The organism is Pseudomonas rustica, assembly GCF_049959085.1.
GTDB lineage: Bacteria > Pseudomonadota > Gammaproteobacteria > Pseudomonadales > Pseudomonadaceae > Aquipseudomonas > Aquipseudomonas rustica.
On sequence record NZ_CP188200.1, the window covers coordinates 1132969 to 1248311 of the forward strand.

Consider the following 115343-nt stretch of genomic DNA (forward strand, 5'->3'; position numbering starts at 1 on the left):
CGATTATGAACGTCAGAGGATTGAGCAGAATAAGACCCCGATATTGCTCTGGCAGGGAACTCAGCGGGAAAAACACCGGAGAGAGGAACAGCATGATGGTGGTGATGATACCGGTGGTCTGTCCCACGTCCTGCAGGTAGACACCGAGAGACGCGAGAATCCACGCCAGACCCAGGGTCAATACAATCAGCGGTAGCATCACGACCGGTACCAATAAAATGGTGAGGTGAGGAATGCCCTGAAATATGGTGTAGGCAAGAATCAGCACGGAAAGGCTGATCAGACCGTGAAACAGTGCTCCACCCATCGTAATGACCGGAAGCACTTCCAGCGGGAAAACAACTTTCTTTACGTAGTTGACATTGCTCAGAACGATGCTGGGTGAGCGGTTGATGACCTCAGCGAACACAGCATGCACGATCAAGCCGGTAAAAAGCATGATTGCAAACATGGTTTTGCTTTCTTCGGTACCGGCGGGAGTGATACCCCAGCGCGACTTGAATACCACGGAGAAAACAAAGGTGTAGACGCTCAACATCATTAGCGGATTGAGAAATGACCAAAGCAGGCCCAGTACCGAGCCTCGATAGCGGCCAATAACTTCACGCTTGGTCATCTGAAAAATCAGATGGCGATGCAATATCAAGTTTTTGGTCAGCCCGTACAGGCTGAATGTCTTTTGCGGAACACTCATTAAAATATCCAGACAAATGAAAGTGATAAGGCGAAGGTGTCGTTGCAGGCCGGCGTCAAAATCGTCCTGCGCAAGAATGGGTGGTCTTGACCGCTTGGGGGCGCATTCTCCCAGACGAGGGAGCGCATCACTAGATCCTTTTGATCAGAACAGCGAGCGCCAGACCCAAATTGCCAAACAGAGTCTGTCGATAGAAGCGTCCAAGCACCATGAGTCTGGCTCTTGTGAAGAGCGAGGCTCGGCGAGCCTGTTCGAAGCGTTCAAGGCTCGCGACACTGGCAGGTGCCAGCAGGGATGAGAGTGTATTGAGCGCAGCGACGTTCGTAGAGTTCCATTCGCTGAGATTGCCTTTGAACATGCGTTCAAGACGAGACAGGCGATTTTTCATCGATGTGTTAGCGCCAATCACGTTGTGGCTGTGTTGGCGATAGTCAAGTGTGGGCACGGGATCGTAGTGCACCCGCCCAGCGCAGCCGGACACCAGCAAATAGGCCCACCAGTCATGGCACACCAGCGGAGTGTTGATCGGCGTTTCATTTAAAAGGGCGCAGGCAGCCTGGTTGATTACCATCGTATTGCCACCGGCGAGATTTTGCATCAATGCATTCTCGAAGCTCGGGCGTTTACTGAACAGTGGCGATAAGCCAATGACCTCGGCGTTGGCATTTATGATCCGTGTACGCCCGCAGTACAACGAAGGCAGATCGCCAGGTTGCTTCGCCAGCCATTTCACAGCGACTTGTAACTTGGATGGATGCCACACGTCGTCCTGATCGCAAAAGGCGTAGTACGGATGCTTGCCACACGCTCGATTGAGGACAGACAGAAAGTTGTTGGAAAAGCCGCTTCTCGGCCCTTGGCTCAATACCAGGCGATCTTCACCCCAGGCTTGTTGATACTGCCGCAAAATGTCGAGCGTTTCGTCTGATGAGCCATCGTCTGAGGCATAAACGACCCAGCTCGAGTGCGCCTGGGCCGCGATCGAGTCGAGCTGATCCTTGAGAAAGCGGCCACCATTGAAGGAACATAGCAATACAGCCACGCTCTCAGCGCTTGTTACCGAGCTGTTTAAAGGTACAGCGGCAACCGGGCGTGATAGGTTTGGCACAAGTTCTGACGCTCTTTCCATGATGGCGAATTTGGTAGTTACAGCGCATTGAGCGCGCTAGTTTACCGGGTTTATCAATGTTTTACACGACGCCCACTCGTCGAAAAATCCGCCCTGTCGGGATGACGATCAATTCTCGTTTTCTCTCACAGTCATGGCAGGGTTGACTCGTTGGTCAAGCTCAATTCAGCTTGTGTTTTACTATTTGATCTGCACACTTGGGTATTTCCAACGGTGTGACATGATGTGCGGTAGCGAATCAATCGTTACCTGGCATGTCGAAGGCTTAGAACTCACGGGCGACATTCCATTCAGGGAGGTAGAGGTGTGTTTCGCTTGTTGATTTTCAAGCCGCTGATGCTGAAGGTGAAAGGAGAAAACCCAGGTGAGTGAGGGAAGTATGGATAAAGTCAGGACATTGCTGTTAGGCCTCCCGAGACGGCGCAAACGCCTGATTCAGGTTGCCACGGATATCTTGCTTGTCTGGATTGCCCTATGGCTGGCCTTTATCGTTCGATTGGGCATCGACGATATGTACAACCCCTTCAAAATCCACCTTTGGCTCTTTGCCTCTGCGCCCGTCATCGCCATACCTTTGTTCGTACGATTCGGTATGTATCGCGCGGTCATGCGGTATTTTGGCAACGATGCACTTATCGCTATTATCAAGGCTGTCAGCCTTTCATCACTGATCCTGGCGCTCGTGGTGTTTTGGTATAGCAATCACGAGTCCGTTGTACCTCGTTCAATCATTTTCAACTATTGGTGGTTAAGTCTGGTCATCATTGGTGGTCTGCGTTTATGCATGCGCCAATATTTCATGGGCGACTGGTTTACTGCCGCTCAGCATGTTCCATTCACCAGTCGCGACGATGGTTTGACCAAGGTTGCCATCTATGGCGCCGGGGTGGCGGGCAATCAATTGGTGGCGGCGCTTCGCATGGGGCGGGTCATGCGTCCTGTGGCATTTATTGATGACGATCCGAGTATTTCGGATCGATCCATCTCGGGATTGCAGGTCTACAAACCCAAGCATATTCAACAAATGATCGATGTGACGGGGGCCCAGGAAATTCTCCTCGCGTTACCGTCTTCGACACGCGCTCGTCGCCGAGAAATTCTTCATCTTCTGGAGGGCTTTCCCCTCCATATTCGCAGTGTGCCCAATGTTACCGATCTGGCCAGCGGACGGGTGAAAGTTGAAGATATTCAAGAAGTGGATATCGCCGACTTGCTGGGACGTGATGCCGTCCCTGCCCAGGCTGATCTGCTTGAACGGTGTATTAAGGGCAAAACGGTCATGGTCACTGGCGCGGGTGGTTCGATCGGTTCGGAACTATGCCGACAGATATTTGCATTGGGGCCGACCACACTGATTCTGTTCGAACACAGTGAGTTCAATCTCTACAGCATTCTGTCGGAGCTGGAACAGCGAGGATCCCGTCTATCTGCGCCTGTGCGCCTGTTACCCATTCTCGGTTCGATCCGCCATTCAGCCAAGCTTCTGGATGTGATGAAAACCTGGAAGGTTGAAACCGTCTACCACGCGGCCGCCTATAAACATGTGCCGATGGTCGAACACAATATTGCTGAAGGCGTGCTCAATAATGTCATTGGCACGTTGAATACCGCTCAGGCAGCCCTGCAATCAGGTGTCTCGAATTTTGTTTTGATTTCTACCGACAAAGCGGTGCGGCCAACCAATGTCATGGGCAGTACCAAACGGCTTGCCGAATTGACATTGCAGGCCTTGAGCAACGAACTGGCCCCGGTACTGTTCGGAGACGCGGCCAATATATCGCGGGTCAATAAAACCCGTTTCACCATGGTGCGTTTTGGCAATGTGTTGGGTTCCTCCGGCTCGGTCATTCCGTTGTTCCACAGTCAGATCAAGTCTGGTGGTCCACTGACAGTTACACACCCGAAAATCACTCGTTACTTCATGACCATTCCAGAGGCCGCGCAACTGGTTATTCAAGCCGGTTCAATGGGGCAGGGTGGCGACGTCTTCGTGCTGGACATGGGTGAGCCGGTAAAAATCGTCGAGCTCGCGGAGAAAATGATTCATTTGTCCGGGTTGAGCATCCGTTCGGAGCGCAATCCCCAAGGCGATTTGTCCATTGAATTCACCGGCTTGCGCCCGGGTGAGAAGCTCTATGAAGAACTCCTGATTGGCGATAACGTCGCAGCGACCTCGCACCCGATGATCATGACAGCCAGCGAAGATCATTTGCCTTGGGATGTTTTGAAGGGACGCTTGAACGAGCTGCTGGTTGCGGTCGAGAAGGATGACTACGCGCGCGTGCGCCAGCTCTTGCGGGAAACCGTGAGCGGCTATACTCCCGATGGCGAGATCGTCGACTGGATCTACCAGCAACGCCGTCTCGAGCCCTGATTGTTTCACATCCAGTAACGTACACACTTTTGACTTGTGCCCTCCATGGCCTACGTTTGAAGAGCAGCTTGGGAAAAGCTGCTTCTCAATTCGATGACATGGAGCTTCAACTATGCGTACCGGTTACTTTTATTCTCTGATTTTTGCACTGTTTACCAGCGTCTCGATCGCCGCAGTTGCTGCCCCTACAGAGTCTTCAATAGCGCCTCATGCAGTTGAGGCGTCAGCATCGGCAGAGCATTCAAAACTCGATCTCAATGACGCTGATGCGGCGACCCTGCAGAAGGAACTGGCGGGTATCGGGGCAGCCAAGGCTCAAGCAATTGTTGCGTATCGTGAAACAAATGGCCCGTTCGCATCGGTGGATGAATTGCTGGAAGTGAAGGGCATCGGCAAGGCGATCCTTGATCGCAACCGTGAAAAGCTGGAAGTGAACTAAGCTGATTGTTCAACGCCAAGGGGCCGGTCATTGACCGGCCTTTCTGTTTTCTGGCGGGCAGATCCAGCAGGGGATTTCGCGAGCGTTCGTCGGACAGCTAAAAATTACGGCTATCATATTGCGTTTAAATTATGCCTATAATAATTTCACGATCAATGATCGAAACCCATTTTCCCTTTGTGAATTTCAGGAGCACCGTCATGAATGCTGTTAAGCCCCAAGGTACCGCTCTCGTCACCGGCGCATCGTCCGGCATTGGTGCGATTTACGCAGAAAGGTTGGCTACCCGCGGGTTCGATTTGCTGCTGGTGGCGCGTGACAAGGAGCGTCTGGAAACCACCGCGAGTCATTTGCGCGAGGCTCACGGCATTCAGGTTGAAGTGCTCAAAGCGGATCTGACGCAAAAGGATGATGTGCTCAAACTCGAGCAACGCCTGCGCAGCGACTCAAGCATCAGCCTGTTGGTGAACAATGCCGGGGTTGCCGCTGATGGTCTGTTGGCCAATGCCGATATGGATAAGCTCGAGCGTCTGATTCAGCTTAACGTCACCACAGTGACTCGTTTGGCTTCGGCTGCGGCAGCGAGTTTTGCCAAAGCCGGACGCGGCACGATTATTAATATCGCCTCGGTAGTGGCGCTGTTCCCCGAGCGTTTCAACGCCACGTACAGTGCGAGCAAGGCTTATGTTTTGAGCCTGACTCAATCGCTGCATGCTGAACTCGACGGCACGGGCGTCAAGATTCAAGCCGTGCTGCCTGGCGTGACCCGCACCGAAATCTGGGAACGCTCCGGCATCGATGCCAGTGGCATTCCTGCAGAAATGGTCATGGAAGCGGGCGAGATGGTCGATGCTGCGTTGGCGGGCCTGGATCAGGGCGAGTTAATCACCATTCCATCCTTGCCTGATGCGGGCGAGTGGCAAGCGTTTGTTGCGGCCCGGCATGTCATGGCGCCGAACCTGTCCCGCAGTGCTGCGGCCAGTCGTTATAAGTAAGTCCCTTGCAAGTTGGTCAGAGGAAAGCGCGGTATGAATCAGCGTCGAATTGTAGTTACCGGGATGGGTCTGGTTTCGCCTTTGGGCAGTGATGTCGAAGTCGTTTGGCAGCGGTTACTGGGCGCGCGATCTGGTTTGCGCACTCTACCGGAAGCGGTGAGCGCTGATTTGCCCACCCGCGTCGGCGGCATAGTGCCAACGCTGCCGGAGGACGCCGAAGGCGGTTTCGATCCCGATCGCGCCACGCCACCGAAAGAACAGAAGAAGATGGATCGCTTCATTCTGTTCGCCATGGAGGCGGCGCGGCAGGCGTTGGAGCAGGCAGGATGGCATCCGACCGATGCTGCGGGTCAGGAGCGTACGGCGACGATCATCGGCTCCGGCGTAGGTGGTTTCGGTGCGATCGCCGATGCAGTGCGCACCACGGACAGTCGTGGCCCGCGACGGTTGTCACCGTTCACCATTCCGTCATTTCTGGTGAATCTGGCCGCTGGTCATGTATCGATCCAGCATGGTTTGAAAGGTCCGTTGGGCGCGCCGGTAACGGCATGTGCCGCTGGCGTTCAGGCAATCGGCGATGCGGCGCGCATGATTCGTGCGGGCGAAGCGGACATTGCTGTGTGCGGCGGGGCGGAGGCGGCGATTGATCGGGTCAGCCTCGCTGGTTTTGCGGCAGCCCGAGCCCTGTCCAGCGGTTACAACGACAAGCCGGAACGTGCCTCGCGTCCATTCGACAGTGGTCGTGACGGTTTTGTGATGGGCGAGGGCGCCGGGCTGCTGGTCATTGAGTCACTGGAGCATGCGCTTGCGCGCGGGGCAAAACCGCTGGCCGAATTGGTCGGTTACGGTACCAGCGCTGACGCTTATCACCTGACTGCCGGGCCTGAAGATGGCAGCGGTGCGCGACGGGCGATGGAGCTGGCACTGGCTCAGGCCGGCATTAAAGCCTCTGATGTGCAGCATCTCAACGCCCACGCCACTTCAACGCCAGTCGGGGATCTAGGCGAGTTGGCGGCGATCAAAAGTGTGTTCGGTACAGAAAACAAAATCGCCGTGACTTCGACCAAATCGTCGACCGGACATTTGCTCGGCGCTGCGGGTGGGCTGGAGGCGATCTTCACGCTGTTGGCGATTCGTGATCAGGTGGTGCCGCCGACGCTAAATTTCGATAACCCGGATCCGGCGAGCGAAGGCGTGGACATCGTCCATGGCAAGGCACGTTCGATGCCAATCGAATATGCGCTGTCCAACGGCTTCGGCTTCGGTGGGGTCAATGCCAGCGTGTTGTTCAAACGCTGGAAAGACTAGTCCTGCTGATCTTTCAGATGCGCGCGCGTAACGCCGAGGATGCGCTGGGCCAGCTCAGGATCTTCGACGCTACGCGCGAGTACCAATGCTCCCAACAGAGTGGCCATGATCACGATGCTGCGATCAGCGGCACTCTCGCCACCGAGGGTGTTCTGCACTTGCTCGAGTCGCGCATTAAGCACAGCGTCAGTCGTAGGGCTTGGCTGTCCGCGCAAACCGAGCTCCGAAGACATGGTCGGTAACGGGCAGCCTTCGTGGGGCGAGGTGTAGTGCCATTCGGACAGGTAGCTGTCGATGAAGGCGTCCAGAGGTTGATCTTCGGAAAACAACATGGCGCAGTGCGCGTCGAGTTGTGCGCCAGCTTCTTGCAGGGCCTTCTCCACCAATTCGTCCTTGGATTTGAAGTGCGAGTAGAAGCCACCGTGGGTCAACCCCAGTGCCTTCATCAAGGGTTGCAAGCCTGTGGCGCCGATTCCGTCCTTGCGAAATCGTGCCGAGGCCTCCTTGATGATGCGCTGATGGGTCTGGGCTTTATGGTCCTGCGAGTAACGCATCTGAAACTCTCTCCGCAACAATGCCCCCATCTTAACCACACAAAATTAAATGGTGACTGTACTTCTACTTCTAAAAAGCATGCAGATAAGTCCAAAGCGTGTAAAAAACACAAACCCCGCCGATTGGGCGGGGTCTGGTTCAGCGGTCTTGCGCTTCTTTGGCGTCCGCTTCGGCGTTGCGTGCAGCCACGCGTTTGCGTTCTTCATCGGTCAGTTCGACCTTGTTGGCGGTGTCTCGCAACATCATCAAACCGCCAACGATCGAGCCGATTGCAACGACCAGAATCAACCAGGCATACCAGGGCATAACGGCTCTCCTTAATGGCAGATCGATCGACGAGGATTTCGCCGTGCGACGCTGCTTACCACTTTTGAGCGAAGCGACTTCGCAGTGGTTCCATTCTAGGCCCGATATCCCCGCAGCACCTTAATTCCCTGTAGGAGCTGCCGAAGGCTGCGATCTGTTGATCTTTTGTTTTTAACAAGCAAAGGCAAAAGATCGCAGCGTGCCGCAGCTCCTACATGGGACTTATTGGCCCGTGAGCATGGCGTCGGCCGGCGCATTGGCGCGCAACTGGCCGGTGAGCAGGAAGTAGCCGAAGCCCACGGCCATGAAGCCGAGGAAAATCAGCCCGATCAACGCGTTGAACCACGCCATCGCCACCAGGCACACCACTGCCAAAACCAGCGCGATCATCGGGATCAGCGGATAGCACGGCGCGCGGAAAGTGCGCTCCAGGTTTGGCTCCGATTTGCGCAGTTTGAACAGGCTGAGCATGCTCATGATGTACATGACGATCGCGCCGAACACCGCCATGGTGATCATCGCGGCGGTGAGGGTCATGCCGCCGAGATTGATCAGGCCGTCGCTGTAGATCGCCGCGATGCCAATGATGCCGCCGACAATGATCGCGCGGTGCGGTGTCTGGAAGCGCGAGAGTTTTGCCAGCGAAGCGGGCAGGTAACCGGCGCGGGCGAGGGCGAAGAACTGCCGCGAGTAGCCGAGGATGATCCCGTGGAAACTCGCCACCAGCCCGAACAAGCCAATCCAGACCAGCATGTGCAGCCAGCCCGAATTGTCGCCGACCACGGTTTTCATGGCTTGCGGCAGTGGATCGTTGATGTTGGCCAAGGTGCGCCAGTCACCGACGCCGCCGGCAAAGAACATCACGCCCATCGCCAATAAAACCAAAGTCAAAATGCCGCTGATATAGGCCTTGGGAATCGTGCGTTTCGGATCCTTGGCTTCTTCGGCGGCCATCGCCGCGCCTTCGATGGCGAGGAAAAACCAGATCGCAAACGGAATCGCCGCGAACATGCCGGCAATCGCTGGCGCACCGAATACATCGGAACCGGCCCAGCCATTCAGAGCGAAATTGCTGAAGCTGAAGGCCGGCGCGACCACGCCCATGAACACCAGCAACTCGGCAACAGCCAATACGCAGACGATCAGTTCGAACGTCGCCGCCAGTTTCACTCCGAGGATGTTCAAGCCCATAAAGACGATATACGCGCCGACCGCTGCGTGTTTCGGATCAAGTGCCGGAAACTGCACATTCAAATAAGCGCCGATGGCCAGCGCAATCGCCGGTGGCGCGAAGACGAATTCGATCAGCGTCGCCAACCCTGCGATCAGCCCACCTTTCTCACCGAAGGCTCGACGGCTGTAGGCAAACGGCCCGCCAGCATGGGGAATCGCGGTGGTCAGTTCGGTGAAGCTGAAGATAAAGCAGGTGTACATGGTCGCGACCATGAACGAAGTCACCAGAAAACCCAGCGTGCCAGCGACGCCCCAGCCGTAACTCCAGCCGAAATATTCCCCGGAAATCACCAGGCCGACGGCGATGCCCCACAGGTGCAACGTGCCCAGCGTGGGTTTGAGTTGTGTGTTCATGCGTTTGCTCCCTGAACGGTTTGGAAAGCTCGGGGGAGGGCGTGTGCAGCGGGCGTGCCATTGCGGTGAAACAAGTCGTAATAAGTTGAATGGGGTCGTATCGGGGATGGTTGCAGTGGGATAGCTGCATTTTGTGCGCCAGTTGAGTGCGATGTTGGCGGTTATGCCGTCTTCGCGAGCAGGCTCGCTCCCACAGGAGAATGCATTGTTAGGGCGAGCGCATTTCAATTTGTGGGAGCGAGCCTGCTCGCGAAGAGGCCGGCCCAGACAGCGCAAAACCCAGATGTAACGCCCGCATAAACCCACTCTTTACGCTTTCTTTATGCCCAGCCAACCCCCTCGGTCTCGTTCCTTTACAGCCTCCTTTCCGACAATCACCCCACACGCGGCAATACGCCGTAACACGGAGATCTTCCATGAGCGTTCTGGACGGGGTGTCACTGCTACTGGCAGTGGGGCTGTTCATTTATCTGTTGGTTGCGCTGTTGCGCGCGGATCGGAACTAGGAGCGGCTATGCACAGTTATGACTATTGGCTGATCCTCGGTTTTTTTGCGTTGGTCCTGCTGCCGGCGCCGTTCCTCGGGCGCTTCTACTACAAAGTGATGGAAGGTCAGCGCACCTGGCTGACGCCGGTTTTTGGCCCGGTCGAGCGCGGTTGCTATCGCATAGCCGGTGTCGATCCCGAGGCTGAACAGAGCTGGCAGAAGTACACCCTGGCGCTGCTCGCGTTCAACCTTGCCGGTTTCCTGTTGCTGTTCGCGATTCTGTTGTTCCAGGATCACTTGCCGCTGAATCCGCAGAACCTGCCGGGCCAGGAATGGACGCAGGCGTTCAACACCGCGATCAGTTTCATGACCAACACCAACTGGCAGTCCTACAGCGGCGAAGCGACCCTCAGCTACCTGAGCCAGATGGTCGGCCTCACCGTGCAGAACTTCGTCAGCGCCGCCACCGGCCTCGCCGTACTGGTCGCGCTGTGCCGTGGCATCGGTCGCAAATCGACGAAAACCCTCGGCAATTTCTGGGTCGACATGACCCGCGCCACCCTCTACGGCCTGCTGCCGCTGTGCCTGCTGCTGGCGCTGTATCTGGTCTGGCAGGGCGTGCCGCAAACCTTCGCGCAGTACGTGAATGCGGTGACGATGCAGGGCGTTGATCAAGTGATCCCGCTCGGCCCTGCGGCCAGCCAGATTGCGATCAAACAACTGGGCACCAACGGTGGCGGCTTCTTCGGCGTCAACTCGGCGCACCCGTTCGAGAACCCGACCGCGTGGAGCAACCTGTTCGAAGTCACCTCAATCATTCTGATCCCGGTGGCGCTGGTGTTCACCTTCGGTCATTACGTCAAAGACCTGCGTCAGAGCCGCGCGATCATCGCCTGCATGCTGGCGCTGTTCCTGATCGGCGGCGCGACCTCGTTGTGGGCCGAGTACCAACCGAACCCGACCCTCAACAACGCCGCCGTCGAACAGACCGCGCCGCTGGAAGGCAAGGAAGCACGTTTCGGCACCACCGCCACCGTGCTGTGGTCGGTGACCACCACGGCCGCGTCGAACGGTTCGGTCAACGGCATGCACGACAGCCTCAATCCGCTCAGCGGCATGGTCGCGCTGGTCAACATGATGGTCGGTGAAGTGATCTTCGGTGGCGTCGGTGCCGGGCTCTACGGCATGTTGCTCAACGTGCTGATCGCAGTGTTCCTCGCCGGTTTGATGATTGGTCGTACCCCGGAATACCTCGGCAAAAAACTCCAGGCGCGTGAAGTGCAATTGCTGGTGGTGACCTTGCTGGTGATGCCGGTCGGCGTGCTTGTGCTCGGTGCGATTGCCGCAGCGGTGCCCAGTGCTGCGGCGACCATCAGCAACCCCGGCCCGCACGGTTTCAGCCAGTTGCTCTACGCCTACACCTCGGCGAGTGCCAACAACGGTTCGGCATTTGGTGGCCTGAGCGCGAACACGCCGTTCCACAACTTGATGTTGGGTCTGGGCATGTTGATCGGTCGCTTCGGTTACATCCTTCCGGTGCTGGCCTTGGCCGGCAGTCTGGCGATGAAGAAAACCGCACCGATCGGCCAGAACAGCTTCCCGACCCACGGCCCGCTGTTCGTGACCCTGTTGACCGTGACCATTTTGCTGGTGGGCGGCCTGACCTTCCTGCCAACCCTGGCGCTCGGCCCAATCGCCGAACACCTGAGCATGGGCTTCTGAGGACTGAATGATGAATATGCCCGCAATCAAACCCGCTGCCGTCAAGGCGCCGGAACAAGCGAAAACCGCGATCTCGGCCCTGTGGCGGCCGGCGCTGGTGCAAGCTTTCGTCAAGCTCGACCCTCGGCAATTGAAGCGTTCGCCGGTGATGCTGGTGGTCGAACTGACCGCGATTTTCACCACCGTGCTGTGCTTCCTCCCGGATGCCGACGTGCCGACCTTCGTCGCCGCACAAATCGCTCTGTGGCTGTGGTTCACCGTGCTGTTCGCCAACTTCGCCGAGGCCTTGGCCGAAGGTCGCGGCAAGGCCCGCGCCGACAGTCTCAAGGCCGGCAGCGAAGGCCTCAGTGCGCGGCGCAAACAGGCCAATGGCAGCTTTCAGGTCGTGCCTGCGGCAAGTCTGCGCAAGGGCGATGTGGTGCGCGTCGAAGCCGGGGAAATGATCCCCGGTGACGGCGAAGTCATCGAAGGCATCGCGGCGGTCAACGAAGCGGCGATCACCGGTGAATCCGCGCCAGTGATTCGCGAGTCCGGCGGCGACCGTTCGGCCGTCACCGGCAACACGCGGCTGGTGTCCGACTGGTTGCTGGTGAAGATCACCGTCAACCCGGGCGAGTCGACCCTCGATCGCATGATCGCGTTGGTCGAAGGCGCCAAACGCCAGAAAACCCCGAACGAAGTGGCGCTGGATATTCTGCTGATCGGCCTGACGTTGATCTTCTTGCTGGTCGTGGTGACGCTGCAACCGTTCGCCCATTTCGCTAACGGCAGCTTGCCGCTGGTGTTTCTGGTGGCGCTGCTGGTCACACTGATTCCGACCACCATTGGCGGTCTGCTGTCGGCCATCGGTATTGCCGGGATGGATCGTCTGGTGCGGCTCAATGTGATCGCCAAGTCTGGCCGTGCGGTAGAAGCGGCGGGCGACGTGCACGTGCTGCTGCTCGACAAGACCGGCACCATCACTTTCGGTAACCGTCGCTGCAGCGCGGTGTATGCCGCGCCGGGTGTGAATGGTCGTGAGTTGGCCGAGGGCGCGTTGTTTGCTTCCCTGGCCGACGAAACCGCTGAAGGCAAGTCGATCGTTGAGTACCTGCGCGGTCTGCATCCGCAAGCTGAACCGGCGCCGGAAACCCTGACTGCCGTGCCGTTCAGCGCCGAGACGCGTTTATCCGGCGTCGACTATCAGGGCCGTGTGTATCGCAAAGGCGCAGTGGATTCGCTGCTGAGTTTCCTCGGTCAGAAACGCGCGGATCTGGCCCCGGCGCTGGCGCGGGAAATCGACAAGATCGCGCAGAGCGGTGGCACGCCGTTGCTGGTTTGCGCGGACGGTAAATTGCTCGGCGCGATCCACCTCAAGGACGTGGTCAAACCGGGGATTCGCGAGCGTTTTGCCGAACTGCGCAAACTCGGGATTCGCACGGTGATGGTCACCGGCGACAACCCGTTGACCGCTGCGGCGATTGCTGCTGAAGCAGGTGTCGATGACGTTCTCGCTGAGGCCACGCCGGAGAAAAAACTCGCGCGTATTCGTCACGAGCAAAACGACGGTCGTCTGGTTGCGATGTGCGGTGACGGCGCCAACGATGCTCCGGCGCTGGCCCAGGCTGACGTTGGTATGGCGATGAACGACGGCACACAAGCGGCGCGTGAAGCGGCGAACATGGTCGATCTCGACAGCGACCCAACCAAGCTGCTCGACGTGGTGCAGATCGGCAAGGAATTGCTGGTGACCCGTGGTGCGCTGACGACCTTTTCCATCGCCAACGACGTGGCCAAATACTTCGCCATTCTGCCAGCGCTGTTTGCCTCGATTTATCCGCAACTGGGGGTGCTGAACATCATGCAGTTGACCAGCCCGCAGAGCGCGATTCTCTCGGCCATCGTCTTCAACGCGCTGATTATTGTTGTGCTGATTCCGCTGGCATTGCGCGGTGTGCGCGTGCAGGCAGCGAGTGCAGCGGCGTTGTTGCGGCGCAATCTGTTGATCTATGGATTGGGCGGGATTCTGGTGCCGTTTGTGGGGATCAAGGCGATCGACATGCTGCTCACGGCGTTGCATTTGGTTTGAGGCTGGAAGAGCCCCTCACCCTAGCCCTCTCCCGGAGGGAGAGGGGACTGACCGAGGTGTTTGTGAGAGCTGCACCGACTTGAGATACCGAGCTGAACGCAGGTTTTGAGAAGCACATAGATCGGCTCCCTCACCCTAGCCCTCTCCCGGGGGGAGAGGGGACTGACCGAGTGGTTTGTGAGAGCTGCACCGACCTGAGCTATCGAGTCGAACTCAGGTTTTGAAAAGCATAGAGATCGGCTCCCTTTCCCCTCGCCCCCTTGGGGGAGAGGGCTGGGGTGAGGGGGAAACGATCCCCCTGACACCCCACAAAAAATCTGCCCAACGAATTCGAGGATTTTGAAATGTCCACAATGATACGTCCCGCCCTCAGCCTGCTGGTGCTGATGACCCTGGTCACCGGCGTCGCTTACCCGCTGGTGGTCACTGGCATCGCCCAGGTCGCTTTCCCCGAGCAAGCCAACGGCAGCCTCGTCCACGATGCCACCGGCAAAGTCCGCGGCTCGTCCCTGATCGCTCAGGATTTCGTCGGCGATGCCTGGTTCCATCCACGTCCTTCCGCCGGCGCTTTCGCCACCGTGTCCAGCAGCGCCAGCAACCTCGCGCCGAGCAACCCGGCACTCGCCACGCGGGTGATCGACGACGCCAACAAATTGCAGGTGCCAGGCCAGGGCCCGGTGCCGTTGGCGCTGTTGACCACCTCCGGCAGCGGCCTCGATCCGCACTTGCCACCGGCGGCAATTGCCTATCAACTGGCGCGAGTCGCGGCAGCGCGCAACCTGCCGGTCGCGACCGTGCAGCAACTGCTCGATGCGCACATCGAACAGCCGCTGGTGGGGCCGCCGGTGGTCAATGTGCTGGAGCTGAACATGGCACTGGAAAAACTGTAGAGATGATCGTTCCCACGCTCTGCGTGGGAATGCATCAATGGACGCTCCGCGTCCGCTTTGGTGGGACGCAGAGCGTCCCGGGCTGCATTCCCACGCAGAGCGTGGGAACGATCATCAGGAAGAGAGAGCATCAAGCATGAGCGACTCCGGCCGCGCCGACGCACTGTTAGCAGACCTGCCCCGCGATGGCCGTGGCCGGCTCAAGGTTTTCCTCGGCGCCGCCCCCGGCGTCGGCAAAACCTACGCCATGCTTCAGGCCGCGCACACGCAACTCCGTCAGGGCGTAAAAGTCCTCGCCGGCGTCGTCGAAACCCATGGCCGTGCCGAAACCGAAGCGCTCCTTGGCGGCTTGCCGCAGCAACCGCTGCTGCGCTCGGAATACCGTGGCGTGATGCTCGAAGAAATGGATCTCGACGGCATCCTCGCGGCCAAACCGAAACTGGTGCTGGTCGATGAGCTGGCCCACAGCAACGCGCCCGGCAGTCGCCACGACAAACGCTGGCAAGACATTCAGGAACTGCTCGCCGCCGGCATCGACGTGTTCACCACGGTCAACGTCCAGCACCTCGAAAGTCTTAACGATCAGGTACGCGGCATCACTGGTGTGCAGGTGCGCGAAACCCTGCCGGACTGGGTGCTGCAAGAAGCCTACGAACTGCTGCTGATCGACCTGCCGCCGCGCGAATTGCTTGAGCGTCTGCGCGAAGGCAAGGTCTACGTGCCGGAGCAGGCGCGTGCGGCGATCGATGCGTTTTTCACCCAGACCAACCTCACTGCATTGCGCGAACTGGCGATGCAAACCGCCGCCGCGCAAGTCGATAACGATCTTGCGCAAGGTTATCGCCAACTCGGTCAAGCCGCGCCGGCGGTGCGTGGCAGATTGTTGGTCGGAGTCGATGGCGACGCGCAGGCCGAACGCCTTGTGCGCCACGCCAGCCGTGTCGCGCAGCGTCGGCATTTGCCGTGGAGTCTGGTGCACGTCGACAACGGCAGCGTGCGCGACGAGCAATCGCGGCTGCGCCTGCAAAGCGCTCAGCAGTTGGCCGAACGTCTCGGCGGTGAAGTAGTTTTGTTGCGCGCCGGTGAGGTGGCGAAAACCCTGATCCAGCATGCCGCCGAACGTCGCGCGAGTCTGGTGCTGGTCGGCCAGTCGCGACCGCGTTTGCGTCGTCGACTGTTCGGTGGCGGTCTCGCAGCGCGCTTACTGCGCCAGTCCCACGGTCTGGAAATCAACGTCCTCGACAGCGATCACCAACAGCATCAACCGCGTCAGCGCAACCCGCTGACGCTGGTGTGGTTCGATTACGCGCTGGCACTGGTCGCCACGCTGTTGGCCAGTGCCCTGGCGTGGGCGGTGTCGAGTGTATTGCCCCTGCCGAACATCTCGCTGGTGTTCCTCGCGGCGGTGTTGCTGGTGGCAGTGCGCAGCAGCCTCGGCCCGGCGCTGGCCTGTGCGGCGCTGTCGTTTCTGACCTACGATTTTTTATTCATTCCGCCGAATTTTTCCTTCAGCATCCAGCGCGAAGAAGACGTGCTGACTCTGTTGTTTTTCCTCTTGATGGCGGCGCTCACCGGCAACCTTGCGGCGCGTCAGCGTCGACAATTGCAGGCGTTGCGCGACACCCAGGAAGAGACCACCGAACTGCTCGATCTGTCGCGCAAACTCACTGCCGCAACTGATCGCCAGGCCGTGGTCAGCGCCGCCGCGCAACACCTCAACGGCTGGAGCGATCTGCAACTGTGCCTGCTCAATCGTGACGACCAGGGCGGCTGGAAAGTCGAGACCGGCGGGCCGCTGCAATTCACTGAATCCGAACGCGCCGCCGCCGATTGGGCCTGGCAACACGATCAACCGGCGGGCATGGGCACCGGCACGTTGCCATTCGGGCGTTGGTGGTGGTGGCCGTTGTCGGTCGAGGATGGGCCGCTGGCGCTGCTCGGTGTTTGCGCCAAAGAAGGCCAGACCTTGAGCGGTCAGCGCCGACGTCTGCTGACAGCATTGAGCCAGCCGCTGGCGCAGGCACTGGCCCGCGCGCAACTGGCCGACGATCTCGAAGCCGCACGCCTGCATGGCGAAACCGAGCAATTGCGCAGTGCGCTGCTGGCCTCGGTTTCGCACGATTTGCGCACGCCGTTGACCGCCATGCGCGGCAGCATCGACAGTCTGTTGGCGCTCGGCGAAGCAATCCCGTTGGAGGATCGCCGCGAGCTGCTTGAAGGCACTCGTGATGAAGCCGAACGCCTTGACCGCTATATCCAGAATCTGCTCGACATGACCCGCCTCGGCCACGGCGCGTTGAAACTGGCGCGGGACTGGGTGTCGCCGGCGGATATCGTCGGCAGTTCGCTCAATCGTCTACGCGCGGTGTTGGCGCCGTTGCAGGTCAGCACCGAGGTGCCGGCGGAGTTGCCGTTGCTGTTCGTGCATGCAGCGCTGATCGAACAGGCGCTGGTCAACGTGATGGAAAACGCCGCACGTTTTTCGCCAAATCACGGTCGTCTGGAATTACGCGCCGGCGCCGATGACAGCGAGATTTTCTTCTCGGTCAGTGACGAAGGCCCGGGGATTCCCGAAGACGAGCGCGCGAAGATTTTCGATATGTTCTACACCGCCGCACGCGGTGATCGCGGCGGGCAGGGCACCGGTCTTGGGCTGGCAATCTGTCAGGGCATGGTCGGTGCACATGGCGGACGCATCACCGTCGCTGACGGCATCGAAGGGCGCGGCACCTGCATCACTCTGCACTTGCCGTTGCAGGCGCAACCGGGGATGGACAATGAAGCCTGATGCCGACTGCGCTACTCTCTTGCCCATCTTTTCTGTTGATGTGAATTCATGAGCCAGACCGCGACCATTTTGGTCATCGACGACGAACCGCAGATCCGTAAATTCCTGCGCATCAGCCTCGCCTCACAAGGCTACAAAGTGCTCGAGGCTGGCACCGGCGCCGAGGGCCTGGCGCAAGCGGCGCTGAATAAACCGGACTTGCTGGTGCTCGACCTCGGCCTGCCGGACATGGACGGCCAGCAAGTGCTCCGTGAGTTTCGCGAATGGGCCACGGCGCCGGTGCTGGTGCTGTCGGTGCGTGCAAGCGAAGGGCAGAAAGTCGAGGCACTGGATGGCGGCGCCAACGACTACGTGACCAAGCCTTTCGGCATTCAGGAATTTCTTGCACGGGTACGGGCGTTGTTGCGCCAGGCGCCGGCGGGGGAGGCGCAACAAGCGGCGTTGAGTTTTGGCCCGCTGACCGTGGATCTGGCCTATCGGCGGGTGCTGCTCGACGGCGTTGAAGTGGCGCTGACTCGCAAGGAATACGCGGTGCTGGCGCAACTGGCGCGGCATCCGGGAAGGGTGATCACCCAGCAGCAATTGCTCAAGGATATCTGGGGGCCGACGCACACCGAGGACAGTCATTATCTGCGGATAGTGGTGGGGCATTTGCGGCAGAAACTGGCGGATGATCCAACGCGGCCGCGGTTTATTGTGACGGAGGCGGGGGTTGGGTATCGGCTTATGGAGTTTGTGGGATAGCTAAAAGATCGCAGCCTTCGGCAGCTCCTACATTGCAATGCGTCCTCCTGTAGGAGCTGCCGAAGGCTGCGATCTTTTGATCTTTACTGCTGTTGCTCACTCTCATACCGATCCATCGTATCCCGCGCAATCTCCCGCCCCAGCGCGATCAATTCCGGCGCTTTGTAAAACTCGAAAAACCGGCAAACCCGCTTCGGCACGTTGATCAGGATATCCGGTGGATACCCGGCAATCTTGTACTGCGCCAGCGAGGTCTGCATCACCTCGAAACTCTGGTTGATCAGATCCAGCAATGACGCCGGCCCGACGTTATCGATGATGAACGAACCCGTCGCCGATTTCGGTGCGCCTTCACGCTCAGGCGCGGCGGCCGGTTGCTGATTCTCGGGTTGCACACCCTCCAACCACGGATTGATATCCGCTGCCTCAGCACGCAACGCTTCCTGTTCCAGCTTCAACAACTGTTCAGCCTGGGTGCGGCGAAACGGCATCTTCGAGCCCAACGAACTGATCAGACTGTCGAAACGTGAGCGAAACGCCGGCGGACGCTGGATCACCGGCAGTTTGTAATGCCGCTGGTTGGTCGAGTTGAGATTGACCGCGATGATCAAATCACAGTGGCTGGACACCACCGGCACGATCGGCAGCGGGTTGAGAATGCCGCCATCGACCAGCATGCGATTGCCTTGCATCACGGGCGTGAACAGGCTGGGAATCGCCGCCGAAGCGCGCATGGCCTGGTGCAGACAGCCTTCCTGAAACCAGATTTCCTGTTGATTGGTGAGGTCGGCGGCGACGGCGGTGTAGGGGATGCGCAGGTCTTCGATATTGATCTCGCCGACGATTTTGCGGATCTGCCCGAAAACTTTTTCACCGCGAATTGCGCCGAGGCGGAAGCTGACATCGACCAGGCGCAGCACGTCGAGATAGTCGAGGCTTTCGATCCAGTTGCGGTATTCATCGAGTTTGCCGGCGGCGTAGATACCGCCAACCACCGCGCCCATCGAACAACCGGCAATGCAGGCGATTTCGTAACCGCGTTTTTCGATTTCTTCAATGACTCCGATATGGGCATAGCCCCGGGCGCCACCGGAGCCCAGTACCAGCGCGACACGCTTTTTCATCCAGCTTCCTCCCGACAAGGTTGCACAATGCACCCATCGGGCAAGCGGCTCAATCGCCGAGGTCGCTCAGCGGCGCAGTCGCGTCGTTTTTTCGATACTTCATGGCCGCGCGGGGCTATCCTTTTCGCCACCGCAGAATCACGGCCGCACAAGGCACTTTTTCGCCGCCGAACCGTCTTACCTGCACGACTGTTGACCTATTTTTGAGGTGTAAGTGATGAAAGCCTGGATCTGTGTGCCCTTGATCGCCCTGGCATTGGCCGGTTGCGCCGGCAAGACTGCGTACCGCGACAGTTGCGGCAGCCAGCTCGACACGGCGTGGCATGAGCTGGATCTGGCCAAGGCCGAAGGCTTTGCCGGCACCGTCAGTTATTCCAAAGCGTTGTCGTTGCTGACAGCGGCCAAAACCCAGCAGCAATTCGAAGGTTTCGAAGGTTGCGCGAGCAAGGCCGAGAAGGCGCGTTTCTACATTCGCGAATCTCGCGCCGGCCGTTAAGCGGCTGACCTGAAGCAAGGATGCTGCGCTGACGAAGCGCCAGACTCCTCCCCAAGACGTTCTGAAGGAGCAAGTGATGTCTGCGTTGGTTGATCGGTTGGTGGCTCATATCCTGAGCATTGAAGTGCGATTGCTCAGTTGCCAGGCGCGGCTGACGGCGCGTACTGATCCTGAGGCGCTGCACGATCTGCGCACTACGGTGCGCCGCTTGCGCAGCTTGTTGCGGCCATTGCGCGGCTTGCCCGGGGTTGAGCAACTGGAAGACGCGGCCTCGGCCGTCGGCCAATTGACCACGCCGTGGCGCGATCGTGAAGTGCTCGCGGCTTACTTGCTGGAACACGATCAACCGCTAGCGGCGCAGCGGCGCATGGCGCAGATGGCGGAGGCTTACCCGGCACTGGCGGCAAGTGCAGAGGTGGCTTCGCTGCTGATGATTCTCGACGCTTTTCCACGGTTTATTCGTGCGTCTCAGCGTCAGGGCTTGCTCAAAGGTCTGGCTAAACGCATCGAAAAACGCCTCGGCAAACAATGGAAGAATCTCGATCAGGCGCTGCATGATCCGGCGCATGATCGCCATCGTCTGCGTCTGTTGATCAAGCGTGTGCGTTATGGCATCGAGGCGTATCCAGAACTGGATCGTCTGCCGGAAGCGGCGCTGCCACGCTTGAAGTCTGCGCAAGGGGCTCTGGGCGATTGGCACGATTGCTGGCAGTGGCTGGCGAAAGCCGAACTGGAAACCGATCTGCAACCGTGTGTCGCCACATGGCAGGCGGGTTTGATCCAAGCCGAGGCCAAGGCCGATCGTGTGCTCGAAAAACTCAGCAGCACCTGCTTCAAATCCTGAACACACCGCATCACCCCCTGTAGGAGCTGCCGCAGGCTGCGATCTTTTGATCTTGATTTTTCAAAATCAAAAGATCGCAGCCTGCGGCAGCTCCTACAGGGAATGGTGTCTGATCTGTCAGCGCATTTGACCGGAATAGACGCTGCGGTGCTCTCCGGCTGTGGTTAAGATCCCTGCATTCATTTTCGTTTTTGAGGTTGCCATGCGCTTTTGTGATCTGCTCGATGCGGTGCGCCGCCAGCCGGAACTGTCGATCCCCGCCGAATGGGCTCAGGGCCGCGCCAGTTTTGGTGGCCTCGTCGCCGCGCTGCAATACGAAGCCATGCGCGCGAAAGTGCCGGCGGATCGCCCGGTGCGTTCGCTGGCGATCACCTTCGTCGGCCCGGTCGAGCCGGAAGTCCCGGTGAGTTTTGAAGTGGATGTGCTGCGTGAAGGCAAAGCCGTCAGCCAGGTGCTGGGCCGGGCGATGCAGAACGGTCAGGTGGTCACGCTGGTGCAAGGCAGTTTTGGTGCCTCGCGTTCTTCGGAAGTGGCGATTGCCGCTGAGCCTGCGCCGGACATGAAGCACTGGGACGAATGTCAGGAACTGCCCTATATCAAAGGCGTGCTGCCAGAATTCATGCGTCACCTGGCGATGCGCTGGACGATCGGCGGTTTGCCGTTTACCGGTAATTCTTCGCGGGACATGGGCGGTTGGGTACGTTTGCGTGGCGACGTGAAGGAAGAGCCAGTGACCGAGGCGCACATTCTTGCGCTGGTGGATGCGTGGCCGCCGTCGCTGTTGCCGCATCTGAAGAAACCGGCCATGGGCAGCACGCTGACCTGGACCATCGAATTCGTTCAGCCGTTACGCGAGTTGAGCACGCTGGACTGGTGCAAGTACCGTGTGGAAACCGAGTACGCCGCCGACGGCTACGGGCATGCCGCCGCGAAACTGTGGAGCGCGGAGGGCGAGTTGATTGCCATGAGTCGGCAGACCGTCACGATCTTCGCCTGACTTAATGCCGACGGTGACGCTCCCGCCAGGCGCGCCACCAGCCGCCGCTGAGAAAGAACCGTGGAAAAGTCAGAAACTGCTCGACCAGCAAACGTGAAATCGCGTCTTTGCGATCACTGAATGGCTCGGAGGCTTGCGCCTCCAAGCGGTGACCGTGGCGCTGCAAGCCCAGCGCCGCGACGATGCCAATCACACCGATGGCGACACTGGCCAGGCTCAGGCTGAACACGCCAGAGACGATCAACAAAAACGCCACGATGAACAGCGGCACGGCAATCAGGTGCAACACCAGATTGGTCGGGTGCTGATGATTTCCCGGGTACGCGCGCCATTGCCACGCGGGAAGGTTGGGGTGTCGTTTGCCCATGATGTGGCTACTCCTCGATCCATGTTGAACACATGGATGAAGAATAGGCCGGGCCGGGAAGGGCGGCGAATCGAGGTTGGCTATTGGCTTCATAGGCATGATGGACAAAAAAGATCGCAGCCTTCGGCAGCTCCTACATTGAAAGGTGTACACCTGTAGGAGCTGCCGAAGGCTGCGATCTTTTGATCCTCAGAGTTTCAACTGCCCAATCGCCTTGCTCAACTCTCCAGCCAACGTCGCCAACTCATTACTGGTCGTCGCCGAATCCACCGTCTGCTGCACGGTGTTCTCGGTCACATCGCGAATGCTCACCACCGCCCGGTTCATCTCCTCGGCAACCTGACTCTGCTGCTCAGCCGCCACGGCAATCTGCGTATTGCTCTCGCGCATCTGCGCCACTGCGCCGGTGATCTCGGCCAGCGCCGCGCCAGCTTCCTGCGCCTGCTGCACACAATCGTCTGCCTTATACGAACTCTCTTGCATGAAATCCACCGCATCGCGCGTGCCGGCCTGCAGCGCCGACACCATCGTGGTGATCTCATCAGTCGAAGCCTGCACACGTTTCGCGAGGTGGCGCACTTCATCGGCGACCACCGCAAAACCACGGCCCATTTCCCCCGCACGCGCGGCCTCGATGGCAGCATTGAGAGCAAGCAAATTGGTCTGCTCGGCGATGCTGTGAATCACGCTGACCACACCGTTGATCTTCTGACTGTCCTCAGCCAAGCGTTGAATCATCTCGGCAGTCTGCTGTACGCCGCTGGACAGACCGGCGATCGAATGCTGCACGCGCGCGACCACTTGCTGACCACTGCCGGCCAGACCGTCAGCGGTCTGCGACAAATCGCGGGTGGCGCCCGCGTGCTGGGCGATGTGATAGACCGTGGCGGTCATTTCATTGATCGCCGTGGCCGCTTGATCGGTTTCACTCTGCTGGCCGAGCATGCCATGACGCACTTCGTCCATGCTCGCCGCCAGACGCGCCGCGCCGACATCCAATTGCCGCGCGGTGTTGGCGACGGTGGTGACCACACGCTGATAACCCGCCTGCATCGCGTTGAACGCACTGGCCATCTGCCCGACTTCATCTGTGCAGGCCAATGGCACGCGGGCCGAGAGGTCGCCGCTTTTCTCGACGTGCAGCATTACGTCTTTCAGGGTGTTGAGTTGGCTGAGCAGGAAGCGGATCAACAGTTGTGAAGCGCCGAGCATGGCCAGCATCAGGATCAAGACGGCCACGGCGAAGTTGGCAAAACGCTCATCGAATACCTGCGTCAGGCTCGGGCCATAAGCGATCACGGCGACGCGTTGACCGTCGGCACGGCTGAACACCTCGGCGCCCATCAACGGGTTTTTGCCGAACAATGGCATCGGGTTGATCTCGATCCAGCCGTTGCTGTCGGCGATTTCCAATAACGGTTGATCGTTGAGGCGCGGCGCTTCACCGCGTTTGAACGTCAGCACTTGATCGGCTTTGGGCAGCGCTTGACCGACCGGCCAGGCCTTGAGCAACTGCGCCTGGGCCTGCGCGGAGGCCTTTGACGCATGACTGCGCGCCTGCTGTTCGAGGTGTACGGCGTACAACACCAACAACAAAGTGGTGACGAAGGCGACCGCGTTGACCGCCCAGAATTTGTATTTCAGCGAGATATTGCTAAGCCAGGCACCCATGGAGGTCTTCTCTGATAGCGGAAACAGCATTGGCAAGGTGCCAGTATTGTGCCGCTACGGAGGGTTCTGGATTTGATGTGGGTCAAAAGATTAAAAGATCGCAGCCTGCGGCAGCTCCTACATTGGGAAGGTGTACACCCTGTAGGAGCTGCCGAAGGCTGCGATCTTTTGCGGCTTACACCAACGTTGGGAGATTGAAGAATGCGCGGGCGCACGCGGTGGTGTGCGCAGCCAGGTCTTCCTCGGTTTCCCCGCGATGCAGAGCAACCTCGCGCAACACCTCCGTCAGATACGCCGGTTCATTACGCCCGTTCTTCGGTTTCGGTCGCAACGTACGCGGCAACAAATAAGGCGCATCGCTTTCCAGCATCAGCCGTCCGCGTTTGATTTCTTTTACCAGCGGATGCAGATGCGTGCCCCGACGCTCGTCGCAGATCCAGCCGGTAATGCCGATGTGCAGATCCATGTCGAGATAACTGAACAGCGCTTTTTGCTCACCGGTAAAGCAATGCACCACCGCAGCAGGCAACTGATCGCGGAAGCCTTTCAGTATCTCCAGTAGTCGCTGACTGGCATCGCGCTCATGCAGGAACACCGGCAACTGCAGCTCAACGGCCAGCGCCAGATGCTCTTCCAACACCTTCTCCTGCTGCGGGCGCGGCGAGAAATCGCGATTGAAATCCAGCCCGCATTCGCCCACCGCGACCACGTTCGATTCCTTCAGCAAACTGCGCAAACGCCCTGCGCTATCAGCGCTCCAGTCACTGGCCGAATGTGGGTGAATGCCGGCGGTGGCGAACAGCCGTTGACCGCTCTCATCCAGTTGCTGACACAGCTCCAGCGCCTGTTCGCTACCCTCGACGCTGGTGCCGGTCAGCACCAGTTGGCAGACCCCGGCGGCGTAGGCGCGGTCGAGTACGGCCTGGTGTTTGTCGGCGAAACTTGGGTTGGTCAGGTTGACGCCGATATCGATGAGTTGCATGGTTGCTACCTCGGGCCGAAGGCCGGAAAGCATACCAGAGCTGTAGATTCATAAGAAAAGCCAAGAACTACAACGAGTTAAAGCTGTCTTTTGATGCCGCGAGACCCGTCTGATTGGCAGCAATGCCAACGCTGTGCCAGTCTCTCGCACCTTGCCAGCGCTCCAGGCGCTCTGTTTTCGTCGGTGATTTCGACCGTTCAGCGGTGAAATTGCCCCGTATTCTTTCCGGAGAGTGGATGGTTCGTCCCTCGGTTTTGTTGCTGTTGTGTGGATCGCTGCTGCTGCCGATGACGGCGGTTGCGCGCCTGCCCGGGCCGCTGCAAGCCGTGCCGGCCGCCAAGGTGCGCGATCTCTCGGAGATCCGCAGCAGTCGCGTGTTGCGGGTGCTGGTCAATCAGAGCCGCAACAGCTCCGGTGAAGTCCAGGGCCAGGCGATCGGCGTCGAATACCATCGCTTGCGCGCCTTCGAGCAATACCTCAACGGTCACGCCCGTGACGGTCAGGAAATCACCCTCAAGATCATTCCCAAATCCAAGGATCAATTGCTCGGCGCCTTACAGCGTGGCGAAGGTGATCTGGTGGCGCCGGGAGAATTGCTCGACCTGCAACCGGGTCACGCGGTGGCCAGCAGCGAACCGATCGCCAGCAACGTGCCGCTGATCCTGGTCGGCATCAAGGGCGAGCGACGCTACACCAAGGTTGAACAGCTCTCCGGTAAAACCCTCGCCTTGCCGACCGGCAGCGCAGCGGGGGAGGCTGTCAGCCAGCTGAATCAGAAACTGGCGCTGCACAAACTGGCGCCGATCAAGATCGAATGGGTCGACCCGACACTGGCGGTCGAAGATGTGCTGGAAATGGTGCAGGGCGGGATTTTCCACCTGACCATCGTCGAGCAACCCATCGCCGAGCGTTGGGGCAAGATCCTGCCGAAATTGCGTTTTGATCGGCAGTTGATGATCAGCGAGCCTGGCGAAGAGTACTGGTTCGTCCGCCGCGATGCCTCGATGTTGCGGGCAAGCATTGATCGCTTTTTGATCGGTTACAAAAAACCGTCCAACGAAGATGCGGCGTTTCTGCGCATTTACCGTCGCCTCTATCAAGTTCACTATCCATTGGCCAAGGCTGACCGCCAGCGTCTGGAAAAACTGCGCCCGACCCTGCAAAAACACGCTGACGCGCAAAAAATGGATTGGCTGAACCTGGCGGCGCTGGCGTTCAAGGAGTCCGCGCTGCAACCCAATGCCCGCAGCGGCAGTGGCCCAACCGGGCTGATGCAGATCACCCCGTCCGCCGCGCAACGCGTCGGCGTCGACAATATTCAGAATCTTGATGCCAACGTGCAGGCCGGGGCCAAGTACCTCGCGATGATCCGGCGCAAGTTCTTCAACAGTCCCAAGCTCAACGAGCGCGAGCGCATGGCCTTTACGCTCGCGGCTTACAACATCGGCCCGGAGCGGGTGCAAGGCATGCGCGCCGAAGCGCGGCGGCGTGGCTTGAACCCCAATCAATGGTTCTTCCAGGTCGAGCGCATTGCCATGGAGCAGGTGGGAATGGGGCCGGTCAGCTATGTTAATAGCGTGAACAAGTATTACTTGGCGTTCGACCGGGAGCGGGAGTCGTTGGAGCCCGGAGGACAAAAAGTAGCCTCACGCAAATGATCTAATAATTTGATTGTTATGGCGGAATAATTGCGCTTTTATCATGAAATTAACTGATTAATATAGCGGCCAACCAACACACACTTCTCGCAAAACAAGGAATGCTTCCATGAGCTCACTGATCAACAAAGTCCTGTTCACCCGCGCCGGTTACGGTCTGACCATCCTGCGCATCGCTGTCGGTGTGATCTTCGCGGCTCACGGTTCGCAAAAGCTGTTTGGACTGTTCGGTGGTTATGGCTTGTCCGGCACTGCGCAATACATGGACAGCATCGGTCTGCACCCGGGTTACCTGATGGCGACGCTGGCGGGTGGTACCGAGTTCTTCGCCGGTCTGGCGCTGATCATCGGTTTGCTGGTTCGTCCGGCGGCGCTGGGTTTGACCTTCCTGTCGCTGGTGGCGATCTTCACCGTACACATCAGCAACGGTTTGTTCATGGCCAACAACGGTTACGAATTTGCCCTGGCCCTGCTCGGTGGCAGCCTCGCAGTACTGATCGAAGGCGCCGGCAAACTCTCGGTGGATCGCGCCATCGCTGGCTGATCGCAAAACCCGGACAAAAAAAGGCCCGTATCGTGAGATACGGGCCTTTTTGTTTGTTACTGCGACTGGCTTGCTGCGCCGGGTTTAACCGCGACGGCGCAGGGCGTCGATACGCTCTTCCAGCGGCGGGTGGCTCATGAACATGCGCGCGAAGCCCTGCTTGATGCCACCGTTGATGCCGAAGGCATTCAGGGTGTCCGGCATATGCACCGGCAAGCCCTGTTCGGCGCGCAGACGCTGCAGGGCACCGATCATGGCGCTGGTACCGGCCAGACGTGCACCGGCTTCGTCAGCACGGAATTCGCGTTTACGCGAGAACCACATGACGATCGAGCTGGCCAGAATGCCCAGCACCAGTTCGGCGAAAATGGTCGCCACGTAGTAGGCGATGCCTTGGCCTTCTTCGTTTTTAAAGATCACTTTGTCGACGAAGTTGCCGATGATCCGTGCAAAGAACATCACGAAGGTGTTCACCACGCCCTGGATCAACGCCAGCGTGACCATGTCACCGTTGGCCACGTGGCCGATTTCGTGAGCCAGCACGGCCTTCACTTCATCGGGCGAAAAACGCTCAAGCAGGCCCTGACTGACCGCGACCAGCGCGTCGTTCTTGTTCCAGCCGGTGGCGAAGGCGTTCGCCTCGTAGGCCGGGAAAATACCGACTTCGGGCATCTTGATCCCGGCTTCGCGGGACAATTGCTCGACGGTTTGCAGCAGCCATTGCTCATGCCGGGTGCGTGGCTGGCTGATGATCTGGGTGCTGGTGCTCATCTTCGCCATCCACTTGGAGATGAATAGCGAGAACAGCGAACCGGCAAAACCAAAGACCGCACAGAAAACCAGCAGCTGACTAAGGTTGAGATCAACCCCGTTGGCCGCCATGAACCCGTTGAAGCCGAACAGGCTCAGGGTGATGCTGGCTATCAGCACGACCGCCAGGTTAGTGGCCAAAAACAGCAGGATGCGCATCATGGTTGTAGAAATCTCCTCAAGCTAAAGATGTAGCGTACTGCGGGGTATATAAGGTGCTGCAGCGGGCTATTCAACTGAGTGACTATTTCAAACTGTGTCCTACAGTGAATTCTTCGGTGCAAGGTTCATTTCCCACAACGTAAACCGACAGGGATGACAAACAGCCGCGACCCGTCGCGACTACGTCAGACGCACGTGATCGGTACGAGTCGCAAGTGTAGAAGGCGTACGCAAAGGGTGGGGCGCAGAAGTGTTGCCGAATCAGACAGTGCGCAACGTTCGGGGCGTTGCGCACTGCTGGCCTATCACTGGCGGTAGGACTTGAGGAAGTTGCCGATGCGGCCGATGGCCATTTCCAGATCATCGACGCGCGGCAGGGTGACCACACGGAAGTGATCCGGCCACGGCCAGTTGAACGCCGTGCCTTGCACCACCAGCAGCTTCTCGGAGAGCAGCAGGTCGAGGACGAATTTTTCGTCGTTATGGATCGGGCAGACTTTCGGATCGATTTTCGGGAACGCGTACAGCGCGCCCATCGGCTTGACGCAACTCACGCCCGGAATGTCGTTGAGCAATTCCCACGTACGGTTGCGTTGTTCCAGCAGACGCCCTTGCGGCAGCACCAGATCATTGATGCTCTGATAGCCGCCGAGTGCGGTCTGAATCGCGTGCTGGCTCGGCACGTTGGCGCACAGACGCATGTTCGCCAGCATGTCGATGCCTTCTATGTAGCTCTGCGCGTTGTGTTTCGGCCCGGAGATGGCGATCCAGCCCGAGCGGAACCCGGCCACGCGGTAGGACTTCGACAGACCGTTGAAGGTCAGGCACAGCAGATCCGGGGCCAGCGAAGCGGTGCAGATGTGCACCGCGTCGTCATACAGAATCTTGTCGTAGATTTCGTCGGAGAACACCACCAGGTTGTGTGCGCGGGCGATTTCCAGCATGCCCAGCAACACTTCCTTGGAATACACCGCGCCGGTCGGGTTGTTCGGGTTGATGATCACCATCGCTTTGGTGTTCGGGGTGATCTTGGCCTTGATGTCGGCCAGATCCGGGAACCAGTCGGCGCCTTCGTCGCACAGGTAATGCACGGCGTTACCACCCGCCAGGCTCACGGCCGCCGTCCACAGTGGATAGTCCGGGGCCGGCACCAGCACTTCGTCGCCGTTGTTGAGCAGCGCCTGCAGCGACATCACGATCAGCTCGGACACGCCGTTGCCCAGGTAGATGTCTTCGATGCCGACACCTTCAACCTGCTTCTGCTGGTAGTACTGCATCACCGCTTTGCGCGCGCTGAACAGGCCTTTGGAATCGCTGTAGCCTTGCGCGGTCGGCAGGTTGCGGATCACATCCTGAAGAATTTCGTCCGGCGCCTCGAAACCAAACGGTGCCGGGTTGCCGATATTCAGCTTGAGGATGCGCTGGCCTTCCTCTTCCAGACGTTTGGCGTGCTTGAGCACCGGGCCGCGAATGTCGTAGCAGACGTTGGCGAGCTTGTTCGATTTGCTGAACTGCATGGCGATGTGATCCCGAAAATGAACGATCCAGACGCTGTATGAACTACCGTACTGGGATTCCTGCGTTTGCATGCCAGACGGGTGCCGGAACGTGACGCTGCAAAAAATCCGTTTGAGTGCATGTAACGCGGCTGCCAGACTGGCATCAAATGAGGCGCAATCATACGTGCCGCTCGATCCGTGGAAAAGGTACAGATCGGGCTTTTTCAGCCGCTGAGGTGTGATGATGGAAAAGTTGGAAAAAACCCTGGAAGAATGGCGTGAGATGCTCGACCCCGAGCAGTACAACGTTTGCCGTCTCAGTGCGACCGAACGACCGTTCTCCGGCAAGTACAATGCGACCAAAACCGACGGTGTTTATCATTGCGTGTGCTGCAATGAGCCACTGTTCGATTCCAAGACCAAATTCGACTCCGGCTGCGGCTGGCCGAGCTTCTACGCGCCCATCGGCGAAAGCGCGATGACCGAAATCCGTGACACCACTCACGGCATGATTCGCACTGAAGTGAAATGCGCGCGCTGCGACGCGCACCTGGGCCACGTGTTCCCGGACGGCCCGCCGCCGACCGGTCTGCGTTATTGCATCAATTCGGTGTGCCTGAACCTCGAACCACGCGTTTAACTTCACGATAAAACCCCTGTAGGAGTTGCCGAAGGCTGCGATCTTTTGATCTTGCTTTAAAAAACAACGTCAAAAGATCGCAGCCTTCGGCAGCTCCTACAGGGGTGTAATCCGATTAATTAAATTGCACACAATTTAATTGCTCGCTATGTTTGCCCTTTGCCACTTCCTGCGGAGCCCGACCCATGAGCGACAACCTGCTGAATATCCCGTGCACCACCATCAAGGGTGAGCAAAAGACCCTGGCCGACTACGCCGGTAAAGCGGTGCTGGTGGTCAACACGGCGAGCAAGTGCGGTTTCACCCCGCAATACAAAGGCCTCGAAGAACTGTGGCAGACCTACAAGGATCAGGGCCTGGTGGTGCTGGGCTTTCCGTGCAATCAGTTCGGCAAGCAGGAGCCGGGCAATGAAGGCGCGATCAGTGAGTTCTGCGAGCTGAATTTCGGCGTGAGTTTCCCGCTGTTCAAGAAGATCGACGTCAACGGTGCCGATGCGCACCCGCTGTTCGTGCAATTGAAAAAACGCGCGCCGGGTCTGCTGGGTTCGCAGGGCATCAAGTGGAATTTCACTAAGTTCCTGATCGGCAAGGACGGTCAACTGGTCAAGCGTTTCGCCCCGACCACCAAACCACAGGATCTGAACGGCGAGATCGAAGCGCTGCTGAAATGAACAGCCTGTCCGTCGATTCGATGCAGCTCGACAACCAGTTGTGTTTCAAGCTGTACGCCGCATCTCGCGCAGTGATTCGCGCCTACAAGCCGATGCTCGATCAGCTCGGCCTGACCTACCCGCAATATCTGGTGATGCTGGTGTTGTGGGAGTGGCAGGAAAACGCTCCGGAGCAACCGACGGTGAAAGCGCTGGGCGAACGTCTGGCACTGGATTCCGGGACGCTGACGCCGTTGCTCAAGCGTCTGGAGCAAATGCAATGGGTGCAGCGCCAGCGTTCGGCCCGCGATGAGCGTGAGGTGCATTTGAGCCTGACGCCCGCCGGGCAAGCATTGCGCGAGCAGGTCGGGCCGCTCAAAGCGAAGTTGTTGTGCGACAGCGGCGTGGATCTCGATCGGCTCAACGAATTGCGCAACGGCCTCGATCACTTGCTCGGGCAGATCAAGGCTTTGGCGTAACCGGCACCCATTGATCAAGCAGCGCTGCCAGTTCTTCGCGGCGAAACGGTTTGGCCAGATAGTCGCTCATGCCCGCCGCGCGGCAGCGTTCTCGCTCTTCGGACATGGCGTTGGCGGTCAGGGCGACGATCGGCAATTGCGGCCAGCGCCCGCTCTGGCGAATCTGCCGACTCGCTTCGTAGCCGTCCATCACCGGCATGTTGCAGTCCATCAGCACCATGTCGAAATCATGGAATTCCAGTTGATCCAACGCCTCGGCACCGTGAGCCGCGACCACCACTTCGCAGCCAAGCTTGCCGAGCATGCCTTTGGCCACCAGTTGATTGACCGGGTTGTCCTCGACCAACAGAACCCGAGCGCGCCGAAGCGAGGGTGCAGCCTCAAGAGGTGTGTCACCGACGTCGGTGATGTCCGCTTGCAAGGTTCTGCGCAGATTCTGATACAGCGCGTTGCGAGCCAGCGGTCGCGCCTGCTGCTGCAGTGGCGCCAGCGCCGCGGCTTCTTCGCTGGGCAGAAAGCTGCCGTAAGCCGTGACGAGGAGAATCGGTGCCTTGATTGTAGGGCGCAGGCCGAACAGGCATTCCGGGCAATCGGTGATCAATACGTCAGGCGTGCGGCCCAGCAATGAATCATCAATCGTGCACTGGTCGTATTCGATGCCCCAGCCCGGCAGCAAACTTTTCAGCAGTTCTGCCAGGCCACTGCTGCCAGCGGTGATGGCGAGGACTTTGCCGTGCAGCGGTGCCGGAGCGATCGCGCGGGTATGGCTGGGCAGCGGCAGTTCGGCACAGAACTGGCTGCCGAAACCGGCCTCCGAACTGATCGTCAGACGGCCCTGCATGGCTTCGCACAGGTTGTAGGTCAATGCCAGACCCAGCCCGGTACCGCCATATTGCCGAGTGATGCCAGCGCCAGCCTGAGTGAACGGCTGGAAGATTTTCACCTGCGCTTCCTGCGCGATGCCGATCCCGGTGTCACAGACTTCGATGCGCACGCCATCCTTATAGGCCGACAAGCGCACATCGACGCGACCGAAACGGGTGAACTTCAGCGCGTTCGACAGCAGGTTGCTGACAATCTGCCGAACCCGGGTCGGGTCGCCGAGTACCAGCGCGGGGAAGTGCGGATCGATCAGGCAGGTCAGTTCGACGCTCGGCGCAGCATTCTGCGAGAGCAGATTGGCGGTGTCCTCGACCAGCGCACCGAGGTCGAACGGAATGTGTTCGAGCTCCAGCTGCCCGGCATCGAATTTCGACAGATCGAGAATATCGTTGAGCAACTCCACCAGCACTTTGCCCGAGTCGTGGGCGATCGCCAGTTGTTGTTGCTGTTCGGCATTCAACGGGCCGTCCAGCGATAGCGCAATCATCCCCAGCAAGCCGTTGAGCGGCGTGCGAATTTCATGGCTCATATTGGCCAGAAACGCCGAGCGTGCCTCGGCCATGTCCAACGCAGTGCTGCGGGCGACTTCGAGCTCCTGATTGGATTGGCTGAGCCGCGTGTTGATCGCTTTGAGTTCAGCGGTGCGCGAGGAAACGATGGTTTCCAGTTGGCTGAGGTAATCGGTCAGGCGGTTTTCCGCGTTGCGGCGCTGCTGGATTTCCGTGGCGATGTTTTCGAATTGCTGATTGGCGACTTTGACCAGCACACCAATTTCGTCATTGGCATGCCCGGCGGGGCATTCCAGAGTTGTCGGTTCTGCGCTGCGCGGGTCGCGACTGCTGAGTTCGCGAATCACCCGCACCAGTGGCTTGGTCAGCATCACGTAGAACAACGCCAGCAGAATGCCGGTAAGAATCAGGCTGCGGGCGAAACCGTTGAGCAAGGTGATTTCCGCCCGGCGCAGAAAGCGGCTGCCAAAGGCGTAGGTGTCGACTTCAAGGCTCAGCACCCCTAGCGATTCGGTGGGCAGGTGGTCGAGGTAGAGGCGGTCTTCGAACTGGCGTTTGGCGCCGAACAGGGCGTCGCTGATCATCCGGTAGCCGCTTTGCAGTTCGGGACGTTTGACGCTGGCCAGTACCGTATCGTTGTTATCGGTCAGTTGCGCGGAAATGATGGCCGGCGAACGCAGCAGGCCGAGGGTGAGTTCCTGGGCCAGTTCGGCGTCGATGTTGTAAGCGATGCGAGACGCCGGATTGTGGCTGATTTCCAGCAAAGACAGGATTTCACGGTTGATGGAAGCGTCTTCACTGGCATAATCGATGCCGATTTGCAGCAGGCTGAGCAGCGTGCCCAGAATGAACCCGACCAGCACAGTAAGCTTGGCTTGCTTGTACGACAGCCGTTGGGTGAATTTGATATCCATGGGGTGTTGAACCACTTCCGTTTCCCTTCGCTGCTCAAGCATAGTCGATCATGTATGGATACCGAGGTTCCCGAATCGCCTTGTAACAAGGCTGGGTGCGGGACTTTAAGTCTGTGTGTCGTGGCTGGATCGCCATCATCACTGTGAACGAGCCCGAGGAAAAGACGTGGATTCCCGATTGAATGCTTTTCTTGAACGCGCCGAGTCGGTTCTGGCGCGGATCGAACCGTTGTTGCCGGCACCGCGTCCGGTGATCGACTGGAACACTTGCCTGGCCGCGCGCTGGCAGCGTGACGGGCGCAGCGGTTATTTGCTGCCGCTGGAAGTCAGCCTCGACATGCGTCTGTCCGACCTGATCGGCGTCGACCGTCAGCTCGAACAACTGGGCCGCAACACCCAGCAATTCCTCGACGGCATGCCGGCCAACCACGCCTTGTTGTGGGGCTCGCGTGGCACTGGTAAATCGTCGCTGGTGCGCGCACTGCTGGCGGAACACGCCGCAGCCGGCCTGCGTTTGATCGAGATCGAACGCGATCATCTGGCCGACCTGCCGCGTGTGGTCGAGCAGATCGGCAAACTGCCACAGCGCTTTGTGTTGTTCTGTGATGACTTGTCGTTCGAATCCGGTGAAGGCGATTACCGCGTGTTGAAAAGCGTGCTGGACGGCTCGCTGGAACAGGCGCCGGACAATGTCTTGTTGTACGCCACATCGAACCGTCGCCACCTGGTGCCGGAGAAGGAAAGCGACAACGAAAACTGGAAACGCGTCGACGGCGAGTTGCACCCAAGCGAAGCGGTGGAGGACAAGATTGCTCTGTCGGATCGCTTTGGCCTGTGGCTGTCGTTCTACCCATTCACCCAAGAACACTTCCTCGACGTCGTTGAACACTGGATCGGCCAGTTGGCAGCCAAGGCCAATCTGAGCTGGCAGCGCGACGAAGAGCTGGACATCCTCGCCGTGCGTTGGGCCACTGGCCGCGGCAATCGCAACGGACGTTGCGCGTACCAATTCGCCCGCTACTGGGTGGGACTGAAATTGTTGGAGCACAAGGCATGATTGATTTGCAACAAAGCGGCCAGGGTCTCGAAGGCTATGGCATGTTGGCCGCGCAACTGGAATCGCTGCTGGCGGACGAACGCGATTTCATCGCCAACGCCGCGCAGTTTTCGGCGTTCCTGTTTAACCAGCTCGATGACCTGAACTGGGCGGGTTTCTACCTCAACCGCAACGAAGAGCTGGTGCTCGGCCCGTTCCAAGGGCAGATCGCTTGCGTGCGCATTCCGTTTGGTCGCGGTGTCTGCGGCGCGGCGGCAACAACCTTGCAGACGCAGCGAGTTGAAGACGTTCACGCGTTTCCCGGCCATATCGCTTGCGACAGCGCGTCGAACAGTGAACTGGTCGTGCCGTTGGTCAAGGACGGCCGCCTGATTGGCGTGCTTGACCTCGACAGCCCGAAGCTGGCGCGTTTTGGCGCTGACGATCAGGCCGGCATCGAGCAACTGGCGGCGATTTTCCTGCGCCTGACCGACTGCTGATCATGCGCTGACGCCAGCCTTGCGGAGCAGGCTGGCGGGATCCACCGCATCGATCTGCAGCGGATCAAGAAAGCGCGTGGCGTACTGCAAATACACGCCTTCGTTGATGAACAGGCCGAACAGCTCAGGATCAATGTGCGACTCGTGGCTCATCGTCGCCATGATATTCAGCGCCTCGCTCAAGGATTTGGCCTTTTTGTAAGGCCTATCTGCCGCCGTCAGTGCCTCGAAAATATCGGCAATCGCCATCATCCGTGCCGGCAGGCTCATTTCTTCGCGTTTCAGACGTTTCGGATAACCGGTGCCGTCCATTTTTTCATGATGGCCGCCGGCGATTTCCGCGACGCTGTCCAGATGCCCGGGGAAGGGCAGGTGGCTGAGCATCAGGATCGTCTGCACCATGTGATGGTTGATGATGTAACGCTCTTCGCGGGTCAGCGTGCCGCGGGTGATGCTCAGGTTATATAACTCGCCACGATTGTATTTGTAGCGCGGCACGTCGAGTTTGAAACCCCACGGATTGTCTTCCGGAATCAGCTCACTGTCGGCGCGTTCGAGCAAGTGTTCGGGCTTGTCCGCAAGCAGTTTTTCCCGCACTGGCAGAGTCGGCGCCGAGGTTCGCGACTGGCGACGGTTTTCTTCCCATGACACCCCCAAACGATCGTCGAGTGTGCGCATCCATGTGCGCTGGCCCAGCTCATTCAGTCGTTGCAGATCCGCTTCGGCCATCGCCTCACTGCCCAGATTACAGCGGGCGACGAAGGCGAAATCTTCATCGAGTGCCGACAACGTGGTGTCGCGCAAATCGCTGAGCTGTTCTTCGTTACCGCCCATGGCCAGTGCTTGCCAGTAGCTGATCCAGGCATCGCGTTTGAGCACCTCAAAGCGCGTGCGAATCTCATGGATACGGTCGTTGATGGTCTCCAGTTTGGTGGCCTTGTCGACCACGTATTCAGGCGTGGTGACCTTGCCGCAATCGTGCAGCCACGCGGCAATGTGCAGCGCCTCCCATTCATCTTCGCTGGGTTGATAGGCCTTGAAGGCTGGGGCGTGACTGGCTGCCGCCGCATGAGCGAGCATCAGAGTCAGTTCCGGCACGCGCTGGCAATGGCCGCCGGTGTAGGGACTTTTTGCGTCGATGGCGCCCGCCAGCAATTGAATGAAGGCGTCCAGCAGTTGTTTCTGCTTGGCCTGCAACCGTTGGCTTTCGATGCTCACCGCGGCGGCGCCGGACACGGCCTGGAGAAAGGCGATGCGATCCGGTCGCAGTTTTTCCAGGTCGGCGGACGTGCCGCTGTCGTTCACCAGCAAGATCAGCAGGCCGATGGTTTCGTTGTGGCGGTTGCGCAGGCGAATGCCGATCAGGTGCACGCGCGGCGAAGCCATCGCGAGCAAGACTTTTTGCAGGTCGCCGGCCTGTTCGAAACCCAGGTTGCTCACCACGTTGTCGGCGTGTGCCAGCTCTTGAAACCATGCCGGACCTTGATGTGCCTGCAGGTCGTGGCCCTGAATATCGAAATCTTCGAGGGTTTGCGCGGTGCCGTCGATGACCATCCCGTAAGGTTCCATTCGATTACCGTCGCTTTCGCGCAGGTAGATCAGGCCTGCCTGAGCCTGGGCGATCTGCACGGTTTCGAACAGCACTCGCTGTAACAGCGGCGCGAATCGGGTCTCGGCGCAGAGGCTGTCGGTGATGCGGAAGAAACTCGCCAGCGTGTCTTTCATTCGCGCCATCGACACACTCAACTGATCGACTTCCAGCACCGGTGAGCGTCGGGTCAGGGGGAAATTGAAATCGAAACTGCGAATTGCGTCGGCCTCCTTGACCAGCGCATGCAGGGGTTTGACCAGAATTCGTGAGATCAACCAGCCCAGCGGCAGGCACAGCAATAACGTCGCGAGGGTAATCAGCGCGCCTTGCCAGCGCATGCGGTACGCGTCGACCAGCAACTCGTCCTCTGGCACCAGCAAGGCCAATTGCAGACCGCGCGGCCCACCTTCCTGCATGCTGCTGCGGGCGACGATCCATTGGCGACCTTCGGATTCCAGGCGATTGCCTTTGTGCGAGCCGGACAGCAACGCATGCAATTGCGGACTGAGATCAGTCACCTTGGCCAGCCGTGCGGTGCGATCGTCGACGATCAGACGGCTGCTGTCGGGGTAGGCCACGGCATTGCCGTCGGCATCGAACAAGGCGATTTCGGTGGCCGGGGTGACCACGTGTTTGGTCAGCGTCGCGGACAGCGCTTCCAGCGTCAGGTCGGCGCCGATTACGGCGTTTTCGCCACTGCGCCGGGCGAGGGTGGTGCCGACATTGTGGGTGGAGAAAAATACGTAGGGTTCGGTGGTGATTTGCTCGGCCTGCTGTCGGGCGCTGGTAAACCAGGCGCGGGTACGCGGGTCATAAAGGTCTTCGGGGTTGTCCTGCCGGGTGATCGGCGTGAGCGATTGATCAAAGAACAGCGATTGCGACCGTGGCGGGCCATCGGCACTGTGCTCAATGCTCCAGACCTGAAACGCTGCGGCCTCCGGTGCTTTGAGCAGGGTTTTCAAAGCACCATTGCGCAACGGTCGCACCATGAAGAAGTCACCGTTTGCATAACCCAGATACAGCGAGGCCAGATCCGGATTGTCCGTCAGTGACTGGCTGAATGGCCTGAGCAAAGGCAGGCGCTGATCCAGCGCCAAGGCCTGTGTGGCTGGGTTGTCTGCCAGCAGGCTGAGCAGATGGCGAATCGGCTGATAGGTGGCGTGCAGGTCGACGCGTACATCCTGTTCGATGCGGTTGAACAGTTTTTCGCTGCTCGACAAGATGATCTGCGTGGTCTGTCGGTAATTGAACAGCCCTAGGATCACCCCTGTAAGCAGCAATAGAAACGTAAACATGACGCTGATGTGCACATGCAGAGGGAACCGGCGTTGTTCCGGGCGCAGTGGGCTGGGCATTTCTGGCTCTCCAAAAGGTTTAACTCACTGCTCAGCGCCCAAGCATAGTTAAGGCACAGTCATTTTGCCTTGGTCGGCCAGTGCCAATTGTTGCTGCAACGCCTGCTCCAGTTCGAGCATCACCTGATTGCTCGCCGCACAGCGCCGCGCAATCTCGTCTGCCGACATTGACTGGTTGCAGGCTTGTTCCAGTGCGTCGCAGCATTCGATCACTCGCGAAGCCTGTGCAATGCGTGCCGCGCCTTTGATCTTGTGGGCGACCAGCGCCAATGCCTGGCAGTCGTTCTGCGGCGACAGCGCGAGTAATTCTTCACGGTCGAGGCGGCTGCTTTTGAGCAACTCGGCCAACAATCGCCGACCCTGTGCAGGGTTGCCGCCGGTCAGCAAGTTCAGGCTTTGCAGGTTGAATGCCGGCGCTTGGGGTGCCGGGGTGATGCCGTCCACCCAGTGGCTCAGTTGGCTCAGGCTCAAGGGTTTGAACAGGCAGTCGTCCATCCCGGCCTGTTTACAGCGCAGGATTTCCTCGGGTTGAGCATTGGCGGTGAAACCCAGCACCGTGCACGGCGGGCTTTGGTTCTGCTGCTCATGCAGGCGTATCGCGCGGGTCAGGTCATAGCCATTCATCAACGGCATGTTGCAGTCGGCGATCACCAGATCGAATTGACCTGCTTTCCACATGTCCAGTCCGCTGCTGCCGTTTTCGGCGAGGCTGCACTGGTGCCCCAGAAACTCCAGTTGCTGACACATCAGCAGACGATTGGCCGGGTGATCATCCACCACCAATACGTTGAGTGGGGCGAGTGATGCCTTGATCGGCGGCTCGGCTTTGCGGGTGATCACTTCGGCGGGAAATGTTTCCAATGGCAGGGAAATACACACCTGAGTGCCGATCCCGGGATGGCTGCTCAACTGCAGTTTTCCACCCATCATTTCGCACAGGCTGCGACTGATCACCAGACCCAGACCCGCGCCACTGCGGGCTTGCTGAGCGCTGTTCTCCGCTTGGGCAAAAGGCTCGAACAGACGCTGCTGATCTTCGGCGTTAATGCCCACGCCACTGTCTTGAACGGTCAGTTGCATCAATGAACGCGCCGGATCGTCGGTTTTCATCAGATCGAGAGTGATCCTGATTTGGCCATGCTCGGTGAACTTGATCGCGTTGCTGATCAGGTTGGACAGCACTTGCTTGAAGCGCAGCGGATCCAGTTGCACGTCGACCGCCAGTTGCGGCGGGTTGAACGTCATGTGCAGTGACAGGTTTTTTTGCCGCGCCAGACCATCGAAGATGCGCGTAACAGACGCCACCGTTTCGACCAGGTTGACCCGCTCCGGGCTCAGGCTCAGGCGCCCGGATTCGATCCGCGCGTTTTGCTATTTACGCGAAGAATCCCATTTTTTTATCATTCTTTAAAAAGAAAAAATTGTACTAAAGAAGCCATTAAAAAGAGATTTTTTTCAAAAAAATAATAAAACATCTGTTTTTTTTGTATCAGTGATTGATCGATATTTCATAGTTTGTGGATTAATTAATAGCTTTTAAAATTTTTTCGTCACAGTGTCCGTCAAGCGAAAAATGTGAATGGGTGGCCAAAGTCTTCTGTAGCCGGGGTTCGTTGATTGTTGACGATACATTCAGCCAAAAAACTTGTTACCTTATTGGCCGCTACTGCATAAAATTTTATCGTTATGACACTTTTTATAAAGTTATTGGGTCAATATGTAGCAATTGGTTGGTAATGAATAATAAATAAGATAAATACACAGGCTAATCTGGCGTGTAGGAATGGGCAAAATACAATGTTGGATTTGGTTAGGGTATGTTTTTTTATGATATTCTTTGCAAAATCACAAAAGGGTAAAAAATGAATAGCTATAGTTTTCGTGCTGAATGTCTACATGATGCTTTAAATTTTTTAGCTGTAGTGGGTGAGCGCTCAAGAATTTCTGCATGCGGCTTTCGTCAAGATGACATATTCCCTGATGTTGAGGTGGAGTTGGTCGTAGGTATGTCGCTGGTAGAACTTCGTAAAGTAGCGAATGAGATTACGGACTTGCACGTTATAAATGAGTCGCTAGAGAGGAAATGAGGATTGGCTTGCGAAGAGGATGTTTGGTTTAGCTTTTATCGTAGCTTCATGAATGCAGCATATGCAGCGGAGTAGGTCGCTGCGACTAGTCTTCAACATGATTGCAACAGCTATTCCTGCCAAGGCGGAATGAAATTTTCATCGACGGTTTCCGACTTAGACATTTTTGAATATCCCGGTTCGCTACTAACTGATGTGAGGAAGAGTTTCTGCGAAGCTTTTCCAAACTCAATTGCAGCAGGTAAATTACGCGGGTCGAGGTACGCGGCCTCTCCGAGTAAACCTCCAAGTTTGTATTCAAGCTCTTTTTTTGTCAGCCCATAATTCTTCCCATTGCCTTGAATCGCCGCCTTGATCAGCCTCATTTTTCGGTATCTTACATTCGGTACCCGAATACCGCCCTCATGGACTACAACGCCAGTGATGTGTTTGGGGACGTCAGCGTCGAATACTCTGGTTTTTTTGGAAGCGACCACGTGTCCGTATTTGCGAATCATGTCTTCAATCTGCCACAAGAAATTGCGGCTAATGCTTTTGCCTGAAAAAGTGAGGTCGTCCACGTAACACGTGAAGGTCAATCCGTGCTTGCTAGCAATCGCGTTTAACTCATCGAACAGTGCTTTATTCGCATAAAACGATAGTAGTGGGCTAAGTGGACTTCCTGTTGGTAGGCAATTTTCAAAGGTCGTCAAGTCGGCATACAAGTTTGCTACATCACCTGGCGCTTTTAATGGGCCGCTGAAGAAATTGAAGACTTTTGATTTGGATGTTGAGCCAAAAAAATTACGAATGTCTAACGTTGCAACGCATTTTCCTGAAAGATGCATTTGAGCATTATTTTTGTATGAAGTACCTTTTAGCGCAAATTGCATATATTCAGGGACTTGAACGCAGCGAAGGAGCCTCAGGATTCGCTCATGCATTGCAAGAAGTCTTGGATTTGGCTTCTGGACCTGCCGAACCTTAGGTTGCTTGCCTAGTTTGAAGGGATCTACTTCAGGCACTAGCTCGAACTGTTTGTAATCACCGATGCAGTCGGTGATGTTTTTAATGTCAGTAGATAAGGCAGTTGCAAGCTTCGCTTTGGTGGAGGTGTTATATAAAGCGCTTTGAGAGATGTCGTAAGACTTACGCTCTTTTTTGGTTTTCTTTTCTCGTCTTGGCTTCATTCTTGTTTTCCATCCATTCCAAGAGATGAATCACTTTTTTTGCGACGCTTGTTCTTAGCTTTGTCGTAGGTTTCGCGGCGTCCATATTTTCCGAAAAAAATAAAATGGAAGATAGCGGGATTTCAAAATACTCACTGTATTTAGTCAGCAGTTCAATCGTAGGTTGTTTTTTTCCTGACTCTAATTCTGATAGGTGCGAGTTTGATATCCCAAGCTCTTTGCAAAGCTCTGTTTGGGACATGTCGTGGTATGTTCGAATCAAGCGTAGTGCCTGGTTCAGCATTATCGATTCCTCCAAAAGTGACAACAGCGGGGGTAAGGCAGTCAGAACAGGTCACGAACGCTTTCCGAGATCTTGGGCCAGTGCTTGTCGATCAGAGCTAAAGCAAATCCGATCCAACGTACAGCACCGAAAACCACCTTCAACCACCTAATCTTGCGTCGTGTCTTAACTGCCGGGCGTTGCTTGGCGGGTTTTTCAATTTTCATCTCTGTGTCCTTATTGCCCCCTCGGATTGAGAGGTCTCGCGCGCAACTGGACTGAAAATTGGAGCAAGCAATACTTTTCCCCCCTTCTGAGCACCTGCTTCCGGCTCGCGCGGAAGCAGTATCCCTTCGCGGCCCGAGACCTGTGACGCTGAGGCTTCGGAACGCGTGGGGAAGGGTCAGAGGCGAACCTCCACAGGGCCAAGGCCCCCACATCTACGAGTAAATCTCCCTACCGCATGTGCAGGCTATTCTCGGCAAAGCGAAAAGTCAAAATAATTTCGCTATGAGCGAAATTATTTTTGTCGCGTGAACGTTTTCTTCCTATTTCCTTTTTCAGCTCGCCCACGAAGGCTCTCAATCCGGCAGCTGGCGGTAGCGGCGACGTGCTTCGTTGACGCGTCGCCAGCTGAGCACCCCCGTTTAGGTTACGTTCGATGGCGAAAGCTTCGGTTAGCTTTCGGTTGCATTGCACAGAGCCTTAACATTTAAATGCCTGGAGTGTTCTCACACAGGAATGGATTCATGTTCAATCTTTTGGTCGCAGCAGGGGGATGGAATGGGCGTCGTGATGATGTTTCGTTAGGGCGTGTTTACATCGATCCGATGCAGGAGCTGGAATGGAAGGTCGGCAATCTCCCCAATTTTGATCTGATGCGAACGCTACCTGCTGTGTTTGCCCCTGAAACCTTCGGAGATGGCACAGGGCAGGTTGCGCGTGTTGGAGAAATCATCAGCACGCGTATCCAGGGGGGCACTGTATTAGTTGAATACCGATACGATCCTGGCATTCCGCCGATCCCCCAAGTGGATCTGATCGCACTTGCTCCTGCGTTAGGAATTCACATTCCGCGACGAGGATTCGGCCCATTCGCGCATAGTCATTGGGCGATAAAAGACGCAAATTTGTTCAAAGTATTGTTGACTGAATGGCGCGAGCCAGTCCGTCAACCTGTCGTCTTTCAATTAGAGACGCCGCAGCGAGTACGCTCTAATCTATTGTCTGCAATGATGCCTTTCGCGGGCTTCGATTCCGTCTGGCATGCGATCCAACGCGCAGCGACGTCAAATGGTATGGAGAGTGGCCGAGCAGACAACCGTTGGGATCACCCCGCAATAATTCAAGACGTCGTCGCTCTAATTGACCAAGCAGCCATTGTCATATGTGACTGCACCGGCAAAAACGCCAACGTGTTTTATGAGATGGGAATAGCTCACGCGCTTGGGAAAGAAGTGATAATCATCACTCAGAACCCGGTAGACATCCCTTTTGATATCGCCCATCTTCGGCACATACGTTATTTGGGAAATGAGGAAGGAACTCGACAGCTTGAAGCCGATTTGGCAGGCCGAATCGCGTCACTTAGAGCACACACCACCCTTTGATCACCCGGGGAACATCCAGTGGTTGAGTCTCAAAATCGTATAGTGAGTGACCGTGTACATTGCTAGTCAGCGACCAGTGGGTCAATCAGTTCTGGCCCCTGATTCCGCACGTTTTCCACCTCTTTGCCAACCGAACACCAGACGAAGTTCCCAACCTTCCGACAGCACTCCCAGGCTAGCTCCGAAGCTCGTAGTGGTGAGGCATTCGGATCAACCCACTCATGAGCATGCTCTGCGCTCAGTACGACGGGACGGCGGTTATTAATGTCGACCATCCCTTGGTCGCTGTCAGCCGTGTAATCTCGAAACCGTCTCGCTCGCCCGGTTCGAGCCGTAATCGAACCTGACCAAGTGCAGCGAAAAACATCGTGCGCTCATCTCTGAGCTTGATGAAATACGGCTGTTTCTTTTTGGGGTCGGCAGTGTCTTTCACCCACTCGTAACAACCGTTTGCCGGCCCAAGCAGTAGTGTGGCTGACTAATCGCTTCTGGCCGGATGGGGCTGTGTAGATGTGGATTAGTGGCAGTCTATAGAGAAAGCCGGAAACTCTCGATCTTATGCTTGACGACCTCTTCTGGGTGCCGGCCATCCCGTTTGGCTATCAGCATGGAGTGCACGTCTTCATCGCTGAACACCAGAATCAGTTTCTGGTGGAGTACCCACTGTTCCCTCATCGTATTCAGGCCGCCCGCAACATCGCATCCTTGCCGTGAAAAAATCATCCCGAAGAGTCCAGTTCCATGGGGTTTGAGATAATTGGCGACTTGAAGAATTTCGCTTTTCCCTACCTTCTTGGCGCCATTTTTAGCGTCTACTACCACGAAATCGGCCATGTAGTTGCGCTGCATAAAATGCCAGAAACCGCTTTCTGCGTAATTGGAAAGTATGAAATCACGGCGGTTGGTCTTCGTATGGTCAGCATGCTCGGACAAGGGTTTAGTCAGGGGAGGGCAAAAAAGATGCTCCAAAATATTCCCGATTAAGTTTTGATACAGGCTCCAGTCTCCGGTGCCTTTTTCGCATTCCTTCAATCTGGTCGAGAGTTGGTCTTCACGTGTTAATTTTGGCCCACGTTTGGCACTTCTTGATAGAAGACTCCTGAAATAGCCTCGATCCGCATTTGCCAGTTGCTCTGCAAATTTAATGGTCAGGAAGTCTAGGTCCCAGAGCTGGATCCCAGCAGATTTGAGTGCCTGGGCATCAGCGTCGCGCAGGGTTGCGGCAATGGCAAATACAGGTTGGCACTCTCCATATACTTCCTTGTAGGTGTTCAGTTGCGAGATGACATTGCCGATATTGATATGTGCAAAAAGATCTGGAGACTCGCATTCTACGAGCAGCCTGGTGCGTCGGATTTGGTCATCATGATTCGCTAAAATATCCGCGCGAAAGCGATGCTTTTTCCCGAAGATTGCATCTTGTGCAATGTCGCTGAACTGACCATCATCTCTGAGCAGGTCTGAGAGGAAATTTACAAATTCAACCCTTGGAGGCGTAGGGCCGGCCAGGAAGTGGCAGTCTTCACACATTACAAAAAGATTATCAATGTAGTTTATTACCCCCTCAGATTTTGGCTTGATGTGCTCAATGCACGGTAGGTACTCAATTTTTGCTTGGCAAACCTGGCAGGTGGTGTAGCTTCCCATCGTATTTCCTATTTCCTATTTCCTATTTCCTATTTCCTATTTTCTTTGAACAGGAGCAGGGTTCACCGCATATTTCCAGAGATCGCTCATGAGCAGATCATCAGCCATACATGGCACATCGCCGTGTTCTTATCAGGAGCAACCCAGAATCGTCTGAAGGTTAAACGATTCAAAAAGGAAGCTCGTCGTCCGTAAGTAGGGATATTTCAAATGCAGAAGCAGCTTCTTGCAGCATTTCTAGAGTCCATAACTCAAGATCGAATCGGTGTACTGATATGCCAGTGACAACCTCAAAAAAAATACCGTCCAAATTCTTCAAATCCAAGTTTCGGATGGTTCTCACAATTGGTTTAATCTCCAGGCCGCTCCAATCTAGGTTAAATGAGTCTCCTGGATCGAGTTTGTAAGGGAAAGAACCGCTATTTTTTTCAGTGAGATCATGCTTTAGTGATCTTCGCTTTTTACCATGGCATATTCTAAGATCATTAACTGTGCAGCGCCGCAACCCCTTACAGCCAATGGTCAAAGTGAGCCAGGCTAGGCTAGGCTCTTGGATTAATATTAGCTGTTCGCTATCTCGTTCTAATTGAAATTTTTCACTACGTCTAGTTATAGAAAGGCTAACGACAACGGCCAAAAGCGCACCTACGCCGGATACCCAATCTCCAACACTTCCCCAATCTGGAACGAATCTCACAGTCGACTGTGGATTGAGGTTGATCCCGGCTGTGAGACCCGCGGAAGCAGATAGTACACATAGGGTGATACCCGCGAGAATTACAGCGAAAATCTTCATTTACACCTACCTGCGTTCGGGAAGCTGTGCATTATATGGCAGCGTTGGTTTGCTGGCACAACTCGTTATGATTAAAAAGTCTGTGCGTCTCGTAGCAAAAGGCACCCAGAATCGAATCTACTAACCGCATTAGCCAAGCTGCATTTTAGGTCGGGGATCTCGTCCTAGTTCGAAATTGTTTGATTGATTGCTGAGCCGATCCACATCGGAGGCCGATTGTTGTTTTTCGCGAAGGGCAGCAAATGGTCGATTGCTACCCGTCGTGAGGCGGACCGACCTAAATGGTCGCATTTAGCCAAAATAGAAGTGATCACTCAGAAAAACTCGCGATGATGCCAGCGGATTGCTAATTCTCTTCTAAAGCATCTTTTGATGCGCGAACGATTTGGAAGTTGGATTGCGTACTGACGCGGGTTCGATTCTTATCTTGTTTGTGAAAGTACCCGGATATCTAACTACTCGGAAGCCAACGGTTCGATCAATTCCGGCCCCTGATTCCGCACGTTGCCCACCTCCTTGCCAACCGGATACCAGACGAAGTTCCCAACCTCCCGACAGCACTCCCTGGCAAGCTCCTCAGCGCGTAGTGCTGAGGTATTCGGATCAACCCACTCCCGAGCATGCTCAGCGCTCAGGACAACAGGACGGCGGTCATGAATGTCGACCATCCCTTGGTCGCTATCAGCCGTGATAATCACGAATCCGTCTCGCTCGTCTGGTTCGAGCCGTGCTCGAACTTGACCGAGTGCAGCGAAGAACATCGGGCGCTCATCCCTGAGCCTGATGAAATACGGCTGTTTCTTTTTCGGGTCGGTAGGGTCTTTCACCCATTCGAACCAGCCATTTGCCGGCGCAAGCATCCGGCCATGTGGCCAAAGCTCCTTGAAGAACTTTCCTGTCATCACCGTCTCGACCCTAGCGTTTATTGGATCAGGCCGCTTCCCCTTTGCCCAGAATGGCGACCATCCCCAGCGCACCTTGTTTATGCTTATCCCGTCCTCCACCGGCCGAATAATTTCCACGCGGGTGGTTGGAGCTACGTTGTAGCGCTCTATCGGCCAGAGGTCGTAGCCGTTGATGATGAGCTGCTTAGGGGCCAGCTCCTTGAGGTAGTGGTCCATGGACTCGTAGATCGAATAACGCCCGCACATGCTGTCACCCGTCGAAATTTTCTACATATGAGATTGACCTAAAGCGAGGCAAATCGTTAACTGTATACATATACAGTAATCCGACGCAGAGCGTGTCTCATGAGCATCATCTTCCTAGGACCGCTATCATCTGGCGGCGAGAAGCTCCCTTTCTATTCCTTCCAGGTACCGGCGGGTTTTCCATCCCCTGCGGCCGATCACATTGAAAAGCACATCTCACTGGATGAACTGTTCAACATCCGGGCGCCTCATGTGTATCTCGTCAAGATCGAGGGCGACAGCATGCAGGGAGCCGGCATCTACGGGGGAGACCTGATTATCGTGGACCGTAGTGTGTACGCGGAGCACGGTGACATCGTGATCGCAGCGCTAAATTCAGAGCCCATTTGCAAGCGTCTGCACATGCGTCAGCACGAAGTGATTTTGATGTCCGAGAACCCAAAGTACCCCGCGCGGCATGTAATGGAAGGCGACGAGCTATTGATCTGGGGTGTGGTGAAGTACAGCGTGCGCAGTCATGAAAAAGCCTGAACCGGTATTCGGACTGATTGACTGCAACAGTTTCTACGCTAGCTGTGAGCGGGTCTTTCGACCAGATCTTGCGAAAACCCCCATCGTAGTACTGTCCAATAACGATGGCTGCGTCATCGCCCGCTCATACGACGCGAAGCCCTTCGTGAAGATGGGGGCGCCATACTTTCAGATCAAAGACCACCTTCGTCGTAACGGCGTGGTGGCGTTCAGCAGCAACTATGCGCTATATGGGGACATGAGCGAGCGTGTGATGACCATCATCGAGTCCCTAGTACCTACCCTTGAGGTTTACAGCATCGACGAAGCGTTTGCGGATCTCACAGGGGTACCCGGTGATCTGACAGCATTCGGCCGCAAAGTCCGAGCAACGATATTCAAGCAAACAGGCATACCTGTTGGAGTGGGGATCGCTCGTACCAAAACCCTTGCGAAACTGGCAAACCACACCGCTAAACGTCTTCTCGATAAGACGGGTGGAGTAGTGGACCTTTGCGATCAATTCAAATGCGATTGGACACTGCGCAACACAGATGTGGGAGAAGTGTGGGGCGTTGGCAAACGTATGAAGGCACACCTCGAATCTCTCGGAATCAAGACGGCGATGGACCTAGCAAACGCTGATCCAACGATGCTCAGGCAGAAGTTCAGCGTGCTCATTGAGAAGACCGCTCGCGAGCTTGCCGGCACACCTTGCCTGGAGCTTGGGGAGGCCGACCCACCGAAACAGGAAATCTGTTGCAGTCGAATGTTTGGCACTCGCCTAACAGACATCGAGCCAATCAAAGAGGCGGTGGCGACTTACACCCAGCGTGCTGCCGAGAAGCTTCGGGCGCAGAATTCTCTCTGCAAAAAGATACGAGTCAGTATCCGTACTGGAATGTTCAACCCAGAAGAAGCAAAGTATGCAAACGGCGCATTGGTCGAGCTACCGTATCCCACCAATGACGTAAGGTTGATGACGAAGGCTGCAACTGAGGCAGTCAATCGACTGTTCCGGTCTGGGTTCAAATACAGCAAAGCAGAAGTGTTACTTATGGATCTACGACAGCCCGGTGAGTTCACCGATGACCTATTCGCCTTTTCGCAGCCTGCTTCGGTGGGCAAGGTGATGGGTGTTCTTGATGAGATTAATGGCAGGTGGGGGCGAGGGACATTGCGTGCAGCAAGCGTTCCATCTGATCCTCAATGGGCTATGAAACGAGATCTCATGAGCCAGAGTTTTACCACACGAATGGATCAGCTATGGACAGTGAAATCTCTTTAACTGTCAGCAGTCTTGCATTAATCATCATAGCTGTACATTTTGAAACGCAATCCTAGACGCATGCTGAGCACCTGGCACGCAGCTCTATAGGCTGCCTCGTTCTGATATCGGTTCTGTGAACGTGGCAACCCAGGAATATCAATATGCGCATGATCGTCCAGTGTGTCAGCAATCCCGCTCTGGATCATATGCTGCACAACTGGATGCGTTATTACTGCGGTTTCTGCCCATGCGTCACCAGATGGGCCCCACTTAGAGTTACTGTGCATTGCATAATTATGCGACGCAGATGTGCCTTCGATGGTTGCCTCGGCAATGGCCTCGGAAATTGCTACGTCAATTTTGCGATCAAATACAGTTAAGATATTTACTGCTTTCACTATTGCAGTGGGGTAAAGCTGCTCTATAACTTCAATACTAAGTGAGCGAGTTGCCGTAGCATGAAGCTCATCAGTTATGATGATATTGGTGTCCAGCAGTCGTCGCTCGTCGAATAGTGTCGCGAAACTATTCATGCCGGAGTGATAAAGTCCGGTCATCAGTTGTTGAATGGTTTCTGCGCTGTCCCAATTGTCGACGATGATATACAACTTCGATATGTAGCAGTTTTCTTCCGTAGGCCCAAGCAATCGAATGGCTGGTAGTCGTAGCTGATAGAACGGTGTCCAAAATCGGTTGTAAAGTTTTATTGGATAGTCAATTTCACTAGTGGTTGGTTGCCAGTAAAGCTTCTGGCTTCGATAAGTATTTTCCGATGGGGCTGGTCGAGTTCGACGGGCTGCAAATGAGCCGACCTCAGATTCGATGAATTCAGTAACCGTATCTGTATCGTAGTCGAATAGGTTATCAGGCACTCGCCTAGTTTCGTCATTGCTGGTCACTGTGTGGAGGCCCTCTCGCGCCCCGGCTGTTATCAACTCAGTTTTCAGTACCGCAATTGCAAAGCGCTGGTGGACCGACTCCTCACGCCAGTCGCCATGGATCGTGGGGTAGATACCACCTGTGGAAAAGCACAAAGCAGCGTTATGGTCGAAGCCTATGAAATCTCCATGTATGAGAGGGTAAATTGGAGATAGTCCACCGAATTTTATGATTGAATTTAAGGCTAAAAGAGAGTCACCTTCGAAGTCCAAATGCAGCCTTTCCTCTGCCAGTTGATAGTACCACTCAGGAGCGGACTCACAGTCTGAATGGACGATCAGAGGGTGGAAATGGTGCAACATCCATTTGGATGCACTCATTTCTCATCTCGAATAGCAGCATCGATATAGATATCTAAGCTCGAAACGGAGCGATGCCCCGAAAATCGTTCCATCAGTTCTTTGAGCCTTTTGTGTTTCATTATTGTCCCTATGATTTTTTCGGCTCGCTCCTGGTGTGGCAAGGCAGGGTATTTACACGATGATCTTACTTCGGCCTGTTTGGAGAATTCGATGGGGGTCTTAGACGCCGAATCGCTATCGGCACTGTTTGTGTTAAATTGCGCCGCGTTGTGTCGATCATGAGGGTTCATTCTGAATGCTCGCCGTCTTTGAAATGTAAGTCTCAGGAAAGTCCAAAGAGTGGATGGCGTCAAGAAGGAGTCGGCTTCATTCGTAGGCTGTAATTATTACTGCTATTGTGTTTAGTTGGCGATTTTTGTCATTGTGTGAATTGTTTCGATCTTTAACGTGTTGAATATTAAGTGATGTCGCATATGAATGGTAAGTTTTTATCAAAATATATATGTTTTTGTAGTAAATACTCGGCGGAGTGGCGTGTTGTTTTTAGGAAATTAAATCTCGATTTTCCGATAGGCGGAAGAATACATGGCGTATAGAACTTATATAGCCTGCGGTGCGACGACTGCTTCCTACACAAGCGGCGGCTATGAATTACATCAGTTTGGTCTGGAGTTTCTCGCCAGTAGGATTAACACGAGCGGCGCATCGCAGTGGGCCGGGCAGGGTTCAGGCTTCATACGCGCTCGGTCACATTCGATGATGGGCTGCTATAAGGGTAGGGATCACAGACGGTGAAGGTGCAGAAGCTATGGCTCTCATCGATGACGTTGACGGCTTGCAATCGATCTACATCAATCGCGCCACCGGAAACGGGAACGACGACGATGAACGGGATTACCCTCTTTACCGGCAGAGCGTTCTTGATGACCCTCGTGTGGCCTCGCTGGTACCCGCTTGGGTGCGTCGTTACAGGAACTTAGATCAATTTTGGGGGTTCATCCAGCCAAAATTCCCAAGTTACGCCGAGCGTAGGAAGTTCATCTGGGATGAGTTTAGGTCGCTCGTTGACTTCGCTGAATCGGGTGGGGAGCACCCTTCAGATCTCGTTGTCTCTGAGGCGCTGGACCGCATTGAGGCTGAGCACGTTCGTATCGCTTGGACAAAGGCGCTTGAAAGGCGCTCAACTGATCCCGAGGGAGCTATCACGATGGCTCGAACGCTCCTGGAGTCAGTATGCAAACACATACTCGACGAAGCCGGAGCAAGTGACCATGAGTCGACTCCTGACCTGAACAAGCTCTACAAGCAAACGGCTTCTCTTCTAAACCTGACGAAGGCTCAACATGAAGAGGTTGTGTTCAAGCAAATCCTTGGAGGGTGCACAGCCGTTGTCGAGGGTTTAGGGGCGCTGCGGAATCGTTTGAGCGATGCCCACGGAAAAGGAAAGGGCGGGGTGAAGGCCGCCCCCCGTCATGCAGAGCTGGCAGTGAATCTGGCGGGTTCGACTGCGCTTTTCCTGCTTGCCACGTGGGAGGCACAGAACGGGGTTTGAGTATGGTATCGCACAATTGGAGGAAAAGATCGGGTTCGAGGCAGATGGGGGTCAAGTTAACCCAATACCTGGATTTCATGGGGCCTGAACCAATGACTTGAATCAAAACTGGTTTCAGCTAGCCTTCACCGCACCGGCCATCCAAGGACGATTGCTATGCCTAATAATTCTGAAGCCAACATGCATGCAGCTGACGCTCTCACTCTGCTACTGCACAACCAGCATGCCCTAGCTGCTGCCATTGAGGAGGTGACTCTATGGCTCTCAGAGAATGGAGGGGGTAACGTTGCCGCTAATGCGACAGCTGCCCTGAATACTTTGGATACGAATGCCAAAGGTCTTACAAATTCGATCATGCGACTGCGGCAGCTATAGTCTTCGTTCGTACTTTGACTTCGAGCGATTTCCTGAGCTATCCGGAATATGGTTCTGTTGACCGTGGCAAATTGCATTGCTGCCTACCCTCGCTTGCCTTGCTACTGCGTCGCCTACGCACAGCGCTAACCATAACCTTTGCATTCAAGCGACTAAAAGACGCCTGAGTGACGACCGACGAAGACCGGCAGATCTGTTACAGACTGGTTGAATCCGCAACCCAAAGCGGACGGTAGCAACAGGCAGCAATCGGCCAGAAGCTGTCATTGGCCCTTCACCTCAGTGATTCGTCACGTTCCTTGGGCATCGCTCGAATTGAGCCCTTGGTTTCCTACGATTATTACGTCACTGCGAAAAGAAACGCCTGTTCTTGCAAGCTCGTTTTGATCAATGTGGCCAATTGTTGGGTGGCCGGTGTAGGGGCATCGCCACCGCTGTGAAGCACATAGCCAATGTTGGGCACGGGTGGTAAGCCAGAAACTACAGCGAGATGGCTCGGCAGCCCAACGCGGGTGCGTAGCGTCAGGCCCAATCCGGCGGCGGCAGCCGGCCAGATACCACCGACGCTGGGGCTGGTGAGGGCGATCCGCCAGGATATCTTCGCCGGCAGACGTGTGAGGGCGCCCTTCAAGTACTCGAATGGATCATGCTCTTGAGTCGCGACGACTGAGTCAAACTCGCCATAGTGGGGGAGCATTCCAATAGGGTAGAGCAACGCCGATCGGCCGACATCGATTAGATCTGGCGCGATGCGAATGAACCATTTACCAGTCGTACTCGAAGCTTGTCCGTCTTTCCGGGCTCCTTCGCTTCAGCGACTCCATGAACCCCGTTCCAATGACCGTCATATTCCTTGCAGCGATTGGTGATGTCGATGCGACCGTCGTGTCCTAAACCGTATTGCGGTTTTGACTGCTCGCAGTTGCGCTGGAATATCATCAGTAAACGAGCCATTTCATACCATGAGCTTTGGAATATTTGTAGATTGACCTGCATGGTGGCGGGTGGCTGTTCTTTGTTTCAGTCAGCGCATCCAGCGAGTGCCATGCTGAGCCAGGAAACCAGAGCAATTTTGTGCATCGACGTAGAGAAATCCATTTGTGATGGCTGGGCGCGAGCCACCATGAATCAAGATAGCCGACCTTACATAAGATTCAACAAGAGGAAATTATTTTAGCCTAACCTTAGTCCGATCATGCCGCACATTATTCCCGCCGAAACAATAGAGCTTAGGAATAACCCGCTCCACCATATCCTATTTGCCGTCACATCTTTTGTGCCATGGGCAAGCATGATTACTCGGACACCAGATGCTAAATGTGTTAATGCAAAGAAAACCCCAAGCGCGTAATGTGGGAAAAGCCTTATGTTCCAAGAGTCATGAATCAGTCCAGCCGGTAATCCAGTAGCGAACGCCCAGTCCGTAGGTATGTTGAGCCACATCCGAGCAAAAATGAAGACGGAGTTCATATGTCCTAGAATGAATACCGCCATGAATATTCCGGAAATAATCTGGAACAAGCGATAATAATCAACTACCGTCTCACTCCAAGTCCACGCCAAGCGCAGACCGCTGATTACTTGGAAAATTAATACGGCCACCAGGATAGGTTCGATAAATTTTGCCCTATAAACTTTACGGCCAATATCCATGACCGTCGCATGTGCTTCAGGGCTGACTAAACCAAATAGGTGATTAAAAATATGAAATAATATATAAGCCGTGGCTATTACGCCAGCGATGCCATGAGCAACACGAAGACGTGGGGAAACAAGCTTTCTTTGAGGCAGTTCAGCTTCCGTATGTCTCGATGCCAAATATCCGAATATCAACCAAGCGGGAGTCCAAATCCAAGGATCTGGGATTTTGCTGCCGACCATGTATGTGATAACTCCGAAAAAGACGTAAGCAGTGGGAACTGTCACTCCGATTAGGGCAAACCTACGTACTCGCACAAATTGGGTTAGGGGTGCATCAGATTTTAGACTTCGACTCGCTATCACTATATTGATAAGGGGGACTGCAAATGCAGCTGTCAGCAAAAAAGTTGCCAGTACAAACGCAAGAGGCGTTAGGTGACTGCTAGGTTTGTTAGCTAGCGATGACGTTATTGACCAATGGAAAGCTTCGAGAATCCAAGGATAGGTCGCCGCTGCTAGAGCCGCTATCCATACTATTGGATTTGCATTTATAGACCATTTAGCGCTCATTGGCTTTCCTCTGGCTTAAGGCGACGATAACCGAATCCTCACGCCAATTGTGAGATTCGACGGTAACTAAATAGTAGACGATTTTGCAACGTGCTCATTTTTTATTTTTAATCTATGGTGAGTGGGTGATAAGTATGTGCGGAGCTAGAGTAGTTTGAAAGGTGTAAGGGTCTTTATGCCAAGTTGCGCGATTAATTTGTTTTTGCGAATGTTGGTTTTGAGTTGGTCTCTGGTCTGATCCTTAGGGAAAAAGTGTAAAGTAAATAAGCCGGTACAGTTTGGCAGATTTTTAGCTATCGTTATTTATGATTCAGTTGATCTCATAATTGCTGTCGAGTGCGATTTCTAAGCAGTAGTGGTGGCTAAGTTTTAGTGTCGCGGCGGATAAGTTGCCGCGGCTGTAATATATAGTCATCACCGCTTGGATACTAAATTGAGATTGAGGTTGGCTTGTTTCAAGTATTCACGCAGTGATGGATCGTGGTATTGATCAAATATTAGGGCTATGTACGCATCAGGACGGACAAGGTAGGTCGAATCTTCTCGTAAATGCGTGCAGCTCTGTGATCCTGTCGTTAGACAAACCTACAGTTAGCTGATTTGTCAGATATATATCCGTTCATTGAGTACAAAATTATCGGAGAGGGAGCGGTTTCAGGTTGCGAGATATTATCTGACATCGCAGATTTCTAAAAAATTCCGTAGATCTTCGACCCAAGGTTTTTTCAATTTTCCGATGGAGTTAAGCAGACGCAGCCGTACTGCGACCTGACACCCACGATTGTCAGTCACCAGTTAGCCGTCCTTGAGGCAAGGACGTGGTTTAACTTTGCTTCGGACTAGACGGGGGCAACTTCGATGCTGGAGGGCTAGCTAATCTGACAGAGGCGACCGGAATGCTGCGTAGCTGATGCGGTGTCCGGGCGTTCTACCAGTGATGAGGGCCTCGCCTGCCTGCGGTTGCCTCATCCCTCAGTGCAGTCAGTAGGACAGCGCATGGCTTACGCCAGAGTCATCCCTAATTCGGCCCCGCCCTGTTCTTGTATAAATTGCTGCAATTCATTCGCGACAAGTCTATGAGGACATCAGTCACGGTATGCCCAATGCTGCATACCTGCTTCAGCGCCGCTGTTGACCGATAGCTGATGTTGCCGATCACGGGAGATTGCGATGCTGAGAAATTATTATGGTTCCGGGGCGGTAACACCTGTGGGAAGTTCGGAAGGATCGCAGTAATCAAAAGCTTGATCTCCGTTTTTACTCTGGAGCACAAAGCGTTCCTCACTCTCGACGCTTAGTGATCCTGACTCCGTAAAGATCGGCCCGTCACCTACTCCCGCGTCCACGCATTGCTGCGCATAGTCGAAAACCTTGCCCCGTTGAGAACTGATCTTCATGTGGCAGTCATGAGTGTGTGCTCCATTAAGCCCCTTGCCATCGAAGCTAAATATCCCTGCGTTCGCTGGGTTCGCACATGGCTGAGACGTGTTCACATAAACCCCAATTCTAATTGGCAAGACCGAGCCATGGTTAGGCTGAGAATCTTGGTGTGGTGAGCATGCAGCCATATATGCTGAGCATGTGATAACGATCACGCAGCGTATTTTTTGAACCTTGTTCATTTTTATGCCCGTCAATTTTTTAACAATTTATCCGTCCGTGGGATATCTGAATATTAAGGAAAAAACTTCACCTTTCTTATTTGCAGGCTCAACGTTCGTTGCGGAACGATCGGAGTTTGCCAAATGGAATACTGATGGAAGCCTCTTTCTCTAATGCATAAATCCCGCAGGCGATAATGCAGAGTCTGAGCAGGTAATGTACCAGACGGAAAAACCCGCATAGCGGGCTTTTCGGTACAGGCTTCGTCGGCACGAGAGTCAAAAATCAAAAATAAATTGCACTCCTCCAACAACTGCCGAGTCGGTTTCAGTCAAGCCGCCTGGGTATTTCACATATTGCAGGTTGGGGCGCACCATCAGCCATTTAGTGGCTTGATACCCATAGTTGATTTCGTAGCTGTACTCACGACGCTGCTCAGGCACGTACAAGGGATCGTCTATGTTCGTTGCGCCTGAATTAGCGTTCAGCAATTCTGTATTGTGGGTGTAATCGTTACTGACTCTTAAGCGTGAGGCGCCGATGCCAATAGTGTCATCTGGGCGGTTGGCGAAAGGACCGCGATAGATCAGCCCAACCTGGATCAGATTCTTGATCACGCTTTTGTCCGGGTCGTTGAAGGTCATGTTGGTGAAGACGTTGAGTCCGCGCTTGGCATTACCGTCCACAGTGGTCAGCTGTTGTTGAGCCGAGACCCACCAGCCGCTGTTGGAGGAGTACATCTTGTAGGGCTTGCTGCTGTCAGCGGCAAAGTTGCCGTCTTCATCCTTGAGCATGTCCTTTGTGTTGACGTCGGCGTAGTAGTAACCCACATGGTATTCAGACGACAGCCCATTGAGGCGCCCCTTCCACACAGCTTCCACCGGAAAGGTGGTTCCTTGGGAACCGGAAATGAACGGTTTGAAACCGTTGCTCATCTCGGCGTTGCCGGGGTTCTTGTTGTAAGCGCCGGCCTGAACAAAGAATTCGGACGTCAACTGATAACGGGCACGGACGGCCCATTGGCTGATCGGGAAGCTGTTCCACACGCTATTCCAGTTTCCTTCCTGGGAACCGCACAATGTGACGTTCTGAAACTCGCACGGGAACTGGTCGAAATCTTCACCGTGGCCGAAGCGACCTGCCTTTACTGAAAGTTTGCGATCAAAGAACTTCTGCTCATACCAAAACTGCGACAGGCGCCAAGCATTGCCGCCGCCGAACACTTCCATGGTGGAGGTCAGGCCGGTGGCGTTGGGCTGGTGCACGCGGTCATTAGTGATGTCCTTGCCATGACGCTCGCCGATGCCGATGCGAAAGGTCGCGTCCTCCCAACCCAGCAGTTTCTGCAAGTCCATGTCGACCCCCAGAATGATCTGATCGCTCCAGCGCGCCGTAGTGTTTTTGTCGTAGCCACCGCCGAGGTTGGAGCCTACTTCGCCAACGTATTTAAGGGTGAAATCAAAACCTTGTTCGGCGAGTTTTTGCCGTTCTCCGTTCCAGTCGCCCAATAGCCAAGGAGAGTCGTTAGTCAGCATATCGGCGGAAAAGACCGTGCTGGAAAGCCCGCTCGAAGCAATGAAGAGCAGGGCAATGGAGAGTTGTTTGTTCATGCTGTTCCCAGGGTTCGTTTGTTATTTTTGTGGGTAAAACCAGTGAGACGGGCGCAGTTAGCCGCGACGCGAAAATAGCGCCGTCAGAGGTGAGCGATTGATGAGTTAGAGACGCCCGGCGCGAGCCAGGCGTCTGCGCAATCAGCCTTGCAGGTACACCACGTGCGTGTGGGTGTACTCGTACAGGCCGTGCTTGCCATCTGCGCCGCCTACACCGGATTTGCGCACGCCGGCATGGAAACCTTGCATGGCCTCAAAGTTTTCCCGGTTGACGTAGGTTTCTCCGAAGTCCAGTTCACGTACAGCGTGCATCGCTTGGCTCAGGCTGCGGGTGTAGATGGAGGACGTCAGCCCGTATTCGCAATCGTTGGATAAGGCGACTGCTTCGTCCAGATCGTCAACGATCTGGATCGGCAGCACTGGGCCGAAGATCTCTTCGCGCATGATCGCCATGTCGGCGTTGCAACCAGCCAGCACGGTCGGCTGGAAGTGGAAGCCAGATGGCCTATCACCGAGGTGGCCACCTGTAATTACTTGCGCGCCCTCGCTGAGGGCCACGCGGACTTTCTCAGCGACCTTATCTAGCCCGGCTTGGTTGATTAGCGGGCCCATTTCAACGCTGCTGTCGGCTAGCGGATCGCCGAAGCGTGTGGCGCCCATGGCCTGACCGATGCGCTCGATAAATTGGTCCGCCACGCTGCGCTCTACGTAAACTCGCTCGGCGCAGTTGCACACCTGACCGGTGTTGATGATCCGCGAATCGCGAATGGCTTTTACCGCCAGATCCAGATCGGCATCGGCCATCACGATGGCCGGCGCCTTGCCGCCCAGTTCGAGGTTGAGTTTGGTCAGGTTCGGGGCGGCCGCGGCCATGATCCTAGAACCGGTGTCGACGCTGCCGGTAAAGCTGACCATGTCGATGCCGCTGTTGCTGCTCAAATGGCCGCCAACCTGGCCGGCGCCGCTGACCACGTTCACCACCCCGGCCGGCAAGTCGGTTTGGGCGACCAGTTTGGCGAACTCCATGCAGTTGATGGGCGTCTCTTCGCTGGGCTTGATCACGATGGTGTTACCGGTGATAAGGGCCGGGGCAAGCTTGCGAGCAATCAGGAAGAACGGGAAGTTCCACGGCAGGATGCCAGCCACCACGCCCAGCGGTTTGCGGAACAGGAAGATGTTTTCTCCGGGGCGGTCGCTGGTGATGATTTCGCCCTCGATGCGACGCGCCCATTCCGCCATGTAGTCGAGGTAATCGGCGGTGAAGTTGACTTCGACTTCGGCCAGCGCTGAGATCTTGCCTTGCTCAGCGGTGATGGTGCGTGCCAGGTGAGCGACGTTGGCGCGGATCAGCTTGGCGATCTGGCGCAGGTACTGGCCGCGTTCATTGGCCGGTTTGCGAGCCCAGGGCTTTTGCGCGGCACGGGCGGCAGCGATGGCATGGTCAACGTCTTCCCGAGTGGACGCTGGTACATAGGCGAGCAATTCGCCGGTGGCCGGGTTGGTGACCGGCATGTGTTCGGCGCTGGCGCGGAAGGCGCCGGCGATGTAGTTGTGGTAGGTCGGTAGCGTTTGGCTCATGGCAATGGCTCCAGGCGGCGACTCAATAAGTACGGGACTGTGCAACGGTGTCGGACGGTTCGCGGTAGCGCGCCAAATTGCTGAGGGCTGCCTGACGGAACAGGCTGATGTCGATGCCCACGGCAATGAACTGGCAGCCCCATTCGCGATAGCGGCGGGCGTCTTCCTCGAACGGCGCCAGAATGCCCGCGACTTTGCCGGCAGCCAGGGTGGCGTCGATGGCTTTGCGGATCTGTGCCTGAACCTCGGGGTGGCCGGGATTACCGGGAAAGCCCAGGCCCGAGGACAGGTCGGCGGGGCCGACGAATACCGCATCCACACCCTCGACGGCGGCGATCTCGGCGACGTTTTCCACGCCTAGGCGCGATTCGACCTGGACGATCAGGCACAGTTCTTCGTGAGCGGTGGCCAGGTAGTCCGGCACGCCATCCCAACGCGTGGCGCGCGCCAGGCCACCGCCAACCCCACGAATGCCGTGGGGCGGGTAACGCATCGCACGCACCAGCGCATGGGCCTGTTCGGCGGTTTCGACCATCGGGATCATCAGGTTCTGTACGCCGATATCGAGCAGTTGCTTGATTAGCGTGCTGTCGCCATTGACCGCCCGTACCACCGGCGCGGTGGAGTAGGGCGCTACGGCCTGCAACTGGGCGAGGATGCTCGGCACCGTGTTGGGCGCGTGTTCGCCGTCGATCAACAGCCAGTCGTAACCGGTACCGGCGGCGATTTCGGCGGCGTAGCCGGTGGCGAAACCGGCCCACAGGCCGTATTGAGCGTGGTGGCTGCGCAGGGCGGCCTTGAAGGCATTGCGGGGCATATGCATGGGGCGTGCTCCTGATTACTGCAAGTTTACGAATAGGCCGCCGTCCACCAGCAGCGAGGCGCCGGTTACGTAGCGCGCCATGTCGGAGGCGAGGAACACGATCGGCCCGGCGACGTCGTCCGGCTCACCCAGGCGGCCCAGCGGCGTACGCGAGGTCATATAGGCGAGCTTCTCCTCATCAGCGAGGTCGTCCTTGTTGATGTCGGTGGCAATAGTGCCGGGCAGCACCGAGTTGCAGCGAATGCCGTGCGGGCCCAAGGCGATGGCGCAGGACTGCATCAGCGAATGCAGTCCGGCCTTAGTCGGGGTGTAATGGGTCTGCATGGCGCCGCCCACCAATGCACTGATGGAGCTGACAGCAATGATCGAGCCGCCGGTGCCCTGGTTTTTCATCTGGTTGGCCGCGGCTTGTACGGCGAAATAGGCACCATTCAGGTTGGTGTTGATGGTCTTCAGATAGATGTCTCGGGGCATATCGAGGAACGAGTGGAACGGACAGATACCGGCGTTGTTGACGAACACATCGACGCTGCCGAAGGCTTCCACGGCTGCGGCCACCAGGCGATCGCCGGTGTCCAGGTCGGCGGCGTCGCTGCCCACTTCAATTGCTTGACCGCCGAACGCTTCGATTTCGCCTATCAGCGACGTCGCGGCGCCATGGCCCTGGGCACTGCCGCTGTGGGCGATGACCACGCGGCCACCCTGACGGGCGCATTCGAGCGCAGCGGCACGGCCGATACCGCGGGAAGCACCGGTAACAATCACGGTTTTGTTTTTGAGCAACATGGGATGGACTCCAGTTAGTAGTAGAAATCAGCCGAGGTAGTTGCCGTAGCCGACCATGGCAATGGCAGCGAGGATCACGGCGATACCAAGCATCAGTACGCCCTTGTTGGCGGCGCTGGTGCCTTGCCATTCGCGGAAATACAAACCCCAGAAGTTGGACACGATGATGATGAAGGACATGTGCAGCACCCACGAACTAGCGTCGTTGTGCATGCGGCTCGCGCCCATTCCGTAGAAGAAGAATTGCAGGAACCAGAGGGTGCCGGCGGTAGCCACCAACAGGTAGTTGCGCAAGAGCGGCGTGGCACGATTGGTGTAGTCGCCGAATGTGCGGTTGCGGTAGTTGAGCCACATGCACCAGATGCCGTTGGTAGTCAGGCCGCCCCACATGATGACCATGAAGGTCACGTTGTTCTGGAACAGGCTGTTGGCACCGTGCGCGATAGCAGCTTCTGCCAGAGGTTGGCCGGCAGAAATGCCGTAACTGAAGCAGGCGCTCAATACGCCGGAGATCAGCGCCACCACGGCGCCTTTGGCCAGCGAGAATTCCTTCACGCTCTCGAACTTGGTGCTGTCCGGCACTTCACGTTCCTTGATCAGCCCGGCACGTCCGCACAACGCGATGCCCACCAGCGATACCACCACGCCGATCAGTACCCAATGCCCGCCTGGGTTGGCGACCATTTCACTGAAGGTTCCGGCTTTCGCATCGGTAAAAAGGTCGCGGTAGATAGGGGGCATCAGTGCGCCGAGCGCCGAGGTCAGGCCCATGATCAGCGACATGCCCAACGACAGGCCGAGGTAGCGCATGGTCAGGCCGAACGTCAGCCCACCGATGCCCCACAGCACGCCGAAGAAGTAGGTCCAGAAAAGGGTGACGCCATTGGCGTTTCGCAGAATGTCGATGAAGCCCGGCACGGTCAGTTGCGCGGCAATCAGCGGCACCACCAGCCAGGACACTAGGCCCCCAGTGATCCAGTAGCTTTCCCAGGCCCAACCCCCAACTTTCTTGTACGGGATATAGAAGCTGCCGGAGGCGAAGCCACCGATGAAGTGCAGAATCACACCCAAAAAAATGATTTCCAAGGTCGCACATCCTTCTTATTTTTATTAATAAAGGGCCGCTGCTCTGCATCGGCTCTGGGTTAAAGCGCTGGCAGGGTGAACATCGGCCTCAGATCAACGGCTACAGGCGAGCCGTCCGCGTGGCTGGGCATGATGTCGCGCATGTGTTGCCACCATTGCTGCATTACCGGTTGGGCAGCCAGTTCATCCAGGCCATGCAGATCCTGATGCGTCATCACGGCAAACAACGCGCCGCTCGGTTCGTCGAGAAAAATTCGGTAATCCTCGATCCCTGCCTGGCGCAGCAACTGCACCAGTTGTGGCCAGATTTCATTGTGGCGGCGCAGGTATTCCTGTTCTCGGCCTTGATGAACGTTCATGCGAAAAGCGCGTGTTTGCATGGCGGCAATCCTCAATCAGCGTACGTACGGCCGGTTCAAAACTAGGGCCGGGTTCAGTTCCACGCCAAAGCCAGGCTTGTCGAGGGCCGAGGCGCGCATTCGGCCGTTGACCGGTACCGGCTCGCCAAGCAATTGCGGCGAAAACATCGGCACGACCTGGTCGGATTTAGGTGACATGTTGAGGAATTCGGCGAACGGGCTGTTGGTTCGGGTAATCACGAAGTGGTAGCTGTAGACCGACGAGCCGTGGGGCACGACCATCGCGTTGTGCGCATCGGCTAAGGCCGAAATCTTGATCAGTTCAGTGATGCCGCCACACCAGCCGACATCTGGCTGGATGATGTCGCAGCAGCCCATTTCCAGGAGCATGCGGAAGCCCCAGCGCGTGGCTTCATGTTCGCCGGTGGTAACCAGCATGCCGCTCGGTACGTTCTTGCGCAGTGCGGCATAGCCCCAGTAGTCATCTGGCGGCAGAGCCTCTTCGATCCATTTCAGACCGAATTCAGCGGCGCCTTTGGCTAGGCGGGTGGCGTAGTTGAGGTCAAGGCTCATCCAGCAATCGAACATCAGCCAGAAATCGTCGCCTACCTTTTCGCGCATGTTGGCCAGGTGTTCGAGGTTTTTGCGCAGGCCTTCCTCGCCCTCCGACGGGCCATACTGCAACGGCATCTTGCCGCCGATGAAACCCATTTCCTTTGCAAGGTCCGGGCGTGAGCCCGTGGCATAAAACTGCAACTCATCGCGTACAGCGCCACCGAGCAATTGATGCACCGGTTCTTGGCGAATTTTCCCGAGCAAGTCCCACAGGGCTAGGTCAACACCGGAGATGGTGTTCAGGACGATGCCCTTGCGCCCGTAATACAAAGTGGCGTGGTACATCTGGTCCCAGATCTTTTCGATGTCGGTTACCTTGGCACCTTCCAAAAAGCGCGCTAGGTGTTTCTCGACAATGAACGCACCCATTTCGCCACCGGTCGTTACCGCGAAGCCAACCGTGCCGTCGCTGGCTTCGATTTCCACCACCAGTGTCCCCAAGACGTTTATGCCGAAGCTCTGACGACTCTGGCGGTATTCCGGGTAGCGCCCCATCGGCGTAGAAATGTGATCGTCGATCCAGTGACCCGCCCCTTGGTCGTGGTAGTCGGCACCACCTCCGGTGAGGGTGAAGGCACGAACATGTTTGATGGTGGGTGTGCTCATGAAACGCTCCTTAGTAGGGAAGTTGAAAAAGTCGGGCATCTGTAGTCGGACGCGGCACTGGCGGTGTTCGCGCGAGCGGCCGGCGAGCGGAAATACGGGAGAGGGTGGTCAACGTTGAGCAATCGTTTGCGCAGCCAGCAGGACTGGGCCAGTCAAATAATTTCACGCCGGTTCCTTATTGGATTTGTCGAGGCGCTGAGGGCACCCGTCGTTGAGTGCCATGGGGTATGGCAGCGAGTCTACGAAGAATGAATGATGCCGACTAATTCGAATAACCTTGGTACCGATGCGCTCAGGGTATCGATCGCAATATCCGGAGCGATCCCTGCTCTGGACGACACGATGGCTGCTCAATCAGCGGCGAGGCTGATGCCGTACGCAAGAGCGCTGTTGCGATAAAAGAATTTTTCCTGAGCCTTCAGCGAATAGTTGGCCAAGCAGGCGCGTACCAGACCCAGCGTGTCGCTGAAATTGGCCAGTTGTTCGCTGTTTGGCCAGTCACTGCCGAAGAAGCAGCGGTCTTCTCCGAATGCTTCCCACAGCAAGCCCAGGCGATCCCGGTAAAACTCGGCTTCGAAAACAACGCCGCGCTCATTTTTTTGCGGAATTTCGGCAAGCTTGGCGAACACGTTTGGCCGCTCGGCTAGGATCCGCACTTGATGGGCAAATGCCTGTTCCTCGCCCGGAGGCACGTGGGCATTGGGCAGGTGATCGACGATGATCCGCAGTTGCGGAAGCTTATCGCTCAAACGCAACAGACCTTCCAGCAGGCGGGTGTCGGGGTTAGCGCTGTCGAGGCTGCGTCCGCTGTCGGCCAAGATTGCGAGATTGTCGATAAACCCTGGTTTGTCCTGATCGAGCAGTAGGTCACGGTCCCACAGATTGCCGTATCGCAGGCCGAGAAATTTTGGCGCGGCTGCGAGCCACTCCAGCTCCTGGCCGAAGTCCTTCGCCGCGGGGTCGAGATTGCCGACGAAGCCGAGCATTCGAGGGTCGTGGCGCACGGTATCCAGAAGCCAGCGATTATCTGAAACCCATGGACTCGCCTCAACTGCGATGGCCGAAGTGATGCCATGCAGCGCGCTGGTTTGCCAGTAATCGACCGGTAAATGCGGGGAGTAGATACTGTCGCCCGGCACGGGCCACGGAATGCCTTCGGCGCGGTTTGGGTCAAACAAGTGGATATGACAGTCAACGATGGGGCCGTTGTAGGGCTGATTCATTGGGCAACTCGCTTAGAGGTAAGACATTGATTAACCGTTAATGAATAACAAGGCATTTTTATAAAATCCAATAGGGCTTTTCCGTGATGCGATACCCTGCACGCATCGCAGAAACCCAAACGGATCCGCCCATGCCCTCCACCATCACCGCTCGAAGCCTCTTCAATCGCCTGCGTTACAAACACCTGTTGATGCTCGTGACTTTGGGTAACAGCCAGAATCTGCACCGCGCAGCCGAGAGCCTGAACATGTCGCAACCGGCGACCACGCGGATGCTTCAGGAAATTGAGCAGGCCTTTGGCTGCACCTTGTTCGAACGCCAATCCCGAGGCGTGCGGGCCACGGTTCTAGGTGAAGAACTGTTACGTTTTGCCCGAGCCGCGCTCAATGGCCTGGAACGCTGCGCAGAAGACTTGGCCGATCGTCAATCCGGCGGTTACGGCTATCTTTCCATCGGCGCAATCATGGGCGCAGTTCCGGATTTGGTGGTGCAATCCATCGCGGATATGAAGGCTAGCCATCCGTTGCTGCGCCTGCGGATCATGGGCGATACCAGCGACCAGCTCAGCGAACTGCTCGACCAGCGCAGAATCGATGTAGCGGTGGCACGACTGTCCAGTGTGGAGGATCGTCAACGCTTTGATTTTGAGGCTTTGGGCAACGAACATCTGACCGTCGTGGTACGTGCCGGGCATCCGTTGACCCATGAGGCGACGCCTGACTTGGCGCAGCTGGTCGATGCGTGGCCATGGATTCTGCAACCCGATACCAGTCCTGCACGCGTAGCGTTGGAGCGCGCATTTGAGCGACTGGATGTGGCATCGCCCAACGATGTGATCGAGTGCAGTTCGGTATTCGCCATGTTGCAACTGGTACAGATCACCGACGCGATACTTGTGCTCACTGATACGGTTGTGCGTGACTATATACATACCGGATTGCTTACCGCTCTTGACCTTGAGATCGAAGAACAACTCAGTCCTTTCGGCATCGTGCTGCGCAAAGGAGAACCCTTGAGCCGAGAATTGGAGATATTCCTTGGAAAGCTCAAGGCAAGAGCGGCTTAAGTGAAAGATTTTTTCGGGTGTGACCACCTATAAATAATGAATTTTTCTAATTTGAAGCGTGGCAATATCAGTAATGCCTTGAGCTATACACCTCAGTCCGATCCGGCTGAATATCTGCATGCGCGCTGCCACCAAGCAATCCCAGAGAGGTACTCATGTTTTGTAATGTTATTGAAGTCTGCCATTTATCGAAGGCGTAGTGCGGGGCATCGTCATCTCACCAGGCTTGCGAAAGCAGTAACCTTAAACATAGGATGCATGCGCTGGGTGGGGGCCCTCGTTTACCAAACCAGATGAGTAATTAAATAGGCAGCACCTTCTGACAATAGGTGACGTCTTGGCGCTACGAATGTGTTTTAAGAATTAATCCCGCGCTCTGTCAAAGCGCAACGAAACTTGCTAATAGTCCACCTCTCATAATTAAAAAGGCGTTTGGCTATGCAGATTTACCGAGTAGAAGAAGCTGTCGAGGGTTGGGTGATGTTCAAAGGGAACTCTGTTCGCCCTATGGGCCGGGCGGATTCGCTTGCGGAAATTATCCAGTTCGCTCGTAAGGAGCTTTTTGGGCGGTCAGCATCCTTGAGAATACGAAAAGCGGATGGCAGTTTTGAAGAACTGAGAATATGAGTCCGTGAATTGCTCGGGCGTCTATACTCAATTAAAACTCCAAGAATTTGATAACGTTTAATATTGATTTTATTGGGTTTTTTGAATTTTGTTCCGATATAACATAATAATATTCTAGAGGAGCCAGCATGCATGAAAAATATCCCTGATCAACTCACCGCTTATAAGAAAACCCCGATTTTTACTGAGCGGAGTGTTCCAGCTGGATTGCTTAATGATCACCAAACAAAACAAGGTGTTTGGGGGAAAATAGTAGTGTTAGAAGGCGAGTTGCTTTATATCATTTCCAATCCAGAGGAGAAGCTTGTGCTTAGTGTAGAGAATTTTGGTGTGGTGGAACCGACTGTGATTCATCAAGTCAAACCTTTGGGAGAGGTTACCTTTTATGTGGAGTTTTATCGGTAAGCAATTATTGCGCGTGACTTGATTTTAATATATATGTTTGGTGCGGAGTGCATATTTTCGGCCAAAGCTAGATTGGGTAAGTGCAATTGCCCAGCATGCGCAGTAGAGGTTCAGCTCTTATCCAAGTGAATGTATTTATTATTTAACATTCTATAAATTTTTCGAGCAAACGTCGAAACTCTTTGAACTCCTCCGAGCTGAAATTTCTCAATCTGTGATTAAGCACAGGGGGGACAACTTCAGGAATTTTGTCAGCTAACTCCTGACCTTGGGTAGTCAAAGCAAGGTTGAAAATGCGGCGATCTTCATCACTTCGAGATCTTTTCAACAAGTCTCTGTCTTCCAGTTTGTCCAGCATCCTAGTCATCAAACCAGTGTCTATGCCGAGCAACGTTGATAATTCAAATGGCGTGCTCGCGAGGCCACGGTTGAGCGAGAGCAATATACCCATCTGCTGGCTGGTTATGCCGTGATCCTTGAGTGCTGAATCAATTTCAGCAGTTACGAGATTGCGTGCTTTAGCCAAGGTAAATCCAATACTCTGATTCAGCGTGAAATTCCGCTTGTTGTAGTGCTTCACATCAACTCCGCGAGCGTTGGGGGGATTCAAAAGACGGCTGGTCGATAACCGACAAGCAAGTCTAACCCGTTAATGGGCACCAGCGCTCGCGGCAGCGCCGCCGGCTGCTCGATTGGGGTGCGTCACCCAGATCAATGGAATGATCAGGATAAAGACGACGGCCGATAGCCAGAACATGTCATTGATACCCAGCATCGCGGCCTGTGAATTGAGCTGTTTCTCCGTGACCGCCAGTGCCTGAGTGACACCGCCACTCAGCGTATGCTGCACTGCGCTAATGGATCGCATAAAGCCTGGGTCGTAGATCGTTAGATGCTCGACCAACTGTGCGTGGTGTTCAATCGTTCGGTTGTTCCAGCCGGTCGTTAGTAGCGACGTGCCCACCGCTCCTGCAAATACCCGAGCGAAATTCGAAAGACCGGCGGCGGCGGGGATCTTTTCGGGGGGCAACCCAGAGAGGATGATCGCAGTCAGCGGGACGAAGAACAGCGCGGTCGGAATGCCTTGGAGCAATGTAGGCAGTACCAGCGTGTACGCATCAACACCAAGGGTGTAGTGCGAGCGCATGAAGAACACGCCAGCAAATCCCAAGAAAGCCAAGGTGGCGAGTACTCTCGCGTCCACCTTGGGCATTATTTTGCCCATCACAGGGGCGAGAATTACCGCGAAGATTCCAAGAGGCGCGGTCACCAGCCCCGCGTCCACCGAACGGTAGCCTAGGTAGCCCTGAATCCACTGCGGCAGCAGCACAAGGTTGGCGAAGAACACCGCATAGGCCACCGAGATAGCAATCGTACCGCCCAGGAAGTTGCGTCGGGTAAACAGGCGTAAATCGATAATGGGTTTTTTTGCGGTTAGCTCCCAAATCAGGAAGAACACAAAGCTGACCAAGGCGAACGCTCCCAACGCACAGATTGTTGGCGAGTCGAACCAGTCTAGATCCTTACCCTTGTCCAACATGATCTGAAGCGAACCGACCCAGGCAATCAGTGACAACAAGCCTACGACGTCGAACGGCAAGCGTCGCGCTGGAGTTTCACGGTCGCGATAGATCATCCAAACCACGCCCGCGGCAAACATTCCCACCGGAATGTTGACGTAAAAGATCCAAGACCAGCTATAGCTGTCGGTAATCCATCCGCCCAGCGCCGGGCCTGCGATAGGACCGACCGTAGCCGTCATTGCCCAGAGAGACAGTGCACTGGAGCTTTTGCTTTTCGGAAAGGTGGCCAGCAGCAGTGCTTGGGAAAGGGGTACCAAGGGCCCGGCGGCCACACCTTGTAATACTCGTGCTGCAAGTAAAATCGGCAGGGTGGGTGCTACGCCGCATAGCCAGGATGCGAAGGAAAACAGCAAAATTGCCATGACGAACAAACGGACTTGCCCCAAACGCTGGGAGAGCCAACCAGTAAGGGGAATGGATATGGCGTTGGCGGCGGCGAACAAGGTGATAACCCAAGTGCCTTCATCCACCGAAACGCCCAAATTACCTGAAATGGTTGGAATCGCCACGTTGGCGATCGATGAATCAAGCACATTCATGAAGGTGGCCAGCGATACTGCTAATGCACCCAACAGGAACTTCACGCCGGTGAGCGGAGCAGGTGCTGTCGGGGCCGTCGTAGAGGACATGCTGTCTCCCGGGAAAATACATTTTGATTATCTGACATGTCAGATAAATTGACATTAAAAACGCGGTGAACCTGAAGTAGGAGCGCCGCGTTTGAGTTATGCGGATAATATCTGACAATGCAGATAAATCAATCTTTTTACGTCGGTTTGACGATCAACGGAGCAATCCGCGAGAGATTCAATCCTCCGCCTACCCGCAATGAGTTTTGATTTAAAGCAGGATAGCCATTACTGACCGTCTGGGAGGGTCAGTTTCTTGTCCTCACTGTCCACTACGAATACCGCGAGAAGCTTGGCGGGCTTCGTCTTGCTGGCGTTTTCGCTGATGGCATGATGCGAGCCAGGAACCTCATAAAAACTTTCCCCAACCTTATAGATCTTTGGTGCTGATCCATCCACGGAGCTGCGTATTTCTCCTTCAAGAATGTACGCATAGATAAACGCCGACTTAGCATGATGATGGGAAGGAGATGCGCCATTAGGCGGGTATGTGACCACCGCTGCAACCAGCGACTTACCCGGGATATTGGGGATTTCTTTCATGAAGTTCGGTGTTACCGTTTCATGTGGTCTGTTCGAATTGTCATCGGCCTGCGAGGTCGCGCAAACAAACATCAACGACGCGCTTAATACCAGTTTTCTGAATTTCATAATGGACGCCTTCTGGTGCAAGGTGAAGTGAAGAGTCAGGAAAGGTTATCTGTCCAAGTGTTGCTCAGGATTGGGTCTGGGGAGCCATTGTAATGACGATTTTTCCGCCTGGCCGGGGGCGCTTGCCTTCCAAAATCTCGTGAACATCTTTTACTTTGTCGAGTTGGAAAATCGGGCCGACATTGGTGGTAATACCGCCCTCATCGATCTGTTTCGCTATCGCTGTCAGTACCTGGGAGGTCACATCCACCAGGAAAAACATCGCGGTGACACCATGTTTTTTTGCCAAATCCTGATCGGGTGCTGAGACGGCAGAAATCAAAAAACCGCCCTGTTTGAGCACTGGAAATGAGCGCGTCTGAGTGTCCCCTCCCACTAGGTCGATCACGGCATCAACGTCTTTGGCAATAGCTTCAAAGCGTTCGCTGTTGTAATCAATCACTACATCTGCGCCCAGTGTTCGGACATAGGCGGCGTCTTTGGCGGAGGATGTGGTGATGACTCGCGCACCTGCTTTTTTGGCGAACTGGATAGCGTAAGCCCCGACACCACCAGCTCCTCCGTGAATCAGAACGGTCTGACCCGCTTTAACGTGAGCGTGATCGAACAAGCCCTGCCACGCGGTCACGGCTATCACCGGAATGGAGGCGGCTTCGATGGCGTCAAGTGAGGCTGGCTTGATCGCAATCATGTCGGCTTGAGCAATCGCGTAGTGGGCATATGCATCGGTGAACCGCTTGTTGGTCACTCCAAATATGCCGTCGCCCACCTTGAAATCCGAAACGTCTGATCCCACTGCCACTACGACTCCCGAGAGGTCTGAGCCCAAAGTGAGGGGCAGTGGCTGTGGTAGTACACTATTCCCTCCTCTGATCCATCCATCCCAAGGTCCGACGCCAGCTGCTTCTACTTTGACGAGGACTTGAGCGCGCTCTGGGGAAGGGGTAGGGATTTCTTCTACAACAATATTTTCGGGCCCCCCGAAGTGATGTACGCGCGCGGCGAGAGTGTTCGCGGGTATTTCTGATGATGGCTTGAGCATTTTGAAATATCGCCTGGATGAAAATGGGAAAGTTAGGTGCGGCTGTGTGAGTGTAGCTGCAACCAAATAAAGTTTTTTCAGCATGCGCCGACAACGGATGAAAGGTAATAAAGAGTGGAAATTTCATAACAAATTGGTTTGTGAGGGCTTGCAATTTGTTAGGCTAATATCAATGTTTCTAATTGTTTAGCTAAGCCGCCAAGTTGTGTGTATTAATTGGTATCAACTTGGGCGTTAGCGCGCTAGGTGCACCATTCGCCTGTGTGGAGAGTTTTACCTAAGACGCTTGAGCGCTGCTTCGATACAATTCATTGCAGGCGACAGTTCTGAGGCTAGTATGGTGGCTTTTTGCGTCGGGCGCATTCCCGATTTTATTCTTATAAACAGCGGATCATCAAAATAGGAGCGCAGTCGCGCTAGTGATCCACTAACCGCAGGTTGTCCCACGTTCATGCACGCGGCTGCGCGGGTAACGTTTCTCTCGCGAAAAAGTACGAGGAAGGTGATGGCCATATTTAGGTCAAATTCGCATAGAACCCGCTCGTTGATATTCATAGGTTAAGCGTCTATTGAATGAGTGAGTGACAGTTGAATTCGAGACTTCGAACGACCTTGAGACCCATAAGCTCGCTGTATTTTTCCTGCGCAGGGCTTCGAAAGTGAGATTCCATGGCTTGGGACGTACACCAGTGTGCGGTGACTAGCCAAAGGTCAGGTTCACTGTGGCTTTGGACTGCTGAATACGAAAGGCAGCCGGAGGTTTCTTGCAAGCTAGATACGATATTCTCTAGCCACGCGCCGACGACGTCACTCTTGCCAGGCATCGCATGGATTGTGATCGTATTTGACGCGGCGATGACCATTACTAACTCCTCGCACCGATATATACAAGGTGCTCTAAATAATCGAATTTTGATCTTCGGTGCTAAATTGCTCATCTATAGGTTATGTGCATTCGATGTGGGCAGCGATATCCAATTTTTGCGAAAAATGGTAGACCACTCGTGTCATGAGTGGAAACTTCGCTGCGGTCTAGTCAAGAAAATGCATATTGGATGTTGTAGCCCCGGCGCGGACGGGTATGATTCGACCGCCGGAATCTCGATCCCGGTTTTGGTTTTTTAGAGAAGTATTGCTAGGCCAGTTCGCGCTAATGCGTGCACACCTAGGTTTAGGGTAACCGTGGTGGTTAGTGTAATGCCCTTTTTTGACTCGGCTTGTATAGCGAGTCTTTTTTTTGCCTAGAAGAAAGTGATCTCTATCTCAATCCAACTCGCATCATGAAATATTGGATTGGTATGTAGATTTTGAATGGAATTGGATATTTAGATCGATCAACTAAAAACATAATGTTGCGGCCTGAAAAATCTCGCTGGCTTGTGACGGTATTGTTCCATCAGCGATGTTCAATTTTCCTCTTATGAGATTCATGATGAAAACATCGCAATTGGTGGACAAAAAACGCCAGGCATCGCTAGGCGCCACTCTCTTTCTCACTGTGCTGGGAGTGGGTATTTACTATGAGCATCACGCCGATGCGGCGTCTATCCCGTCCCCCGTTCAGGTGACGCCCATTACGTTTGAGGAAGTCATCGAAAAGCCTGTTGTCGAATGGAGCGATTTTTCTGGCCGTATCGAGGCCATCGAACACGTTCAAATACGACCACGGGTTACTGGCGCCATTGATCAAGTGCATTTCCAAGAAGGCGAGGTCGTCGAGAAAGGCGCGCCGCTTTTTACCATCGATCCGCGTCCGTATCGGGCCACACTGGCCAAGGCTCAAGCCTCACTCGACAGTGCGAAGGCGCGGCTAGCTCTGGCCAAAACTGAACTGGCTCGTTCAAGCAAGTTGATCGTCGAGCGTGCCATTTCCCAACGTGAGCAAGACGAACGCGCCAACGCTGTGCTTGAAGCACAGGCGGCGTTCAGCGCGGCCCAGGCCGAGGTTCAGAGCGCCCAATTGGATGTGCAATACACCACTATCACGGCGCCCATTACCGGTCGTGTTTCTCGGGCGGAGCTTACGGTCGGCAACCTTGTGGGCACCGGCCCGGACGCCCCGATTCTCACCACCCTCGTTTCAGTTTCTCCCGTGTATGTGAATTTCGAACTCGATGAAGCCAGCTTCATCCGTTACGCCCGTAACGGTGCAAAGGGCAGTACAGGCGTGGAAAAGCTTCCGGTGCTCATGGGGTTATCTAATGAAGTGGACTACCCCTATGTCGGTCGAATCAAGTCCCTGGACAACCAACTCGATCGGCAGTCAGGAACCCTCAGGGTTCGCGCGATTTTCGACAACGTACACGGCGAATTAACCCCGGGCATGTATGCGCGAGTGCGCACCGGTGAGGCCGCCTCTCGATCTGCAACGCTGATCAATGACCGTGCGGTTGGCACTGACCAGTCGAAAAAGTACGTTTTTGTAATCGCGGCGGACAATAAGGTGGCTTACCGCGAAGTGCAATTGGGCCCGGTCATCGATGGCCTGCGCGTCGTGCGATCTGGTCTGAGTAAGGGTGAGCGCATCGTTGTTGAAGGTCAGCAAAAGATACGGCCTAACGATTCGGTTGACCCACAGCCGGCAGTGCGCATGACTGCGGCGGATAGACAACGTCCGGCAGACAATTCTTGAACACGCGCGTCGAGGGGAAGTATTCATGAACATTTCGCGCTTTTTCATTGATCGGCCAATTTTCGCTGGGGTTCTGTCGGCGATCATTTTCATCGCGGGTCTGATCTCGATTTTTAATCTGCCGATTTCTGAGTATCCGGATGTGGCACCCCCATCTGTCGTGGTTAAAGCCCAGTATCCTGGTGCACATCCGCAAACTATCGCGGAAACGGTCGCCACGCCGATTGAAGAGCAGATCAACGGTGTCGAGGGCATGCTGTACATGAACTCTCAGGCGACGCCGGACGGTCAATTGACCCTGACCGTCACCTTCAAGCTTGGAACCAATCCCGATCTAGCACAGCAAATGGTACAGAACCGGGTAAATCAGGCGTTGCCACGCCTGCCCGAAGCTGTGCAGCGGTTGGGGGTCACCACGCTCAAGAGTTCTCCAGACCTCACCATGGTCGTGCATTTGCGGTCCCCCAACGACCGGTATGACATGCAGTATCTTCGTAACTATTCGCTTCTCAATATCAAGGACCAGCTCGCTCGCATTCCGGGTATTGGGCAGGTTCAGGTGGCGGGTTCAGGCGATTATGCGATGCGTGTATGGCTGGATCCGCGCAAGCTCGCTTCGCGTAATCTGGCGCCGGGAGATGTAGTGCAAGCGCTTCGGGATCAGAACGTCAATGCGGCGGCAGGCGTGGTCGGTGCTTCGCCATCCGTACCTGGGGTCGACTATCAGATTTCCGTTAACGCGCGAGGTCGTCTTACTACCGAGGATGAATTCCGCGATGTGATCGTGCGCACCTCGGCTGATGGCCGAATCACACGTCTGCGTGACGTTGCGCGGGTTGAGCTGGCGGCGGGAGAGTACGCCCTGCGCACGTTGGTGGACAACAAACAGGCGAACGCGATTCTGATCTATCAGTTGCCCGGTTCCAACGCTCTCCAGATCTCCGACAACGTCCGCAAAACGATGGCCGAGCTGAAAAAAGACATGCCCGAGGGCGTGGATTACCAAGTGATCTACGACCCGACACAGTTTGTTCGTTCGTCCATCGATGCCGTCATCCATACGTTGCTGGAAGCCATCTTGCTGGTGGTGTTGGTCGTCATCATTTTCTTGCAAACCTGGCGGGCATCGATCATTCCGTTGCTGGCGGTGCCGGTGTCGGTGGTGGGCACCTTTGCGATCATGTTGGCCATGGGGTTCTCGATCAACGCGCTGAGCCTGTTCGGTCTAGTGCTCGCCATTGGCGTGGTGGTCGACGATGCGATCGTGGTCGTCGAAAACGTCGAGCGAAATATCGCCCTCGGCCTGTCGGCCAGGGAAGCTACCTACCAGGCCATGCGCGAGGTCTCGGGGCCGATTGTCGCGATCGCGCTGACCTTGTGCGCGGTGTTCGTTCCGCTGGCTTTCGTCAGTGGTTTGAGCGGGCAATTTTTCAAGCAGTTCGCCTTAACCATTGCGATTTCCACGGTCATCTCTGCGTTCAACTCCCTGACCCTTTCGCCGGCACTGGCGGCCTTGCTGCTCAAGGGTCACGATGCGCCGAAAGACGCGTTTCAGAAGGCTTTTGATAGAGTCTTCGGCGGCTTCTTCAAGCACTTCAACCGCTGGTTTGGTCGTGCGTCTGACAACTACGGCACCGGTGTTTCCCGGGTGCTCAAACGCAAGTCGCTGTCACTGGTGGTGTACGCGGTACTGGTGGTCGCGGCGGTGTTCATTTTCAGTAAGGTGCCGGCCGGCTTCGTTCCGCCACAGGACAAACAGTACTTGGTGGGCTTTGTCCAGTTGCCGGACGCCGCCTCGCTGGATCGCACCGAACAAGTCCTCAGTGACATGACCGCCACGGCACTCGCCCAGCCCGGTGTGGAAGCCGTCACCGGTTATGCCGGCTGGTCCATCAACGGTTTTGTCAGCAGCCCTAACTCCGGCGTCGCCTTTTTCGTGCTCAAGGATTTTGCCGAGCGCAAAGATCCGGGCATGACTGGCAATGAAATCGCCGCACAACTCAATGCCAAATTCGCGGGCATCAAGGGCGCCTATACCGCCGTGTTCCCGCCGCCACCAGTCTCCGGGCTGGGCAGCGTCGGCGGCTTCAAATTGCAATTGCAAGACCGTGCCGCCCTCGGCACCCCGGCGCTCAATGAGGCCTTGCAAGCGTTCATGGCCAAGGCCAAGCAAGCTCCTGAACTGGCCGGCGTGTTCTCCAGTTTCCAGATGAATGTGCCGCAGTTGTATGCCGACGTCGACCGCACACGGGCCCAGCAGCTGGGGTTGTCCATCCCATCGGTGTTCGAGGCGCTCCAAATCTACCTGGGCTCGATGTACGTAAATGACTTCAACAAGTTCGGCCGCACGTTCCAGGTCAAGGTCCAGGCGGACGCGCAATTTCGCGCCCACGCCGAAGACATCGGCCTGCTCAAGGCCCGCAATGACAAAGGCGACATGGTCCCGTTGGCGTCCGTCTTAAAAATGACCCAAACCTTCGGTCCGGACCAAGCCATGCGCTACAACGGCTTTCCTTCGGCGGATGTCAGCGGCGGCCCGGCGCCGGGCTACAGCAGTGGTCAGGCTTTACAAGCAATTGAGCGCATCGCCTCAGAGACGCTGCCCCGTGGCATCGGCTACGAATGGACCGAACTGACGTATCAGAACAAGATTGCCGGCAACACGTTGTTCATCATTCTGCCGCTGTCCATGTTGTTGGTGTTCTTTGTGTTAGCCGCACAGTACGAGAGCTTGACACTCCCGCTGGCCGTTTTGCTGATCGTTCCGATGGGAATTCTGTCCGCAATCGCAGGTGTATGGCTTACTGGTGGCGACAACAACCTGTTCACTCAGATCAGCTTCGTGGTGCTAGTCGGGTTGGCTTGCAAGAACGCGATACTCATCGTCGAGTTCGCTCATGAACTGGAGCATCAGGGACGTTCGATACGCCAAGCCGCCATCGAAGCGGCGCGATTGCGCCTGCGCCCGATCCTGATGACTTCGATCGCCTTCATCGCAGGCGTTGTGCCCCTAATAACATCAAGCGGCGCCGGTGCGGAAATGCGTCATGCCATGGGCGTAGCCGTTTTCACCGGGATGATCGGCGTGACGTTTTTCGGCTTGTTCCTGACACCGGTTTTCTACGTGCTCCTGCGTCACCTATCAGTACAATTCACTCGTCGCCCTGCGGCGGCGGAAACGCCGGCGTACGGTTCAGCCACGCACGCCGTCGCAGGGGAGGTGTAAGTCATGGGATATGCCAAATCATTGTGCAGCCTTTTAAGTCTTAGCGTGATTTTGGCAGGCTGCTCCCTGAGCAAGCCCGCTGAAACCGTCCCGGTCGATGTTCCAATGAATTACCGTGAAATAGCTCAAGAAAACGCTTATCGCTGGAAAGTCGGAGAGCCTTCCGACGCAATGGATCGCGGTCAATGGTGGACGGTATTTGGTGACAAGCAGCTCAATCAGTTGGTCAATGAGGCCAGTCGGGCCAACCCTTCCTTGACAGTGGCGCTATCTAGGGTAAAGGAGGCACGAGCCTTGGCCGGGATGGTAAAGGCAGACAGCAGATTGCAGGTGGATTTAGGCACAGGTCCTACTCGTCAAAGAACTCAGGATTCGTCGGAGACATCTCTGCGGGCTCAGGCGAATGCTTCTTATGAAGTCGACTTGTTCGGTGGGCTGGCAGATAACAACCGAGCCGCTACTTTGGACGCTATGGGGGAGGCGGCGGCCTACCGTTCAGTGTTGCTTGCGTTGCAAGCGGATGTCGCGCAGACCTATTTCAGTCTGCGCACGCTGGACAGCCAACTTGCCATTTTGGCAAACACCATTGACCTTCGCCGTGAATCGCTACGAATGGTTCAGCGCCAGTTCGACACGGGGGATCAGAGTGACCTTGAAACAGCCCAAGCTCAAACCGAATTAGCGACCTCACAGGCTGCTTTGGAAGCGGCTAAACGGGAGCGTTCGACGCAAGACCATGCCTTGGCGGTACTACTTGGCAAGCCGCCGGCTAACCTCACGCTGGCTGTATCCCCATTGAAATTTAATGAAGTGGAAATCCCAGTCGGATTGCCTTCTGATTTGCTAGAGCGACGTCCAGATATTGCTCAGGCTCAACGCCAATTGGCAGCCGCCAGCGCACGTATTGGTGTAGCTAAATCCGCCTTTTTTCCTAAGCTAGTGTTGACCGGCTCAGGCGGTTTCGAATCCAGTGATTTGGGTGATTTGTTTAAATGGTCCAGCCGTAGCTGGCTTTTGGGGCCGTTGGTTGGGACGGTATTAAACGCGCCGATACTCGATGGCGGGCGTAACCAGGCTAATCTGGATAGGGCGGATGCGCAGTATGACGGCGCGGTCGCCTCGTATAGGACTCAAGTGCTCATTGGCTTCAAAGAGGTTGAGGACAGCCTCAGCAACATTGGCACACTGAACCGAGAACTGGCTTTTCACAATCAGGCGGTCGAAGCAGCGGAAAGGGCTGCTTCATTGGCCAATGCTCGGTACAGCAACGGCTCGACCAGTTACTTCGAAAGCATTGACGCACAGCGTACCAATTTAACTGCCCAGCTGGCTCAGACGCAGGTATCGGGTCTTCGGGCCAAAGCATACGTCGGATTGATCAAGGCGTTGGGAGGAGGGTGGGGAAGGACGGATAAGCAGCAGCCCGCTCTGGTGCAGCGCTAGATTTACTAATGAAAGGAGGCATTCTTCTCCCTGATCATCTTGGGTAGAAGAATGCCTGTTGCCGCTAAAAGAGGCCTCGTGATTTGTAAGATGTCCCGCTCTACGAGGCAACGCCGTCCATAAAAGTTTTCACTGAAGAATGGACTTGCACTTGGATTTCACGTTCCCCGGGATAAGGGGATACGCCAAACAGTACCTTCAGCTGTAGATCGCCGCGCAGCATGGCTACAAATTGACGAGCTGCCAAAGCGCAATCCTCGATGTGGATCTCCCCCCTCCGTTTTGCCAACTCCAACTGCTTCCGAACCTGCTCGATTGCTCGATTTGGGCCAAACTTCCAGTAGGATTCCGCAGCCTCCCTGAATCGACTGGATTCTGACACTGCAACTTTGTAAAGACCATTGGCAGTCGGTGAAATTGAGGCCTTTACGATTCCTGTGCCGATGCTTAGTAAAGCGTCACTAAGTGAATCCGACTTGGCCACCAAGTGCTGATTTATCGCTTCGTCCGCTGTCTTGTTGGCAAGCCATTCCAGATGCTCGGACAAGAAGCTCGATAGGTCGACAGATGTCGTTTCCTGCTCCGCCATCAGTCGTCTGTATAGGCCATGTGGCGTCCATGTCCAGTAAGACCGCCCTAACAAAAAAGACATCAAAACAGCGCAATTAGACCAACCGCGAGCCTGACTGCCCTTACCAGGAATATTCTCACGAACCTTTATTATGTCGCCGACGGAACCCCAACGCAGAAATTTCACGGCCTCATCGAGAGTCAGCACATTAACCATCAATCGTGTCCACCAGGGTTCCACGAGAATCCATGTGTTGTCGTCGACCCTGCGCATCGCAAACACATGTTTGTGTTTCGCATTGGTAAAGCGATGCCACCATTGTTTTTGTAAACCAGGGACGAAACAAATAAACCACGTAGCTTCTTTGGCCGTGATCGGGGATCCATTCTCGTCGATCTCAATCGCTAGCTCGTCAGGGACGCCAGCTATGTGGGAAAGACCGTCGCGAGTTCCCCTGGGCACCGCGTCTCGATTGGAGGCCAGTGCATGTATTTTGGTCATCAGCTTGCGCATGGCTTTACTCCTTTCTGAATGCCTGAACAAAACATATCGACAATCTTCGAAACATCGCTGTGACCATCCGCATCAGCTTCTTCGCGAGGTTCCAGATTTAGCCTGAGAATGGCCATGAATTGGCTGGCGAGGATGTAACTGTCGCCATCACGCACCTCACCTTCGGCTTGATATCGCTTAATCAGATCCGACAGTTCACTAGTCAGCAATCCAGGCCCACGACGATAGAATTCTTCGCCTATTTCTCGATTTCTAATGGATTCCGTAAGCGCGATTCTATAAAGCCCGTTCAACTGCCATTTGGAATCCTCCATGGTGATCCGGCTGCCAAACTTATGGAGAATTTCGCGAAGCGGTGGGACTGTCGCTGTCACTTTTAGCGGAGCGGACATTTCAGTCGCGAGCGACTCGACCAAGGCGATGACAACGGAATGCATGTTTCCAAAGCACTCCAAGACCTGAGCTTTTGATAGACTCGTTTTGGCTATAACGGATTCGATATCCGTCACCTCTCCGCCCAACGCCTGAAGCCCTTTCTTTATCTGATCTATCGCCTCTCTTTCATAGTCGAGCCTGAAATCTTCATTCGAAGCCGAATGCTGAAGCGGTATCGCTGCGCCAGATTTTGGAGTGGGGGATGCTTCCAACTGGTCACGTCGGGCCGGAAACACCAGACGCTCCAAATTGCCATTGGCATGCAGCTCATCTTTCAAAAACACATCGTTGCCTTCGCTAGCCATTGATATACCTCTATCGATCGACGGGTTGCCGCCTCAAAAAACGTCAATGTTGAAATAATCTGATAAGTCAGATAAATGGCAAGAAAAAACTCTTCCCAATTGATCACCATCAAGTGACACCTGACCAACCGCAAACTATCTGACTTTGCAGATATCAATATGTAGATTTAATGACAACCGGGCTAGCGAACCGTTCAACCCGATTACGCTTATGCTTACGATGTTTTGGCGCAGCTAGCGATAGGTAAGATGCTGAGCATGTGGAAAATCTCGTGGAGGCGATCCCCAAGCTTGAAATGACATGATCTGAATGCACACCTGAAAAACGTGCTGACGCGTCCTACCCACTTCCGTTTTAATCAGCAATCCCAACCCAGCCTTATCAACTGATGAGTAGCGTATCTAGGCCTCATCGAGGCTGGAAAAAAATTCGTCACGTTGCCATTCTCAGATGATCTTCGGTTCGCGCGTATGCCAGTGATCCTGCCCAATGATCGCATCGACGTCACTTATCTCGCGGTCGGACTATGGGACATGCGAGCCGCTCTTGAACCGTTGGCCCAAGCTAACGCAGTGATTGGTACCGCGAAGCTGCTTGGCGCCTATCTCTTCAGCAATCGCCGCGCTAACCGCCGAGGTTCAGTGCACCAGCCCAGGTGCCTGAGATTGAGTTTTATAAACAGTTATCGAGCGATCAGAGCATGCCCCCGCTTACGTAGAACTGAAATGTACAGTTGATACGGTCGGATCACTTCCGCTTGATTCAGCTAAAAAATGTCTATGTGTCCAACGTTTAAACACACACCGGTGGAAGACTTTATCGCAGTCTGACTGGTCACCTGAAAATACGTAGAAATGGATATTTCTGCGTACGAACTCTGCGGTTAAGCTTGTTCAGTGCGCACGTTTCTCTCGCTTTTTATCCGTCGAAAGCAAAGTCATGGAGTCGTTTTTACGACAATCCAATAAGGTGGTCGTCTGGGCTATCAAAGCCATGACCGAGATAGAACCACAGTGGCAAATCGCGCTGGAGAAATCCTGTAGTTGGACTGGTGCGACTGCGGGTTTCGCAATTCGATGAATGTGCAGGTGCATTGAGATCCGTAGCCGATGTCAAAACGGAGCGGCGAAAACTGAACGCCGCACGGCCACCGAGGTGGTCTGACGTTAGCGCTTATTAGCCACTGTGAGTTACGCGCCCGGTCAGGCTTCCGACGCCCAGCTGCACAACGGCCCCGTAATCGCCTATGTGCTGGAAGGACATATCGCCTCACAATCTGGTGATGGCCCGTTTAAAACATATGGCCCTGGCAAGAGCTGGTATGAGCCGGAAGGAACACCTCACAGGGTGTCGGGCAATGCCAGCGACATTGAGAGCGCCAAGCTCTTGATATTTGCAATTGTGGATGGCGAAAAGCCCATTAGGAAACCAATCCCTGCCCAATAATTTTCGAGGGTCACAGGAAGCGCCGCTATGAACCGCGTTTTAATTTCGTCATCTTTTTTTAGTGTTGTTCTAGGGCTATGTGGGTTGGGTTCGGCGTGGCGTGCGGCGGCGTACCTCTGGCACTTACCTCCGCTCATTGGCGAGGCAGTGATGATGGCAGCGATACTGGTCTGGTCGCTGCTGTTGCTTTATGGGCTCTGGGTAGCTTTTGAGCAGCGACATCATTTTATGGAGCAACTTCGTTTGCCTATTGCCGCGGGAACGATGGCTTTACCCGGCGTGGCGACATTATTGATGGTTCAAGCCATGAAGCCGTGGTCGGTGTCATTAGCGTGGGCCGTGCTTGCCGTGGGCCTGATATGGCATGTGGCTTTCGCCGTTTGGCATACAGGCGCTCTTTGGCAAGGAGGCCATTCTGCCGAGCAACTGAATCCCACACTCTATTTGCCCACTGTGGCAGGCAATCTCACCGCTGCGGGTGCTCTGGGCGCAATGGGGCAAACCGACTGGGCATGGCTTTTTCTAGGTGCTGGCATTTGTTCATGGCTGGCATTGGAACCGCTCATTTTACGTCGCTTGTGGCACGAAAAAGTGATGCCCTCAGCGCAACGGCCAACCCTGGGCATTCAGTTTGCCCCGCCGGCCGTAGCCGCTGCGGCTATATTCGTAATAGACCCGTCTGCGCCGGCGCCCTTGCTGTGCATGTTGGTGGGATATGCCGTATTTCAGTCTTTAAGCGGGTTACGCATTGCTAGATGGTCGCTGAGCGAAGGCTTTGCGCCCGCGTGGTGGAGTTGGACCTTCGGATTAGCTTCAGTAACTACGGCCAGTATCAAACTAAGCGCCATCAACATTGAACCAGCGCGGCTACTGGCATTACCCCTGTTTGTGATAGCCAATTTGTTTATTGGTTGGTTGTTTTTACGCACGCTCTTATGGCTCTTTCACGCCTTCAGGCGGCCTCTGGCGCTTGTAACACCAGCTGGCTTGCCCAAATCTTGAACCTAGGAAGCTGCGATGCTCACCCTTACTCGTCGATACAATGCCGTACTAACGGAAGCAAAAGTGCGCGACGCGCATATTCTTTTGCTTCAGACCCAACTCGATCAACAGAGCAAACTGTGCTCAGAACAGCAAGCAGAGATTGCTCAGCTGGGTATACAGCTAAGTCGAATGCCGCTTCTGTTTAGCGGTCTTGCCCGCTTTGGAGATTCGCTCAACACCACTGGAAAATCACAACGTCGATTGGCCGATATACTCATCGGCGAGCGCGAGCAGGCTAATGAACTTGCCAACTTGTCGCTCGATTATCGCGAGCACTTTTTGAAGATGACTGACACGCTGAACGATGTCAGTGCAAAGCGCACCGAAACTGGTGTTGCTATAAGCCGGCTTAACAACCACAGCGACCGCATTGGCCAAATGGTAGAATTGATAAGTGATATTGCTAAGCAAACTAACCTCCTCGCTTTGAATGCTGCAATCGAAGCCGCCCGAGCCGGAGAGGCTGGTCGTGGTTTTGCTGTCGTCGCTGATGAGGTACGCAAACTAGCCGAGCGTACCTCAACGGCCACCATTCAAATCAATTCAGTGATGGACGAGGTTCGCCTGGATACCAATGATGCATGGCGAAATGTATCCGCAAACGCGCACTTAATGGGCCTGACTCTAGAACAATCCGCGGCAGCTACGGAGGGAATGGATAAGATTTTAGCGTCGGTGAACCATATGAACTTAGGGCTTATTGAATCGGCCGGACTTAGTCGTGTCGAGATGGCCAATATGGAAGAGATCACGCTGAAACTCGAAGTTTACAAGGTGCTCATGGGCATCTCCAAGATCACCGCAGCTGAGCTGCCCGATTACCACGCTTGCGCTCTTGGTCAGTGGTATGCGACCGATGAAATTCGCGAACGTTTTTCGCGGGTACCGGGTTATGCAGAACTGGATGGGCCGCATAGTCAAGTGCATGAATATGCAGCGCTTGCTGTTGAGTTGTATCACAGGGATAGATTGGACGAAGCTTACGCCGCAGCAGCGCGTATGGAGGAGGCTAATATGCAAGTAATGTCAGGACTGCAACGATTGCTTGGTACTGCCAGTGCCGTGGCTTAAACCCAACATTGAGAACGCAGTCACGCCACGATGGAAATAATGTCTACCGCGGAGTAACCTTTAATCTAGTAACTCCGCGTAGATTTTAGCGATTTATTTTCAATTTAATTTTACTGCACGTCACGCCAATAGTTGTTAGCGGCCGCGATTACTGCGAATTCAGTAGCTACTATTTGCGCTATCTGGAGTAGCATCGATGGATCCTCTGCATATATCGGTCGTAGCCGAGCGCGAATAGTATCGTCAGGTTGGGTGACTTTGATTGATAGTCTCGCCATTTTGATGGCCAGCTGACGTCCTGCCTCCGCAGTAGGCACGATTAGGGTGCTACCTGGTATAAGTTCTACAGTGCTCATTTTTTATTATCCTCATCAGAAGTGGGCAAGGGCGTAGCTACGCTCCGACATGTTTTTTACTCTAAAGAAATCTTGTTAATTCCAAGGTGCAGAAAAATCTTTTAAAATTTATTTATAAGATCCTTTTTTGTCTGCAACCTTGTGCCGAGACTGGGAAGGCGTCATCAACTGAACCGTTATGATAAATCGGGCTGGCACAAGTGATAGTAAACCCAACATCCCGAGAACAGCGATAAGGATGATCCCCTGAATTATTTGCATCAGGTCAGTAAAGAGTGCGAGACCTACCGCCACCAAAAAAAGAATAATACCAAGCCATTGAAGGGCTATGGCCCACCGATACAGCGATGAGCGGCGGATTTGCTCTAGGTGCCTGTTTGATTCGTTGATTTCGTTCATGGTGCATACTCTCAATGGTATTTGGCTTTAGCGCTATTCTCACGCCACAGGGAAGCATGCAGTGAAATCCATAATAGCCTGAAGTGATTCAAGAAAAACGCTAGCCTCAGTTTTCTCTTCTTGAATGCGTGGCCAATTACCTGCGCCATTAACCTTTCAGAAGTAACTATAAACCATGACTCGTATGAACCATCCAAATGCTCTGGTAGATATGAGTAAAGTTTGTACTGGCCGATTCAAATAGTTAGCGCGTTAATGACACTGTTTTGATATTCAGCGTGTCCGAAACATGAAAAAATCACCTGCATCCTATGAGCCGCAGAGTGGGATCGGTAATAGAAATTTCACAACCTCCGAAGGTCAGTAAACCGATCCCAATCCGAAAAACGTTTACTCCAAGGCAGAAGCAGGGCCAAAGAACTCGTAGCGGGTTTGCTTCTCAGGTACACCCAGCGCTTTGAGGTGACGCTTAATTGCGCCCATGAAGCCTTTAGGCCCCAAGAAGTAAGCGTCAAGGTCGCGCTCTTGCGGCAGCCATTCGCCCAATTGCTCTTGGGTCAACAGACCGATCTTGTGCGGCGTCGGGCTGACACCGTCGTGTTCGGAGTAGCAATAGAAGTGCCGCAGTTGTGGATGGCGCTCTGCCAAACCGTCGATCACATCGCGAAACGCGTGGACGCTACCGTTACGCGCGCAGTGAATGAAATGAACTGTGCGGTCAGTTTCCAGCGCCGCTTCGAGCATCGCCAGAGTAGGCGTGATACCGACACCCCCGCTGATCAGTACCAAAGGTTTGTCGCTGGCGGTGAGGGTAAACTCGCCCGATGGCGGGAATAGCTGGATGCTCGAACCCACATGCAGTTGATCGTGAAGGTGATTGGACGCGCGACCACCGGCTTCACGTTTGACGCTAATGCGGTATTGGCCCTTATTGGCTAGGGCTGACAGGGAATAGTTGCGACGTATTTCTTCGCCACCGAGGATCAGTTTCATGCCGATATACTGGCCTGGCTCTGCGGCCAGAATTGGGCCCTTGTCTGCCGGTTCAAAGTAGAACGAGGTGATTTCCGCGCTTTCCTGCACCTTTGCAGCGACGATGAATTCCCTCGCTCCGCGCCAGCCGCCTGGGGCATGTTCTTTCTGGTCGTAGATGGTGGTTTCCGCACCGATCAGAATGTCTGCCAGTTGACCATAAGCCGCGCCCCAGGCCGCGATCACTTCCGGGGTGGCGATTTCTTCGCCCAGCACTTCGGCGATGGCGCGCAGCAGGCAGGTACCGACGATCGGGTAGTGTTCTGGCAGAATTTGCAAAGCCACGTGTTTGTTAATGATCTTGGCCACTAGGTCTCCCAACTGGTCGAGCTGGTCGATGTGGCGCGCATACATGAGCACGCCGTTGGCCAATGCGCGAGGCTGGTCGCCGGAAGCCTGGTGCGCTTGGTTGAACAGGGGACGAACTTCCGGGTACTCGGACAGCAACATGCGATAGAAGTGGGTGATCAGTGCTTCGCCACCGCTTTCCAACAGCGGGACGGTCGATTTGACAATGGAACGGTCTTGAGCGCTTAGCATAGGGGTACTCCTGAACGACAATGGGCATATAACGGTTGCCTACACGTATCAGTTTCCGTGCCAGATAATTAATCCTTAAAATTCAACATATTGGATATTTTGTAGTCAAAATGACTCCCTTAGTGGTGTAGTCATTTTAACCCGGTTTAGTCATTATGACTGCACAAATAGGCTTCGGTTGGGGGGGGTTAATAGTCATCCAGTCCAGTGTGCAAAATCTCGCTGAAAGTCTATAACTAAACCGCCAGCTTATTAGTTAATTTGTGACTTCGGTGCATAGCGAAACTGAATAATCCCAGCCTGCCATTCCTTTTGGCTGGCACCCCATTGGATCCCGACGGGGAGCGATGAATTTTCAGCAATCAAAAACTGGTCTACCAGCAAGGGCACATGAGACCTCTATATGAAAGACAATCTGACCGAACAAGAAATGCGCGAGGCGCTTTTCGGCACGGAGGCCAGAGATTCAGCCTCACTAGAAGACAAGCCTCTTATTACGTCAGATCAGCAGCACGTTTCGAAAGCACGACGTGCTCCGAATCCCCGCTCGCCAAAGTTAAAAGTTACGTTGCGCGTCACGTCGGAATTTGAGGGCAAAGCTGAGATGCTCGTCTATGAGGCATGCACTCTGAGCCGCATCGTTGCTGAGCAAGAAGCGAAGGCAGAAGCGAAGAAGCGCAAATTTAAGTACTTCGAACTGATAAAAATTGAATCGGTTTGAGAGTTTTTTCTCGTCCTCTGCAATCACCCATGAAAGAGTCTCAATGCTGCTACCTGTACCTGTTAAGACGCCGGGTACCAGATTTGAAAAGGCTTTGGGAGAAACCCAAGAAATGTTTGATCACGCAAGAATACGAATTGCAATTTTCCCGTCGAGTTACAGTCATTTAAGTAGTATCGATGATGAATGGCTTAGAGGGATCTCGGATTTATTCTGAAAGAGTGCGTTATCTGGTCTGGATCGAGAATGCTCATGAGCACTCTGATAGTGATTCGCGAAATATCTGCTAGATTACAGATTATCTGACTGGAAACACTGTAAATCGTTGTGTAAAAGAAAACTCACCTACCATTACAATTCGGTCCTAGGAGCGATAAATGTCCAAGCTTGCAGAATATCGTCAATTAGAAAAACACCTGGCGGAACAACTTCAAGCGCTTGAAGCACTGAAGGGTGATGCAGGGTTGAAAAAGGAGATTGAATTCGAGACCAAGCTCCGTGACTTGCTTGCGAAGTATGGCTTCAGTCTCAAAGACGTCGTTAACCTTTTGGACCCAAAAAGCGGTCGTCGCGGTGCTGGCGCCGCTACCGACGCGCCGAAAGCTGGGGCTCGACGAGCGCGTGAGGTGAAAATTTATGAACATCCTAAAACGGGTGAGCGCGTTGAAACAAAAGGTGGCAACCACAAAATTTTGAAGCAGTGGAAATCTGAGCATGGATCTGCGACCGTCGAGTCGTGGCTCAAGAAGTAAAGAACGTGAGAGCAATCGAAGGCCCTGAGGGGCCTTTTTTCTTGTCCGAAATCAACCTAAATAGATGCGGTGGCTGCCTGATCCTCGATTCTATGTTCGAACGTTCAGGATGATTAGGTGGCTAGGCAAGCAATGGGTTATTACCGCGAGCGGGATTTATAGGGAATTATAGAGCGATTATATAGAGGTCTTGGCGACGGCATTTACACGATACTGGCCGGTTAGCTACCACCGCATCATGCGACTGTTCAGGATAAAGTGGAGTTAATAAGCTGTCCGTGGATGCGCAGTAGATCCTGCTGCGCTTCCGTACGTTTAGCATCGGCCAGAGCTTTAGCTTCAGAAAAACGCTCCCAGGAAGAGGCACTCGTCGAATCGCCCTCAAGTAGGCTGTAGGCATACGTCTCCAGCCGGTCTGCTTCGAAAAAGAGGGCAGCGTTACGAGCCAGTTCATCATCGCCCCGCGATACCACCGGCGGCGTCTCCTGATTCATTTTGTAACGGCCTCCGTCCAGTCAACTTTGGTGGTCTCGCGCCATCTCACATCCGTCACGCCGAACCTTTCAGCCATTGGCTTGCTGAACACCTTGAGCGGAGCCTTACCTGGTTTGGGAATAGGTGCCAGGTCCGCGTCGCAACATGCCCAATGCCAAGCATCCGCGTTCCGCATTTTTGGCGAACGAATAACGAACGATTTAGGCTTCCCATGAAGCAGGTATTCGATGGTGTACAGATCAGTGCGATTCATGAGGCCCTCCTTCTGCTCATATGTAAAAGAGCAAAGCGCTGATGAAAAATTCCAAAAAAATCACCTGTTTTGGTTTTTCTATGCTCCGGCCTTTCTACATAAACAGCGATTCTCCAAGGCGTCGGTTTGTCCTCTGATCGGCTTCCATGAACTATCTCGAATTCAGCAAGTTTAACTGGCAATCCATGTCGAAGAGATCTTCGCCATGAAGACCTGCAAAAGCTTTCAAACGCCAATTGAAAAGACAAGCTTCGCGCAAATGATCGCTGGCACCGAGCACCGGATGGCCGCACGCATTTTCCATATTTAGGCTTGCTTCCAAGGATCCAAAATTCTTAATAAAATTTTTTCATTCAGGCCCGGGCGTGTGACTAAACTCAAGTGCAGGGGAACTGCGCTGAACTCAGGACAGGGCTATGCGTTTACTTCAGGTCACCCCTGAGGCTGCTGACATGCGGTTGAAAGTGAAGGTCATATCGAATTGATTTCCTGGTTCGCTTAGGTTTGGGAGTGCCAATGTGTCATCGCCCCCGACGGCTACGGTTTCTGCTCCCTTCACCTGGCGACTCGCAGTCGGGCTTATAGGCGTGTTGATCGCTGCATTGACCTCAGGCATCAATGACCGCGTCACTGACATCACGCTGGTCGACACTCTCGGTATTTTTGGACTTGGTCATGATGAGGGGTCGTGGGTAAGCACTGCTTACGCAGCGGCTGAAGTCTCGGCTATGCTGGTCGCGCCGTGGTTCGCGATCACGTTATCAATACGACGTTTCGCCATCGCGGTAACCGTTGCATTCACACTTTTAGGCATTCTCATACCATTCGCTCCAAACCTTGAAACGTTGCTCACATTGCGCGTGCTTCAAGGAGTCGCGGGCGGCGCATTACCACCGCTGTTGATGACAGTGGCTCTGCGCTTTCTACCTTGGAACATCAAACTTTATGGTTTATCTGCTTATGCTTTGACGGCGACCTTTGGGCCAAATCTGGCTATGCCGCTCGCCGCACTTTGGACTGAAGGCAGCGACTGGCGGCTGGTATTTTGGCAGGTCGTTCCAGCGGGGATGTTAGGGGCGGCACTCATCGCCTATGGGCTGCCACAAGATCCTTTACGGCTAGATCGATTCAAAGGGGCGGACTGGCGAGGAGCATTGCTTGGCATTGGATGGATCTCAATGCTGGTAGTAGCGCTGACTCAAGGTGAGCGCCTGGACTGGTTAGATTCACCATTGATTCTCACCCTGTTGCTCGGCGCCGCGCTGTGCCTGCCGCTGTTTCTGATCAACGAATGGTTCCATCCGTTGCCGCTGTTTAAATTGCAGCTGCTGAAGCGACGTAACTTTGCTTACGGCCTGATAACCCTGTGTTTGTTTGTCGTGGTAGCCAGTGCGGGCGGCGCAATTCCCGCGGCTTACCTGATCGAAATTCAGGGCTATCGGCCGCAACAGGTGATGCCCATCGCTCTGCTGATCGCAGTTCCACAATTGGTGCTGGCACCGCTGGTTGCATTTTCAATCAATCGGAGTTGGGTCGATTCGCGTTACGTAATTGCTCTCGGTTTAATACTTCTGACTATTGCTTGTATCGGAGGCTCGTTAATTACCAGCGAGTGGGTACGTGAAGATTTTTATAGTTTGCAAGCTCTGCATACTTTCGGCCAGCCGATGGTGGTGGTGCCGTTGCTGATGAACGCTACAGGCGTCATTGCACCAATGGAGGGGCCGTTTGCATCAGCCATGGTGAACGCGCTGCGGGGAATGGCCGCCGTCATGGCGGGTTCTATCGTCGAAAATTTTGTAACTCAGCGCGAACACTTTCACTCCAATATTTTGCTTGATGCCTTTGGCTCGCGTCAGCCGAACTTCGCTTCTGTACTAGACAATGGCGCTCTTGGCGAACTTGCTGAGCGTTTGCGAGGGCAAGCATTTGTATTGAGCTTTAGCGACGCTTTCCTCGCCCTATTAGCGATCATCGCCCTGATGGCGGTGGTCCTGCTGATCGTTCCCAAGCGGGCTCTTCCACCGCAACCATCGGTATCAACATGAAACATAAAACCGCCTTTGCATTAATCTGTTTCGGAGTGCTGCTATGTTTAGCCTACGGTGGATACCGGCTAGTGAGCACAGGATCAATCCAGCGTACTGACGACGCTTACATCCGGGCGGATTCAGTCTTTGTCGCGTCACGGGTAGCAGGGCAGGTGACCAAGGTTGCGGTGGAAGATAATCAGTCGGTCAACGCCGGGCAATTGTTGGTAGAGCTGGACGATCGCGATTTTGTCGCCTCGCGAGCGGCTGCCGTTGCCAACGTCCAAGCTGCGCAGGCTGATCTCAAAAATCTAGCGGCGGGCATTGATCGGCAGGCGGCAGTCATCGATCAAGCCGCGGCAACCACACGCTCGACTGCCGCCTCTTTAAAATTCGCTCAAGCCAACGCACAACGCTACCTCAATCTCTCTAACTCCGGAGCCGGCACTCAGCAAGAAAGACAAAGAGCTGAGTCGGATCTGTTACGTGTCCAAGCTGAACGCGATCGGGATGAGGCTGCGCGAGTTGCCACTGCCAAGACCCTCAATGTTTTAAAAGCCCAGCTCGAAGTTGCCAAAGCTTCGTTGGCGAAAGCTGAAGCCGCATTGCAGCAGGCGGATTTGAACCTTTCCTATACCAAGATTACTGCTCCTCAGGAAGGCATGGTCGGGCAACGTGCCGCTCGCGTAGGCGCTTACGTGTCTCAGGGCCATCCATTGATGGCAGTTGTCCCACTGCATGAGGCGTTTGTGATCGCCAACTTTCGCGAAACCCAAGTAGCCCAAATGCGAGAAAAGCAACAGGTTGAGTTACGGGTCGACGGTTTTACCGCTCACAGTTTCAAAGGCCATATTGATAGCTTAGCGCCCGCCACCGGTGTTTCCTTCTCCGAAATCGCACCGGACAATGCTACTGGCAATTTCACTAAGGTCACGCAGCGCATTCCTGTAAAGGTGGTGTTCGAACCCCATCAACCCGATCTGGACAAATTGCGCGTCGGCATGTCGGTGGTGGTGAGTATCGATACTGCTCAGGAGCAGTAACATGAAGCAAACATTGTGGTTGCTGGCACTGGCCTCACTCGGCGCCTGCACTGTTGGTCCGGATTTCAAAAGGCCTCATCCAGAGCTTCCGGAAAGCTGGCAAGCCTCTGTGCGTCCGGGCACTTCGTTGGCTGCGAGCGCAGACGCTGAATGGTGGCAGCAGTTAGGTGATCCGCAACTTTCCTCCCTGGTTCAGCGAGCGGCGAAAGCGAACTTTGATGTACGCATCGCAAGCAATCGTTTAGAACAGAGCAGAGTGATAAGACAGGTCACAGGAAGCCAACAGTTTCCAGGCATTAGCACAGGCGGCAGCTATCAGCGTGAACGCAGCAGCTCTGTCGGTTTGCTTGATGCCTCAAACATGAACGGTAAGGCGCCCTATGAGCTATGGATGGCCACGGTCGACGCCAGTTGGGAAGTGGATTTATGGGGTCGTGTTCGCCGCAATGTGGAAGCGGCGGATGCTGATATTGAGTTGACGCAAGCTCAGCGTGACGGCGTGTTGTTGAGCATCGCCGCCGAAACTGCTTCCGACTACATTAGCCTCCGTGGCATTCAGGCCAAGCTGGAAGTCGCAAAGCAAAACCTGGATATTGCTCAGCAAAATAGCGAACTGACCAAGAACCGGTTCGATAATGGCGTTACTACCAACCTCGATACGGCCAATTCTGCTGCGCAAGTTGCAACCATCGAAGCGATATTGCCAGTGTTACAAGCTCAGCAATTCAGCCTCATTAACGCTTTGAGTTATTTGTTGGGAGAGCGGCCCCAAGCATTACGTGCCGAGTTGCGCGAGCCTAAATCCATTCCACATCCTGCGCCGGACGTGCCACTCGGCTTGCCTTCGGAGCTAGCTCAGCGTCGACCCGATATTCAGCAAAGCGAAGCAGCTTTGCATCGCGCAACGGCTGCCATTGGCGCTGCCAAGGCAGATTTTTATCCAAGGGTCAGTCTTGGCGCGAGTTTGGGATCTCAAGCACTCAATGGCTCGGATCTAGGGACTTGGAATTCTCGGCAGTGGTCATACGGGCCCAGTTTGTACCTGCCGATTTTTCAGGGCGGGCGACTGACCGGCACATTGGAGTTGCGCGAAAGGCAGCAGCAGGAGGCGGCTTTAAATTATCAACGAGTAGTGCTCGGAGCTTGGCACGAAGTAGATAACGCCATTACAAATTATGCAGCCGAACAGCAGCATCACGCTTCGCTCGAAGAAGCTGTGCGACAAAACTCGCTGGCTCTTGGGACTGCTCGTAACCGCTACAATCAAGGTGCAATCGATTTCATCAATGTGCTTGACGTACAACGAGCCCTACTTGCAACCCAAAGTGATCTCGTAGACAGCGCCACACAAGTGGCTTTAGATAGGGTGCGCCTATATCGCGCTCTAGGGGGCAGTTGGCCGAAAAAATAATCTAGAAATCCCATGGATGATTGCTGATGTGATGAATGACGCCCGGCTACGCGAGCCTGTTGATAGCGACTGAATAGGGCCAAACCCAATAAACCCTTTCCGGGCCTGCACCTAGCGGAAAAAAACATTTCGTTTCTTATGAATGGCACCTGAAGAGTTAAAAGCTATATATGCCATCGCTAAACACTCCGTTGGTTTCGAATATTCTTGTAGGCGTACATGGCCTGGCGATTCACACCCAGCCGTTGAATTCGCTGGTTTCTGTTAGACAGCGTCAATCAATGCCTGCTCCAAGGTTGCAGAGATGCCGGTATTTGTAAGCGGATGGCCAACACACCTATGCATGAGCTTCACATGGGTACAAAGCTTATCTCAGTTTTCTCGATGCGCAGGATCACCGCATCACCTGTTTTCATAGATACCTTGGCCTCCGTGATCAATACCTCGGAGCAGCCCTGGCCTGGAAACCCTGATAGCCGATGCACGCCCATAGTGAGCCCAAAATGGCCTAACTCTCCCGAATGAAAATCGGCAGCGGGGCTCCCATCTATCGAAAAACGAATCGTGCATCGGCGATCCTCGGATTCGTCACGCACCACCATAAGGTGGGCATCAGATCGTTTGGTGAAACCGTAAAGCCTCGACGTTGGACCGCTCGGCCTGCTCTGGAGAATATTGCCGCACCTGAACGCACCCTGCCGTCGCAGCGACAGCTACAAGGAAAGTGAAAATCTCACTTTTTCCTCCAATCTTCTTTCGTCACCGTGTTGGAATTTAAAGACCTAAGATCAGCGTTCTAAGTCTTTTTTCAAGCACATCCTCAAAATGCATTGTTAACAGATCGCAGCGATCCGGTGTAAGGCCTGACCAGCACGAGATACCTAATATGAAACCCTCAGCCTTCGCGCCATTTTGCACGGCAGCGATCATCGATCCCGCATGCTCAATGTCAAAAACAATTCTCTCTGCTCGACGTCTTATCAACTCAGGTAGATCATCTGTGTGGTTGATCATGACGTATCTTTCGCCCTATTCAGAAACGCGATCTGCTGACAGCCGAAGGATCACTGCCCTACGCAATAACGGACAGGAAGTCATCAGGCGAAGTTCTATTTTAGAGTTATAGATCCGTTCAGCGGCCTGTCCGAGCGCGTGGTAGACGCATTGATCTTTCATTACAAAGGTTGGTGGGCACAGTTTCCTCGGGTTTTAACTTGATGGCCCAGCCAGAGGCGCTTAGCTCACTCATTTCTTGAGATTCACTCGTACCCAATGTGCCGCTGGGCCCACCCATGCGCGGTTTGCTGGTTAAAAGCGAATGCGGGCGCTTGCACTCCGGCGCCCGTAAATACCAGGGGCGAAGCGTGACATCACCGGACGCTTACTGATATTCAACACTTTGGCTTTGTAGAGCAAGTCGCCATTAATGCTGCGGCTGACAGCTCGTTCGGGGGGTATAAAGGTTAAAGGCTGGGAGCACCAATATTTGCCTGTATTCTGATTCGCATGTTGTCCATTTTTTGCGTGCAGCGAACGGCTTGCCATGCCCTAGGCCTTAGCCCACTCCTAATACAAGGTTGTGACTGACTGCGCCGGCCTAGCTATTTCCAATATCCTTGAACCCGCCAGGGATCATTTCTGTCCTGATTTCACGCGCCGCCTTTGAGATCAGGGCATCAAAACTCGTTTTCGGATCGCGGTGTAGATAGCACTGGAGCACTAGCGCCAAGGGCGAGATGCCCATGACCTCGGCCAAGTCGTCGATCGTATTCAAGCTCGGCGATCGTATTCCTCGCTCCATCAAGCTGACGTGCTCCCGGCTGACCTTCGGCGGAAAATCCGTCTGGGCCAGATCGGCCCTGTGCCTCATATCCCGCAAAGCTTGGGCAAAGGCGTCGTTCAGCTCGCGCATGTGTCCACTCCAAAAGGGAGTATATAGCCACATTGAGCTGCTTTTAGCAGCGTACTATAGTACGCTGTTAAAAGTTATAGGAGAGTTAATATGTTCGAAACTCACGAGCAAGCACGTGTGCAAAATACTTTTTTTGTGCTTGAGGAAGGCGTACGCCGCTGGAAGTACATTTCGCAAAAGTCGAATGACGAGTGGTTTTTTGTCACATATGAAGTGGCGGGCGAGGAGGGTTCCTCGCAGCAGCAGTTCATGATTTCGAAGGTGCAGTACCTCATGGACTTGGCCGCAAGGGACACGTCTGAACAGTTTATTTATGAGGTTCAGCTCGTATCCCCGCCTTGGCTGAATCAGAAAGGTAACTGGTTGATGGAGCCAATTCGGGAGATCCAAGAGGCGGACGAGCGGATCTGCTACGAGCTGATGGACGGACAGGTTTATCCTTCAAAATTGTTAGGTCGGAGCCGCGTGCCCTTGTGGTCAAAGCGGACAATGGGTAATGAATAATTTCATCGAAAGGCTTTTCGCAGATCAGTACCGGACTCTGCTCTTTTCGAAAGGCTTTTCCGAGGGGGCAATCTTCGGTTTTGAATGCAATGACGGGTGGGCGAATCTTATCGAAGCGACTCTTCGGCTAACCCAGCAACATGCGGAGCCGAAGGCGCTCAACGTGAAGGTCACCCAAGCGAAAGAGAAGTTTGGTCAGCTCCGGATTTACCACAGCGAAAGCGATAAAGTTATAGATTCAGTTTTTGAAATTGCGCAGCTTGCTTCAAGCTCTATCTGTGAGCTTTGCGGCAAGCCTGGCGAAGTGGTAAGTCATGAGGGGTGGCTCGTAGCTCGGTGTGGCAATCATTCCGGGAAGGGGCATCTAGATCGGATTGAAGCCCACATCGTGGATCAAAAATACATCACCAGCTACACACAAGCCGTGGACGCGATTTTGTCGTTTTTCGGAGAAGGTGCAGTGGTTTGGGTACAGCAAGAACGCACCGCTTTTGCTGGTCGGCGACCGTGCGAGTTGCTGGCAACGGAGGAGGGGTGCCAGGCAATTTACCTGATGCTCAAACGGCTTGAATATGGGGTTGGCGTTTGACTTCGCAACTGGTTCGCGCGACTTGTGTGGTGATGGCTACCCACCCAAACCTAGAGATTCATTTGCGCGGTGAATTGAAATGGGAATTCAATCAAGGGCTGGTGGATTTACGCCACGTTAGGAGCCTCGTATCGTCGCCTCGATTGATGTCGTTATGCGTCCGTGCTTTCAGCCATCCCGCACTAGCAGTAGCTGGCGATACGTTTCTGGATTCGCGCACGCGGTTGGCGGACTACCCTCAAAAAACCATGGCCATATCGTTCACGAATTATCTACTTTTGGAGAGCACGATAGAAGTTGTTGAAGAATACAGTCCCAACGACCCGTCGGTGATGAAACTCCAAATCTGGCCATACGAGCCAAGAGATCTGAATGAGTTTGCTAAGGCGGTGGCGGTGGCGTTGAGTTACACGCCTGCGGAGCTGATGGCTGAGTCGAGGATTTCGCTCGCAATAAATGAATTGGTCGGCAAATGGGGGTTCTTTACCGATGAGTTCTGAGGTCGAATCTCTCGGCTAATATATCCTTGCATCAGGGCCGCGCATCGGACGGGTTTGGCGAATCGGATGCAGAGGGCTCCACGGGGCTGGCAATCCTACCGAATTAGAATTCCTTTCCTCTCGGCGCCATTTTTTCCCAGGCTTCGTCTCGATTGTTCTCGGGTGTTTCTGCTAGCAGGCTCTCCAGGGAAAGGTTCTTACGCTTCCCAGGAGAGCAAGAACGAACCCCTAACGGCGGTTCCATAGCTCGTTCTACTCTCGGCTCTTCTGGGTTGATCGCTGGTTTTTTTCGTGTCATCTGAGCCTCCAGGCTTTGCTCGTACGAGTTTAGTCTCCGCTGGTTGGGAAGGGCATCAGGGTGATGGATGGCAGGGTTTGAGTGGCCCCGATTCTCGATTCCTCCATTAGAGCTTCGGATGCAACCTTCCTAAATCTGCTTCACGCTTAGCGGCCATCGAAAGCAGTCCAATGTGATGTGGTTCCAAGCAGCCCATTGAGATCACCTGCTAAAGTTCATAGGTGAGACTCCATTCAGCTGACCCTAGGGACGCAAGTCATGATTTCTATTCTTGAGCTTCGCCACATTATTGAATGTGGCTTCCAACCCCTCTCCTGCACATGCTCGTTCAATCCGGATGGCTCATTGATGATCAAGGTATTTGATCCGAAATCGGGCCGCGTTGATCTGTTAGTCACAGGGGTGGTGACCAGTCAATTGACCTCCAGCCGAGCCATTGCAAATTTGATTGCTGAACTTCGTTCAGAAATGGAGGCACGCAGTGCGAGCGCAGCGGTGTGCGCGAAATAGCCGTCATACCAGCCATCCTGTACGGTCGGAGCAGCGTTTGCCGGCGACGTAATTGGTGACCTCACGGTGCCAACACTGGCATGTCCAGAAATTCAGGCGGTACCAAAGCGCCCGCACAGATAAACCTCATTTTCATCTGGAGACGGCTCCAAACCTCGCTTTCCCAAGGCGACTCCTTGAGCAAATCACAATACTCGCGGAGTGATATTTCGAGCGCAGCGAGGAATCGTGTGGCATCAACAACCAGGTTTTCGGCATCAAACAGTTGAGAAGTATCTCTTCGAATTCGCCACCCCCCGGTTGTTTCGCCTTGGTGCATGACTCCACAACGAACATGCTTGTAGAAGAGTTTGCCGTGTTCTCGCAGGGATGAAAAATGATCAACACGGTCGAAGAAGTGGCTGAAAGCAACTCCGCTGAGACCAGACTTTGCGGAGCCAGTCCAAAAAGCCTCTAGCGTTTCGATCATCAGGCACGCACATGCCATCATGGCAAAGCCATGCTTATGCTCCTTAGACTCGAAGGGCTTGAGATAGCGCTCCTGAAATCGTTGGTACACAAAATCAGCAATGCTTTCCTTGTCCTTTGCCCGTTTGAAAGCTCGGTAATCGGCGACGGTGACTTTGCTTGAAAGCGAAACATCTTGGGGGGCGCGCTTATCCATCATGAATAGATCCGAGGAGAGTTTGTGGCTTTAGCGTGGGCCAGGAGCCCTGAAGCTGAAGACTTTCAGGGCGATGTTTTGAAGGCCTGAATCGTGTGGTCGACGCGGGGCTTTGCTTCTCATTACCCACTGGTTTAAATCAGACCTGACTCAGCACACGGGCTCGGGTTTTCGTCCATAGAGTGGGAATAGGAACGAACAATAGTGATACTGCTTTCAAAAATAATGGCAACTTCTTCCCGAACGGGGTGATCGGCTCGCTCGCAATGTGCATAGCGAATAGATAGCGATACACTCGACGTCTACTCAGAGGTAATAGTCCAGCTTGCTCCAGAATAGAAGGTCCAATTTGACCTACCATCCCAGTAACCATAATCCATAGAAGTATTAGTTCGGCGAGCAAAACGGTCGAAATTAGAATATTGGCCACAATCGTTTTCCAGTCTTGCAGCGCTTCGAAGAATGAGTCGATGTTGCTTCCGAGTGTCACTACCGTGGCAAAAATTGCGGCAATAGCAGTCAACAATCCTATGAATCTCGCGGGGTCGGGAAGTCTTAGGAATGCAGCGAAGCGCGGCCCCATCGTGTCGTCGCTAGCCAGGTTCCGGATTTCCTCGCGCTCCTCCCAGAGGACTCTGATCTCCCGTGCTTTGTCCACAAGCTTGTCGGGTGTGCAGTCATAACGGGCGCACAGCCACCGTTGTTTTAAGTGCAATCGTTCAGTAAGGGATGTGGTAGGGCCTGCACCGAGGCGCATTGCGCGCACCTGTGAGGATACCTCTCCCATGTGAACCGCACATATCATCGTGATTATCAATATTGGTAGCAGGGTAGGTATAAAATCAGTGAGCATTACGTTAGGAACAGTTATCAAGGCCCATAAAAGCGCTATTAGAATTGCACCTGTCCAAAGCAAACAAATCTTTGCGTCGCGCCTCTGCCAAGCAGCTCTGAGCGGAACACGCTCAAATAATTGAAAATGTTCCTCTATATCGTCTTGAAGCTGTTTGATGTTCATGATGCCTGCTCCGAGTCTTAGATTAAAGTCAAAGAATCGTTCATTTTAACGTAGCTTCACGCCGATTTATCGAATTCTAAAGAGTCTGTTATTTCATTGGTAAATTATGTTGTGTGGCTTGACGTCTCGTCGCAGAACCTCGGACCCAATAGATTCGAGGTCTGCGACTTGATACTCGCAACAACGCAACTGAAGTAAACTACGGGAGGTGGTAGAGCATTACTGCAACTTTGATAATTCGCTGCGGGTCATCAGGGTGCGAAAACTCAAAGCTAGACCATGTTTCGTCACTTGACCCCAGTTTTTTAATACATAGACGATGAGTGCGGGCCGCTTCATCTGCTTTGCTAATAATCGACGTGAATTCTTTGTTCTTTACGAAGAAAATCAAAGCGGTATTTGTATCTCTCCAAGAAAGGTAGGACAAGAGTTGGTCTATTGTGCTTTGAAATCCGGCAGAGCCAGCCCAAAATTTGCACTCACCTACAAAGCATGTATTTCCTTCATTTCTTACAAGGATGTCAGTTTTACCGCGTTTGTTAAACGTCTCTCCAGTAACCGACCCTCCTACAGCAGCCTCTAAAGAAACCAGCATGTGATCGCGCAGCGTCTCTTCGTCCTTGTTTAAATATGTAGCTGGAAGACGTTCAAACATTTTTCCTACACTGTGGATGCACTGAAGCACCGCGTCATATTTCATCGCTTTTGGGGAGGACTGCATTAATCCACTTTCAGCGATGTATAGGTCTGATTTACGTAACGCTTCTAAGCATTGAGCAACATGTCCCAATAAGCTGATTTGCGCTCTGTACAGCTTTATCATTTGAGAAACTGACCAAGGACAGTTAGATAACTGAGCCGCTTCTGCCTCAGCCGTAGCTGCTTCAGCTTCAAGAAGGTCAATTTGGTTGACCCATCCGTGGCTGAAGGAATCCACAAATGATTTTAGGCTTGGAAATTTCTGTATCCAGTTGAACTCGGTGAGTCGGCTGGACATCGCAACAGCAAGATCCCGGCCAGTCATGTAAATAGCTTCAAACTTTGAGCGCTGAGATGCAGGGAGGGAATAGACGCGATCGAAATCTTCTTTGTTCTTTAGATGGGACCAATCTGAAACGTTATTTTGCTCAAACGCGGCCGCGTAGCTTTCAAGCCGCAGCAACCAAGTCTCCACCGAGCGAAAATCTTCCCTAATGATCATTGTTAACCCTTGTAGAACGGCAAAGCGCCATGCTGCAATCGATTCATAGCGATGGTCAAGCTGATTTCATTCGGATTCGTTCGTGCTAGTCGTCGCTAGGCAAAACTGAAATGTGCGGGTATCAGGTCCTGCGCAAGTCCTTTTGGTTGAAAACCTACGAAGGCGCCCTAGAAATGATACTACTGGCTTGCCCGTTTTTTTTTGCTTGAAATATAGGTTATTGAAACTAGCGGTGCTAATTAATCATACATCGCTCATAAAAGACTGAATCTTGTCACCCTATCCCAAGATTACTTGTGCTTAGGGAAATAGAAGCCCTTGGGTCCGATCAAAACCTACGACTCCTCAGCAGCGTACAGGATTGTCCCATTATTAACGTTACCAGGGGATAGGTATTGCGCTAGTCCCGTTCCTCCCAATGAACTGTGATGGAGAACCGTTTTTAACCTCACCCAGTCCATTGATACGATAGGTCGACGTCATTAACACGCAAGCCTTAATTGCCCGTGTAATACCCACGTAATGCAGATTTAGGCACTGAATTTCATTCGCAAAGATGACCTGAAACGTATTCGGAGGATAAAGGCGAGTCGGGATTACGTGATCGTAAAGGTCGGCATGGAAAACGATGTCGAATTCCAGCCCTTTCGCCTTGTGCAGCGTCATGATCTGAACGGCATCGCGACTTGGGCTTTGAAACCTGCGGAGCTTGTCGGCATCCGCGCAGATAGCCCTAAGTTCCATGGTGCCCGCTGGCGAGGACTGCCGACCCGTCAAACGTATGGCCGCGTCGAGTAAGGTCGTCACCAGGTCGCCTTCTACGCAAGACCGGCAACTTAAAATCGCCCGGCGGAGTGCACGTCGCTCTTGAGAGGCAAGCTTGAACGCACCGGCGCGCTCAATCAGTGTTTCGGCGGTCAGCTGTTGGTCGTAGCGCAAACTCAGCAGATCCGAGTAAATGCTAGCCTCGGCCGACGGTGTGGTTTCGAAGGGGGCCACCTCGACAAGATGGTGGGCAAGATTCAAGTGGTCAGCAATCAATCTAGCCGAGTGCTGATGTCGGCACAGAATGGCGACCCTTCCGGCCGACTCCACTTGAAAGTGTTGCATGAGATGAGGAATGGCTGTTTCTAACCACGTACCCATTGCACGCTGGTTCCCATCGATCGTCTTAATAAAGACCCGCATTTCGTTCGTCGGAGCGATCGGGTGATTTGGATTGAGCAGGCGAAGTGCAAAGTCGCTAATGGATGGATGACTGCGAAAGTTGGTGGTGATGGCGAAGTAGGCAAAGCCGCTGCCCGGAACCGTAAGTGCTAGGAGGTAGCGCGGATCCTTATGCGCGAAAACATAAATGGACTGGTCACCGTCGCCGACTGCAACGGCGGTTAACCCCAGAGTCTTGAGCTTTAAAAAGAGTTGGTGTTGGAAGTACCCGCTGTCTTGGTACTCATCGATAAACACGCCGCAATACCTTGCCGTGAGGTATTTCTGGCAGGCAAGGGACTGGTCGATCACATGGCTGGCAAGCATACCCACCGCCTCCAGAGGGACGAACCCCTGTGCGAGCGCTTCCTGCAAGAACGGTAGAAACTCGGCCGTGTTTGCAACGGATCCGTTCTGAATTGGTGTTGCCGGCAGCATGCGCCTGACCGATTCAGGTAGCTCTCCAACCTTGACCGTTTCCAATTCAGCGTCCAGAGGCATCAACTGTCGCGCGAACGGAAAAACAATTTCGCGTAGGCAAAAATCGTCGATCGTGCCGAAGAAAGAGCTTTTCACATCGAAGGCGTCGGCCTTGCAGCGTCGCTCCAGCTCATCGCTCGCTTTGTTCGTAAAGGAAATGGCGATGATGCCCTGAAAGGGGCGTAGTTTGGACACCAGATTTCGGACCTTGCACGACAGGACGCTGGTTTTTCCGCTTCCGGGACGGGCGACGATAACCATGTCGCCCTCGCATTGAATGGCTTGGCTTTGTTCCAAGCTAGGCGTAAAAACAGTCATTTCTAGGCCTGCGCCGCTGCGTTAACGCAATGAATGAGCGGTTTTAACAGATGGCCATCTTGGGGGGCACGGAGCAGAGCCGCGCAGTGCTCAATGAACTGCTGCATGCGAATGGCTTTCTTGCCTTGTAGGTAGGTGACAGCCTCAGCCAATTGATGGCCGTTGAACCCAGTTAGCAGCGTCGGGAGTTCGGTGGCGATATCGTGCTCTAGATCGATCCGCGAGAGAAAGATTCCTGAAGGGGCAACGGCAGCACTTACCGCGTGCCAGTTGCCATCTGCCAAAGAGGCGGCTTGATCGTAAGGCACTGGGCGATGTGGCTGGGGAGGTAGGCCAGCCATCGCCAGAGCGCGATTGATACCCGCCACTTGGCGCCAGGTTACTTGCGCCCCTTGGGGGCCAAGCGAGATATTCGAGATGTCGTTGTCGGTCCGCATGGACCATGGAATTTCCAGCGCATTCAACACGCGCCGGTAAACCTCGAACGACACGCCATCAACAGAAAGCAGGGACACGTTGCTCTGATCAAGATCGATGCTATGCGCTCGTGCCAGGGCGTTGTAAAAAAGCATTTCCGATGGCCCCTCGACCAGCATGACCGCCGAGGCAAAGAATGCTTCCGCTGGAAGAATGCTCATTCGATAGCCTAGCCCTGTCCATGCACTGTCAATGCAATTGGAGCAGCCATGATTTGCCGCGCGGGACGCTCCGTTGTCACGAAGGAGGCGCACAATCGAGTCCGGTCGGTAGCTTGCAGCGATCTGCGGAGAATGCGAAGTAACAATTGTCTGGCCGGGCAGTGCGCTGATGAGGTAGCTCGCGAGCTTGCGTTGCTGGTGTGGGTGCAGGTGCGCCTCGGGTTCCTCGACGCAGTAAATCACCACCTCGCTGTGCTGATCGTACTCCAGCACGCTCTTGGCCTTCCACAAGGCCAAGAGGATCTGATTGTTACGACCATCGCCCCCGAGCATCACGCGCGAGCCGTTGGTGCTTGCGCCCAGCTCCAGCTGTTCGATGAACTGTTCAATGCCGATCGCACCGGTATCTAGAGACACGTTGTAGCCAGCGTGATGGTGGGAGAGCGCCTTCAATTCGTCGTTCAGATCTTTGGTCGCTTCCGCAACGTAGTGCAGGTTCTTCACCCCTTGATTCACGGATTCCAGCAGCTCGCTGAGCGCCACCAGTTGCGTAGTGTCCGCGTCAGTCTGCGTCTGGTCACGCGCAGCCTGCGCGAGACGCAGTAGGTGCTGTTTTTCCGAGCGGATATAGCGCAGCAGATCCCGCTGGGAATGGATGTACTTGAGGTGCAGATACTTCAGATAATAGCGGCTAGGAAGAACCTCCATCTTGGCGAGGTCATGGCCGGCAGCGATCTCGTAGCTGTGGTCCGCGCTGTAGGCGCGAAACTCAAGAAAAAAATGACCAGCAGCGCTGACTAGGCCCTTGAGCTGGGAAAGTACAGCGTCCTGGGTCACTTCAGAGAATGCAATACGGATGGAAAAGGAGTCGGCCTGAGTGCCATCCTGCGCGCAATGGAAATCGCGTGTCGAGGGTTCGATATCTGCGTCCGATAGGCTCTTGTCCAGTAAGAGTCGCAACGCATGAATCATGTTCGTTTTGCCAACGTCGTTGCTTCCGATCACCAGACTGTTCTTGGCAAAATTTACGTGGGCGTCAGCGAAGTTTCTGTACTGTTTTAGTTCGACGTAGTCAATTTTCATGATCGTTGTGGGGGCCTGCGCACCTAGTTGTTGGAGGCCCTTCCAACGATGGAGTCCTGAAGCTCGGATATCCGTAATTGTGGGCAATTAGTAGCGCCATGCTAGACCACGTACGGCAAAGTAACCAACCACGCACACTGAAAAGCCGAATTCATTTTTTCGTCTGGCAATTCGGGTTTCGGATCCCCACTGTGAATAGCTCAAAAGCAGTCGTTCGTAAGATAGTGGTCCGCGAAATTTTACGTACGCTGCTGAGCCGATCCGCAGTTGCACATCGAGTCCTACGTCCACCTCTGCAAGCTGATGAGAACGTCGAGACGTCACCGATGTCTAGGGAGTGGACACAAGGAGTTAACTGATGGCGAGCAGTTTTTTTGCATTATTTGACGACATAGCAACGCTACTGGACGACATCTCCGTGATGAGCAAGGTGGCGGCAAAGAAGACGGCGAGCGTCCTCACCGATGACCTGGCGGTGAATGCGGAAAAGGTGGTTGAACTCAAGGCTGATCGTGAGTTGCCGGTGGTGTGGGCCGTTCTGAAGGGATCGCTTGTTAACAAGGCCATCCTGGTCCCCCCTGGCGCTTGGGTTGAACTACATCTCTCCAGTGATCGTGCACGGGCTTCTGGTCATCGGCGGCATATACCTCTGCTATGAGGGCATCGAATCTTTGATTGAGAAGCTCACTCCCAAAGACAAAGGGGATGGGGCGCGGAAGGTGAAGGTGCTCGGCGATTACAGCAAGTCGCAACCCTGAGCCTGATAGCCCTATTTGTCACGTTTGGTGTTTACGGCTTGGTCGCTGGTATCGTCCGGATCGACGACCTAGGCCTACGCATGGTCAAGACCACCACCCGTGGCATCTTCGCGCAAGCGGTAACAAAGCGTAGGGGAGGGCTTGAGAGCCTCTGACACGACGTTCAGTGTGATCACGACTATCTCCGCGCTCAACACGAAATCGGTGGTAATAGCGCCTTCGATCATCTTGGCCTCATAACTCTTCGGCTCGGTAGTCGCGGAACCATGGTTCCTCAGGAATAACTCTCCTCACGAAGAGCTGTTCATTTCATTGTCGATGGAAAGCAGTGCAGCAATCCTGGTTTTGATCCTCTCTATATCGACCGGTAGTCCGCTCATTGTATCAATCTCTGAAAGAACAGAAATTAACGTCGTCTTATAAACGTGAAGTAATTCTTCATTTTCTAATATTAGTTCTTTGAGAGTCATGTCAGCCGCTTTCTTGTCGTTATCGTGTACGTATCGGTAAGCCGACCTTTCGTCAATGTGCCCAGCAAACTGCATTAATTTTGACGTTCTTATTCTTACAGCTCCAGACGACTGGGCGTATGTAGCTCCCCCTTTTTTCGCGTAATCTTTCATGAGTAGGGCCCAATACCACCGTGTGATTGCTAGGTGGCGAAGTTGATGAGCATGGGCTTTTTCCTCAATTCCTGATTTTTTACGCAGCTCCTGAAAAATATTAGTAATGTAGTTGGTGGATAACGGTTTTCCTGTACGTACGCTAACAAATAAAAAGCCGTGGTCTTTATCGCCTTTCCACTTACTGCCAATTACAATTTTACGTTGAGTTTTTACGAACTCCATTGCTTCTTCCAACACAAAGCGAAAAACAGGTACTTCTCTCGTTTTTCCCCTGGCCCCCTTGTATGATGACATCATCAAGTTGGTCATGAATTCACCACTTTCGAGGGCTGATTCAATATCTGGGATTCGAACGTTAACAACTTCCCCTCTTCGTCCTCCAAGGTGTTCGTAAAACATAAGCATCAACTCGGTGCGACGTTTTAGAAATGGGCATAACTTCGATGCTGCTTGAAATTTCAATGCATCGAGTGCATCGTCTCCGATAGGTTCTCCTCGTCCCTCTCTACCATCATCAATAGGAAGATGCAAATGAGTCCAACCCACTACAGTTGTTGGAGGTGCATTTGGATTTTTGTTTGGCCCCCTGACTTCTTTGATTACTTTCGTTCCTCTAAGCAATCCATTTGGACTAACGTATAAATCATTGCCTATACTCATGCCTATAAAGCTCAAAAAATCTAAGGTTCGAGTCATGATTTTTATTACTTGTCTTGTCCCTGTTTTTCGTACTCCTTTTTTTTTCTTCGCTTCCAACCAATTTCGAAACTGCTTGAATCTTAAATCGCTTATTTCAAAAAGTGAAATTTTGTTATCGAAGGCAAATCTTATAATATGGCTGATTTCGTAGGCATATTCGGAAACAGTGCCTCCACCATTCATGAGTGAGAAATTCTCATTGTAGAGTCTAAGCACATACATATTCGCGAATGGACAACTGCGACCGTCTGGATAACTAATGAACGGTAGTTCTGGAGCCGCTCGCAACGTCAGTCTGCCGGCAAGGGTGACTGTGTCGGGAAGTCTCATGCTAGGCGAAAGTATGGTGACGACTTTGGGAGGCTTTGCCATTATATCAGCCGCTTTGTGAGTATTGCGTACTATTAATCAATAATCGGATCGCCATTAGTCCATTCAAACTCATTCGATCGCCCGTTTTCTGATTAATCCAGGATGTTCAGATTTAAGCCTGCTAGCGTTTCGTAGATTTCGCCAATATCCTGTTCATATCGAGCCCTTACTGACTCAGGCTTGATTGACGCGATGCTTAGGTATTTATTGCGTAACTCACATATCACATAGGTCAATTGCATCTGGCTCTCCTGTGCCATGAGCAATTGTTCCTCAAGATATTTAATTTTAAGGCGCATCGACTCTCGGGTGTCAGACCGTTCTCTAGATTTTTTAGGAACCACCTTGCTCCGCCGGAGCACCTCTTTTCGCAATGAATCCACAGTGTAAAAACCCCCGTGAATTAAGATATTCGATGCACGTATGAATGCATTGAGGGTTAGCCTCGTTAGGCCTAAGTCTTCAGATCGGAAAGCTGCAAAATCGCCCTGCGACTCTAAAGATCCCAATACAGCAGGATTAATCGAGTTAAAGTCGTCGCTTTTTTGCAATGCCTTCAATAGTGCATATTTAGACTCAATTGACGCCACTGTCCTTTCATGAATTTTCATTCGATATCCTTAACCACAAGCACAAGGTGTATTTTGCAGGCATGGTTGCCATTGATGTCGATGAAGTCCATGAACTCGGGTTCTAAAGTGATCCTGCCCTTGTCGAGAAAGTCTATGATATCGCCCTCGAATGAGTTAGATTTCATGTATTCTTCAAACGGGACGTTAGTCGTCACGAGGTTCATATCATTCAGCGGCTGGACGCTGCTAAAAACCTCGTCGTAAGTCTTCAAATGAACTTGTTTGGCATTGTAGGTTTCTCGAAGCATATCCTTGAGGAGATAGAGCCCTTCAATGTCATTAGCCCCTTTGTCGAGGCTGCCTTGAATCCTATTGGCCTTGGCCTCCCTAAGCACGCGACCACTCACCGACTCTGTTACATACCGGTAGAATTGCCGAGCGTCTGTGTGCCCTAACATATAACTCAATGTCTCAAGGTCGTGGTTGTCAGTACCCCAGAAAAATGCCAGTGCAAAAAAACGTCTGAGCTGGTGTTGGCGAATGTAGTAGCGCCTAACGCCTTTGTTTGTGATCGTGGTCGTCGCAAGCTCGAAATAGTCGCATGCGATGTTAAAGTTGTTATAGTGCGATGTCCGCGACAACGAGTTTACGGAGCCATCCAGTCTGCTGACGTTTTGAAACAATGTGCATCCAGACTTCAGAACGCCAATGCTTATCAGACGCTCATTGAATGCACTGAGTTTTCTCAGGAAAATCGCTGCTTTTAACGGAATCGGACGCTTTAGGATTTCACGTTCTCCCGCAGCCCCAGTTTTATTGCCATAAAATACGAGATAGTAAGGAACTTTGGAGTTGACGGGGGAAGATGGATCACTCAGTGGGAAAATACATGTGGCACTATCTAAATCGACCATTTCGTCGCGACGCCTTGCCATTACCGCGCCGACGAAGATCTGAATTGAGCCAGTGAGTACTTGAAACATCTCCGCCAGCCCGTTGTTGTTTCTGACCTTTTTATAAAACTCAGGATCCTGCCTCGATATTGACCAATGAGTAACACCTAACTCGGCAGTTCTAGATGAAATGATGCCAGTTGTAAGTCCATTAGCATTAAAAATTGATCTTATTGTTTCTCCGCCTTTCGACCTCATTTCTAAGGTGTTGAAAACTTCTTCAAGAATGATGTCGCCGTACTTAATGGTAAATTCGATACTGCTTCTCAACGCATCGAGCACCACTTCTATGGGGGCTGTACGATAGCGTCCCTCAGGAGCAAGAATTCGTCCAGTCAATACTCTTCCTTTAGTCAAGCCTAGAATGGCTTTACGATCAATATCGCAATCGATCTCCGAAATGGCCGGTAAACGCTTCCATATTGCTATATATATGTTGAGTATGCGATAAGAAACGCCTTCACCTTTAGAAGATCGAATTTCAACTTGAGGGAATTCTGTTTTGTCAAAAGCCTCTCCTACGTTCAATTCCTCGAATTGGAGTGGCTTTATCTTGCTGCCGTTTAGAGTGTTTTCATACAGGGTCGCTATTATCGGGCTTGAACGAAGCACGTACGCGTTGCGCTCGTAATAATAAAAATTATGTTTGAAAAACCAAACTCTAGCTTTAATCAATTCGTCTTCGCTAAGAGACAGTTGCATGTCTTCTTTAGGTGGTAGATAATTAATTTCAGGATGTTTTCTGGTTTCTAGCTCAATGTCTTTATCTGTAATTTCGTTAATTTTTCCTTTTATCCAATCAGAAATTTTTCCTGAATATTGGTAGATAGACTCACTCGTAGGCTTATCTAAGACGTCCCCAAGGAAAGTTATTAGGTTGTTCTCGTTTATCATTGCAAGCCCCCGCTCGCAAATTTCCAACCGCTCTCCATTGATGATTATCCAATCAATGGTCTGAAGAACCTTTGTTAACGTCGCGTGGGCATAGTCGGGGTCGTAGATTTTCCCACCTGTGAATCTAGGATGTACTTGGTAGGCGATCCAGTAACGAAATGTGTCCAGTAATTGTTTGTTTTGTGAATCCGTCAACATGCTACCGTTATAGAGCTGGATTTCGAAATCTATCGTTCGAGTAATTACCCTACCAACGTCAGTTACGATATATTCTTTCCAGATTTTTCCATCAAACGTCGTATCGTAAGAAAACCAATATGGGCGAGTGATAGCGCAGCCCGCAGGCATTGTAGAGAAAACGAAATTCCGCAGAGCTGTCGCATCAGCAAAAGAGTTTTCTTCACTGATGGTAAAGGAAGAAAGAGTTTCGGCGTTAAGTAGAGCTTCATTCATAAACCAGACTTTCCATTTTTTTGGCCAGGACGATATCGGGAGCAGTGTGTTTCAGAAGCTCTCTGACACTATGAGAACAAATATCTGTTAGGTTCCCTTCCTTTTGCAGATTAGATGCTTGAGTAAGCATTTGAGCGATGGGATACCACCTCATTGCTCCAGACGTTATCTTGGATTTGGAGTTCATCGCTTCAGAAATCACTAGGTAGAGGGACAGCAGCACAATAAGCTTCTGCTTATTGAGAGCAATGTAAGCACGGTCATACGTACCGGGAATCTCTCCATCCTTGTCACTCAGGTTGCCAGAGAAACATTTCTCGACTTCAGGCCTAATTCGATAGTGTGGTTTGTGGTTCAATAGGAATTCGTCTAGTTCTTCCTGAGTGTTGAAGTCCAGTGACTCAAGTAGATAAGGGCTGTCTTTCATTGCTTCATATATGATTGCGTTCTGGAATAACCTTATCCATCGTTCCATTACGAATTCGCGTACAGCAGCCGGCAGATAATCATTCATTAAAGCTCTACTGTGCTCGCTATGTCTTAGCTCGCGTACAACAGCATCTTGACTAAGTGTCTCCAGATAGATCTGTATGACTCGGCTAGCGCGCATAGCTCGAAGAGACAAACTACCGCAGAGGCTTTCTCGTTTTTCTTCCGCGACGTAGTCATTCGATCTAAGATTTATGTAAAGTGGAATTGTTTTAATCGTACGAGTAGTATATTTAGTCAAGTTTGTAATTCTGCTCGGCTTAGTGAATCCTAATCCACCACTCAATAGCAGATATCGCCAATTGGGATCGCCGATCGATCTCAGATAAGCACGGGCCTCACTTGTTAAAGCGATGATGTCCCTCATGAGTTGCGCGGATATATCGTTACATATAACTGACTGACGTGCTTTAGGCTTGCTTCTAGGTTTAAAACTTGTCGCTATATATTTATCACCCGACTGCGTGAAGCCAGTCATTTGGCCTTTTTTGTTGTAAAGCTCAAAGTCCGTAAACCACGTCGGAGTGATGAAGGCGTGTTGTTCTACCATAAGTATCAGGTATGGGAAAAGAGTGAATGCACCTAAGGGCTTGATTATATCAATCAGTTCATTAGGTGGAATGCATTTAAAAATTCCAGTTTCATTTATTCTATAGGTATATTCATTCCAAGTTGCAAGCACGTCATTCGTTGAGAAGTGAACATCCAGCTCTTTATGTTTGAAATCATGAATTACATGACCCTTTTTCCCCATCAATGCGCGGCGGGTTAATTTCTCCATTTCTTGTTGGCAAGTTTTTACGCAGCAATCTGAGACTATTGATATATCACCATCTATCGCTCGCCTAAACTGAATAAAAGCTGCTTCATCTGAAATGGTCAAAGGAACATACGTGAGTGCCTTCTCGTATAAGCTTTCTTGAACGTTTGTATCTCTAGCAACTTCATAAGTTGGGCAGAATAGGGGGTAGAGTGGCTCTGCCATAATGGCAGTCCCTACAATAGTGTTTTTCAAAATGGAAACGGTCGTAGTCCATTCAATATAGAAAAACTTTAACTTGTTTCCGTTAAGAATGCAGTTCGCTTTTCTCTCGGCAAATAGTAATTCAGCAAACTCATTGACTTTGATGCTTGATTGCAGTGATGTCAGGTTACGCTTGTTGTTATATAGCTTGCAGATAAGGTTGGTTGTTGGTCTCAAAAGTTTGATTTGTTGTTTTACGGAGGTTGCTGAGTATTTGCTGCAATGATTGTTGATTTGCTCAAGATAATAGTTGGTGAGTTTTTCCCCGTACTGATTATGGAATCTGGAGAGATCAATGAAAACTTTTTGTTCGTCACGGGCGATGCCAAACCAGCCTTCATAGTATCTTAGTCTGGTCGTAGACTTTTGCATCTGAGTAAAGTATTTGCTGCTATGATCTTGGCGAACTTTCCAAGCCGACTTATCTCCGGTTCGAACGTTATCTTTTTCAAATCCAAATGCTTCACGTAGCATGCGACGGAGCATATTGTATAACGAGCCTATTGTGCGCTCAGGATAATCAGTATGGCTGTTTAAAAACCCCTCAAAACCATAGAGGAGTTCATCGATATCTTCGGGTTTGCGAATGCTTCTGCGACTCAAACTTTGATTTGTTATGTCAAGAAAAGCATTCAGCATAGACACTGTACGTAAGGCGCGATTGTCTTTTTCTGTATCACATATAGCAGTTAAGTTGCGCACGATGTCATCGTCGATTGCAACGACTGGATATTGATTCAAGTATGGAGTCGCTATCATGATTCGTACCGGGCGGGTGTTCATATTTATAAAGCAGCATGTTTTGCTTCTCGTCAATACCCTCTTGGCTATTTTTATTTTCTGATGAAAACTATCTCGCTGATATGTATTGGATTAATATTTGCATGGCGTATTAGTTGTTGCTTTATTATATATAGATGCTTGAGGTATTTTGATCGCGGAGTTTTAAAAGTTTTCTTGCGTGATGTGTGCTAAAACATTGTTTTTAAAGGTGGGGAGAAATCAGTTTGTTGTATGTTATTTAGCTTATTATATTTTTTTGTAATTCTGATAATAATAATAAGATAATGGAGGGGGAATGATAATTGTCATTCTTGGATGGGGCTATTTTGAGCGCTATACCTTTGATTCACCTCGTGTTATGTAAAGAATGATAGTTAGCGTAAATAGCAAAATGACATATATCCAGAATATCGCCGATCAGACCCAGCAGATCCTTGGCCGAATGGTAGGCGGTGTCGATCGATGAGCGATCGGGGTGCTGCTGATCCATGCGTTTGAGCGTCAGTTCGAGCATGCCGATTACTGCATTCATTGGCGTGCGGATCTCGTGGCTCATCGTCGCCAGAAAGGTACTTTTCGCACGATTCGCATCATCGGCCTGCTCTTTGGCCGTGCGCAGTTCCTCGAACAGCTGGCGGCGTTCGCTGATGTCGATCCAGCCGCCGATGATGCCTTGCACGTCTGCGCTAGAGTCACGATAGGGCAGGATCCAGTGATAGATCGTCAGCCGCCGATTGCCGATGTGCAGGGGACGGTCGAGCACCAGCGGCTTGCCTTGGGCGATGACTCGCTGATAATCCGCCTGGAATGCCTGGGCTTCGAAGGCGTTGCTCAGCGTGCCCTGCATGACGCTTTTGCCGATCACGTCTTCTCGTTTGGCGTTGAAGGCTTCGAGGTAGCTGTCATTGCAGCTTTGCAACAGTCCTTGCCGGTCACGCACGTAGATCGGATGCGGCGTGCCGTTGACCAGTGAACGCATGAATTCGAACTGGTCGTTGAGCGCCCGTTCCGCGGCTTTGCGCTGGTTGATCTGGCGGCGCATATAAGCGTTCCACGCCAGCAACAACAGCAGAACCACGCCGGCAGCCCCGATGACTTGATAGAACAGGCGTTGATAATTGCGCCAGGTGTTCTGCGAGGCCGAGGTGTAGCCGCGCCAGCGACCATTGATCACACCCAGTTCTTCGGGTGCGATGCTCAGCAGTGCTTTGTTGATGATCGAACTCAGCTCGGTATTGTCGCGCGCCGTGGCCAGAGAAAAGGCAGCCTGACCGGTGCCGATGGTGGTGGTGATCTGCAGCGCCCGCTCGAAAATCCGCGAAGAGATGAAGTAGTTGGCGATCACCAGAGAATTCACCGCGCCTTCAACATGACCTTCGGCCAGCAGCGAAACCGCGCTGAAGGTGTCCGGTGTCTCGATCAACTGGATGCGTGGAAATTCGCGGCGCAGGTACTCGACCATTGGATTGCCTTGCGCAATCGCGATCGGTTTGTCTTTGAGCTGGCCTAGATTGGTCGGGCTGCCAGCACTCTTGCGGGTCAGCAGGACGTAAGAGTTTTCCAGATAAGGGCGACTGAAAGTCAGGGTCTCTTCGCGCTCGGCGGTCGGCAGAAGCGCGGCGATGAGGTCGGCCTGGTGGTTGTCGATCTGTTTGACCATTTCGGCATCATTGCGGCTGCGTCGGATGTCGAAACGCAGGCCGGTACGCAGACGGATCAGCTCCAGCAGGTCGGCGCTGATGCCGCGAAAATTGCCATCGCCGTCGAAGAACGTCAGCGGCGCGTAAGCCTCGTTGACCAGCACGCTGACCACGGGATGCTGCTTGAGCCAGGCCTCTTCGCGGCGGGTCAGTTGCAGTTTCTGATCGGTCAGCAACATGTCGCTGCCGGCGCTCCAGCGTTTGGCGATGTTCTCGCGCACACTGCGCGGCACCGCTTTGAGTACCGTGTTGATGACGTCCAGCAACTGCGGATTGTTGCGGCGCACGGCGAAGCTGAACCCTTGGGCTTCCTGTTTGCCGAAGTTGGCCATGCGCACGTTGTTGAGGTAACCCTTGTTGATCATGTAGTGCGTCGACAGGGTGTCGCCGAGAAAGACATCGGCCTGGTCGAATGCCACCGCGTTAATTGCGTTCTGGTACGACGGATAGCAGGTGATCAGCGCTTTGGGGTACAGCGCCTTGACCTCGGCCAGCGGCAAATAGTGATAAACCATGCTCAAACGCAGGCCGGCCAAGCCTTCGCTCAGGGAGCGGGTTTCGCCTTCGCGTGTCACCAGCACCGGCTGGTCGACCGCGTAGGGCTCGGACAGAGCCAGATTGGCGTTGCCGGCTTCGTAGCCGTTCGCCGTTCCGAGCAGATCGACCTGGCCATCCAGCAACGCGCGAATAGCGGCATCCCGCGAGGGGAATCGTTGAATGCGGATCGGCAGTCCGGTGGCTTCGCTGAGGAAACCGGCGTAATCGGCAGTCAGACCTTCATAATCGCGGCCACTGACGGTCATGTCGAACGGCGGGTAATCCGGTGCCGAGGTGCCCAGCACCAGTTCGCTGCGGGTGTGCAACCACTGTCGTTGCGACGCCTCGAAGGTGACCGATAATGATTCGCCGGTCGTGCGACTGAATAAGGCATAGACCGGTGATTCGCCAACCATGGCGAACACGTTTGAGCTCAGCAACAGGCTTGCACTCAACGCTATTAAATAGTCCTTTAAACGACTGGGCATGCGGGCTCTCACACGAGTGCGTTACGTTTGGCCATTTCGATTAGTTCAACAAGGGATTTGGCTTTGAGTTTTTGCATTAAGCGTTTTTTGTAAGTGCTCACGGTTTTATTGCTGAGAAACATGCCTTTGGCGATTTCCTTGTTAGTACGGCCCTGGGCAAATAGTTGTAATACCATGAGTTCGCGGTCGTTGACCGATTTGAATAATTCAAGTTCAGCATAACGAATGTCATCGCTACGTACAGGATTCAATGCCTGACTCGGGAAATAGTTGTAACCGGAAAGTACTGCCTTGATTGCACTGACCAGTTCACTCAAGTCTTCCTGCTTGCACACGTAACCCGAAGCGCCGGACTGCATGCAGCGAATGCCGAACAAGGTCGGGCACTGGGCGGTGAGCACCAGGGTTTTCAGGCAGGAACCCATGGCGTTGAAGCGGGCCAGCACTTCGAGCCCGTCGAGCTTGGGGATGCTGATGTCGAGGATGATCAAGTCAGGCATGCACTCGCGCACCATTTGCATGGCATCGACCCCATTATCGGTTTCGCCGACGACCTTATAGCCTTCATGTTCCAGCAGCATGCGAACGGCAAGACGGATGACCGGGTGATCGTCGACAATAAAAACGGAGTTCATAATCAAATCCCATACAAGCACGAATAAAGCGCGCACCTTAGCTCAGATGTATGAACGCTCGTATGAGCGGACATGGCTCTAGGTGCGTTATAGGATAATTCCTACAATTACTTGGGAATGGGACTACGGGTGATTAGGTTTGACGTAAGGAAGGGCTGTTTCAAATGTCGCAGGTTTGCGCAGAGTGGTTTGCAAGTGCGGGTCGCAACTGGGGATTTATAGTGTGTTTAATATTTGTTTGAATTACGCCGCAAAAGAGGGTGCATCATAGCTAGCAGAGACCTTCGATAATGATTACACCCGACCGGCGCCGGTCGGGTGCAAACGGATCAATGACTGGAGCGCCCGGTCATTTCCAGTGCCATGTCGCTGGCGTAGCTGTCGGTCATGCCGGCGATGAAATCGATCATGCGCAGAAACGAGCTGTGTAACGACGTCTGTGGATCCGGCGCGTTATTGCCCAACAAGTCGAGGATGCGTCGGCTTTTGAACGACGGCGTGCGGCCATTGTGTTGTTCCAGCGCCGCGCCACAGAACGAGTTGAGGAGGATTTCCAGCGTGGTGTACGCGCCGATTTCATGCAGGGTTTTGCGCTTATCCTGAAAGATCTTTTTGCGCGCAATGTCCTTGGCATTCAGTACGCAACGCTTGGCCGGACCGTGCATGTGTTCCACCAGGTCGCCGTGCAAGGTGCCGGCGAGGAGGGCGTCTTGCTGTTCGACGAAGGCTCGCGCCGCCGCGTTTGTCAGGTGTTCGATGGCTTTGCCGCGCAGGATTGCCAGTTTGCGCCGACGTGAATCCCGCGGGCCGAGCTGGCGATAGGTTTCCGGCAGGTCGTCACCGACCAGACCGAGCAGCAGCGATTCGACCTCGGCGTACTCCAGCAGCTCCATCTCGAGGCCGTCTTCGAGGTCGATCAGCGCGTAGCAGATGTCGTCGGCGGCTTCCATCAGGTACACCAATGGATGTCGCGCCCAGCGCTGGTCTTCGATTTGCGGCAGACCGAGTTTGTGGGCGATCTGCTCGAGCAGCGGCAGTTCGCTCTGGTAGCAGCCGAACTTGTGCTTTTTGTAACCGAGGGAATCGGCGTGACGCGCAGTCCACGGGTATTTCAGGTAGGTGCCGAGGGTGGCGTAGGTCAGACGCGTACCACCGTCGAACTGGTGGTATTCCAGTTGCGTGAGCACGCGGAAACCCTGGGCGTTGCCTTCGAAATTGAGGAAGTCTCCGCGCTCGGCCTCGCTCATGCCATCGAGCCAGCCACGTCCGGCAGCCTGTTGGAACCAGTGGCGAATCGCATCTTCGCCGGAATGGCCGAACGGCGGATTACCGATGTCATGAGCCAGACACGCCGATTGCACGACCATACCGAGGTCAGCGGGGTCGCACCATTCCGGCAGAGCACTGCGCAGGGTTTCGCCGACGCGCATGCCCAGCGAGCGGCCGACACAACTGACTTCCAGCGAGTGGGTCAGGCGCGTGTGAATGTGATCGTTGCTGGTGACCGGGTGCACTTGCGTCTTGCGTCCCAGGCGACGAAAGGCGCCGGAGAAAATAATGCGGTCATGGTCTTTGTGAAAAGGGCTGCGGCCGAGTTCTTGCGGGCTGTGCAGCGGCTTTCCGAGGCGTTCGCGGTTGAGCAGGGTCTGCCAATCCAAGGCTGATTCTCTCCGTCTGGATAACTGATGCCCTAGCTTCCCGGTTCAGCCCCGTGCCTGCAAGCGGAACTACAGTCCCGCCGCATCAATGTC

Annotated in this window: 102 protein-coding genes and 5 pseudogenes (2 of these 107 only partly in view); 45 read left to right on the forward strand and 62 right to left on the reverse strand. The window is 54.1% G+C overall.

What is annotated here, in order from left to right:
* Nucleotides 1-694, reverse strand: the 5' portion of a protein-coding gene (locus ACP3TY_RS05370; RefSeq protein WP_366300421.1) for an ABC transporter permease. It extends 143 nt beyond the left edge of the window; the window shows 694 of its 837 coding nt (coding positions 1-694); the start codon lies at nt 692-694; its stop codon lies off the left edge, out of view.
* A 130-nt stretch (nt 695-824) separates the two neighbouring features.
* On the reverse strand, nt 825-1736 hold the full coding sequence (locus ACP3TY_RS05375) for a glycosyltransferase family 2 protein (RefSeq protein ID WP_426619380.1): 912 nt from the start codon (nt 1734-1736) through the stop codon (nt 825-827).
* Nucleotides 1737-2202: 466 nt separating this feature from the next.
* Between ACP3TY_RS05375 and ACP3TY_RS05380 the strand changes: the two genes are divergently transcribed.
* The 4 genes from ACP3TY_RS05380 to fabF all read left to right on the forward strand — a co-directional run bounded on the left by ACP3TY_RS05380 (nt 2203) and on the right by fabF (nt 6939).
* Complete coding sequence (locus tag ACP3TY_RS05380; protein WP_426619381.1) at nt 2203-4197, forward strand: polysaccharide biosynthesis protein; 1995 nt, start codon at nt 2203-2205, stop codon at nt 4195-4197.
* A gap of 112 nt (nt 4198-4309) precedes the next feature.
* On the forward strand, nt 4310-4636 hold the full coding sequence (locus ACP3TY_RS05385; protein WP_426619382.1) for a ComEA family DNA-binding protein: 327 nt from the start codon (nt 4310-4312) through the stop codon (nt 4634-4636).
* A gap of 200 nt (nt 4637-4836) precedes the next feature.
* Nucleotides 4837-5631: an SDR family NAD(P)-dependent oxidoreductase gene (locus tag ACP3TY_RS05390; RefSeq protein WP_400751782.1), complete on the forward strand. Its 795-nt coding sequence runs from the start codon at nt 4837-4839 to the stop codon at nt 5629-5631.
* 33 nt (nt 5632-5664) lie between these two features.
* A complete protein-coding gene (gene fabF, locus ACP3TY_RS05395; protein ID WP_426619383.1) occupies nt 5665-6939 on the forward strand; it encodes a beta-ketoacyl-ACP synthase II in 1275 nt (424 codons plus the stop codon).
* Here the strand turns inward: fabF and ACP3TY_RS05400 are convergent.
* From ACP3TY_RS05400 to eat, 3 genes are all read right to left on the reverse strand, one after another.
* Nucleotides 6936-7493, reverse strand: a complete 558-nt coding sequence (locus tag ACP3TY_RS05400) for a TetR/AcrR family transcriptional regulator (protein WP_426619384.1) — start codon at nt 7491-7493, stop codon at nt 6936-6938. The genes fabF and ACP3TY_RS05400 overlap by 4 nt on opposite strands.
* Nucleotides 7494-7632: 139 nt before the next feature.
* On the reverse strand, nt 7633-7800 hold the full coding sequence (locus tag ACP3TY_RS05405; RefSeq protein ID WP_080896048.1) for a DUF2897 family protein: 168 nt from the start codon (nt 7798-7800) through the stop codon (nt 7633-7635).
* Between the two features lie 222 nt (nt 7801-8022).
* Nucleotides 8023-9387 (reverse strand): ethanolamine permease, encoded by a 1365-nt coding sequence (eat, locus tag ACP3TY_RS05410; protein WP_053122419.1) that lies wholly within the window; start codon nt 9385-9387, stop codon nt 8023-8025.
* A gap of 416 nt (nt 9388-9803) precedes the next feature.
* On the opposite strand from eat, the gene kdpF reads away from it, so the two are divergent.
* The 6 genes from kdpF to ACP3TY_RS05440 all read left to right on the forward strand — a co-directional run bounded on the left by kdpF (nt 9804) and on the right by ACP3TY_RS05440 (nt 18086).
* On the forward strand, nt 9804-9893 hold the full coding sequence (gene kdpF, locus ACP3TY_RS05415; protein WP_007899818.1) for a K(+)-transporting ATPase subunit F: 90 nt from the start codon (nt 9804-9806) through the stop codon (nt 9891-9893).
* 8 nt (nt 9894-9901) lie between these two features.
* On the forward strand, nt 9902-11596 hold the full coding sequence (gene kdpA / locus ACP3TY_RS05420) for a potassium-transporting ATPase subunit KdpA (protein ID WP_426619385.1): 1695 nt from the start codon (nt 9902-9904) through the stop codon (nt 11594-11596).
* A 10-nt stretch (nt 11597-11606) separates the two neighbouring features.
* Nucleotides 11607-13664 (forward strand): potassium-transporting ATPase subunit KdpB, encoded by a 2058-nt coding sequence (gene kdpB, locus ACP3TY_RS05425; RefSeq protein ID WP_426619386.1) that lies wholly within the window; start codon nt 11607-11609, stop codon nt 13662-13664.
* Between the two features lie 344 nt (nt 13665-14008).
* Nucleotides 14009-14554: a potassium-transporting ATPase subunit KdpC gene (gene kdpC / locus ACP3TY_RS05430; RefSeq protein ID WP_159811560.1), complete on the forward strand. Its 546-nt coding sequence runs from the start codon at nt 14009-14011 to the stop codon at nt 14552-14554.
* A 136-nt stretch (nt 14555-14690) separates the two neighbouring features.
* Nucleotides 14691-17342 carry a DUF4118 domain-containing protein gene (locus ACP3TY_RS05435; RefSeq protein ID WP_426619387.1) on the forward strand — a complete coding sequence of 884 codons (2652 nt, stop codon included), beginning with the start codon at nt 14691-14693 and terminating at the stop codon, nt 17340-17342.
* A 48-nt stretch (nt 17343-17390) separates the two neighbouring features.
* Complete coding sequence (locus tag ACP3TY_RS05440) at nt 17391-18086, forward strand: response regulator (protein ID WP_053122408.1); 696 nt, start codon at nt 17391-17393, stop codon at nt 18084-18086.
* An 83-nt stretch (nt 18087-18169) separates the two neighbouring features.
* Here ACP3TY_RS05440 and ACP3TY_RS05445 read toward each other — a convergent pair whose 3' ends face one another.
* Nucleotides 18170-19210 carry a patatin-like phospholipase family protein gene (locus ACP3TY_RS05445; RefSeq protein WP_426619388.1) on the reverse strand — a complete coding sequence of 347 codons (1041 nt, stop codon included), beginning with the start codon at nt 19208-19210 and terminating at the stop codon, nt 18170-18172.
* 217 nt (nt 19211-19427) lie between these two features.
* Between ACP3TY_RS05445 and ACP3TY_RS05450 the strand changes: the two genes are divergently transcribed.
* The 3 genes from ACP3TY_RS05450 to ACP3TY_RS05460 all read left to right on the forward strand — a co-directional run bounded on the left by ACP3TY_RS05450 (nt 19428) and on the right by ACP3TY_RS05460 (nt 21547).
* Complete coding sequence (locus tag ACP3TY_RS05450; protein WP_053122404.1) at nt 19428-19706, forward strand: hypothetical protein; 279 nt, start codon at nt 19428-19430, stop codon at nt 19704-19706.
* Nucleotides 19707-19782: 76 nt separating this feature from the next.
* Nucleotides 19783-20550, forward strand: a complete 768-nt coding sequence (locus ACP3TY_RS05455; RefSeq protein WP_212549026.1) for a CHAD domain-containing protein — start codon at nt 19783-19785, stop codon at nt 20548-20550.
* A 202-nt stretch (nt 20551-20752) separates the two neighbouring features.
* Entirely contained in the window at nt 20753-21547 is a 795-nt protein-coding gene (locus ACP3TY_RS05460; protein ID WP_426619389.1) for an acyl-CoA thioesterase, read from the forward strand.
* A gap of 1 nt (nt 21548) precedes the next feature.
* Here the strand turns inward: ACP3TY_RS05460 and ACP3TY_RS05465 are convergent, their stop codons facing one another.
* The 3 genes from ACP3TY_RS05465 to ACP3TY_RS05475 all read right to left on the reverse strand — a co-directional run bounded on the left by ACP3TY_RS05465 (nt 21549) and on the right by ACP3TY_RS05475 (nt 24567).
* The gene (locus ACP3TY_RS05465) at nt 21549-21914 is read right to left on the reverse strand and encodes an Mpo1-like protein (protein WP_053122382.1); all 366 of its coding nucleotides are present in this window, start codon (nt 21912-21914) and stop codon (nt 21549-21551) included.
* A gap of 189 nt (nt 21915-22103) precedes the next feature.
* Nucleotides 22104-23585, reverse strand: coding sequence for a methyl-accepting chemotaxis protein (locus ACP3TY_RS05470; RefSeq protein WP_400751762.1), 1482 nt, complete (start codon nt 23583-23585; stop codon nt 22104-22106).
* A 175-nt stretch (nt 23586-23760) separates the two neighbouring features.
* On the reverse strand, nt 23761-24567 hold the full coding sequence (locus tag ACP3TY_RS05475) for a TatD family hydrolase (protein WP_426619390.1): 807 nt from the start codon (nt 24565-24567) through the stop codon (nt 23761-23763).
* A gap of 236 nt (nt 24568-24803) precedes the next feature.
* Between ACP3TY_RS05475 and ACP3TY_RS05480 the strand changes: the two genes are divergently transcribed.
* Together ACP3TY_RS05480 and ACP3TY_RS05485 are read left to right on the forward strand one after the other, a co-directional pair.
* Nucleotides 24804-26225 carry a transglycosylase SLT domain-containing protein gene (locus ACP3TY_RS05480; protein WP_400648868.1) on the forward strand — a complete coding sequence of 474 codons (1422 nt, stop codon included), beginning with the start codon at nt 24804-24806 and terminating at the stop codon, nt 26223-26225.
* 109 nt (nt 26226-26334) lie between these two features.
* Nucleotides 26335-26769, forward strand: a complete 435-nt coding sequence (locus ACP3TY_RS05485) for a DoxX family protein (protein ID WP_053122374.1) — start codon at nt 26335-26337, stop codon at nt 26767-26769.
* Nucleotides 26770-26853: 84 nt separating this feature from the next.
* Here ACP3TY_RS05485 and htpX read toward each other — a convergent pair whose 3' ends face one another.
* Nucleotides 26854-27741 (reverse strand): protease HtpX, encoded by an 888-nt coding sequence (htpX, locus tag ACP3TY_RS05490; protein WP_053122372.1) that lies wholly within the window; start codon nt 27739-27741, stop codon nt 26854-26856.
* A gap of 305 nt (nt 27742-28046) precedes the next feature.
* Nucleotides 28047-29258: a pyridoxal phosphate-dependent aminotransferase gene (locus ACP3TY_RS05495; RefSeq protein WP_016770856.1), complete on the reverse strand. Its 1212-nt coding sequence runs from the start codon at nt 29256-29258 to the stop codon at nt 28047-28049.
* Nucleotides 29259-29484: 226 nt separating this feature from the next.
* On the opposite strand from ACP3TY_RS05495, the gene msrB reads away from it, so the two are divergent.
* The 3 genes from msrB to ACP3TY_RS05510 all read left to right on the forward strand — a co-directional run bounded on the left by msrB (nt 29485) and on the right by ACP3TY_RS05510 (nt 31009).
* Nucleotides 29485-29880 (forward strand): peptide-methionine (R)-S-oxide reductase MsrB, encoded by a 396-nt coding sequence (msrB, locus tag ACP3TY_RS05500; RefSeq protein WP_212549033.1) that lies wholly within the window; start codon nt 29485-29487, stop codon nt 29878-29880.
* Between the two features lie 185 nt (nt 29881-30065).
* A complete protein-coding gene (locus ACP3TY_RS05505) occupies nt 30066-30551 on the forward strand; it encodes a glutathione peroxidase (RefSeq protein WP_053122369.1) in 486 nt (161 codons plus the stop codon).
* A complete protein-coding gene (locus ACP3TY_RS05510; protein ID WP_426619391.1) occupies nt 30548-31009 on the forward strand; it encodes a MarR family winged helix-turn-helix transcriptional regulator in 462 nt (153 codons plus the stop codon). Before ACP3TY_RS05505 ends, ACP3TY_RS05510 begins: the two co-directional genes overlap by 4 nt.
* On the opposite strand, the gene ACP3TY_RS05515 is transcribed toward ACP3TY_RS05510, so the two are convergent.
* Complete coding sequence (locus tag ACP3TY_RS05515) at nt 30993-33314, reverse strand: hybrid sensor histidine kinase/response regulator (RefSeq protein WP_159811569.1); 2322 nt, start codon at nt 33312-33314, stop codon at nt 30993-30995. The two genes, ACP3TY_RS05510 and ACP3TY_RS05515, sit on opposite strands and share 17 nt — an antisense overlap.
* Nucleotides 33315-33480: 166 nt before the next feature.
* Here ACP3TY_RS05515 and ACP3TY_RS05520 point away from each other — a divergent pair, with 166 nt between their 5' ends.
* Both ACP3TY_RS05520 and ACP3TY_RS05525 read left to right on the forward strand, forming a co-directional pair.
* On the forward strand, nt 33481-34371 hold the full coding sequence (locus ACP3TY_RS05520; RefSeq protein ID WP_282352585.1) for an ATP-binding protein: 891 nt from the start codon (nt 33481-33483) through the stop codon (nt 34369-34371).
* Nucleotides 34368-34850 carry a GAF domain-containing protein gene (locus ACP3TY_RS05525; RefSeq protein ID WP_053122361.1) on the forward strand — a complete coding sequence of 161 codons (483 nt, stop codon included), beginning with the start codon at nt 34368-34370 and terminating at the stop codon, nt 34848-34850. Before ACP3TY_RS05520 ends, ACP3TY_RS05525 begins: the two co-directional genes overlap by 4 nt.
* On the opposite strand, the gene ACP3TY_RS05530 is transcribed toward ACP3TY_RS05525, so the two are convergent.
* From ACP3TY_RS05530 to ACP3TY_RS05550, 5 genes and pseudogenes are all read right to left on the reverse strand, one after another.
* The gene (locus ACP3TY_RS05530) at nt 34851-37796 is read right to left on the reverse strand and encodes an HD domain-containing phosphohydrolase (protein WP_426619393.1); all 2946 of its coding nucleotides are present in this window, start codon (nt 37794-37796) and stop codon (nt 34851-34853) included.
* A gap of 48 nt (nt 37797-37844) precedes the next feature.
* Nucleotides 37845-39161: pseudogene (locus ACP3TY_RS05535) on the reverse strand (ATP-binding protein); the annotation flags it as partial.
* 832 nt (nt 39162-39993) lie between these two features.
* Entirely contained in the window at nt 39994-41052 is a 1059-nt protein-coding gene (locus ACP3TY_RS05540; RefSeq protein ID WP_426619394.1) for a reverse transcriptase family protein, read from the reverse strand.
* Nucleotides 41012-41335 carry a helix-turn-helix transcriptional regulator gene (locus ACP3TY_RS05545; RefSeq protein ID WP_426619395.1) on the reverse strand — a complete coding sequence of 108 codons (324 nt, stop codon included), beginning with the start codon at nt 41333-41335 and terminating at the stop codon, nt 41012-41014. The genes ACP3TY_RS05540 and ACP3TY_RS05545 overlap by 41 nt, the downstream gene beginning before the upstream one ends.
* A gap of 41 nt (nt 41336-41376) precedes the next feature.
* Nucleotides 41377-41541, reverse strand: a complete 165-nt coding sequence (locus ACP3TY_RS05550) for a hypothetical protein (protein ID WP_426619396.1) — start codon at nt 41539-41541, stop codon at nt 41377-41379.
* Between the two features lie 522 nt (nt 41542-42063).
* Here ACP3TY_RS05550 and ACP3TY_RS05555 point away from each other — a divergent pair.
* Complete coding sequence (locus ACP3TY_RS05555) at nt 42064-42924, forward strand: hypothetical protein (RefSeq protein ID WP_426619397.1); 861 nt, start codon at nt 42064-42066, stop codon at nt 42922-42924.
* Nucleotides 42925-43162: 238 nt separating this feature from the next.
* Here the strand turns inward: ACP3TY_RS05555 and ACP3TY_RS05560 are convergent, their stop codons facing one another.
* From ACP3TY_RS05560 to ACP3TY_RS05575, 4 genes are all read right to left on the reverse strand, one after another.
* Complete coding sequence (locus ACP3TY_RS05560; RefSeq protein ID WP_426619398.1) at nt 43163-43357, reverse strand: hypothetical protein; 195 nt, start codon at nt 43355-43357, stop codon at nt 43163-43165.
* A gap of 95 nt (nt 43358-43452) precedes the next feature.
* Nucleotides 43453-44571: an HNH endonuclease gene (locus ACP3TY_RS05565; RefSeq protein WP_426619399.1), complete on the reverse strand. Its 1119-nt coding sequence runs from the start codon at nt 44569-44571 to the stop codon at nt 43453-43455.
* 169 nt (nt 44572-44740) lie between these two features.
* Nucleotides 44741-45367 carry a hypothetical protein gene (locus ACP3TY_RS05570; RefSeq protein WP_426619400.1) on the reverse strand — a complete coding sequence of 209 codons (627 nt, stop codon included), beginning with the start codon at nt 45365-45367 and terminating at the stop codon, nt 44741-44743.
* A 455-nt stretch (nt 45368-45822) separates the two neighbouring features.
* A complete protein-coding gene (locus ACP3TY_RS05575) occupies nt 45823-46518 on the reverse strand; it encodes an SOS response-associated peptidase family protein (RefSeq protein WP_426619401.1) in 696 nt (231 codons plus the stop codon).
* Between the two features lie 99 nt (nt 46519-46617).
* On the opposite strand from ACP3TY_RS05575, the gene ACP3TY_RS05580 reads away from it, so the two are divergent.
* Complete coding sequence (locus ACP3TY_RS05580) at nt 46618-47049, forward strand: LexA family protein (protein WP_426619402.1); 432 nt, start codon at nt 46618-46620, stop codon at nt 47047-47049.
* Nucleotides 47036-48316: a Y-family DNA polymerase gene (locus ACP3TY_RS05585; protein WP_426619404.1), complete on the forward strand. Its 1281-nt coding sequence runs from the start codon at nt 47036-47038 to the stop codon at nt 48314-48316. Before ACP3TY_RS05580 ends, ACP3TY_RS05585 begins: the two co-directional genes overlap by 14 nt.
* Before the next feature lie 17 nt (nt 48317-48333).
* On the opposite strand, the gene ACP3TY_RS05590 is transcribed toward ACP3TY_RS05585, so the two are convergent.
* Nucleotides 48334-49557, reverse strand: a complete 1224-nt coding sequence (locus tag ACP3TY_RS05590; protein WP_426619406.1) for a hypothetical protein — start codon at nt 49555-49557, stop codon at nt 48334-48336.
* Nucleotides 49558-50347: 790 nt separating this feature from the next.
* On the opposite strand from ACP3TY_RS05590, the gene ACP3TY_RS05595 reads away from it, so the two are divergent.
* Nucleotides 50348-51091, forward strand: coding sequence for an abortive infection family protein (locus ACP3TY_RS05595; RefSeq protein ID WP_426619408.1), 744 nt, complete (start codon nt 50348-50350; stop codon nt 51089-51091).
* A 156-nt stretch (nt 51092-51247) separates the two neighbouring features.
* Nucleotides 51248-51466, forward strand: a complete 219-nt coding sequence (locus ACP3TY_RS05600; RefSeq protein ID WP_426619410.1) for a hypothetical protein — start codon at nt 51248-51250, stop codon at nt 51464-51466.
* A gap of 340 nt (nt 51467-51806) precedes the next feature.
* On the opposite strand, the pseudogene ACP3TY_RS05605 reads toward ACP3TY_RS05600, so the two are convergent.
* The 11 genes and pseudogenes from ACP3TY_RS05605 to ACP3TY_RS05655 all read right to left on the reverse strand — a co-directional run.
* Nucleotides 51807-52070 (reverse strand): annotated as a pseudogene (locus ACP3TY_RS05605) (LysR family transcriptional regulator); the annotation flags it as partial.
* A gap of 131 nt (nt 52071-52201) precedes the next feature.
* Entirely contained in the window at nt 52202-52420 is a 219-nt protein-coding gene (locus tag ACP3TY_RS05610) for a lipocalin family protein (protein ID WP_426619412.1), read from the reverse strand.
* Nucleotides 52421-52639: 219 nt separating this feature from the next.
* Complete coding sequence (locus ACP3TY_RS05615) at nt 52640-53347, reverse strand: hypothetical protein (RefSeq protein ID WP_426619414.1); 708 nt, start codon at nt 53345-53347, stop codon at nt 52640-52642.
* Nucleotides 53348-55557: 2210 nt separating this feature from the next.
* Entirely contained in the window at nt 55558-56889 is a 1332-nt protein-coding gene (locus ACP3TY_RS05620; RefSeq protein WP_426619416.1) for a carbohydrate porin, read from the reverse strand.
* Between the two features lie 141 nt (nt 56890-57030).
* Entirely contained in the window at nt 57031-58467 is a 1437-nt protein-coding gene (aldA, locus tag ACP3TY_RS05625; protein WP_426619418.1) for an aldehyde dehydrogenase, read from the reverse strand.
* Nucleotides 58468-58489: 22 nt separating this feature from the next.
* A complete protein-coding gene (locus ACP3TY_RS05630) occupies nt 58490-59290 on the reverse strand; it encodes an aldolase/citrate lyase family protein (RefSeq protein WP_426619420.1) in 801 nt (266 codons plus the stop codon).
* A gap of 15 nt (nt 59291-59305) precedes the next feature.
* The gene (locus tag ACP3TY_RS05635; RefSeq protein ID WP_426619422.1) at nt 59306-60076 is read right to left on the reverse strand and encodes an SDR family NAD(P)-dependent oxidoreductase; all 771 of its coding nucleotides are present in this window, start codon (nt 60074-60076) and stop codon (nt 59306-59308) included.
* A gap of 27 nt (nt 60077-60103) precedes the next feature.
* Nucleotides 60104-61162 carry an L-rhamnose/proton symporter RhaT gene (gene rhaT, locus ACP3TY_RS05640; protein ID WP_426619424.1) on the reverse strand — a complete coding sequence of 353 codons (1059 nt, stop codon included), beginning with the start codon at nt 61160-61162 and terminating at the stop codon, nt 60104-60106.
* Nucleotides 61163-61221: 59 nt separating this feature from the next.
* Nucleotides 61222-61542, reverse strand: a complete 321-nt coding sequence (rhaM, locus tag ACP3TY_RS05645) for an L-rhamnose mutarotase (RefSeq protein ID WP_426619426.1) — start codon at nt 61540-61542, stop codon at nt 61222-61224.
* Nucleotides 61543-61557: 15 nt separating this feature from the next.
* Nucleotides 61558-62742 (reverse strand): L-rhamnonate dehydratase, encoded by a 1185-nt coding sequence (rhmD, locus tag ACP3TY_RS05650; protein ID WP_426619427.1) that lies wholly within the window; start codon nt 62740-62742, stop codon nt 61558-61560.
* 350 nt (nt 62743-63092) lie between these two features.
* Complete coding sequence (locus ACP3TY_RS05655) at nt 63093-63965, reverse strand: amidohydrolase family protein (protein ID WP_426619428.1); 873 nt, start codon at nt 63963-63965, stop codon at nt 63093-63095.
* A gap of 131 nt (nt 63966-64096) precedes the next feature.
* On the opposite strand from ACP3TY_RS05655, the gene ACP3TY_RS05660 reads away from it, so the two are divergent.
* From ACP3TY_RS05660 to ACP3TY_RS05670, 3 genes are all read left to right on the forward strand, one after another.
* On the forward strand, nt 64097-65032 hold the full coding sequence (locus tag ACP3TY_RS05660; RefSeq protein ID WP_426619429.1) for a LysR family transcriptional regulator: 936 nt from the start codon (nt 64097-64099) through the stop codon (nt 65030-65032).
* A 480-nt stretch (nt 65033-65512) separates the two neighbouring features.
* Nucleotides 65513-65659: a hypothetical protein gene (locus ACP3TY_RS05665; RefSeq protein WP_426620435.1), complete on the forward strand. Its 147-nt coding sequence runs from the start codon at nt 65513-65515 to the stop codon at nt 65657-65659.
* Between the two features lie 132 nt (nt 65660-65791).
* Nucleotides 65792-66064 carry a DUF1971 domain-containing protein gene (locus tag ACP3TY_RS05670; protein ID WP_426619430.1) on the forward strand — a complete coding sequence of 91 codons (273 nt, stop codon included), beginning with the start codon at nt 65792-65794 and terminating at the stop codon, nt 66062-66064.
* 142 nt (nt 66065-66206) lie between these two features.
* On the opposite strand, the gene ACP3TY_RS05675 is transcribed toward ACP3TY_RS05670, so the two are convergent.
* From ACP3TY_RS05675 to ACP3TY_RS05700, 6 genes are all read right to left on the reverse strand, one after another.
* The gene (locus ACP3TY_RS05675) at nt 66207-66644 is read right to left on the reverse strand and encodes a MarR family winged helix-turn-helix transcriptional regulator (protein ID WP_426619431.1); all 438 of its coding nucleotides are present in this window, start codon (nt 66642-66644) and stop codon (nt 66207-66209) included.
* Nucleotides 66645-66713: 69 nt separating this feature from the next.
* Nucleotides 66714-68276, reverse strand: a complete 1563-nt coding sequence (locus tag ACP3TY_RS05680) for a DHA2 family efflux MFS transporter permease subunit (RefSeq protein ID WP_426619432.1) — start codon at nt 68274-68276, stop codon at nt 66714-66716.
* A gap of 228 nt (nt 68277-68504) precedes the next feature.
* Nucleotides 68505-68927: a cupin domain-containing protein gene (locus tag ACP3TY_RS05685; protein WP_426619433.1), complete on the reverse strand. Its 423-nt coding sequence runs from the start codon at nt 68925-68927 to the stop codon at nt 68505-68507.
* Nucleotides 68928-68991: 64 nt separating this feature from the next.
* A complete protein-coding gene (locus tag ACP3TY_RS05690) occupies nt 68992-70053 on the reverse strand; it encodes an NADP-dependent oxidoreductase (protein WP_426619434.1) in 1062 nt (353 codons plus the stop codon).
* 189 nt (nt 70054-70242) lie between these two features.
* A complete protein-coding gene (locus tag ACP3TY_RS05695; RefSeq protein WP_426619435.1) occupies nt 70243-70524 on the reverse strand; it encodes a LysR family transcriptional regulator in 282 nt (93 codons plus the stop codon).
* Nucleotides 70525-70535: 11 nt separating this feature from the next.
* A complete protein-coding gene (locus ACP3TY_RS05700) occupies nt 70536-70907 on the reverse strand; it encodes an antibiotic biosynthesis monooxygenase family protein (protein WP_426619436.1) in 372 nt (123 codons plus the stop codon).
* A 494-nt stretch (nt 70908-71401) separates the two neighbouring features.
* Between ACP3TY_RS05700 and ACP3TY_RS05705 the strand changes: the two genes are divergently transcribed.
* Genes ACP3TY_RS05705 through ACP3TY_RS05715 form a run of 3 tightly spaced genes read left to right on the forward strand, consistent with a single transcriptional unit; the run spans nt 71402 to nt 77270 of the window.
* Nucleotides 71402-72601 (forward strand): efflux RND transporter periplasmic adaptor subunit, encoded by a 1200-nt coding sequence (locus tag ACP3TY_RS05705; RefSeq protein ID WP_426619437.1) that lies wholly within the window; start codon nt 71402-71404, stop codon nt 72599-72601.
* Nucleotides 72602-72626: 25 nt separating this feature from the next.
* On the forward strand, nt 72627-75827 hold the full coding sequence (locus ACP3TY_RS05710; protein ID WP_426619438.1) for an efflux RND transporter permease subunit: 3201 nt from the start codon (nt 72627-72629) through the stop codon (nt 75825-75827).
* A 3-nt stretch (nt 75828-75830) separates the two neighbouring features.
* Nucleotides 75831-77270 carry an efflux transporter outer membrane subunit gene (locus ACP3TY_RS05715; RefSeq protein WP_426619439.1) on the forward strand — a complete coding sequence of 480 codons (1440 nt, stop codon included), beginning with the start codon at nt 75831-75833 and terminating at the stop codon, nt 77268-77270.
* A gap of 100 nt (nt 77271-77370) precedes the next feature.
* Here ACP3TY_RS05715 and ACP3TY_RS05720 read toward each other — a convergent pair whose 3' ends face one another.
* The gene (locus ACP3TY_RS05720; RefSeq protein WP_426619440.1) at nt 77371-78354 is read right to left on the reverse strand and encodes a TetR/AcrR family transcriptional regulator C-terminal domain-containing protein; all 984 of its coding nucleotides are present in this window, start codon (nt 78352-78354) and stop codon (nt 77371-77373) included.
* Nucleotides 78342-79094: a TetR/AcrR family transcriptional regulator C-terminal domain-containing protein gene (locus tag ACP3TY_RS05725; RefSeq protein ID WP_426619441.1), complete on the reverse strand. Its 753-nt coding sequence runs from the start codon at nt 79092-79094 to the stop codon at nt 78342-78344. Before ACP3TY_RS05725 ends, ACP3TY_RS05720 begins: the two co-directional genes overlap by 13 nt.
* A gap of 1186 nt (nt 79095-80280) precedes the next feature.
* Here ACP3TY_RS05725 and ACP3TY_RS05730 point away from each other — a divergent pair.
* The 4 genes and pseudogenes from ACP3TY_RS05730 to ACP3TY_RS05745 all read left to right on the forward strand — a co-directional run bounded on the left by ACP3TY_RS05730 (nt 80281) and on the right by ACP3TY_RS05745 (nt 82656).
* Entirely contained in the window at nt 80281-80541 is a 261-nt protein-coding gene (locus ACP3TY_RS05730; RefSeq protein WP_426619442.1) for a cupin domain-containing protein, read from the forward strand.
* 27 nt (nt 80542-80568) lie between these two features.
* The gene (locus ACP3TY_RS05735) at nt 80569-81543 is read left to right on the forward strand and encodes a hypothetical protein (protein WP_426619443.1); all 975 of its coding nucleotides are present in this window, start codon (nt 80569-80571) and stop codon (nt 81541-81543) included.
* Between the two features lie 432 nt (nt 81544-81975).
* Nucleotides 81976-82224 (forward strand): annotated as a pseudogene (locus tag ACP3TY_RS05740) (methyl-accepting chemotaxis protein); the annotation flags it as partial.
* A 99-nt stretch (nt 82225-82323) separates the two neighbouring features.
* Nucleotides 82324-82656 carry a CZB domain-containing protein gene (locus ACP3TY_RS05745; protein ID WP_426620436.1) on the forward strand — a complete coding sequence of 111 codons (333 nt, stop codon included), beginning with the start codon at nt 82324-82326 and terminating at the stop codon, nt 82654-82656.
* Between the two features lie 110 nt (nt 82657-82766).
* Here the strand turns inward: ACP3TY_RS05745 and ACP3TY_RS05750 are convergent, their stop codons facing one another.
* From ACP3TY_RS05750 to hmpA, 3 genes are all read right to left on the reverse strand, one after another.
* Entirely contained in the window at nt 82767-83012 is a 246-nt protein-coding gene (locus tag ACP3TY_RS05750) for a hexameric tyrosine-coordinated heme protein (protein ID WP_426619444.1), read from the reverse strand.
* 108 nt (nt 83013-83120) lie between these two features.
* Nucleotides 83121-83411 (reverse strand): hypothetical protein, encoded by a 291-nt coding sequence (locus ACP3TY_RS05755; protein WP_426619445.1) that lies wholly within the window; start codon nt 83409-83411, stop codon nt 83121-83123.
* 390 nt (nt 83412-83801) lie between these two features.
* Nucleotides 83802-84983 carry an NO-inducible flavohemoprotein gene (gene hmpA, locus ACP3TY_RS05760; protein WP_426619446.1) on the reverse strand — a complete coding sequence of 394 codons (1182 nt, stop codon included), beginning with the start codon at nt 84981-84983 and terminating at the stop codon, nt 83802-83804.
* A gap of 403 nt (nt 84984-85386) precedes the next feature.
* Between hmpA and ACP3TY_RS05765 the strand changes: the two genes are divergently transcribed.
* Both ACP3TY_RS05765 and ACP3TY_RS05770 read left to right on the forward strand, forming a co-directional pair.
* A complete protein-coding gene (locus ACP3TY_RS05765) occupies nt 85387-85704 on the forward strand; it encodes a hypothetical protein (protein WP_426619447.1) in 318 nt (105 codons plus the stop codon).
* A gap of 377 nt (nt 85705-86081) precedes the next feature.
* Nucleotides 86082-86456: a histone-like nucleoid-structuring protein, MvaT/MvaU family gene (locus ACP3TY_RS05770; protein WP_426619448.1), complete on the forward strand. Its 375-nt coding sequence runs from the start codon at nt 86082-86084 to the stop codon at nt 86454-86456.
* A gap of 248 nt (nt 86457-86704) precedes the next feature.
* Here the strand turns inward: ACP3TY_RS05770 and ACP3TY_RS05775 are convergent, their stop codons facing one another.
* Nucleotides 86705-86950 (reverse strand): hypothetical protein, encoded by a 246-nt coding sequence (locus ACP3TY_RS05775; protein ID WP_426619449.1) that lies wholly within the window; start codon nt 86948-86950, stop codon nt 86705-86707.
* Nucleotides 86947-87204, reverse strand: a complete 258-nt coding sequence (locus tag ACP3TY_RS05780) for a DUF6555 family protein (protein WP_426619450.1) — start codon at nt 87202-87204, stop codon at nt 86947-86949. Before ACP3TY_RS05780 ends, ACP3TY_RS05775 begins: the two co-directional genes overlap by 4 nt.
* A gap of 518 nt (nt 87205-87722) precedes the next feature.
* On the opposite strand from ACP3TY_RS05780, the gene ACP3TY_RS05785 reads away from it, so the two are divergent.
* From ACP3TY_RS05785 to ACP3TY_RS05795, 3 genes are read left to right on the forward strand one after another with little or no spacing between them, the layout of a single operon-like run.
* Nucleotides 87723-89252, forward strand: coding sequence for an MFS transporter (locus ACP3TY_RS05785; protein WP_426619451.1), 1530 nt, complete (start codon nt 87723-87725; stop codon nt 89250-89252).
* Nucleotides 89249-90277, forward strand: coding sequence for an HlyD family secretion protein (locus tag ACP3TY_RS05790; RefSeq protein ID WP_426619452.1), 1029 nt, complete (start codon nt 89249-89251; stop codon nt 90275-90277). Before ACP3TY_RS05785 ends, ACP3TY_RS05790 begins: the two co-directional genes overlap by 4 nt.
* Before the next feature lies 1 nt (nt 90278).
* A complete protein-coding gene (locus tag ACP3TY_RS05795; protein WP_426619453.1) occupies nt 90279-91688 on the forward strand; it encodes an efflux transporter outer membrane subunit in 1410 nt (469 codons plus the stop codon).
* Between the two features lie 774 nt (nt 91689-92462).
* Here the strand turns inward: ACP3TY_RS05795 and ACP3TY_RS05800 are convergent.
* Together ACP3TY_RS05800 and ACP3TY_RS05805 are read right to left on the reverse strand one after the other, a co-directional pair.
* Nucleotides 92463-92702, reverse strand: coding sequence for a hypothetical protein (locus ACP3TY_RS05800; protein WP_426619454.1), 240 nt, complete (start codon nt 92700-92702; stop codon nt 92463-92465).
* 583 nt (nt 92703-93285) lie between these two features.
* Nucleotides 93286-93600 carry a helix-turn-helix domain-containing protein gene (locus ACP3TY_RS05805; protein ID WP_426619455.1) on the reverse strand — a complete coding sequence of 105 codons (315 nt, stop codon included), beginning with the start codon at nt 93598-93600 and terminating at the stop codon, nt 93286-93288.
* Between the two features lie 90 nt (nt 93601-93690).
* Between ACP3TY_RS05805 and ACP3TY_RS05810 the strand changes: the two genes are divergently transcribed.
* The 4 genes from ACP3TY_RS05810 to ACP3TY_RS05825 all read left to right on the forward strand — a co-directional run bounded on the left by ACP3TY_RS05810 (nt 93691) and on the right by ACP3TY_RS05825 (nt 96001).
* Nucleotides 93691-94104: a hypothetical protein gene (locus ACP3TY_RS05810; protein WP_426619456.1), complete on the forward strand. Its 414-nt coding sequence runs from the start codon at nt 93691-93693 to the stop codon at nt 94102-94104.
* A complete protein-coding gene (locus tag ACP3TY_RS05815) occupies nt 94097-94693 on the forward strand; it encodes an MbcA/ParS/Xre antitoxin family protein (RefSeq protein WP_426619457.1) in 597 nt (198 codons plus the stop codon). The genes ACP3TY_RS05810 and ACP3TY_RS05815 overlap by 8 nt, the downstream gene beginning before the upstream one ends.
* Complete coding sequence (locus tag ACP3TY_RS05820; RefSeq protein WP_426619458.1) at nt 94690-95193, forward strand: hypothetical protein; 504 nt, start codon at nt 94690-94692, stop codon at nt 95191-95193. The genes ACP3TY_RS05815 and ACP3TY_RS05820 overlap by 4 nt, the downstream gene beginning before the upstream one ends.
* A gap of 556 nt (nt 95194-95749) precedes the next feature.
* Complete coding sequence (locus ACP3TY_RS05825) at nt 95750-96001, forward strand: DUF1652 domain-containing protein (protein ID WP_426619459.1); 252 nt, start codon at nt 95750-95752, stop codon at nt 95999-96001.
* Nucleotides 96002-96062: 61 nt separating this feature from the next.
* Here the strand turns inward: ACP3TY_RS05825 and ACP3TY_RS05830 are convergent, their stop codons facing one another.
* From ACP3TY_RS05830 to ACP3TY_RS05850, 5 genes are all read right to left on the reverse strand, one after another.
* Entirely contained in the window at nt 96063-96668 is a 606-nt protein-coding gene (locus ACP3TY_RS05830) for a hypothetical protein (RefSeq protein ID WP_426619460.1), read from the reverse strand.
* A 136-nt stretch (nt 96669-96804) separates the two neighbouring features.
* Nucleotides 96805-97683: a hypothetical protein gene (locus ACP3TY_RS05835; RefSeq protein WP_426619461.1), complete on the reverse strand. Its 879-nt coding sequence runs from the start codon at nt 97681-97683 to the stop codon at nt 96805-96807.
* 199 nt (nt 97684-97882) lie between these two features.
* On the reverse strand, nt 97883-98884 hold the full coding sequence (locus ACP3TY_RS05840; RefSeq protein WP_426619462.1) for a hypothetical protein: 1002 nt from the start codon (nt 98882-98884) through the stop codon (nt 97883-97885).
* Nucleotides 98885-99262: 378 nt separating this feature from the next.
* A complete protein-coding gene (locus tag ACP3TY_RS05845) occupies nt 99263-100888 on the reverse strand; it encodes a UvrD-helicase domain-containing protein (protein ID WP_426619463.1) in 1626 nt (541 codons plus the stop codon).
* Between the two features lie 2 nt (nt 100889-100890).
* A complete protein-coding gene (locus ACP3TY_RS05850) occupies nt 100891-102609 on the reverse strand; it encodes an ATP-dependent nuclease (protein WP_426619464.1) in 1719 nt (572 codons plus the stop codon).
* A gap of 358 nt (nt 102610-102967) precedes the next feature.
* Between ACP3TY_RS05850 and ACP3TY_RS05855 the strand changes: the two are divergent.
* Nucleotides 102968-103456 (forward strand): annotated as a pseudogene (locus tag ACP3TY_RS05855) (DUF808 family protein); the annotation flags it as partial.
* Here ACP3TY_RS05855 and ACP3TY_RS05860 read toward each other — a convergent pair.
* The 9 genes and pseudogenes from ACP3TY_RS05860 to ACP3TY_RS05900 form a co-directional block, all read right to left on the reverse strand.
* On the reverse strand, nt 103442-103645 hold the full coding sequence (locus tag ACP3TY_RS05860; protein ID WP_426620438.1) for a DUF808 family protein: 204 nt from the start codon (nt 103643-103645) through the stop codon (nt 103442-103444). The pseudogene ACP3TY_RS05855 and the gene ACP3TY_RS05860 overlap by 15 nt on opposite strands.
* A 12-nt stretch (nt 103646-103657) precedes the next feature.
* Nucleotides 103658-105064 carry a tyrosine-type recombinase/integrase gene (locus ACP3TY_RS05865; protein WP_426619465.1) on the reverse strand — a complete coding sequence of 469 codons (1407 nt, stop codon included), beginning with the start codon at nt 105062-105064 and terminating at the stop codon, nt 103658-103660.
* A 92-nt stretch (nt 105065-105156) separates the two neighbouring features.
* Complete coding sequence (locus tag ACP3TY_RS05870; RefSeq protein ID WP_426619466.1) at nt 105157-105675, reverse strand: hypothetical protein; 519 nt, start codon at nt 105673-105675, stop codon at nt 105157-105159.
* Nucleotides 105672-107936 carry a hypothetical protein gene (locus ACP3TY_RS05875; protein ID WP_426619467.1) on the reverse strand — a complete coding sequence of 755 codons (2265 nt, stop codon included), beginning with the start codon at nt 107934-107936 and terminating at the stop codon, nt 105672-105674. Before ACP3TY_RS05875 ends, ACP3TY_RS05870 begins: the two co-directional genes overlap by 4 nt.
* The gene (locus tag ACP3TY_RS05880; protein WP_426619468.1) at nt 107929-110208 is read right to left on the reverse strand and encodes a hypothetical protein; all 2280 of its coding nucleotides are present in this window, start codon (nt 110206-110208) and stop codon (nt 107929-107931) included. Before ACP3TY_RS05880 ends, ACP3TY_RS05875 begins: the two co-directional genes overlap by 8 nt.
* A gap of 421 nt (nt 110209-110629) precedes the next feature.
* Nucleotides 110630-112957 (reverse strand): annotated as a pseudogene (locus tag ACP3TY_RS05885) (transporter substrate-binding domain-containing protein); the annotation flags it as partial.
* A gap of 8 nt (nt 112958-112965) precedes the next feature.
* Complete coding sequence (locus tag ACP3TY_RS05890; RefSeq protein WP_053122385.1) at nt 112966-113592, reverse strand: response regulator transcription factor; 627 nt, start codon at nt 113590-113592, stop codon at nt 112966-112968.
* A gap of 329 nt (nt 113593-113921) precedes the next feature.
* The gene (locus tag ACP3TY_RS05895; RefSeq protein ID WP_426619469.1) at nt 113922-115250 is read right to left on the reverse strand and encodes a deoxyguanosinetriphosphate triphosphohydrolase; all 1329 of its coding nucleotides are present in this window, start codon (nt 115248-115250) and stop codon (nt 113922-113924) included.
* A gap of 69 nt (nt 115251-115319) precedes the next feature.
* A protein-coding gene (locus tag ACP3TY_RS05900; RefSeq protein WP_426619470.1) for an EAL domain-containing protein crosses the window boundary here: on the reverse strand, nt 115320-115343 show its final stretch. Its footprint extends 1140 nt past the window's final position; 24 of the gene's 1164 nt are visible here — the last part of the coding sequence; its start codon lies off the right edge, out of view; the stop codon is at nt 115320-115322.

Bases quoted from the DNA above. Each gene is read 5' to 3' on its own strand.
- ACP3TY_RS05685 (WP_426619433.1), bottom strand. From the start codon at position 68,927: ATGAAATTCAGAAAACTGGTATTAAGCGCGTCGTTGATGTTTGTTTGC.
- ACP3TY_RS05690 (WP_426619434.1), bottom strand. From the start codon at position 70,053: ATGCTGAAAAAACTTTATTTGGTTGCAGCTACACTCACACAGCCGCAC.
- ACP3TY_RS05725 (WP_426619441.1), bottom strand. From the start codon at position 79,094: ATGGCTAGCGAAGGCAACGATGTGTTTTTGAAAGATGAGCTGCATGCC.
- ACP3TY_RS05795 (WP_426619453.1), top strand. From the start codon at position 90,279: ATGAAGCAAACATTGTGGTTGCTGGCACTGGCCTCACTCGGCGCCTGC.
- ACP3TY_RS05545 (WP_426619395.1), bottom strand. From the start codon at position 41,335: ATGCTGAACCAGGCACTACGCTTGATTCGAACATACCACGACATGTCC.
- ACP3TY_RS05550 (WP_426619396.1), bottom strand. From the start codon at position 41,541: ATGAAAATTGAAAAACCCGCCAAGCAACGCCCGGCAGTTAAGACACGA.
- ACP3TY_RS05555 (WP_426619397.1), top strand. From the start codon at position 42,064: ATGTTCAATCTTTTGGTCGCAGCAGGGGGATGGAATGGGCGTCGTGAT.
- ACP3TY_RS05495 (WP_016770856.1), bottom strand. From the start codon at position 29,258: ATGCAGTTCAGCAAATCGAACAAGCTCGCCAACGTCTGCTACGACATT.
- ACP3TY_RS05745 (WP_426620436.1), top strand. From the start codon at position 82,324: ATGGAAGAGATCACGCTGAAACTCGAAGTTTACAAGGTGCTCATGGGC.
- ACP3TY_RS05400 (WP_426619384.1), bottom strand. From the start codon at position 7,493: ATGCGTTACTCGCAGGACCATAAAGCCCAGACCCATCAGCGCATCATC.
- ACP3TY_RS05830 (WP_426619460.1), bottom strand. From the start codon at position 96,668: ATGATGGATAAGCGCGCCCCCCAAGATGTTTCGCTTTCAAGCAAAGTC.
- ACP3TY_RS05630 (WP_426619420.1), bottom strand. From the start codon at position 59,290: ATGCATATGCCCCGCAATGCCTTCAAGGCCGCCCTGCGCAGCCACCAC.
- ACP3TY_RS05585 (WP_426619404.1), top strand. From the start codon at position 47,036: ATGAAAAAGCCTGAACCGGTATTCGGACTGATTGACTGCAACAGTTTC.
- ACP3TY_RS05655 (WP_426619428.1), bottom strand. From the start codon at position 63,965: ATGAATCAGCCCTACAACGGCCCCATCGTTGACTGTCATATCCACTTG.
- ACP3TY_RS05475 (WP_426619390.1), bottom strand. From the start codon at position 24,567: ATGCAACTCATCGATATCGGCGTCAACCTGACCAACCCAAGTTTCGCC.
- ACP3TY_RS05620 (WP_426619416.1), bottom strand. From the start codon at position 56,889: ATGAACAAACAACTCTCCATTGCCCTGCTCTTCATTGCTTCGAGCGGG.
- ACP3TY_RS05505 (WP_053122369.1), top strand. From the start codon at position 30,066: ATGAGCGACAACCTGCTGAATATCCCGTGCACCACCATCAAGGGTGAG.
- ACP3TY_RS05445 (WP_426619388.1), bottom strand. From the start codon at position 19,210: ATGAAAAAGCGTGTCGCGCTGGTACTGGGCTCCGGTGGCGCCCGGGGC.
- ACP3TY_RS05775 (WP_426619449.1), bottom strand. From the start codon at position 86,950: ATGAATCAGGAGACGCCGCCGGTGGTATCGCGGGGCGATGATGAACTG.
- ACP3TY_RS05865 (WP_426619465.1), bottom strand. From the start codon at position 105,064: ATGGCAAAGCCTCCCAAAGTCGTCACCATACTTTCGCCTAGCATGAGA.
- ACP3TY_RS05710 (WP_426619438.1), top strand. From the start codon at position 72,627: ATGAACATTTCGCGCTTTTTCATTGATCGGCCAATTTTCGCTGGGGTT.
- ACP3TY_RS05680 (WP_426619432.1), bottom strand. From the start codon at position 68,276: ATGTCCTCTACGACGGCCCCGACAGCACCTGCTCCGCTCACCGGCGTG.
- ACP3TY_RS05510 (WP_426619391.1), top strand. From the start codon at position 30,548: ATGAACAGCCTGTCCGTCGATTCGATGCAGCTCGACAACCAGTTGTGT.
- ACP3TY_RS05735 (WP_426619443.1), top strand. From the start codon at position 80,569: ATGAACCGCGTTTTAATTTCGTCATCTTTTTTTAGTGTTGTTCTAGGG.
- ACP3TY_RS05460 (WP_426619389.1), top strand. From the start codon at position 20,753: ATGCGCTTTTGTGATCTGCTCGATGCGGTGCGCCGCCAGCCGGAACTG.
- kdpC (WP_159811560.1), top strand. From the start codon at position 14,009: ATGTCCACAATGATACGTCCCGCCCTCAGCCTGCTGGTGCTGATGACC.
- ACP3TY_RS05530 (WP_426619393.1), bottom strand. From the start codon at position 37,796: ATGCCCAGCCCACTGCGCCCGGAACAACGCCGGTTCCCTCTGCATGTG.
- rhmD (WP_426619427.1), bottom strand. From the start codon at position 62,742: ATGAGCACACCCACCATCAAACATGTTCGTGCCTTCACCCTCACCGGA.
- ACP3TY_RS05800 (WP_426619454.1), bottom strand. From the start codon at position 92,702: ATGATCAACCACACAGATGATCTACCTGAGTTGATAAGACGTCGAGCA.
- ACP3TY_RS05815 (WP_426619457.1), top strand. From the start codon at position 94,097: ATGAATAATTTCATCGAAAGGCTTTTCGCAGATCAGTACCGGACTCTG.
- ACP3TY_RS05385 (WP_426619382.1), top strand. From the start codon at position 4,310: ATGCGTACCGGTTACTTTTATTCTCTGATTTTTGCACTGTTTACCAGC.
- ACP3TY_RS05665 (WP_426620435.1), top strand. From the start codon at position 65,513: ATGTTCAAAGGGAACTCTGTTCGCCCTATGGGCCGGGCGGATTCGCTT.
- ACP3TY_RS05660 (WP_426619429.1), top strand. From the start codon at position 64,097: ATGCCCTCCACCATCACCGCTCGAAGCCTCTTCAATCGCCTGCGTTAC.
- ACP3TY_RS05670 (WP_426619430.1), top strand. From the start codon at position 65,792: ATGAAAAATATCCCTGATCAACTCACCGCTTATAAGAAAACCCCGATT.
- ACP3TY_RS05615 (WP_426619414.1), bottom strand. From the start codon at position 53,347: ATGGTCGGCAGCAAAATCCCAGATCCTTGGATTTGGACTCCCGCTTGG.
- ACP3TY_RS05635 (WP_426619422.1), bottom strand. From the start codon at position 60,076: ATGTTGCTCAAAAACAAAACCGTGATTGTTACCGGTGCTTCCCGCGGT.
- ACP3TY_RS05835 (WP_426619461.1), bottom strand. From the start codon at position 97,683: ATGAACATCAAACAGCTTCAAGACGATATAGAGGAACATTTTCAATTA.
- ACP3TY_RS05590 (WP_426619406.1), bottom strand. From the start codon at position 49,557: ATGAGTGCATCCAAATGGATGTTGCACCATTTCCACCCTCTGATCGTC.
- ACP3TY_RS05715 (WP_426619439.1), top strand. From the start codon at position 75,831: ATGGGATATGCCAAATCATTGTGCAGCCTTTTAAGTCTTAGCGTGATT.
- ACP3TY_RS05380 (WP_426619381.1), top strand. From the start codon at position 2,203: ATGGATAAAGTCAGGACATTGCTGTTAGGCCTCCCGAGACGGCGCAAA.
- ACP3TY_RS05540 (WP_426619394.1), bottom strand. From the start codon at position 41,052: ATGAAGCCAAGACGAGAAAAGAAAACCAAAAAAGAGCGTAAGTCTTAC.
- ACP3TY_RS05890 (WP_053122385.1), bottom strand. From the start codon at position 113,592: ATGAACTCCGTTTTTATTGTCGACGATCACCCGGTCATCCGTCTTGCC.
- ACP3TY_RS05750 (WP_426619444.1), bottom strand. From the start codon at position 83,012: ATGAGCACTGTAGAACTTATACCAGGTAGCACCCTAATCGTGCCTACT.
- ACP3TY_RS05840 (WP_426619462.1), bottom strand. From the start codon at position 98,884: ATGATCATTAGGGAAGATTTTCGCTCGGTGGAGACTTGGTTGCTGCGG.
- ACP3TY_RS05565 (WP_426619399.1), bottom strand. From the start codon at position 44,571: ATGGGAAGCTACACCACCTGCCAGGTTTGCCAAGCAAAAATTGAGTAC.
- ACP3TY_RS05790 (WP_426619452.1), top strand. From the start codon at position 89,249: ATGAAACATAAAACCGCCTTTGCATTAATCTGTTTCGGAGTGCTGCTA.
- ACP3TY_RS05610 (WP_426619412.1), bottom strand. From the start codon at position 52,420: ATGGCTCGTTTACTGATGATATTCCAGCGCAACTGCGAGCAGTCAAAA.
- htpX (WP_053122372.1), bottom strand. From the start codon at position 27,741: ATGATGCGCATCCTGCTGTTTTTGGCCACTAACCTGGCGGTCGTGCTG.
- ACP3TY_RS05405 (WP_080896048.1), bottom strand. From the start codon at position 7,800: ATGCCCTGGTATGCCTGGTTGATTCTGGTCGTTGCAATCGGCTCGATC.
- ACP3TY_RS05600 (WP_426619410.1), top strand. From the start codon at position 51,248: ATGCCTAATAATTCTGAAGCCAACATGCATGCAGCTGACGCTCTCACT.
- ACP3TY_RS05700 (WP_426619436.1), bottom strand. From the start codon at position 70,907: ATGAGCAATTTAGCACCGAAGATCAAAATTCGATTATTTAGAGCACCT.
- ACP3TY_RS05450 (WP_053122404.1), top strand. From the start codon at position 19,428: ATGAAAGCCTGGATCTGTGTGCCCTTGATCGCCCTGGCATTGGCCGGT.
- msrB (WP_212549033.1), top strand. From the start codon at position 29,485: ATGGAAAAGTTGGAAAAAACCCTGGAAGAATGGCGTGAGATGCTCGAC.
- ACP3TY_RS05850 (WP_426619464.1), bottom strand. From the start codon at position 102,609: ATGAAAATTGACTACGTCGAACTAAAACAGTACAGAAACTTCGCTGAC.
- ACP3TY_RS05780 (WP_426619450.1), bottom strand. From the start codon at position 87,204: ATGAATCGCACTGATCTGTACACCATCGAATACCTGCTTCATGGGAAG.
- kdpB (WP_426619386.1), top strand. From the start codon at position 11,607: ATGAATATGCCCGCAATCAAACCCGCTGCCGTCAAGGCGCCGGAACAA.
- ACP3TY_RS05515 (WP_159811569.1), bottom strand. From the start codon at position 33,314: ATGGATATCAAATTCACCCAACGGCTGTCGTACAAGCAAGCCAAGCTT.
- ACP3TY_RS05845 (WP_426619463.1), bottom strand. From the start codon at position 100,888: ATGACTGTTTTTACGCCTAGCTTGGAACAAAGCCAAGCCATTCAATGC.
- ACP3TY_RS05810 (WP_426619456.1), top strand. From the start codon at position 93,691: ATGTTCGAAACTCACGAGCAAGCACGTGTGCAAAATACTTTTTTTGTG.
- ACP3TY_RS05390 (WP_400751782.1), top strand. From the start codon at position 4,837: ATGAATGCTGTTAAGCCCCAAGGTACCGCTCTCGTCACCGGCGCATCG.
- kdpF (WP_007899818.1), top strand. From the start codon at position 9,804: ATGAGCGTTCTGGACGGGGTGTCACTGCTACTGGCAGTGGGGCTGTTC.
- eat (WP_053122419.1), bottom strand. From the start codon at position 9,387: ATGAACACACAACTCAAACCCACGCTGGGCACGTTGCACCTGTGGGGC.
- ACP3TY_RS05765 (WP_426619447.1), top strand. From the start codon at position 85,387: ATGAAAGACAATCTGACCGAACAAGAAATGCGCGAGGCGCTTTTCGGC.
- ACP3TY_RS05770 (WP_426619448.1), top strand. From the start codon at position 86,082: ATGTCCAAGCTTGCAGAATATCGTCAATTAGAAAAACACCTGGCGGAA.
- fabF (WP_426619383.1), top strand. From the start codon at position 5,665: ATGAATCAGCGTCGAATTGTAGTTACCGGGATGGGTCTGGTTTCGCCT.
- ACP3TY_RS05455 (WP_212549026.1), top strand. From the start codon at position 19,783: ATGTCTGCGTTGGTTGATCGGTTGGTGGCTCATATCCTGAGCATTGAA.
- ACP3TY_RS05440 (WP_053122408.1), top strand. From the start codon at position 17,391: ATGAGCCAGACCGCGACCATTTTGGTCATCGACGACGAACCGCAGATC.
- ACP3TY_RS05435 (WP_426619387.1), top strand. From the start codon at position 14,691: ATGAGCGACTCCGGCCGCGCCGACGCACTGTTAGCAGACCTGCCCCGC.
- ACP3TY_RS05805 (WP_426619455.1), bottom strand. From the start codon at position 93,600: ATGCGCGAGCTGAACGACGCCTTTGCCCAAGCTTTGCGGGATATGAGG.
- ACP3TY_RS05485 (WP_053122374.1), top strand. From the start codon at position 26,335: ATGAGCTCACTGATCAACAAAGTCCTGTTCACCCGCGCCGGTTACGGT.
- hmpA (WP_426619446.1), bottom strand. From the start codon at position 84,983: ATGCTAAGCGCTCAAGACCGTTCCATTGTCAAATCGACCGTCCCGCTG.
- kdpA (WP_426619385.1), top strand. From the start codon at position 9,902: ATGCACAGTTATGACTATTGGCTGATCCTCGGTTTTTTTGCGTTGGTC.
- ACP3TY_RS05875 (WP_426619467.1), bottom strand. From the start codon at position 107,936: ATGAATGAAGCTCTACTTAACGCCGAAACTCTTTCTTCCTTTACCATC.
- ACP3TY_RS05720 (WP_426619440.1), bottom strand. From the start codon at position 78,354: ATGCGCAAGCTGATGACCAAAATACATGCACTGGCCTCCAATCGAGAC.
- ACP3TY_RS05525 (WP_053122361.1), top strand. From the start codon at position 34,368: ATGATTGATTTGCAACAAAGCGGCCAGGGTCTCGAAGGCTATGGCATG.
- ACP3TY_RS05825 (WP_426619459.1), top strand. From the start codon at position 95,750: ATGATTTCTATTCTTGAGCTTCGCCACATTATTGAATGTGGCTTCCAA.
- ACP3TY_RS05580 (WP_426619402.1), top strand. From the start codon at position 46,618: ATGAGCATCATCTTCCTAGGACCGCTATCATCTGGCGGCGAGAAGCTC.
- ACP3TY_RS05755 (WP_426619445.1), bottom strand. From the start codon at position 83,411: ATGAACGAAATCAACGAATCAAACAGGCACCTAGAGCAAATCCGCCGC.
- ACP3TY_RS05870 (WP_426619466.1), bottom strand. From the start codon at position 105,675: ATGAAAATTCATGAAAGGACAGTGGCGTCAATTGAGTCTAAATATGCA.
- ACP3TY_RS05470 (WP_400751762.1), bottom strand. From the start codon at position 23,585: ATGGGTGCCTGGCTTAGCAATATCTCGCTGAAATACAAATTCTGGGCG.
- rhaM (WP_426619426.1), bottom strand. From the start codon at position 61,542: ATGCAAACACGCGCTTTTCGCATGAACGTTCATCAAGGCCGAGAACAG.
- ACP3TY_RS05575 (WP_426619401.1), bottom strand. From the start codon at position 46,518: ATGTGCGGGCGTTATTCGATCTACGAGTCCATGGACCACTACCTCAAG.
- ACP3TY_RS05465 (WP_053122382.1), bottom strand. From the start codon at position 21,914: ATGGGCAAACGACACCCCAACCTTCCCGCGTGGCAATGGCGCGCGTAC.
- ACP3TY_RS05480 (WP_400648868.1), top strand. From the start codon at position 24,804: ATGGTTCGTCCCTCGGTTTTGTTGCTGTTGTGTGGATCGCTGCTGCTG.
- ACP3TY_RS05880 (WP_426619468.1), bottom strand. From the start codon at position 110,208: ATGATAGCGACTCCATACTTGAATCAATATCCAGTCGTTGCAATCGAC.
- ACP3TY_RS05695 (WP_426619435.1), bottom strand. From the start codon at position 70,524: ATGAATATCAACGAGCGGGTTCTATGCGAATTTGACCTAAATATGGCC.
- ACP3TY_RS05570 (WP_426619400.1), bottom strand. From the start codon at position 45,367: ATGAAGATTTTCGCTGTAATTCTCGCGGGTATCACCCTATGTGTACTA.
- ACP3TY_RS05595 (WP_426619408.1), top strand. From the start codon at position 50,348: ATGGCTCTCATCGATGACGTTGACGGCTTGCAATCGATCTACATCAAT.
- aldA (WP_426619418.1), bottom strand. From the start codon at position 58,467: ATGAGCCAAACGCTACCGACCTACCACAACTACATCGCCGGCGCCTTC.
- ACP3TY_RS05705 (WP_426619437.1), top strand. From the start codon at position 71,402: ATGAAAACATCGCAATTGGTGGACAAAAAACGCCAGGCATCGCTAGGC.